General features: G+C 55.0%; 113 protein-coding genes and 1 tRNA gene (1 of these 114 running past the window's edge). 61 read left to right on the plus strand and 53 right to left on the minus strand.

Annotation, left to right across the window (positions count from 1 at the left end; all coding sequences use genetic code 11):
• The first annotated feature begins 197 nt into the window (after positions 1–197).
• The 3 genes from WC598_RS04885 (at position 198) to WC598_RS04895 (ending at position 2,073) form a co-directional block, all read left to right on the plus strand.
• Complete coding sequence (locus tag WC598_RS04885; protein WP_372960356.1) at positions 198–944, plus strand: sensor histidine kinase; 747 nt, start codon at positions 198–200, stop codon at positions 942–944.
• Between the two features lie 169 nt (positions 945–1,113).
• A complete protein-coding gene (locus tag WC598_RS04890; protein WP_372960357.1) occupies positions 1,114–1,587 on the plus strand; it encodes a hypothetical protein in 474 nt (157 codons plus the stop codon).
• A 45-nt stretch (positions 1,588–1,632) separates the two neighbouring features.
• A complete protein-coding gene (locus tag WC598_RS04895) occupies positions 1,633–2,073 on the plus strand; it encodes a hypothetical protein (protein WP_372960358.1) in 441 nt (146 codons plus the stop codon).
• 228 nt (positions 2,074–2,301) lie between these two features.
• On the opposite strand, the gene WC598_RS04900 is transcribed toward WC598_RS04895, so the two are convergent.
• Complete coding sequence (locus tag WC598_RS04900) at positions 2,302–4,641, minus strand: Eco57I restriction-modification methylase domain-containing protein (protein WP_372960359.1); 2,340 nt, start codon at positions 4,639–4,641, stop codon at positions 2,302–2,304.
• Positions 4,642–4,872: 231 nt separating this feature from the next.
• Between WC598_RS04900 and WC598_RS04905 the strand changes: the two genes are divergently transcribed.
• The gene (locus WC598_RS04905) at positions 4,873–6,390 is read left to right on the plus strand and encodes a methyl-accepting chemotaxis protein (protein ID WP_372960360.1); all 1,518 of its coding nucleotides are present in this window, start codon (positions 4,873–4,875) and stop codon (positions 6,388–6,390) included.
• A 15-nt stretch (positions 6,391–6,405) separates the two neighbouring features.
• Complete coding sequence (locus WC598_RS04910) at positions 6,406–6,942, plus strand: chemotaxis protein CheW (protein WP_372960361.1); 537 nt, start codon at positions 6,406–6,408, stop codon at positions 6,940–6,942.
• 446 nt (positions 6,943–7,388) lie between these two features.
• Here WC598_RS04910 and WC598_RS04915 read toward each other — a convergent pair whose 3' ends face one another.
• On the minus strand, positions 7,389–8,837 hold the full coding sequence (locus WC598_RS04915) for a DHA2 family efflux MFS transporter permease subunit (RefSeq protein WP_372960362.1): 1,449 nt from the start codon (positions 8,835–8,837) through the stop codon (positions 7,389–7,391).
• Between the two features lie 301 nt (positions 8,838–9,138).
• On the opposite strand from WC598_RS04915, the gene WC598_RS04920 reads away from it, so the two are divergent.
• The 3 genes from WC598_RS04920 (at position 9,139) to WC598_RS04930 (ending at position 11,775) form a co-directional block, all read left to right on the plus strand.
• Positions 9,139–10,563 carry a CorA family divalent cation transporter gene (locus WC598_RS04920; RefSeq protein ID WP_372960363.1) on the plus strand — a complete coding sequence of 475 codons (1,425 nt, stop codon included), beginning with the start codon at positions 9,139–9,141 and terminating at the stop codon, positions 10,561–10,563.
• A 19-nt stretch (positions 10,564–10,582) separates the two neighbouring features.
• Positions 10,583–11,134, plus strand: coding sequence for a hypothetical protein (locus tag WC598_RS04925; protein ID WP_372960364.1), 552 nt, complete (start codon positions 10,583–10,585; stop codon positions 11,132–11,134).
• A gap of 98 nt (positions 11,135–11,232) precedes the next feature.
• Positions 11,233–11,775 (plus strand): HdeD family acid-resistance protein, encoded by a 543-nt coding sequence (locus tag WC598_RS04930; protein ID WP_372960365.1) that lies wholly within the window; start codon positions 11,233–11,235, stop codon positions 11,773–11,775.
• Positions 11,776–12,018: 243 nt separating this feature from the next.
• On the opposite strand, the gene WC598_RS04935 is transcribed toward WC598_RS04930, so the two are convergent.
• The 3 genes from WC598_RS04935 to WC598_RS04945 are packed head-to-tail and all read right to left on the minus strand — an operon-like array spanning position 12,019 to position 16,525.
• Complete coding sequence (locus WC598_RS04935; RefSeq protein ID WP_372960366.1) at positions 12,019–12,933, minus strand: polyphosphate kinase 2 family protein; 915 nt, start codon at positions 12,931–12,933, stop codon at positions 12,019–12,021.
• A gap of 38 nt (positions 12,934–12,971) precedes the next feature.
• Positions 12,972–14,801: an ABC transporter ATP-binding protein gene (locus WC598_RS04940; protein WP_372960367.1), complete on the minus strand. Its 1,830-nt coding sequence runs from the start codon at positions 14,799–14,801 to the stop codon at positions 12,972–12,974.
• A complete protein-coding gene (locus WC598_RS04945) occupies positions 14,798–16,525 on the minus strand; it encodes an ABC transporter ATP-binding protein (RefSeq protein ID WP_372960368.1) in 1,728 nt (575 codons plus the stop codon). Before WC598_RS04945 ends, WC598_RS04940 begins: the two co-directional genes overlap by 4 nt.
• Positions 16,526–16,826: 301 nt before the next feature.
• Between WC598_RS04945 and WC598_RS04950 the strand changes: the two genes are divergently transcribed.
• Positions 16,827–17,381, plus strand: a complete 555-nt coding sequence (locus WC598_RS04950; protein ID WP_372960369.1) for an HdeD family acid-resistance protein — start codon at positions 16,827–16,829, stop codon at positions 17,379–17,381.
• A gap of 125 nt (positions 17,382–17,506) precedes the next feature.
• On the opposite strand, the gene WC598_RS04955 is transcribed toward WC598_RS04950, so the two are convergent.
• Complete coding sequence (locus tag WC598_RS04955) at positions 17,507–19,210, minus strand: SulP family inorganic anion transporter (protein WP_372960370.1); 1,704 nt, start codon at positions 19,208–19,210, stop codon at positions 17,507–17,509.
• Positions 19,211–19,511: 301 nt separating this feature from the next.
• Here WC598_RS04955 and WC598_RS04960 point away from each other — a divergent pair, with 301 nt between their 5' ends.
• The 4 genes from WC598_RS04960 to WC598_RS04975 all read left to right on the plus strand — a co-directional run bounded on the left by WC598_RS04960 (position 19,512) and on the right by WC598_RS04975 (position 22,587).
• Positions 19,512–20,450 carry a deoxyhypusine synthase gene (locus WC598_RS04960; protein ID WP_372960371.1) on the plus strand — a complete coding sequence of 313 codons (939 nt, stop codon included), beginning with the start codon at positions 19,512–19,514 and terminating at the stop codon, positions 20,448–20,450.
• Positions 20,443–21,084, plus strand: a complete 642-nt coding sequence (gene pyrF / locus WC598_RS04965) for an orotidine-5'-phosphate decarboxylase (protein WP_372960372.1) — start codon at positions 20,443–20,445, stop codon at positions 21,082–21,084. Before WC598_RS04960 ends, pyrF begins: the two co-directional genes overlap by 8 nt.
• Positions 21,085–21,343: 259 nt before the next feature.
• Positions 21,344–21,706: an anaerobic ribonucleoside-triphosphate reductase gene (gene nrdD / locus WC598_RS04970; protein WP_372960373.1), complete on the plus strand. Its 363-nt coding sequence runs from the start codon at positions 21,344–21,346 to the stop codon at positions 21,704–21,706.
• Positions 21,703–22,587, plus strand: a complete 885-nt coding sequence (locus tag WC598_RS04975) for a cysteine-rich small domain-containing protein (protein ID WP_372960374.1) — start codon at positions 21,703–21,705, stop codon at positions 22,585–22,587. Before nrdD ends, WC598_RS04975 begins: the two co-directional genes overlap by 4 nt.
• 16 nt (positions 22,588–22,603) lie before the next feature.
• Here WC598_RS04975 and WC598_RS04980 read toward each other — a convergent pair whose 3' ends face one another.
• Positions 22,604–22,798 carry a DUF1858 domain-containing protein gene (locus WC598_RS04980; protein WP_372960375.1) on the minus strand — a complete coding sequence of 65 codons (195 nt, stop codon included), beginning with the start codon at positions 22,796–22,798 and terminating at the stop codon, positions 22,604–22,606.
• A 135-nt stretch (positions 22,799–22,933) separates the two neighbouring features.
• Here WC598_RS04980 and WC598_RS04985 point away from each other — a divergent pair, with 135 nt between their 5' ends.
• Entirely contained in the window at positions 22,934–24,178 is a 1,245-nt protein-coding gene (locus tag WC598_RS04985) for a nucleotide-binding protein (RefSeq protein WP_372960376.1), read from the plus strand.
• Positions 24,175–24,774 (plus strand): RPA family protein, encoded by a 600-nt coding sequence (locus WC598_RS04990; RefSeq protein WP_372960377.1) that lies wholly within the window; start codon positions 24,175–24,177, stop codon positions 24,772–24,774. Before WC598_RS04985 ends, WC598_RS04990 begins: the two co-directional genes overlap by 4 nt.
• A 968-nt stretch (positions 24,775–25,742) precedes the next feature.
• Here the strand turns inward: WC598_RS04990 and WC598_RS04995 are convergent.
• The 4 genes from WC598_RS04995 to WC598_RS05010 all read right to left on the minus strand — a co-directional run bounded on the left by WC598_RS04995 (position 25,743) and on the right by WC598_RS05010 (position 30,493).
• A complete protein-coding gene (locus WC598_RS04995; protein ID WP_372960378.1) occupies positions 25,743–27,182 on the minus strand; it encodes an MATE family efflux transporter in 1,440 nt (479 codons plus the stop codon).
• 170 nt (positions 27,183–27,352) lie between these two features.
• The gene (locus WC598_RS05000) at positions 27,353–28,555 is read right to left on the minus strand and encodes an ABC transporter permease (RefSeq protein ID WP_372960379.1); all 1,203 of its coding nucleotides are present in this window, start codon (positions 28,553–28,555) and stop codon (positions 27,353–27,355) included.
• Entirely contained in the window at positions 28,552–29,217 is a 666-nt protein-coding gene (locus WC598_RS05005; protein ID WP_372960380.1) for an ABC transporter ATP-binding protein, read from the minus strand. The genes WC598_RS05000 and WC598_RS05005 overlap by 4 nt, the downstream gene beginning before the upstream one ends.
• Before the next feature lie 10 nt (positions 29,218–29,227).
• A complete protein-coding gene (locus WC598_RS05010) occupies positions 29,228–30,493 on the minus strand; it encodes an LPXTG cell wall anchor domain-containing protein (protein ID WP_372960381.1) in 1,266 nt (421 codons plus the stop codon).
• Between the two features lie 147 nt (positions 30,494–30,640).
• On the opposite strand from WC598_RS05010, the gene WC598_RS05015 reads away from it, so the two are divergent.
• Positions 30,641–31,504: a TrmB family transcriptional regulator gene (locus tag WC598_RS05015; RefSeq protein WP_372960382.1), complete on the plus strand. Its 864-nt coding sequence runs from the start codon at positions 30,641–30,643 to the stop codon at positions 31,502–31,504.
• A 338-nt stretch (positions 31,505–31,842) separates the two neighbouring features.
• On the opposite strand, the gene WC598_RS05020 is transcribed toward WC598_RS05015, so the two are convergent.
• Positions 31,843–32,559 carry a PEGA domain-containing protein gene (locus WC598_RS05020; protein ID WP_372960383.1) on the minus strand — a complete coding sequence of 239 codons (717 nt, stop codon included), beginning with the start codon at positions 32,557–32,559 and terminating at the stop codon, positions 31,843–31,845.
• A gap of 485 nt (positions 32,560–33,044) precedes the next feature.
• Here WC598_RS05020 and WC598_RS05025 point away from each other — a divergent pair, with 485 nt between their 5' ends.
• From WC598_RS05025 to WC598_RS05035, 3 genes are all read left to right on the plus strand, one after another.
• Complete coding sequence (locus tag WC598_RS05025; protein WP_372960384.1) at positions 33,045–34,412, plus strand: COG1361 S-layer family protein; 1,368 nt, start codon at positions 33,045–33,047, stop codon at positions 34,410–34,412.
• Between the two features lie 7 nt (positions 34,413–34,419).
• Entirely contained in the window at positions 34,420–35,748 is a 1,329-nt protein-coding gene (locus WC598_RS05030; protein WP_372960385.1) for a COG1361 S-layer family protein, read from the plus strand.
• 117 nt (positions 35,749–35,865) lie between these two features.
• Positions 35,866–38,199, plus strand: coding sequence for an RND family transporter (locus WC598_RS05035; protein ID WP_372960386.1), 2,334 nt, complete (start codon positions 35,866–35,868; stop codon positions 38,197–38,199).
• A 217-nt stretch (positions 38,200–38,416) separates the two neighbouring features.
• Here WC598_RS05035 and ribB (WC598_RS05040) read toward each other — a convergent pair whose 3' ends face one another.
• The 3 genes from ribB (WC598_RS05040) to WC598_RS05050 are packed head-to-tail and all read right to left on the minus strand — an operon-like array spanning position 38,417 to position 40,510.
• A complete protein-coding gene (gene ribB, locus WC598_RS05040; protein ID WP_372960387.1) occupies positions 38,417–39,097 on the minus strand; it encodes a 3,4-dihydroxy-2-butanone-4-phosphate synthase in 681 nt (226 codons plus the stop codon).
• The gene (gene ribB / locus WC598_RS05045; protein ID WP_372960388.1) at positions 39,090–39,848 is read right to left on the minus strand and encodes a 3,4-dihydroxy-2-butanone-4-phosphate synthase; all 759 of its coding nucleotides are present in this window, start codon (positions 39,846–39,848) and stop codon (positions 39,090–39,092) included. The genes ribB (WC598_RS05040) and ribB (WC598_RS05045) overlap by 8 nt, the downstream gene beginning before the upstream one ends.
• Positions 39,845–40,510 carry a DUF120 domain-containing protein gene (locus WC598_RS05050; RefSeq protein WP_372960389.1) on the minus strand — a complete coding sequence of 222 codons (666 nt, stop codon included), beginning with the start codon at positions 40,508–40,510 and terminating at the stop codon, positions 39,845–39,847. The genes ribB (WC598_RS05045) and WC598_RS05050 overlap by 4 nt, the downstream gene beginning before the upstream one ends.
• A gap of 124 nt (positions 40,511–40,634) precedes the next feature.
• Here WC598_RS05050 and WC598_RS05055 point away from each other — a divergent pair, with 124 nt between their 5' ends.
• The 6 genes from WC598_RS05055 (at position 40,635) to WC598_RS05080 (ending at position 45,465) form a co-directional block, all read left to right on the plus strand.
• Entirely contained in the window at positions 40,635–41,345 is a 711-nt protein-coding gene (locus tag WC598_RS05055; RefSeq protein ID WP_372960390.1) for a transcriptional regulator, read from the plus strand.
• Entirely contained in the window at positions 41,339–42,388 is a 1,050-nt protein-coding gene (locus WC598_RS05060) for a hydroxymethylglutaryl-CoA synthase (protein WP_372960391.1), read from the plus strand. Before WC598_RS05055 ends, WC598_RS05060 begins: the two co-directional genes overlap by 7 nt.
• Complete coding sequence (locus WC598_RS05065) at positions 42,385–43,551, plus strand: thiolase domain-containing protein (RefSeq protein WP_372960392.1); 1,167 nt, start codon at positions 42,385–42,387, stop codon at positions 43,549–43,551. Before WC598_RS05060 ends, WC598_RS05065 begins: the two co-directional genes overlap by 4 nt.
• 1 nt (position 43,552) lies before the next feature.
• Positions 43,553–43,945 carry a Zn-ribbon domain-containing OB-fold protein gene (locus WC598_RS05070; protein ID WP_372960393.1) on the plus strand — a complete coding sequence of 131 codons (393 nt, stop codon included), beginning with the start codon at positions 43,553–43,555 and terminating at the stop codon, positions 43,943–43,945.
• Between the two features lie 456 nt (positions 43,946–44,401).
• Positions 44,402–44,779, plus strand: coding sequence for a hypothetical protein (locus WC598_RS05075; protein ID WP_372960394.1), 378 nt, complete (start codon positions 44,402–44,404; stop codon positions 44,777–44,779).
• Positions 44,780–45,222: 443 nt separating this feature from the next.
• Positions 45,223–45,465, plus strand: coding sequence for a hypothetical protein (locus WC598_RS05080; protein WP_372960395.1), 243 nt, complete (start codon positions 45,223–45,225; stop codon positions 45,463–45,465).
• Between the two features lie 33 nt (positions 45,466–45,498).
• On the opposite strand, the gene WC598_RS05085 is transcribed toward WC598_RS05080, so the two are convergent.
• The 4 genes from WC598_RS05085 to WC598_RS05100 all read right to left on the minus strand — a co-directional run bounded on the left by WC598_RS05085 (position 45,499) and on the right by WC598_RS05100 (position 49,892).
• Positions 45,499–46,224, minus strand: coding sequence for a hypothetical protein (locus WC598_RS05085; RefSeq protein WP_372960396.1), 726 nt, complete (start codon positions 46,222–46,224; stop codon positions 45,499–45,501).
• 203 nt (positions 46,225–46,427) lie between these two features.
• The gene (locus tag WC598_RS05090) at positions 46,428–47,807 is read right to left on the minus strand and encodes a SpoIIE family protein phosphatase (RefSeq protein WP_372960397.1); all 1,380 of its coding nucleotides are present in this window, start codon (positions 47,805–47,807) and stop codon (positions 46,428–46,430) included.
• A gap of 107 nt (positions 47,808–47,914) precedes the next feature.
• Positions 47,915–48,889 (minus strand): ketopantoate reductase family protein, encoded by a 975-nt coding sequence (locus tag WC598_RS05095; protein WP_372960398.1) that lies wholly within the window; start codon positions 48,887–48,889, stop codon positions 47,915–47,917.
• Positions 48,890–48,980: 91 nt separating this feature from the next.
• Positions 48,981–49,892, minus strand: coding sequence for a class I SAM-dependent methyltransferase family protein (locus tag WC598_RS05100; RefSeq protein ID WP_372960399.1), 912 nt, complete (start codon positions 49,890–49,892; stop codon positions 48,981–48,983).
• 44 nt (positions 49,893–49,936) lie between these two features.
• Between WC598_RS05100 and hmgA the strand changes: the two genes are divergently transcribed.
• Positions 49,937–51,214, plus strand: a complete 1,278-nt coding sequence (gene hmgA / locus WC598_RS05105) for a hydroxymethylglutaryl-CoA reductase (NADPH) (RefSeq protein WP_372960400.1) — start codon at positions 49,937–49,939, stop codon at positions 51,212–51,214.
• A gap of 112 nt (positions 51,215–51,326) precedes the next feature.
• On the opposite strand, the gene rimI is transcribed toward hmgA, so the two are convergent.
• Positions 51,327–51,812, minus strand: a complete 486-nt coding sequence (gene rimI, locus WC598_RS05110; protein ID WP_372960401.1) for a ribosomal protein S18-alanine N-acetyltransferase — start codon at positions 51,810–51,812, stop codon at positions 51,327–51,329.
• A gap of 163 nt (positions 51,813–51,975) precedes the next feature.
• Here rimI and WC598_RS05115 point away from each other — a divergent pair, with 163 nt between their 5' ends.
• On the plus strand, positions 51,976–53,241 hold the full coding sequence (locus WC598_RS05115) for a DUF1015 domain-containing protein (protein ID WP_372960402.1): 1,266 nt from the start codon (positions 51,976–51,978) through the stop codon (positions 53,239–53,241).
• Positions 53,242–53,299: 58 nt separating this feature from the next.
• Positions 53,300–54,172 (plus strand): ATP phosphoribosyltransferase, encoded by an 873-nt coding sequence (gene hisG / locus WC598_RS05120; protein ID WP_372960403.1) that lies wholly within the window; start codon positions 53,300–53,302, stop codon positions 54,170–54,172.
• An 86-nt stretch (positions 54,173–54,258) separates the two neighbouring features.
• Here the strand turns inward: hisG and WC598_RS05125 are convergent, their stop codons facing one another.
• Positions 54,259–57,444, minus strand: coding sequence for a VWA domain-containing protein (locus WC598_RS05125; RefSeq protein ID WP_372960404.1), 3,186 nt, complete (start codon positions 57,442–57,444; stop codon positions 54,259–54,261).
• A 386-nt stretch (positions 57,445–57,830) separates the two neighbouring features.
• On the opposite strand from WC598_RS05125, the gene WC598_RS05130 reads away from it, so the two are divergent.
• The 6 genes from WC598_RS05130 to WC598_RS05155 are packed head-to-tail and all read left to right on the plus strand — an operon-like array spanning position 57,831 to position 61,459.
• On the plus strand, positions 57,831–58,271 hold the full coding sequence (locus WC598_RS05130) for a hypothetical protein (protein ID WP_372960405.1): 441 nt from the start codon (positions 57,831–57,833) through the stop codon (positions 58,269–58,271).
• Positions 58,264–59,355: a hypothetical protein gene (locus WC598_RS05135; RefSeq protein ID WP_372960406.1), complete on the plus strand. Its 1,092-nt coding sequence runs from the start codon at positions 58,264–58,266 to the stop codon at positions 59,353–59,355. The genes WC598_RS05130 and WC598_RS05135 overlap by 8 nt, the downstream gene beginning before the upstream one ends.
• Positions 59,349–59,852 carry a hypothetical protein gene (locus WC598_RS05140; protein ID WP_372960407.1) on the plus strand — a complete coding sequence of 168 codons (504 nt, stop codon included), beginning with the start codon at positions 59,349–59,351 and terminating at the stop codon, positions 59,850–59,852. The genes WC598_RS05135 and WC598_RS05140 overlap by 7 nt, the downstream gene beginning before the upstream one ends.
• Positions 59,840–60,211 carry a hypothetical protein gene (locus tag WC598_RS05145; protein WP_372960408.1) on the plus strand — a complete coding sequence of 124 codons (372 nt, stop codon included), beginning with the start codon at positions 59,840–59,842 and terminating at the stop codon, positions 60,209–60,211. Before WC598_RS05140 ends, WC598_RS05145 begins: the two co-directional genes overlap by 13 nt.
• Positions 60,189–60,644: a hypothetical protein gene (locus tag WC598_RS05150; RefSeq protein WP_372960409.1), complete on the plus strand. Its 456-nt coding sequence runs from the start codon at positions 60,189–60,191 to the stop codon at positions 60,642–60,644. Before WC598_RS05145 ends, WC598_RS05150 begins: the two co-directional genes overlap by 23 nt.
• Complete coding sequence (locus WC598_RS05155; RefSeq protein WP_372960410.1) at positions 60,644–61,459, plus strand: hypothetical protein; 816 nt, start codon at positions 60,644–60,646, stop codon at positions 61,457–61,459. Before WC598_RS05150 ends, WC598_RS05155 begins: the two co-directional genes overlap by 1 nt.
• 38 nt (positions 61,460–61,497) lie before the next feature.
• Here the strand turns inward: WC598_RS05155 and eif1A are convergent, their stop codons facing one another.
• The 4 genes from eif1A to WC598_RS05175 all read right to left on the minus strand — a co-directional run bounded on the left by eif1A (position 61,498) and on the right by WC598_RS05175 (position 63,683).
• A complete protein-coding gene (eif1A, locus tag WC598_RS05160; RefSeq protein ID WP_372960524.1) occupies positions 61,498–61,806 on the minus strand; it encodes a translation initiation factor eIF-1A in 309 nt (102 codons plus the stop codon).
• A 151-nt stretch (positions 61,807–61,957) separates the two neighbouring features.
• Positions 61,958–62,599 carry a LysE family translocator gene (locus WC598_RS05165; RefSeq protein WP_372960411.1) on the minus strand — a complete coding sequence of 214 codons (642 nt, stop codon included), beginning with the start codon at positions 62,597–62,599 and terminating at the stop codon, positions 61,958–61,960.
• A 284-nt stretch (positions 62,600–62,883) separates the two neighbouring features.
• On the minus strand, positions 62,884–63,417 hold the full coding sequence (locus tag WC598_RS05170) for a hypothetical protein (RefSeq protein WP_372960412.1): 534 nt from the start codon (positions 63,415–63,417) through the stop codon (positions 62,884–62,886).
• A gap of 183 nt (positions 63,418–63,600) precedes the next feature.
• Positions 63,601–63,683 (minus strand) — tRNA-Leu (locus WC598_RS05175).
• Between the two features lie 114 nt (positions 63,684–63,797).
• On the opposite strand from WC598_RS05175, the gene WC598_RS05180 reads away from it, so the two are divergent.
• Positions 63,798–64,955, plus strand: a complete 1,158-nt coding sequence (locus tag WC598_RS05180) for a CPBP family intramembrane glutamic endopeptidase (protein WP_372960413.1) — start codon at positions 63,798–63,800, stop codon at positions 64,953–64,955.
• A 14-nt stretch (positions 64,956–64,969) separates the two neighbouring features.
• On the opposite strand, the gene WC598_RS05185 is transcribed toward WC598_RS05180, so the two are convergent.
• The 3 genes from WC598_RS05185 to WC598_RS05195 all read right to left on the minus strand — a co-directional run bounded on the left by WC598_RS05185 (position 64,970) and on the right by WC598_RS05195 (position 70,677).
• The gene (locus WC598_RS05185) at positions 64,970–68,884 is read right to left on the minus strand and encodes a DNA-directed DNA polymerase II large subunit (RefSeq protein ID WP_372960414.1); all 3,915 of its coding nucleotides are present in this window, start codon (positions 68,882–68,884) and stop codon (positions 64,970–64,972) included.
• Between the two features lie 79 nt (positions 68,885–68,963).
• Positions 68,964–69,500 (minus strand): HEAT repeat domain-containing protein, encoded by a 537-nt coding sequence (locus tag WC598_RS05190; RefSeq protein WP_372960415.1) that lies wholly within the window; start codon positions 69,498–69,500, stop codon positions 68,964–68,966.
• A 58-nt stretch (positions 69,501–69,558) separates the two neighbouring features.
• The gene (locus tag WC598_RS05195; protein WP_372960416.1) at positions 69,559–70,677 is read right to left on the minus strand and encodes a DUF1646 family protein; all 1,119 of its coding nucleotides are present in this window, start codon (positions 70,675–70,677) and stop codon (positions 69,559–69,561) included.
• A gap of 99 nt (positions 70,678–70,776) precedes the next feature.
• Here WC598_RS05195 and WC598_RS05200 point away from each other — a divergent pair, with 99 nt between their 5' ends.
• The 7 genes from WC598_RS05200 to WC598_RS05230 all read left to right on the plus strand — a co-directional run bounded on the left by WC598_RS05200 (position 70,777) and on the right by WC598_RS05230 (position 79,976).
• On the plus strand, positions 70,777–71,046 hold the full coding sequence (locus WC598_RS05200) for a hypothetical protein (RefSeq protein ID WP_372960417.1): 270 nt from the start codon (positions 70,777–70,779) through the stop codon (positions 71,044–71,046).
• Positions 71,047–71,053: 7 nt separating this feature from the next.
• Positions 71,054–71,380, plus strand: coding sequence for a V-type ATPase subunit subunit G family protein (locus tag WC598_RS05205; protein ID WP_372960418.1), 327 nt, complete (start codon positions 71,054–71,056; stop codon positions 71,378–71,380).
• 27 nt (positions 71,381–71,407) lie between these two features.
• Positions 71,408–73,342: a V-type ATP synthase subunit I gene (locus WC598_RS05210; protein WP_372960419.1), complete on the plus strand. Its 1,935-nt coding sequence runs from the start codon at positions 71,408–71,410 to the stop codon at positions 73,340–73,342.
• A gap of 597 nt (positions 73,343–73,939) precedes the next feature.
• Positions 73,940–76,246 (plus strand): EcoAI/FtnUII family type I restriction enzme subunit R, encoded by a 2,307-nt coding sequence (gene hsdR / locus WC598_RS05215; RefSeq protein ID WP_372960525.1) that lies wholly within the window; start codon positions 73,940–73,942, stop codon positions 76,244–76,246.
• A 30-nt stretch (positions 76,247–76,276) separates the two neighbouring features.
• Positions 76,277–77,737, plus strand: a complete 1,461-nt coding sequence (locus WC598_RS05220; protein ID WP_372960420.1) for an N-6 DNA methylase — start codon at positions 76,277–76,279, stop codon at positions 77,735–77,737.
• Positions 77,734–79,449 (plus strand): restriction endonuclease subunit S, encoded by a 1,716-nt coding sequence (locus tag WC598_RS05225; RefSeq protein WP_372960421.1) that lies wholly within the window; start codon positions 77,734–77,736, stop codon positions 79,447–79,449. Before WC598_RS05220 ends, WC598_RS05225 begins: the two co-directional genes overlap by 4 nt.
• Positions 79,446–79,976, plus strand: coding sequence for a hypothetical protein (locus WC598_RS05230; protein ID WP_372960422.1), 531 nt, complete (start codon positions 79,446–79,448; stop codon positions 79,974–79,976). The genes WC598_RS05225 and WC598_RS05230 overlap by 4 nt, the downstream gene beginning before the upstream one ends.
• Before the next feature lie 159 nt (positions 79,977–80,135).
• On the opposite strand, the gene WC598_RS05235 is transcribed toward WC598_RS05230, so the two are convergent.
• A complete protein-coding gene (locus WC598_RS05235) occupies positions 80,136–80,453 on the minus strand; it encodes a hypothetical protein (protein WP_372960423.1) in 318 nt (105 codons plus the stop codon).
• Positions 80,454–80,566: 113 nt separating this feature from the next.
• On the opposite strand from WC598_RS05235, the gene WC598_RS05240 reads away from it, so the two are divergent.
• Positions 80,567–81,280, plus strand: a complete 714-nt coding sequence (locus tag WC598_RS05240; RefSeq protein WP_372960424.1) for a hypothetical protein — start codon at positions 80,567–80,569, stop codon at positions 81,278–81,280.
• A gap of 169 nt (positions 81,281–81,449) precedes the next feature.
• Here WC598_RS05240 and WC598_RS05245 read toward each other — a convergent pair whose 3' ends face one another.
• Both WC598_RS05245 and WC598_RS05250 read right to left on the minus strand, forming a co-directional pair.
• A complete protein-coding gene (locus WC598_RS05245; protein WP_372960425.1) occupies positions 81,450–82,229 on the minus strand; it encodes an HD domain-containing protein in 780 nt (259 codons plus the stop codon).
• Positions 82,230–82,239: 10 nt separating this feature from the next.
• Positions 82,240–82,533 (minus strand): hypothetical protein, encoded by a 294-nt coding sequence (locus WC598_RS05250; protein WP_372960426.1) that lies wholly within the window; start codon positions 82,531–82,533, stop codon positions 82,240–82,242.
• Positions 82,534–82,821: 288 nt separating this feature from the next.
• On the opposite strand from WC598_RS05250, the gene WC598_RS05255 reads away from it, so the two are divergent.
• From WC598_RS05255 to WC598_RS05275, 5 genes are all read left to right on the plus strand, one after another.
• Positions 82,822–83,913, plus strand: coding sequence for a hypothetical protein (locus WC598_RS05255; protein ID WP_372960427.1), 1,092 nt, complete (start codon positions 82,822–82,824; stop codon positions 83,911–83,913).
• Positions 83,914–84,350: 437 nt separating this feature from the next.
• Positions 84,351–85,415, plus strand: a complete 1,065-nt coding sequence (locus WC598_RS05260) for a virulence RhuM family protein (protein WP_372960428.1) — start codon at positions 84,351–84,353, stop codon at positions 85,413–85,415.
• A gap of 515 nt (positions 85,416–85,930) precedes the next feature.
• Positions 85,931–86,476, plus strand: a complete 546-nt coding sequence (locus tag WC598_RS05265) for a hypothetical protein (protein ID WP_372960429.1) — start codon at positions 85,931–85,933, stop codon at positions 86,474–86,476.
• 199 nt (positions 86,477–86,675) lie between these two features.
• Positions 86,676–87,179 carry a hypothetical protein gene (locus WC598_RS05270; RefSeq protein WP_372960430.1) on the plus strand — a complete coding sequence of 168 codons (504 nt, stop codon included), beginning with the start codon at positions 86,676–86,678 and terminating at the stop codon, positions 87,177–87,179.
• Between the two features lie 10 nt (positions 87,180–87,189).
• Entirely contained in the window at positions 87,190–87,324 is a 135-nt protein-coding gene (locus WC598_RS05275) for a hypothetical protein (protein ID WP_372960431.1), read from the plus strand.
• Between the two features lie 186 nt (positions 87,325–87,510).
• Here WC598_RS05275 and WC598_RS05280 read toward each other — a convergent pair whose 3' ends face one another.
• From WC598_RS05280 to WC598_RS05325, 10 genes are all read right to left on the minus strand, one after another.
• Entirely contained in the window at positions 87,511–87,786 is a 276-nt protein-coding gene (locus tag WC598_RS05280; RefSeq protein ID WP_372960432.1) for a winged helix-turn-helix domain-containing protein, read from the minus strand.
• 2 nt (positions 87,787–87,788) lie between these two features.
• A complete protein-coding gene (locus WC598_RS05285; protein WP_372960433.1) occupies positions 87,789–88,418 on the minus strand; it encodes a hypothetical protein in 630 nt (209 codons plus the stop codon).
• A 156-nt stretch (positions 88,419–88,574) separates the two neighbouring features.
• Positions 88,575–89,237, minus strand: coding sequence for a V-type ATP synthase subunit D (locus WC598_RS05290; RefSeq protein WP_372960434.1), 663 nt, complete (start codon positions 89,235–89,237; stop codon positions 88,575–88,577).
• Positions 89,238–89,242: 5 nt separating this feature from the next.
• Entirely contained in the window at positions 89,243–90,661 is a 1,419-nt protein-coding gene (locus WC598_RS05295; RefSeq protein ID WP_372960435.1) for a V-type ATP synthase subunit B, read from the minus strand.
• Positions 90,658–92,397 carry a V-type ATP synthase subunit A gene (locus WC598_RS05300; RefSeq protein ID WP_372960436.1) on the minus strand — a complete coding sequence of 580 codons (1,740 nt, stop codon included), beginning with the start codon at positions 92,395–92,397 and terminating at the stop codon, positions 90,658–90,660. Before WC598_RS05300 ends, WC598_RS05295 begins: the two co-directional genes overlap by 4 nt.
• 4 nt (positions 92,398–92,401) lie before the next feature.
• Positions 92,402–92,722 carry a V-type ATP synthase subunit F gene (locus WC598_RS05305; RefSeq protein WP_372960437.1) on the minus strand — a complete coding sequence of 107 codons (321 nt, stop codon included), beginning with the start codon at positions 92,720–92,722 and terminating at the stop codon, positions 92,402–92,404.
• Positions 92,715–93,764: an ATP synthase A1 subunit C gene (gene ahaC / locus WC598_RS05310; RefSeq protein WP_372960438.1), complete on the minus strand. Its 1,050-nt coding sequence runs from the start codon at positions 93,762–93,764 to the stop codon at positions 92,715–92,717. The genes WC598_RS05305 and ahaC overlap by 8 nt, the downstream gene beginning before the upstream one ends.
• A gap of 1 nt (position 93,765) precedes the next feature.
• The gene (locus WC598_RS05315) at positions 93,766–94,350 is read right to left on the minus strand and encodes a V-type ATP synthase subunit E (RefSeq protein ID WP_372960439.1); all 585 of its coding nucleotides are present in this window, start codon (positions 94,348–94,350) and stop codon (positions 93,766–93,768) included.
• A gap of 84 nt (positions 94,351–94,434) precedes the next feature.
• On the minus strand, positions 94,435–94,653 hold the full coding sequence (locus WC598_RS05320; protein WP_372960440.1) for an ATPase: 219 nt from the start codon (positions 94,651–94,653) through the stop codon (positions 94,435–94,437).
• Positions 94,654–94,755: 102 nt separating this feature from the next.
• Positions 94,756–95,100 carry a hypothetical protein gene (locus tag WC598_RS05325; protein WP_372960441.1) on the minus strand — a complete coding sequence of 115 codons (345 nt, stop codon included), beginning with the start codon at positions 95,098–95,100 and terminating at the stop codon, positions 94,756–94,758.
• Positions 95,101–95,270: 170 nt separating this feature from the next.
• Between WC598_RS05325 and WC598_RS05330 the strand changes: the two genes are divergently transcribed.
• Positions 95,271–95,600, plus strand: a complete 330-nt coding sequence (locus tag WC598_RS05330) for a hypothetical protein (RefSeq protein ID WP_372960442.1) — start codon at positions 95,271–95,273, stop codon at positions 95,598–95,600.
• Between the two features lie 98 nt (positions 95,601–95,698).
• Here WC598_RS05330 and WC598_RS05335 read toward each other — a convergent pair whose 3' ends face one another.
• From WC598_RS05335 to WC598_RS05365, 7 genes are all read right to left on the minus strand, one after another.
• Positions 95,699–96,808, minus strand: coding sequence for a PEGA domain-containing protein (locus tag WC598_RS05335; RefSeq protein ID WP_372960443.1), 1,110 nt, complete (start codon positions 96,806–96,808; stop codon positions 95,699–95,701).
• Positions 96,809–97,019: 211 nt separating this feature from the next.
• Positions 97,020–98,186 carry an aconitase X gene (locus WC598_RS05340; protein WP_372960444.1) on the minus strand — a complete coding sequence of 389 codons (1,167 nt, stop codon included), beginning with the start codon at positions 98,184–98,186 and terminating at the stop codon, positions 97,020–97,022.
• Positions 98,187–98,191: 5 nt separating this feature from the next.
• Positions 98,192–99,427 carry a UbiD family decarboxylase gene (locus WC598_RS05345; RefSeq protein ID WP_372960445.1) on the minus strand — a complete coding sequence of 412 codons (1,236 nt, stop codon included), beginning with the start codon at positions 99,425–99,427 and terminating at the stop codon, positions 98,192–98,194.
• The gene (locus tag WC598_RS05350) at positions 99,420–99,974 is read right to left on the minus strand and encodes a UbiX family flavin prenyltransferase (RefSeq protein WP_372960446.1); all 555 of its coding nucleotides are present in this window, start codon (positions 99,972–99,974) and stop codon (positions 99,420–99,422) included. Before WC598_RS05350 ends, WC598_RS05345 begins: the two co-directional genes overlap by 8 nt.
• Positions 99,975–100,059: 85 nt before the next feature.
• Positions 100,060–100,506, minus strand: a complete 447-nt coding sequence (locus WC598_RS05355; protein ID WP_372960447.1) for a hypothetical protein — start codon at positions 100,504–100,506, stop codon at positions 100,060–100,062.
• A 20-nt stretch (positions 100,507–100,526) separates the two neighbouring features.
• Positions 100,527–101,006: a hypothetical protein gene (locus WC598_RS05360; RefSeq protein WP_372960448.1), complete on the minus strand. Its 480-nt coding sequence runs from the start codon at positions 101,004–101,006 to the stop codon at positions 100,527–100,529.
• A gap of 130 nt (positions 101,007–101,136) precedes the next feature.
• Entirely contained in the window at positions 101,137–102,342 is a 1,206-nt protein-coding gene (locus WC598_RS05365; protein WP_372960449.1) for an HD domain-containing protein, read from the minus strand.
• Between the two features lie 39 nt (positions 102,343–102,381).
• Here WC598_RS05365 and cofD point away from each other — a divergent pair, with 39 nt between their 5' ends.
• The 5 genes from cofD to WC598_RS05390 all read left to right on the plus strand — a co-directional run bounded on the left by cofD (position 102,382) and on the right by WC598_RS05390 (position 106,892).
• Positions 102,382–103,284 carry a 2-phospho-L-lactate transferase gene (gene cofD, locus WC598_RS05370; protein ID WP_372960450.1) on the plus strand — a complete coding sequence of 301 codons (903 nt, stop codon included), beginning with the start codon at positions 102,382–102,384 and terminating at the stop codon, positions 103,282–103,284.
• Between the two features lie 77 nt (positions 103,285–103,361).
• On the plus strand, positions 103,362–104,279 hold the full coding sequence (locus tag WC598_RS05375; protein ID WP_372960451.1) for a PEGA domain-containing protein: 918 nt from the start codon (positions 103,362–103,364) through the stop codon (positions 104,277–104,279).
• A gap of 133 nt (positions 104,280–104,412) precedes the next feature.
• Positions 104,413–105,600 carry a HEAT repeat domain-containing protein gene (locus WC598_RS05380; RefSeq protein ID WP_372960452.1) on the plus strand — a complete coding sequence of 396 codons (1,188 nt, stop codon included), beginning with the start codon at positions 104,413–104,415 and terminating at the stop codon, positions 105,598–105,600.
• Positions 105,601–105,952: 352 nt separating this feature from the next.
• The gene (locus WC598_RS05385; protein WP_372960453.1) at positions 105,953–106,390 is read left to right on the plus strand and encodes a hypothetical protein; all 438 of its coding nucleotides are present in this window, start codon (positions 105,953–105,955) and stop codon (positions 106,388–106,390) included.
• Positions 106,391–106,457: 67 nt separating this feature from the next.
• A complete protein-coding gene (locus WC598_RS05390) occupies positions 106,458–106,892 on the plus strand; it encodes a nucleoside deaminase (RefSeq protein ID WP_372960454.1) in 435 nt (144 codons plus the stop codon).
• Positions 106,893–106,981: 89 nt separating this feature from the next.
• Here the strand turns inward: WC598_RS05390 and WC598_RS05395 are convergent, their stop codons facing one another.
• Complete coding sequence (locus WC598_RS05395; protein ID WP_372960455.1) at positions 106,982–107,647, minus strand: flavodoxin family protein; 666 nt, start codon at positions 107,645–107,647, stop codon at positions 106,982–106,984.
• Between the two features lie 141 nt (positions 107,648–107,788).
• Between WC598_RS05395 and WC598_RS05400 the strand changes: the two genes are divergently transcribed.
• The 3 genes from WC598_RS05400 (at position 107,789) to WC598_RS05410 (ending at position 109,261) form a co-directional block, all read left to right on the plus strand.
• Complete coding sequence (locus WC598_RS05400) at positions 107,789–108,160, plus strand: cupin domain-containing protein (protein WP_372960456.1); 372 nt, start codon at positions 107,789–107,791, stop codon at positions 108,158–108,160.
• A gap of 64 nt (positions 108,161–108,224) precedes the next feature.
• Entirely contained in the window at positions 108,225–108,590 is a 366-nt protein-coding gene (locus WC598_RS05405) for a hypothetical protein (protein WP_372960457.1), read from the plus strand.
• 53 nt (positions 108,591–108,643) lie between these two features.
• On the plus strand, positions 108,644–109,261 hold the full coding sequence (locus tag WC598_RS05410; protein WP_372960458.1) for a TMEM175 family protein: 618 nt from the start codon (positions 108,644–108,646) through the stop codon (positions 109,259–109,261).
• Between the two features lie 362 nt (positions 109,262–109,623).
• Here the strand turns inward: WC598_RS05410 and WC598_RS05415 are convergent, their stop codons facing one another.
• The 3 genes from WC598_RS05415 to aspS all read right to left on the minus strand — a co-directional run bounded on the left by WC598_RS05415 (position 109,624) and on the right by aspS (position 112,556).
• Positions 109,624–110,214, minus strand: coding sequence for a hypothetical protein (locus tag WC598_RS05415; RefSeq protein ID WP_372960459.1), 591 nt, complete (start codon positions 110,212–110,214; stop codon positions 109,624–109,626).
• 82 nt (positions 110,215–110,296) lie between these two features.
• Positions 110,297–111,202 carry a methionine synthase gene (locus tag WC598_RS05420; RefSeq protein ID WP_372960460.1) on the minus strand — a complete coding sequence of 302 codons (906 nt, stop codon included), beginning with the start codon at positions 111,200–111,202 and terminating at the stop codon, positions 110,297–110,299.
• Between the two features lie 61 nt (positions 111,203–111,263).
• Complete coding sequence (gene aspS, locus WC598_RS05425; protein ID WP_372960461.1) at positions 111,264–112,556, minus strand: aspartate--tRNA(Asn) ligase; 1,293 nt, start codon at positions 112,554–112,556, stop codon at positions 111,264–111,266.
• Between the two features lie 146 nt (positions 112,557–112,702).
• Between aspS and WC598_RS05430 the strand changes: the two genes are divergently transcribed.
• The 4 genes from WC598_RS05430 to WC598_RS05445 all read left to right on the plus strand — a co-directional run bounded on the left by WC598_RS05430 (position 112,703) and on the right by WC598_RS05445 (position 114,641).
• Complete coding sequence (locus WC598_RS05430; RefSeq protein WP_372960462.1) at positions 112,703–113,209, plus strand: hypothetical protein; 507 nt, start codon at positions 112,703–112,705, stop codon at positions 113,207–113,209.
• A gap of 501 nt (positions 113,210–113,710) precedes the next feature.
• Complete coding sequence (locus tag WC598_RS05435) at positions 113,711–113,878, plus strand: hypothetical protein (protein WP_372960463.1); 168 nt, start codon at positions 113,711–113,713, stop codon at positions 113,876–113,878.
• Positions 113,879–113,991: 113 nt separating this feature from the next.
• Positions 113,992–114,159: a hypothetical protein gene (locus tag WC598_RS05440; RefSeq protein WP_372960464.1), complete on the plus strand. Its 168-nt coding sequence runs from the start codon at positions 113,992–113,994 to the stop codon at positions 114,157–114,159.
• 194 nt (positions 114,160–114,353) lie between these two features.
• Positions 114,354–114,641, plus strand: a complete 288-nt coding sequence (locus WC598_RS05445; protein ID WP_372960465.1) for a PKD domain-containing protein — start codon at positions 114,354–114,356, stop codon at positions 114,639–114,641.
• A 44-nt stretch (positions 114,642–114,685) separates the two neighbouring features.
• Here the strand turns inward: WC598_RS05445 and WC598_RS05450 are convergent, their stop codons facing one another.
• Positions 114,686–115,343 carry the end of a beta-propeller domain-containing protein gene (locus WC598_RS05450; RefSeq protein WP_372960466.1) on the minus strand. It continues 1,463 nt past the right edge of the window, so the window shows 658 of its 2,121 coding nt (coding positions 1,464–2,121); its start codon lies off the right edge, out of view — the gene reads right to left on this strand; it ends in the stop codon at positions 114,686–114,688.

Here is a 115,343-nt window from a genome sequence, read left to right on the forward strand (position 1 = left end):
ATCCGTGAATTCTCAAAGCAAACGGTTTATCGTGAATCTGGAGGACGAAACTCTGGACATCCTCAACATCATGGGTCCCGCTTTTAGAAATTATTATTTCGTTAGGGAGTCCTGCGAAATGTAGGATCACGATCTGTATCGGAATTTACCTGGTCATCCGGGAGATCATCCTCCGTGTCAGAACCGAAGAGAAACTCATGGCCGGGCAGCTCGGGCTTGAGCGCCGCGTAGATGATCGGACTGCAGATCTCAGAGCATCCAACCGGGAACTGACTGCATCAGAGGAGGCACTCCTTCAGGCAAATAAGAAACTCGCAATGCTCAGCAGCATTACCCGGCACGATATCCTCAACCAGCTCACAGGTTTAAGGACATATATTGAACTCTCAAAAGGAGTGGTGACCGACCCGGTATTACTTGGATACATTCAGAAGGAAGAACAGGCTGCAGAAGCTATCCAGTGGCAGATCGAATTTACCAGGAACTACCAGGATATCGGAGGACAGGCGCCGAGATGGCAGTCCCTGCCGGACACGATTCATACGGCAATCAGTCAACTCAAACCCTCCGGAATAACGATCAATGTAGCCGTTGATTGTGTGGAGGTTTTTGCAGATCCCCTCCTGGAGAAGGTCTTTTACAACCTGATGGAGAACTCTCTTCGTCATGGAGAACACGTGACCTGCATGGATTATGCCTTTGCGAAAACTGCAAGCGGGCTCAACCTGACGTATACCGACGATGGTGTTGGGGTAGGTGCAGAGGATAAGAAAAAACTTTTCCAGAAAGGGTTTGGCAGGCATACCGGTCTTGGCCTCTTCCTTTCCAGGGAGATCCTTGCGATCACCGGTATCACCATCCGCGAGACCGGAGAGCCGGGCACAGGAGCCCGGTTCGAGATAGCGGTGCCAAAAGAGGCGTACCGGCATCTTCCAAAACACTAATCGTATCCCGAATAACGGAACTGGTTCAGATGAATTGGCCGGAGTGGGATCGCATCGGATCCCGATGTCGGGCATTAAAAACGGAAAATATATCTTCTTTTGTAGATTTACATAAAGATATAATTAAAAACATATATTGCGCGGGGTTGTTACTACTAGGGAGGGACGGATGAGAGAAAAGAGGCAGAACGTTACAATTGGCAGAGCAAAAAAATTTGCAGAGCGGCAGGGGTACCGCTGGGTTTCCAACCCGGATGCAGACATGCCATTCGATGCACTGGTGTACCGGGGCAATGATATGATCGTTGTCCGGATCCGGGCGAGCTGCAATGCCCCGGGCGATTATAATTTCTCCGGCGGATTTTTCAAGGAAGAGTTCCGGATCTTCAACGCGCTGCCGTTTCCGCCATACCTGCCCCGCGAGGTCTGGGTGGGGTTCACCGTGAGCCGGAACTTTTGTCGTTTCCGGATCTTCAATAACAAGTTCCTGGAAATTGCTATGACCGATCGGGTAAAGCCGTTCTTTGAGATGCCGGAGGGCGTCAGCTCTCCAGCATGGATCCCCTCATTCCCGGGAGACGGGGGGAATGTAAGACCTTCCAGGACCCCGTCTGGCAATTCGGGGGTCCACTTCAGTCAGTGAGCACGGTTTTTTGGTTTTCGTATACAATGGAACGGGAGTAAGATCATGCGGGGACGAACACAGGCAGACCTGAAAAGTGAAGGAAAAAAGCTGGCAAAACATATGGGGTACCACTGGGCAGAGAATACCGATCCTTCCGTGAAATTCGACGGCCTGATGTACCGGGCGAACAGGATGGTTGCGGTGATGCTCATGAAATGCCGGTACGGGCTTGATGATGACTGCATTATTGAAGATAAATTCCCGGAAGAGGTTGTCGCTCTCCGTATCCTCCCGCTCCCGCCGTACGTTCTCCGCGAGCTCTGGGTCCGGACCCAGAACGAGCGGGCCTTTAGGAGGTTCAGCATAGTTACGGACACGACCGCTGAGATCGAAGAGAATACTGCCGAGAACTACCGGAACACTCATTTCCGGGAAAAGTACTGGAAGAAGGCCCCGTACCGGATCGAGATCCCTCTCCGTAAGGATGACCAGAAAAAAGGCTGAAGTCAAAAAACCCTGAAAAACTGTCCGTTTGCCAAAAGGACGATCCTCACTTCCGGCTGGAGTGGAAATGTTGTCCACGCCCATGGAAAATATCGCAATTTGGGGTTGTTTTTAAAATTAAGACAAAATTAACCCCACTTCAACCTGCAAAATAGCGGTCCTGCAGCAGCCCCTTTTTCTGAGGGGGAGGGTAGCACGGTCAGGATGAACCGGGGGCCTGTTTCCAGATCACGACGGGAAACCCGATTCCACCACCGCGATCTCCTCCGGAGTCAGCCCGTACAGCTCATAGACCAGCGCATCGATCCGGACCTCCGTTGCATCGAGGTCCTGCTGCACGAACCGGCGCTCCTGATCGGTCTTCGCCTGCGGGAGATAATGGTTGAGTTCAAGGATGTGCGTAACCAGCGATACCATCCTGTTGTGCCGGGTCCTGTCCGCGAGCTTCTCGAAGTCAGTGACGTAAACAGGGAATCTCCCGACAGCGGCCGGGCTGATATGATAGCCCCGTTCCGTAAGCGGACAGGTGCGGGTGAGAACAAACCTTGCGAGCGCTGAGTTCAGGATCCCGAGAAGGAACGGATCATTCCGGGGAATCGCAAGGAGTGTATCCGTGATCGCATAGGTACCATCCCCATCATAACAGAATGAAGGGCGGTTCTGGTACGGCGGGAAGATAATTTTTGGTCGGATCTCTTCTGATTCCGGATTGAGAATGGAAATACCTGAAGCGGGATCCGTATTCTCCCAAATGCCATCACGCGGGGATGTATTGCCGCGATCGCTCAGCACATGTTCAAGGTAGGTAACGAGTGCCCAGCACTTCCGGAGAGAGCGGGGATCGCGGATGAGCAGAACAAACTTTTCCGGCCGAGCCGGCACGTATCGACGGATATCGGCCGGGCGCAAAAGCGGGATGAAAAAATGCCGGCACCACCCCGCGTTCTTCGAAAGCCGGGTCTTTGTTGCACGATCCAGTACGAAGGGGTTGTTTCTGATCCGATGTATGCCGGCCTCGATATCTTCCAGGATGTAATGATCGAGCGGCGTTCCCATCCTCTGAATTTTCTCAAGAATATCGGCAGTTCGTGTATCCTCGAGAATCCATCCCCCGTCACCCAGAAGGCGCTGGTCAAGCGTGAAATTCCGGATACCGGCCGGGTCCGGTGCTACAACAAACGGCCGGTCGGGGGGCTGATTCCGGAGCGAGAGGGCATACACCGGCACCTCGCCATCCGGCAGGTGCCGGGTTCTGCCGGTGGAGGCGATCGATTCGATCTGGCGGGAGAGGAGGAGGCGCCGGAGCGGCCGGGCGTTCTGGGATCGCAGGAACGTACCGGGTACAAGAACCGTAATCTTCCCGCCGGGCTTCAGGAGCGAAAGCGCCCGTTCAATGAAATAGCCGAACAGTCCGGCGGAAACGGCATAGGCATCGTAATGCGTCTGGAAATATTCCTCACGGGCCGGAACCGCAAACGGCCGGTAGGGAGGGGGTGCACCGATCACCGCATCGAAACCGCCCTCTGCAAGAATTTCGGGAAACGTTTCCTGCCAGCTGAGCGGGTTGACTTTCCGGCGCTCATCCACATTGAAGGGGAAGACGGGTTTTCCGGAGAAATAATCCGGCGCAATAAGGGCGTTGCCGCACCGCACGGTCTTTGTCAGGCACGTACAGACATCGCGGATTATCCCCGGTGTTATTGCAGAGCCGGCACACCGGCTCTCGTCAAGGAACGCAAACAACAGGACCAGCCGGGCTGCACTCACGGATTCGGGATCAATGTCGGTACCAAAAACGGAACTGCCTGAAAGGTCCTGCAGGATCGCCAGAATTTCTTCCGGGCGATCGAGAGACCGGGTGTTTTTGCGGACAAGGAACCGGTATGTCGCAAGCAGGAAGAGCCCCGAGCCACAGGCCATATCAAGAATCCGGCAGGGAGGCTCCCCGCCCATGGCGGATCTGCCGGATGATCCGGCAGCCGCGTTGCTCACCACGTGCTCTACAATTTTCTGTGGAGGAACATCCACCGAGCCGGTATAGAGCAGGGCGGATTTGCCGATACGGTTCACGCGACAGCCTTCCCCAAGCTGCATTCTTATTCCAAGGAAGGGTTCGAGAACGGCTGCGAATTCTTCTGGAGACAGGCGGGCAACGGGAGCGGGTATATCCGCCGAATCCATCCTGCCGATGATCCCGCGAAGGGTATCATCGGAAAGGGAGGGAAACCGGCGGGTGCCTTCCGGCCCGCGTTCAAAGAACGCTTCCGGTACGAGCCCGGCATCCGAGCAGGCCCGGGCCATACGCTTTGCAATCCCGTCACACCCTGCAAGGGTAGCGAGCGTGCCCGGTTCAACAAACCCGCATTCCTGGCCGGTTTTAAGAAAGAGGATCTGGAAGAGGGAAGAGACCGTGAGATAATTCAGGTCCGGATCAGTAACCGTGTGATGGTCCTGCACGAGCCGGCGGGCAAGAAGATCGCGGCCGGACTCCATAACGGAGAGAAGAGCCGCAGGCTGGTCGGACGGAGACGCTGAGGCGCTAGTATCGGATCCCGGCAGTCTCGGCATTGAGATAATAATTACACCCTGTACCGATATCTTTGTCGCGTTGTTGCAACCAATCAGGAATTGAGTAAATATGCCATACTGGAGAAAAAATACACGTTTCGAAATTACTGATGCACAGCCAGCATCCGCAGCCGGTCTTTCGTTGTATCCACAGCACCGGTTCAAATATAAAGGTTAAATAGATTTTATGACAACAGGAAAACACCATAACGATTATCAAACGTGATACCCATGGACGACAATCTCGCAAAAATTCAGAGACGGGCAGACGCCCTCCTTCACCAGAGCCCCTACCCGACAGCGCTCTGGGATACCAACCTCAAGATGGTGGACACGAACGATGCATTCCTCCGGTTGACCGGCTACCGCCGGGACGATCTCATGAGGATGACTCCAAAGGACTTCAAAGTGGTCGCATCCTCCGGCGAAGGTTTTGCCGAAGCAACAAAACACAGGCGCATTGCCTCGGGAGAGGCAACCTTCGATTTCTCCACGGGCAGGAAGATGGTGGTCCGCCATACCGTTCCCCTCTACGATCAGAACGGGGCACTGGAGAATGTCCTCACCATCTACCAGGACGTGACGGAAGAGCGCAGACATCTCGAAGAGATCAGGGCAGAACATGAACGTTCGGCCAAGATCATGGCGTATATGGAACGCGAAGTGGACCAGCTCTCCGTTGTGTACGGAAAGGCTGCGGGAGGGGACCTGACCGCACGGTACGATCTCAGCCCCTCGGACGATGACACCCAGGCAGTCCATCTCATCATCAGAAAACTCCAGGAAGCCGTGAGGGGGATCATCACCAACCTCCAGAAGAACATCGGAGACGTCAACCGGAAGATGGAGAACTTAACCTCCACGGCCCAGAATGCCACCCAGAGTGTTGAAGATGCATCCAAAGGCGTCCAGCAGATAGCCGTGAACACGTCCAAAGTCAGCGACAACACGACAAAGATCGCAGATGGCATCGAGCAGATAACCAAAGCCATGCAGGACATGAGTGCCGCGGTGGAAGAGATCACGTCCAGCATGGAGTCGGTGTCCGTGCTCTCAAAGGAGACTGACGACCTCTCCATAAAGGGCGCCGAACTTGCAAAGAACGCGGAGAGGAGCATGGTGGAGATCGCCAGCACATCGGAGAAGGTCTTTGTCATTGTGCAGGACGTTGAGAAGCAGATGGGGGAGATCACGAAAATTGTCGGGATTATCCGGGACCTCGCCAACCAGACCAACCTCCTTGCCCTGAACGCGGCAATAGAAGCCGCCCGGGCCGGGGATGCCGGCCGGGGTTTTGCCGTTGTGGCAACGGAAGTGAAGTCGCTTGCACAGGAGTCGCGGAACTCCGCGGAGAAGATCGAGGATATGATAGCCGCCCTGCAGAAGAGCACGCAGAACGCTGCAACGGCCATGGGCAAGAGCAGGGAAGTTGTCGCAAAAGGCGAGAAGATGGTCTCCGAGACGGTCATATCGTTCCAGAACATTGCAAAGGCTGTCGACAAGGTGGCCAAGAGCGCCTCGGAAGTTGCTGCAGCAACGGAAGAGCAGGCCGCAACAACGGAGGAAGTGACGGCAAACATCACCGAGCTGGCAGGTTTCGTTGACAAGACGGCACAGGAAGCTTCCGATGCTGCTGCGGCAACGGAAGAGTCCTCGGCCGCACTGGACGAGATCACCCGCATGGTCCAGACCGTTTCCTCGATAGCCGTGGAAGTCACCGATACCAACAGGAAATTCAAGGTCGCCTGAACGGGAGGAGAGAGAATGGCAACAAAAAACGGGCAGAGTTCTGAAGAGGCTGGTGCCGCACCGGCCAAGGCCGGTGGGATCAAGAGGGCCGAAAGCATCCAGGTCGTGGTCTTCACCCTGGGAGACGAGCTGTTTGCCATCGACCTGTTCGATGTCAAAGAGGTTGTTGAGTTCACCACCATCACAAAACTCCCGAACGTGCCTCCGTACATCCGGGGCATTATCGACCTTCGCGGGGAGATCACCTCCATTATTGACCTCAAATACCGGCTGAATATTGCAGCGGAAAGCCAGGAGCTGCCGGACACCTCAAGGATCATTGTTCTCGACAGCAACATCACCCGCGCAAAGACCGGCATCCTTGTGGACGATGTCACCTCGGTATCCACGTTCGAGGGATCGCAGGTGGATTATACATCAGCATCCGTGAGCAACGAGGATACCAGTATCATCGGCATCATCAAGCGGAAAGTCAAGAAACAGGAGAAGGAAAAGAACGAGCTGATCATCTGGATCGATATCCGACGGCTCCTTGGCGATTTCGATACGTGAGTGACGGCAGGAACCGGTGCAGGGATCTCATGGACGGATTTCCATTGGTGTACGGACGGGGTGATCCGGTCATCCTTTATTCCGATTTCAGCGTACCGGATCTCGCGGACAAAAAAAGGCAGGGCGGTATTTTTCCCCACACCGCACCAGAAGGTCTTCTCTCCCATCCCGTCCGGGATTTCCTCGCTATAGTCTTTGCAGCCAATGAGAGAGTCCGCCCTCTGCGCTGCAGGGATAACCGGAGAAAATTTACCGTTTTTTCATGCCGGACTGCCGGATCGCTTTGTCCCTCTTGAAAACTGCTTTGCGAATTCATAAGCCGGCGTATATTCCATACGGGCCGGAGGCATGTTCCGGTTCAATACCGCTCATTTGCCGGAGATTCTCCACAGTTAAAAAAAAGGTGATTTTTCCGGAACCCGTTCCGGAACACCATAACTCCCGGGTTAGATCCCAATCCCCGGTTCGCTGCTCTCGCCCGTGGGTTCCTTCCCGGCAACCGCGAGCATCAGGATGATACCGATGATCTCCAGCGCCATGCAGAAGAGAAACGTGGCATCAAACGCACCGGCAAGATCTGCTGCTGACAGCGCATGAGCCGATGAGACTTTGGCAAGTTTTGGCCCTGCTGCAACCGTTGCAACGAGCATGACCGTTGCGACCCCGAGCGAGGAGCCGAGATTTGTCATAACCTTGACAAGACCGCTCGTAGATCCCCGGTCTTTCACCGGGCACTCTCCCATCACCGCACTGTTCAGCGGTGAGAAGGCAATCCCCGTTCCGGCGCCAAGGAGGAAGAGGTAGACAGCGATGTGACCCACGCTGGTATGTCCAGAGATAGTTGAGAGGAAAAACAGGGCAACAGTACAGAGCGCAAAACCGGTGATGATCGGTTTTTTCGTGCCAATCACATCCGAGATCTTGCCGGCAAGCGGGGCCGTCAGGATCATGCCGATGGGCAGCGCCAGCAGGATCGTCCCGGCATCATCTGCCGGGATCTTTTTCACCATCTCCAGGTAGAACGGCATGATGACCATAACACCGGCCATTGCCATCTGGATCAGCATCACGTTGATGTTCTGGAGCGAATACCCCCGGTTCGCAAAGAGGGAGAGGTTGATGAGCGGCTCGTTCGCCCGCCGTTCGAACAGGAAGAACAGGATCCAGAACACTCCCGATACCACCAGGGCCACAGCTCCGAGGAACGGCGCCGCCCCTTCGAGGGTGGTCAGGCCGAAGATAAGGGTTCCGAGAGCAACAAAGACGAGCACGGTCCCTGTATTATCCATCCGGGCTTTCGGAGTAACAGGGTCCAGCCGGGGCAGGATGTGCATACCGAGGATGATGGCGACAACCCCGACCGGCAGGTTCACGAGGAAAATGTACTGCCAGGAGAAGGCGCTCGTGAGGAATCCGCCGACAACCGGGCCAAGGGCAGCCCCGAGCATCGTGAACATGGCAACGATCCCGAGCGCCTGGCCGCGAAGCGAGGCCGAGAGATAGGAGGTGACCATGACCGCACCGAGCGCCGAGATAACGGCCCCGCCGACCGCCTGGAGCATCCGGGAGAGGATCAGGATATCCAGCGTTGGGGAGAGACCGCAGAGTGCCGAGCCGAGCGTGAAGAGGGCAAACCCGCCAAGGAAGATGTTCCGGTAGCCTTTCATATCCCCGAGCCGGGATGCCGCAAGGAGCAGGCTGACGAGGATGATCAGGTACGCGTTGAGCACCCAGGAGACGGCGACGGTTGATACGTCAAACGACTTTGCAATCGCAGGGAGTGCAATGTTGACGATCGTTGCGTCGAGACCGGCCATGAACGAGCCAAGCGCGATGACGATGACGATCATCAGGTCCTTTGGGGACATTTTCTGGGAAGAAGAATTTTCACTCATGCCTATCAGAACCAGATAAAAGGGAATTGGATGGTTTCCCCATAAGAATGCTTCCTCATGCATTTCCGCATGGACAGGATGAGCGGTTAGCGGGACAGGATAAAGCGGTATTTATAAATCAGAAGGACGATGACGATCGTTCATACAGGCCATCCCGGCAGGTTCGGGTGTGCCACCAGGAACAGCAATGCCCACCCCTCCAGAAAAAAAGAGTGTGCGTCCGGATCCAAAAAGGCTGCCCGATACACCGGATGCAGATTCCACCAGTATGCGAATTGCCCAATGGAAGGACTGGGAGGTGATGAGCAGAAGGGAGCGGGCCGGCCAGATGCGGCAGATGGTCAATGATATCTTCTGCGAGCAGGTGATGGGTGGTCTTGCCCTCCTGCTAATCCCCATCCTGATTCTCATGGATTTTACCGGACTCCCGCCGGGAGTCATATCATTCCTCGCCATCCTCGACGTGGCAATCTGGCTCTTCTTCATCCTGGAATATACGTGCCGCCTCCTGGTTGCCGAAGACCGGTGGGGGTACGTATCCTCGCCATGGAACATCCTGTACCTGGTTATCATTGTGGTGCCGGCCATTGCACTTATCCTCGGTGCGGGATACGGCTTTGCCCGGTATTTCCGGGTGCTCCGTTCCATGCAGGCCATCCAGATCCTGTTCTTAGGCAGCAAAACCGTCAGCCGGCACCTTGAAAGAAAAAAGGCCGGCCCGACCAAGGGGGAACCCGCGGCAGGGATGCAGGTCCGGTCCCTTCCCCTTGCCACGCCATCGCCGGCATGGGAACCTGTGATCATAACCAGTACTACCACCACTATCGACCGCAAGGGCAGGTGGATCGATTTTTCCGGGCTGGACCGGTCGGACTTTGCCACCCTCTCCCAGATCACCGCCGTCCCTGTCTACACCCTTGATGTGAAACTCCGGGAACATGCCTTCACCCGTGCCGAGATAACCGGGAACCTGACAACGGTCTTTGTCAGGATACCCCGGATCGTGCAGAAACGGGATACCGGGCGGTCGTGGCAGATCTCCTGGGATGGTATCCTGGCAGCCTATGATCGGGAGGGTGTGATGACCTTCTCCCGCACAAAACTTGCGGTTACAGACCAGGTGATCGCAGCAGCCGGTGCCGAGAAGATCCCCATCTCCGGCCCCGGTATCCTGTATCTTATCGTGCGGGACGAACTCGGCACGCTCGAAGACCTGATCCTTGCAGCGGAAGAGCAGCTTGAATACCTCGAAATGCAGCCGATGAGCCGGCTTCCCCCGAATTTCCTTGCCATGATGTACAATGACCAGAAGGCACTCTCCCGGATCATCTCCGGCCTTCTCCACACGAAGACCGCCCTTGAAGAGATCTGCGAGAACATTGTGGAGGTTTCCGGCAAGGGAACACCGGAGGAGGGACGGCTCCGCTCCCTGATCGACCGCTGTTCCCTGCTTGCCGACAATGCCCAGCATGCGTCGGACTCTTTCACGTGGATGGTGGATTTCTACTTAAACACGACATCGTTCTCTATGAACCATGTGATGAAGGTCCTCGCCGTCCTCACCGCGCTTACCATGGTTCCGGCTATTGTAGGGGGGCTCCTGGGCATGAACCTGATCGGTAACCCTTGGCCGGTAACGCTCGTGCAGATGGTCACAGTCGTGGGTCTTGTGATGGTCCTCACTGCATGGGTCTACTTCAATCTCGGCTGGCTGAAACGTGATTAACTATACGGAAGAGTGGAACATGAACAACAACCAGAAAGAAAACTGTGCTTTGGTAGCGTTCCGGACAATCGCTCATTTCTATGACGCGGATGATCCAACGCCCGAGAGCGGCAGGGAGTTATCGGACCGGGCCGAGAGCGAGATCTTCCTTCAGGTGCTTGCTGCACAGAAAGAAGGGCATGCAGCGCTCTGTGATCAGATCGAGATCATCCTCCCGGCATCCGACCTGACACCGGACCGCCCGGCTGCGATCATCTCTGCGATCCGGGATCATTTCCGGCTCCGGGCAGAGAAGGTACAGCGTGATTCAAAACTTACCGCGAGGGTCGGGCTCCGTGAGATACGGCTCACGGTTGCCGTATGTATTCCCTCGTTCATCGGCATTGCCATCTGTTCCCAGTTCAAGGGGAGCCCTATCACCGAGGTTGTCGAACAGGTGCTCGTGATCTTCTGCTGGGTGACCATCTGGCAGCCGTTCCAGTCGCTCGTGTTCGATCGCTGGACGAAGACGAAGACCGCACAGGTGTACCGGAAGATAGCAGATATGGAAATCCGCGTCCGGCCAGCCTGACCCGATAGTGGCTGCATCGTATTCAGGGTTCACATCTCGCGGCCGATCCAGGTAACAATCTTAAAGAGCATTCCGCGCCGATTCAAACGTGATCCATTATGGACGTTGAAATTCTCACAAAAGGCGGGCTGCTTGCCCGCGGTATCTTTGCACTGATCATCGGGATCCTCTGTTTCACGCTCCCGGTCGGCATGCAGGCCGTCTTTGCGTACATCATCGGTATCTTCCTGCTGATCATCTCGCTTGTCACCGGCGCGATCGCCATCGGCGAGTCAGGCAAGATCCACTGGGGAGTACTTATCCTCTCACTCATCGGTGTGATAATCGCCCTCTTCATGTTCATGTCACCATTCATGATGTTCGTTGCCTTAACCATCCTGATCGCTGCATGGGCAATCATCACCGGTATCGCCGAGCTGGTCATCGCATTCTCACTCAAGGATCTGCCCTTCCGGGTTCTGCTGGGGATCAGCGGGTTCTTCGCCGTCCTCTTCGGTATCCTGATCGGGTTTGCGCCACTCCCGAAGGAAGGTTCACTCGTCCTTATCCTGCTCATCGGCATCTACTGCCTGATCCTTGGCATCATCAGCATCATCACCGGCCTGCTGATGCACAAGGGCGAAGTGATCGCAACCGTATAATACCGGATAGCCGTTACCGGTCTTCCGACAGATTCTTTTTTTATTTTATTGTGACACGGATGAAATTCCCGTCCGTTGATCCTGCAGTCCAGACCGTTTCATGCATTCGATAATTCTGCAGAGCAGCGCCACATAAGGAGAACTGGCACGGGGACAAGGGAATTATTCCGATACATTGCCATCAGCATCCCCCCGGGCAAAAAACAGATCTCCGGTTGAGTGAGTGAAAAAATAATGCAGTTTTTATTCCGCTTCAAGCGTCTTTTTTGCCGCCATGAGCTGCTTGACCTGCTCATCCGAAACCTTGGGATAGGAGAGGTCGAGCCCGCTGATGGCCGAGGTGATAACACTCGCAACAAACGTCCGGGCCATCCACTTGTAGTCTGCCGGGACGATAAACCACGGGGCATAGTCAGTCGATGTTGCCGATAACATCTCCTCGTAGGCTTTCGTGTACTGATCCCAGTACTGCCGCTCGGCGAGATCGGCAGTCGAGAACTTCCAGTATTTTTCCTTGTTGTCGAGACGGGCAAGCAGCCGCTTCTTCTGCTCATCCTTTGAGATGTGGAGGAAGAACTTGAGGATCAGTGTGCCATTCCGGGAGAGGTGCTTCTCAAAGGCATTGATATCCTTGTACCTTCCTTGCCAGAACCCTTTGGCATCCGGCCCGATCTTTTCCGGCAGCACTTCCATTCTCTCCGGGTGCACCCTGACCACCAGCACATCCTCGTAATAGGAGCGGTTGAAGATCCCGATCATCCCGCGTTCCGGCAGTACCTTGGAATACCGCCAGAGGAAATCATGGGCATGATCCTCGGAGCTCGGTACCTTGAAACCATGAACGTCGCATCCCTGCGGATTGACTCCGGACATCACGTGCCGGATCGTGCCGTCTTTCCCGGCGGTATCCATTCCCTGCAATACAATCAGTATGCCATGCTGGTGCGAGGCTGCCAGGAGTTCCTGGGCTTTTGTAAGCGCAGCCCGGTCCCGGTCGAGGAGTTTTTCGAGGAGTTCCTGGGCTGCACCCTCGCTCATCTTTTTGAGCTCGTCATTCTGTACCCAGCCGGAGTCAACTTTTTTCAGCTGGACTTTTTTCCCAGGCTCAACTTTGAACTTCCTGATATAATCCTTGATTTTTGGTCCTTTGACATCCATGAATTTCGCCTCTGATGATGGTAAAAAATCTGGCAGGATTAAATCCCGCTCGACTTTTTCATCCGTTCGTTCGCTGCGATAATATCATCCAGCACTTCTGCGATCTTGCCTTTGTACTGAGCCATGTAGAGGTTGTAATACAGCCCACGCTTTGCCATCAGTTCGTCATGGTTCCCCTGTTCCACAATGGCACCTCCGTCCACGACAAGGATCTTGTCGCTGTCCCTGATCGTGGAGAGCCGGTGGGCAATCGAGAACGAGGTCACCCCTTCCTGGAGTTTCCGGAGCGCTCCCTGGATCACTTTCTCGGTCCTCGTGTCAACGTTCGATGTGGCTTCATCAAGGATCAGCATCCTCGGTTGGGCAAGCATAGCCCGTGCAATCGTCAGGAGCTGCCGCTGGCCCTGCGAGAGATTGGATCCCCCGTCCACAAGCACGGTGTTGTATCCCTGCGGGAGCCGCTGAACGAACGCATCGCAGTCGGCCTGTTTTGCCGCGTCGATGCATTCGGCGTCGGTCGCCCCGTCACGGGCGTACTTGAGATTGTTCATCACCGTATCCGTGAAGAGCAGCGGCTCCTGCTGCACAACGCCTATCTGCCGGCGCAGGCTGTCCTGCGTGACATCGGCGATGTTGATCCCGTCCACGAGGATCTCCCCGCTGTCGATGTCATAGTACCGGGTGAGAATGTTGACGATCGTGCTCTTGCCGGCACCTGTCGGGCCGCAGAGGCCGATCTTCATGCCGGGGGTTGCGACAAAGTTCGCGTCCTTCATCACCCGTCTTCCCGGCACATAACTGAAGTTCACGTCTTTGAAGACGATATCCCCATTGATCCGGGGCAGTGCTTTTGCCCCGGGCTTGTCCCTCACATCAGGTTGCGTATCGAGAACCTCGAACATCCGCCCGGCTCCAATAATGGCAGAGACCCAGAAGTTGTAGTTGAAGAAGATGAACGTGAGCGGAAGGATAAAGAGCAGGCAGAACGAGATCGCGGTCGAGAGCGCGCCTATCGTGATCAGGCCTTCGTTGAGCAGCTTCACGCCAAAGACTGCAACGATGGCAATCGAGATGAACGTCGAGATCAGGCAGAGGGGGCTGATGAAGAGAGCCAGGATATGCGCCCTGGCCCCGGCATGACTGACATCGAGAGATATCCCGGATTCGAGGGAGGAGGAGGTCTTCTGGTGCCGGTTTGCGATCACCGTCCGCTGGCCTTCCAGTGTCTCCTCGATAATGCCGTTCAGGTCCCCGAGCTTGGTCTGGAGCAGGGAAAATGACGGGCCTGATACATGGGCGAGGACAGCAACGAACACGGCAAGCAGCGGGATGACCACCAGTGCGACACCGGCAAGCACCGGGCTGATCAGGATGAGTGCTATGATCGTGATAATGAGCATGAACGTGGACTGGAGGGTCAGGCTGAACGGATTCTGGAAGAGGTTGTTGATGGTGTCCATGTCGTTGGTCAGCCGGCTCATCATCTCTCCGATCGGCTGCTTGTCAAAGAAGCGGAGCGAGAGGGTCTGCATGTGTTCGAACAGGTCCTGCCGGAGCCGGAACAGGGCGTTCTGGGTTACGTCGGTCATCCAGCGAAACGCCGTATACAGGCAGACGAGCGTAACGATACTTAGCCCCAGCATCAGGTAGGCGGTGTTCATGACCGGACCTTTCCCCTGTATAGCAAGACTGTTGATCATGTCACCGAGAAGAACCGGTACCAGCAGGAAAGCTAATGTCCCGATGAACATCAGGAGGAGCGAGGCAAAGAATTTGCCCTTCTGAAGGAAGATATACGTAACCAGTCGCCCGATGGTCCCGGCCTTTTGTTTGTGCACTTTTACGGGGGATTGTGCTGCGTCGGTCATGATAGATCCTCCTTCTTGAGTCCTCCCAGCTGGGAATCGAAGATTTCCTGGTACAGCGGGCTGGATTTGATCAGCTCCTTATGAGTTCCCATCGCAACAATCTCGCCTTTTTCAAGGACGACAATCTTGTCCGCTGCAAGGGCGGTCGAGACCCGGGATGCGACAATCAGGCGGGTGACACCGGAAAGGAATCTGGGCAGGGCATCGAGGATCCTTCCTTCCGTTTCAACATCCACGGCAGAGGTTGAGTCGTCAAGGATAAGGATCTTCGGTTTGACCGTGAAGGCCCGGGCCATTGAGAGCCGCTGCTGCTGGCCACCGGAGAAGTTCTGCCCTTTGCGGGCAACACGGGCATCGTACTTGTCCTGCTGGGCAGCAACAAAGCTGTCGGCATCGGCAACCTGGGCTGCGGCTTGTGCATCGTCATACGTACTGTCGGGCCGGCCGAACCGGATGTTCTCCACGATCGTTCCCGAGAAGAGGAACGCTTTTTGGAGGGCGACAGAAACGATGTTCCGTAAGTTCTCCTGGGGGATCTCTTTGACATCCACACCATCTATCATGACCCGCCCGCCTGATACATCATAGAACCGGGGGATCAGCGATACAAGGGTCGATTTCCCGGATCCGTTTGCTCCCAGAAAGGCAACGGTCTGCCCGGGCTCAATGGTGAGGTTGATGTTTTTGAGGGTCTCGGTTTCTCCCTTTGAATCATACCGGAAATCGACGTTCTCGAAGACAATTTTTCCCACCACGTTCTCCAGGGCATAGTGCCGGGACACCGGGGAGTCCTGCACATCCGGAACCGTATACCAGATCTCTTTCAGGCGTCCGGCAGATGCCTCGGCAGAGACGATCTGGGGCAGGAGCATGGAGAGCTGCCACATCTGGCCGATGATGATGAAGGTGTACTGGAAGAAGGCCAGCATCGCCCCGATCGTTATGGTCCCGGCGGCCACGAGCGGCGACCCGTAAATAACGAGAAGGGTTGTTGCAAGGCCCATGATGAAGAGGGCTGCCGGCATCGTGATGGCGTTGGTGTGGAGCGGGCGGACGTTGGCCCGCCGGTACGCGTCATTGATCGATCGGTATTTATTGATCTCGTAGTCCTGCCGGACAAAAGCCTTGACCACCCGGATGCCTGCCATATCCTCCTGGAGATCATTGTTGACCAGGTCGTATTTCGCCTGCCGGATCTGGAACTGTTTCTGCATCACGTACATCGCGGAGCCGAACGTCGCAATCGAGAGGACGAGGACGATAACAAGGATCCAGAGCAGTTCGGGGCTCGTGATCCCCACCAGGACGAGGGAGACGATGATGGCAAAGGGGGCCATCAGCAGGCTTCTGAGTGAGAGATGGACCCCGATGTTGATCTGGTAGACGTCACTCATCATCCGGGTCAGCAGCTCGCCGGTCGCGGTGCGGTCGAGGTTCCCGAACGAGAAGTTCTGGATCCGGGTAAAAATGCCGTTTCGTATATAGTTACCGGTTGCTTCCGCGATCCGGACCGCATAGACCGTGTTCGCCATACAGAATATGCCGGTAAGGACTGCAAAGAGGGCGATCAGCACCGCGTTCTGTATCACTGCATTGATATTCTGGGCATTGTTGATGATGATCATTACCTGCATCGGGATAAAGATCATGAACGCGACATAGAGAAGAGCAAAGATCTGCGAAATTGCAATCGGTCTCCAGTGGCCGCGATAGATCAACATCATTAATCGCAAGTTCGGAAGGAATACCACAGTATCACCCATCTGACCGGTGATCTGGTGATCAGAGGTCGGTATTTGAGAGAAAGGGGTAAAGAAAGGATAAACATTTCTGGTATTTCTAAAAAATGATTCATGGAATGAAACCACTACAAATCTTTTTACGAACGGGACCGTAAGAAAAGATTCAGGGGATCGGGTGAGAGTCCCGGACGATCATGGCAATAGTTAAAGCGGGGCCGGAGTCATCGCGGGAGTAATAGGTCCCGGAACGGTGGTACCCTTGCTTTCCCCTGAGGCGAAAAATATGGAAACGGAAATTATTACCAAAAGCGGGCTCCTCATCAGAGGAGTCTTTGCACTCATCATCGGGATCCTTTGTTTCATCGTTCCGGTCAGTATCGAAGGGGTAATCGCGTACCTGGTCGGGATTTTCCTGCTGATAATCAGCATCATCATGGGGGGTATCAGTCTCTCTTCTGAACATCCGCCCCTCCACCGCTGGAGTGCGTTTATCCTCTCGATCATCGGGATTATCATTGCGATCCTCATCTTTATCTCACCGGTCTGGCTCATCGTTGTGATGACCTTCCTCGTGGCGCTCTGGCTGATCGTAACCGGGATCGCCGATGTGATCTTTGCTGCAGCCATGAAGGGTGCGCAGCACCGCTTCCTTCTCTGGATTGCCGGTGTGATCGCGATGATCTTCGGCCTGCTTATCGCGGTAGTGCCGTTCCCGACACAGGGTACGCTGGTCGTTGTCATCTTGATCGGGATCTTCGGCGTGATTTACGGTATTATCAGTATCGTTGCCGGTCTGCTTATGAGAAAGGATGAAACTATCATTGCAGTATCGGTATAACCTTTTTTTATTTTCCGGGTATCACCCGGGTATCAACCGTCAGGTATTTACCGGCATCCTGTCGTCAGTGATGGAAAAAGTGAGGCAGTCCCGGGTATAAAAAAAGGAAACATTGGGAAGACCCCCTATGATCCCCGGGGCAATTTTTCATAGGCAACAAGGACATCCCTGGTGAACTCGAAGATGTGTTCCTTGCCAATCAGATCGATGAGCTTGTCCCGTTCCAGCTGGTGCCGGACATGATCTTCAACATAACTCATTACAAGCACGACACCCCGTTTTTTGAGTTCCCCGTGCAGTTGCTTCAGTGCTTCGGAACCGGAGTAATCGATATCATGTATTGACGATGCAGATATACAGAACCATTTCAGGGGCGGGCTCGCGCTGGTCACAATATCCATAATTTCACCGGAGAAACGGGCCTCATTGGCATAATACAGGTTTGCCCCGAACTGGTACACCGCAAGTCCCGGTGCAGCCTGATTCCCCGATTCGAGAGGTGTGAACACCCACCCCCGGTTCGGGGCTTCGACCAGCAGGAAATTCCGCGGCTGGTAACTATGGCGGAGATGAACGATGATGGAGAGAACAACCGCGAGAATGATACCCCATCCCACATCGACAAAGATCACGGTCATCGCCGTTATGAACGCCACGATAAATTCCACGGGACGGCGGAACAACAGTTCTTTTAAGCCTTTGATATCGATCAGATGAATCCCGATGGCAAAGACAATAGTCGCCAGCACCGCACCAGGAAGGTAGGAAAGAGGCACGGTAAAAAACAGCAGAGCGATAAGGACTATGCCGACCGTGACCAGCTGGGTAAGCTGGGATCTTCCCCCGGAACTATCGGCAACTTCTGTCATGGTCGGGCTCCCGTTGACAACAAACGTCCCCGTCATCCCTGCGGCAGCGTTGGAAAGGCCAAGGCCGACAAGATCCCCCTCCTCGTCAAATTTCTCCCCGTGTCGCAGAGCATATGCCCGCGACGTGAGAGCGCTCTGGGCAAGAATTACAATAAAACAAGCTGCAGCAACACCGAGAAGATCGGGGATCCTGTCAAGTGGCACAGCGGGAAATACAAGTGTGGGAAGACCCGCAGGGACCACGCCAATCGTTTTTATCCCGTAGGTTTCAAAAGCAAGTGCCCAACTCGCAATGATAGTCCCGGTTACCACAAGAAAAGGCCAGGGGATCTTTTTCAGAAACCGGCTTCCTCCAAGGAGGATGGCAAGGATCAGAATTGAGAGGACAACCGTTAAGCCGTTCACCTGGGGGACGTCTCTGACTATCTCGGCGATCTGCAGGATGGGGTTATGCGCCCCTTTTGATAACCCAAGCATCTCGGGAATCTGACCCAGGGCTACCTGTACTCCCACGCCGGTCAGAAACCCGATAAGCACAGCGCGGGAGAGAAAATCCGCGATAAAACCAAGTCTGAAGATACGAGCGAGTATCAAAAATCCCGCTGCGAGCAGCGCTGCCATTCCCGCAAGCGCAATGTACTGGGGGGACCCGGGCAGGGCCATGTTCACCAGCGCAGTTGCCAGGAGTGCCGCGGTTGCAGAATCTGCAGCAACCACCAAGTGACGTGAAGATCCGAAGAGAGCAAATACCGCCAGGGGAATCAGAACGGTATAGAGACCATAGACAACAGGGATGCCGGCAATTTTTGCGTACCCCATCACCTGGGGAATTGCGAGAGCCGCAAGGGTTATTCCCGCAATGATATCCAGCGGCACCTGGGATCTTTTTAAGGGAAGAATTCCGCGGAGGGCAGGAAACTGCCTAATCTTTCCCGTGATCTTCCCCTCTGCTGGCACCATTCACCTCAATCTTTTTTCCGGTGTTGCCGTGAAAAAGCACTCTCCTTTCCCGCGGGCATCTCTTCTCCCAGTAACATATTCGTTAAAGCAACTGCAGGGAGGGCATTCGATCGGTATTTTAGTTCAATAGTTCCTGTAGCGATGTATTTATGGTACTCCCTCAATCATACGTGCTGCGGGATTTCTGTCAACAACTGCCGCCGAAACCGGATCCCCGGTGCCTGATAGTGAGGGGAGCCTGCTCCTGAAACACAGTTATCAGGCCGGACCGCCAATATACCGGCAATAATTGGGGAGAATCATGACACATCCATGCGATGAGCCGGTCACCCAGCTGCACGTCAAGCCGGGCATGACAGTCAATGAACTGGTCAGGGCAATGGGAGAGGCCGGGGCATACAACGGCGGCTCCCTCTCCCGGGCCGCTGATATTTACGAGCAGATGCTCCGAAATCCCGAGACAACGAAGTTCTTCGGGCTGGCCGGGGCCATGGTACCCGCGGGGATGGGCGGGATCGTCTCCGACCTCATCCGGTCCAAACACATCGACGTGCTCGTCTCGACCGGGGCCAACCTCACCCACGACATCATCGAGGCTATCGGGTGCCGGCATTTCCACGGCACAGCCTTCTGCAACGACATCGAGCTCCGCCACGACGAGATCAACCGGATCTACGATGTCTACCTCCCGAACGAGGCCTTTGAGCACTTCGAAGAATTCATGCAGGGCGTGTTCGGGGAACTCGAACCGGGGAGCACCATCTCCATTTCAGGACTCCTTAAGCATATCGGGAACAACGCAAAGTCCGGCATCCTCCACACCGCAGCCCGGAACAACATCCCGGTCTACTGCCCTGCGGTGCAGGACTCAATGATCGGCCTCCAGTACTGGCTCTTCTCCCAGACCAACAAGGTGACGGTCGATGCTTTTGCCGATATGCCGGCCCTCATGGATCTCTGTTTTACCGTAAAGAAGGCCGGAGCAATGCTCGTGGGCGGCGGGGTTCCGAAGAACTTCATCCTCCAGAGCATGCTCATGACCCCGAACGGGTTCAGTTACGCGATCCAGCTGACCGGCGACCGTCCCGACCTTGGCGGGCTCTCGGGCGCAACACTCGACGAGGCCCGGTCCTGGGGCAAGATCACCGAAGAAGCCCAGGCCGTCACGGTCTACGGCGACGCAACGATCACGCTCCCGGTTCTCGTTGCTGCGGTCATGGAGCGGCTGCACCATGGCTGAACTGATCCTTGCCCTGGATGCCACGGACAGGAAAAAAGCCATCGCGATAGCAGAAGCCTGCGCCCCCCAACTGGATGCAATCAAGCTTGGTTATCCCCTCATCCTCTCCTGCGGGCTCTCCATTGCCGACGACCTTGAAGACCTCGACCTCCCGCTCATCGCGGACTTCAAGGTCGCCGATATCCCCAACACCAACCGGCTCATCGCCGAGCAGGTCTTCGATGCCGGGTTCGCTTCAATCATCTGTCACGGCTTTGTTGGCAGGGACTCAGTCCAGGCCTGCGTGGACGTATCCGCGGACTGCGGAGGTTCGTGTTTCGTGGTGGCCGAGATGAGCCACCCGGGAGCAACCGAATTCTTCCATGGCGGGGCTGCAGAGAAGATAGCCCGTCTCGCCATGGAATGCGGGGCTGACGGGATCATCGCCCCCGCCACCCGGCCGGAGCGGACACGGGAGCTCAGGAAGATCGTGGGTACCCGGAAGATACTCTCCCCGGGCGTCGGGGCACAGGGAGGGGATGCAGCCACGATTGCAAAGACGGTTGACGGCATCATTGTCGGCCGGGCCATCTACGAAGCCGAAGATCCGGGCGCGGCCGCGGAAGGGTTTGCACACGTACGATCCGGAAAATAATCTGCGTGTCCGGGATTTCCCGGACAAGGTTCCTGCGAAAGGATGTAAGCGTGGTAAATATGTTTCGCAGGATCTGATAACCGGTTTCCAGCCATGTTAGGAAAACCGGCCCCAAATGACATCCTGATTTTATTAATATATTTAAATGAAGGGTTTTTGCGGCCTGATCGGCATATCTGCGCTGCTAAATGGATGAAATCGCAGTTCGTTGAACCGGGAGGTTCTCAATATTTATTAACGCCCTGCACGATGTTATAGTATGGATTGGACGGCGGAACAACGGACATTTGCAGGCAGATACAAGAAACTCGAGGATATTCCAGAAAAGGACCGTAAATTCAAGTGCCACACCTGCCACCTTATCGTTGACCAGAACCCCTGCCCCAACTGCGGGGAGACGCACCTTGAAGTGATGTGCCCGCTCGATCACTGCCACTGCACCCACGAGATCATCTCGGGGATCGAGTACTGCCCGCTCTGCGGCCAGGCGATCTGCCCCGAATGCGGTTCGCACGATGTCGTACAGGTAAGCCGGGTGACCGGGTACCTGCAGGACGTTTCCGGGTGGAACGCCGGTAAACAGCAGGAACTCAAGGACCGGACACGCTACTCGGTTGCATGAGATTTTTTACCCATATCAATACTCTTTTCATCCGCGGTCCGCTCCGCGCTGCAGGCACCGGAGTCTGCGGGGGGATCCGCTCGGTATCAACACTGCTCCACCACACAATGTCACCCGGTGCGGACATTTCTGAGGAACCCGACAAGGTACTCGGCAGGGTTGCAGCCGATGCCGGCCTGGACATGGAATACATGGGGTTCATTTCCGCGATTCCGGGCTGCCAGTTCTGTATCCTGCAATATGATTTCATAACCCTGTTCATCGCGGCCGGCATCCGGCGCGAACCCCCGGCAGGATCGGGGGGGATCACGATCATCATCACAAGCACCGAGGGCCTGGATGATGCAGCGCTCGTGGAAGCAGTTATGATTGCAACCGAAGCAAAGGCCGAGGCGCTCCAGGCGCTCGATCTCCCGATCTCCGGCACACCATCGGACGGCGTGATAGTTGCCTGCGAAGGCGACACGGTCCACCTGTCGGCAGGACGCCTCTCCGCAGCCGGGACGAGAATCCGCGGGGCAATAGCCCACGGATTACCCGAAGCTCTCATACGGCATGATACCGGGGTCCGGTCCGACCGGCCGGGCTTCTTCATCTTCAGCCGGTTCAAAGGCGAACACTGGATCGAATGGGTGCCGGAAACCTGCCCCTACTACCCCTGCCATTTCAAGGGACAGGCCTGCGATTTCTGTTACTGCCCGTTCTACCCGTGCAGGGACGAGGGTCTCGGGCAGTGGGTGGAGAGCGCAAACGGGGGAAAGGTCTGGAACTGTGCAGCGTGCACGCTCCTGCACGAACCGGAGACTGCCGCGTACCTGAAAAAGTACCCGGGTGCGGGGCTGGATGAGCTGAAACGTGTTTCAGCAGCAAAAAAGAGATAAAAAAATTTATTCCGGTTTACTCTTTGATCCCGAGGGCCGAGAGGAGCTCGGGCAGCGGGATACCGTGAGCTTCAGCGGCTTCCCTTATGGTCTCGCCACGGGCGATCGCACAGCCGACACAGCCCATGCCGAACTTGAAGAGGGCATCGGTTGCTTCGGGCTTTGCCTTGAGAAGATCGTAGATGGTGCTGTCAGCGGTTATTTCAGACATAGTATCATCTAAGTCTCCTTTTGGGTACATAAACCTGATTATCGCGGCGGTGCAGGATCCAATCCGACACTTTCACTACACATGGTCACCCTATATAGTCCGGATAAAACCTGATTGAAACTGGAGATGTAAGATATGGATTTTTCCGAAGCAGCAAACAGAATCTCCCGAAAGTTCACAAAAGACGGACACCAGGCGGATGCCCAGAAGATCGAGGGCAAGCTCCGCCGGCTCGTGCAGGAATTCGGCGTCCAGCCATCAGAGGCGGAGCGCAGCGTTACGAACGAACTCGCAAAGGAGTACAATATACCCCTGGGCGGGACGGGTGGAGCCGTAAAGAGCGGTGGCGGGACGGAAGAGAAGAAGATCGCGGAAGCCGTTTCCGGCGAATGGGTGACGATCGAGGGTAAGATCGTTTCCCTTTCCCCGCCGGCGTCACCTGCAATTGGCCAGAGCGGGATCATAGCCGACGAGTCCGGCGCGATCCGGTTCGTTGCCTGGGCAAAAGCCAATGCACCGGTCATGGCCGAAGGAGTCTGGTACCGGATCGAATCGGCCGTAGTCGACGAGTACAAGGATATCCCGAACCTGAAGATCCACTCCGGTACCACCATCAAGGAGATCGGGGAAGACCGGGCCCTGATTCCGAACCCGATGCCGATAAAAGACCTCCGTCCCGGGATCGGCAGTATCCGGGGAAAGGTTGTTCAGGAATGGGACGCCTCCCACGAGCGGATGCTCCAGTCAGGCCTCCTCGGGGACGAGACCGGGACCGTCAAGTTCGTGCTGTGGAAAGAGCCCGGCAAGGAGAAGCTGGTTGTCGGGGCCGTGTACAATATCTTCTATGCCCAGGTTGATGAGTTCAACGGGAGGCTCTCGCTGAACCTGACACCGGCAACGGTTATGCAGGATGAGGGGGATATCCCGGTGAGCGGCGGGGAAGCGACCTTCCGGGGAGCAATCGTGCACGTTGCCCCGGGTTCCGGGCTCATCAAGCGCTGCCCGGTCGAGGGGTGCAACCGTGCCCTCTCGCGCCAGAACTACTGCCCGGTCCACGAGATCCAGCCGAAATTCACGTACGATCTCCGGATCAAGGGCTGGCTCGATGACGGGGAGAAGACCCACAGCATCCTGCTCCAGCGCGATGTCGTGGAAGCCCTCACGGAAATAAATCTCGAAAAGGCTCAGGAGATCGCGGAGAACAACCCGCTGGGGATGGATGAGGTCTTTCTCCAGATGCGCGAGAAGGTACTTGGGCGGTACATCACCTGCAACGGGCGCGAGATCGACAACCGCCTCCTGGTCAACAAGTGCGAGCGCTCTTCCTTTGAGAGCGGGGAACATGCCCGCCTGCTGAACCGGGCCGGGGGTGTACCATGAGCACAAACCAGGGGGATATGGGGCGCAGGGATGGTTCGTTCGAGCGGGAACCGGCACGCCGGGTCTTTGCCGGCGAACTGCGCGAGTGCCGGTACCAGTTCAAGGACGGGGAGGACGAGAAGAGCCCTACGTTCGTCCTCCTTCCGTCCGGAGAGCGCTGCAACCGGATCTTCCTTGTGGGAACCCTGACCGAGAAGCAGCGGCAGGGAGACCAGAACGTCTTTTACCGGGGCCGCGTTGTCGACCCGAGCGGCACGTTCTTTGTGATGGCCGGCAGCTACCAGCCCGAGGCCATGCAGCAGCTGGCCAAGATCGAGACGCCGGCGTTCGTTGCTGTTGTCGGCAAGCCTAACCTGTACCAGAAACCGGACGGGTCATTCCTCGTCTCTGTCCGGGTGGAGTCGATCACGGTTGTGGACAAGGACACCCGGGATCTCTGGGTGCTGGACGCTGCAGAGCGGACCCTTGACCGGGTCGAGGCCTGCGCAGCGGGAACGGCCCCGGATGTCATCAAGGCAAAAGAACAGTACCCAACGATCGATCCGGCCGTGTTCCGGAAGATCGCCTTTGATGCGCTGGCGCAGATCAAGATGTAACTCTTTTTTGATATCTACCTGTAAGCCCCAAAAGCCCCTTATATGCATTTTTCCCCTTCCTGACAATCCGCTCAACAACCGGTTGCCCCGGTTTTCGCAGGCCACGGCTCTGGCATGCAAAAGTAAACCATCCGACCCCCATTAGCCTTTTGACTCCATTAAAGGCAATGAAACGACGTAAAATTCTCCTTTTTCCACCAGCAATAAGTGTGGATATTTGGGGGTCGGACCACATTTTTTTGTTTTTAACATCTGACTCATTTGTGGAAAACAGCATAATTTACGATGAAAGTATCCTCACGGTGCCGGTTCCGGCAAAAACACTTTTCGCCCATCCGACCCCCCTCATTCAGGGGGGAACCACCCCATATAAAGCACTACGTTATCCGCACCCAACCGGATCTGGCAGAGAATTCCTGATGACAAAACCCCGCTCCCATCCCGGTACCTCGCGGACGGATTCCTGGAATGGGGAAAGAAGTCATGAGTACAGCAGGCTCCCCTCATAAAAGTACAATATAAATGACGACCTCCTGCGTCACAGTATCCGGACTAACGAAGTTAGATCCATCATTTGGGCGGGGATCTCAAGGCAGATCCCCGATATAATAGCAAATTAAAGGTACAGGAATTTCGTCCCCGGGTGCCGGTGGACAGTTGAGAGGGCAATTCATACGGGTCATCGCGGTCGGGGAATATATGCGGTCAATGCCTGATGTCCGGGGCATATTCCGAAAGGAAAAGGACAGGGGTTTTCTCGGTACTTGCAGGCTTTGCATCCTTTTCTCTCCATATCCCCGGGTGGAAAATTCCAATACTGTTATTCCCTTCTGATTATGCCCGCCATCACCAGATGAATATTCCGGGTTTGACGTTCCTGGACGGTTTCATTTCCATTTTACTTCACGGGAATCTTCCCCCTTGGACAAATGGACGTGTCTCCATCCAACCCGGTACTTTTGTGGGGGTCATGGGAATGCACTCCCTTCGGATAAGGCCGGATCTTCACAGCACCGACGATCCAGTCTCGCAAGATAGGCCCTTGCCCAGCCATATGCCAGCAGACCTCCTGCAATCTCCCCGGCAACCACCCCCCACCAGACCCCCTGCTCTCCCATCCCTAAGAAAATTGCAAACAGGTACGCAAAGACCGCCGCAAATACAAGGCTCCTCATGAACGTGAGAAAAAGGGAAGTTGGTCCTTTCCCGACACCCTGGAAGATTGAAGAAGACAGGAGACCCAGCGGTACAAAGGGATAAAAAAAGCACATGACCCCGATGAATGCGGCAATTGCCGGATAGAGATGGGCACTTTCCGCTGAATAGGAAAAAAGGGAGGCGATCGGGTAGGCAAATACAAAGGTAATGGCACTGACACAGAGTGCGATGGCGAGGCCGAAGATAATCGAGAAGGTGTGGACAACCCGAATCTTCCCGAAATGTTTTGCCCCGTATGCTGCACCGGCAACCGATACAACAGATGTACCTATAGCAACAATAGGAGTAATGCCATACGATACTATCCTGAAGCCAACGGAAAAGACCGCCACGGCATCAGTCGTAGTTACGATAACGAGGATCAGGTTGAGAATGATACTGAGCACTGACATCAGCAGGAACTCAGCACTGGCAGGGATTCCCACGTACAGGATATCGCTGACCACACTCCGGCACGGGGTGAAAACCTGCCGGGAGAGGCACACATAGGTATCTTTCTTGATAAAGAACCAGTAGCAGAGGACAACCGTGGCGGCAGCAAGGGAGAGGATCGTTCCCCATGCGGCCCCGGCAATACCGAGACCCAGCCCGTAGATCAGGATGGGATCAAGAACAATATTCAAAAGACTTGCAGCCACCATGGCGTACATAGTTCTCTTTGCGTCGCCTTCTGCCCGGAGAATCCCGTAGGCAATGTTGACAAAGAGAATGAAGAATGAACCGGCAAAAAGCACCTGTCCGTATGCTACTGCAAGGCTGGCGGTCTTCCCGGCCCCGAAAAGGATGGCTATCGGTTCGGCAAAAATGACTAACGGCAGTGTCATGATCACCGAGAGGATAAGGGCAATGATTAGTGCATGTACAGCATTGTTGCTGGCTCCATTACGATCGTTTGCCCCAATCCTTCTCGCTATGGCCGAGGTCGCCCCTGCACCGATACCGGTTCCGAGGCCCAGGAGCACCATGAAGACCGGCGTCATGAACCCGACCGCCGCAAGGGCATCAGAACCAAGGCCTACAACCCAGATCGCGTTAACAACATTATAACTCGACATCAGGAGCATAGCGATTATCATCGGTACTGATAACGAGATGATCGCCTTTTTCGGATCGCCTGTCAGGATGGCAACACCCTCACTGTCTCGGGTACTGCAGGCGTTTTCTCCCTTAATAAATGAAAGAATTGTCACGGGTGCTCACGAGTTATTCGTGCCTCGATTTTTTTTGAGTCCGATCATTTGCTTACAAAGAAATGTCATAATCATTCACCAGTCATTGATGCAGTTCCGTCCCATAGCTTCATGGACCCAACAGACGAGCCGCGACAGGTTCATGAACACGGAAAAAGAAAATTTTCCCGTTACTCGTGCCTCAGCGCATCGATCGGGTTCATATTTGCTGCCTGCCATGCCGGGTAAACTCCGCAGGCCAGGCAGATAACGATCCCAAACCCTACGCCCTCGGTAACCGAGATCGCACTGGAGATAGTCCACAGGTACTGGGTGGTGCCCAGCATCAGGGCGCTGATGGCATACCCGGCAACCACGCTCAGGACACCCCCGACAACACTCCCGATAACCCCGATGATCGCCGCTTCGTAGATGAACATGCTCATCACCTCTTTTTTCTGGGTGCCGATGCTGCGCATGATTCCTATCTCCTTGATCCGCTCGTTCACGGACATCATCATGATGTTGAAGATCGAGACCCCGGCAACAACCATCGATATCCCGCCAATGGCAGTCACGAAGGTCGTGATGGTGCCAAATGTCTCGTAGATCGAGGCGAGCGTGGCCTTGCTGTCCGTCACCGAGACGATCTTATCCCGCCGGTTCAGCTGCTTCTCGATGATGGTCTTGACCTCCGCGGTATCCTGCCCGCTTTTTACCTTGACAACGACCTGGTTGTATTCACCCTTGGATCCAAAGTTGGATTCAACCCAGTCTCGGGTCGCAACAACGGCATTGTCCGTGCTGAGATCAAAACTCATCCCCCGCTCCTCGATGATGCCGGTGACACGGAGCGTGCCGTACTGCCCTTCCGAACCAATAGAGATCCGTGAGCCTACCCGGATATTATTGTCCTTGGCAAACTCCGATCCAACCAGGCAGCCGGAGTTCCCGTTGCTGTAATCTCCCGATGTCAGGACCATGTTGAAATCCTTGATATCCTGGGGATCAACACCATAGATGGTTGCAACGATGTCATCGCTCCCCACACCCACGCTCATGCGCTGCGATGTCGAGAGCACGGGTATGGCAACACTGGGGGCAACGGCCCGTTTGATCTGCTGGTAGTCCTGGTCCGAGATCTTCAGGTTCTCGGAACTGCTCCCGCCACCACCCCCACTGGGGCCCATGCCACCCCCACCCCCGCTGTAGGGGGTTACGATGACGCTGTCTCCTACCGATGAGAGGCTTTCAGACACGGATGCAACCATGCTGTTTCCAAGAATCCCCATGGATGCTATGGCAACAACACCTATCACGATGCCGAGCATTGCGAGGCTTGACCGGAGAAAGTGGAGCCGGATGTTGCGCTTGGCTATCTCCCAGAAGATCATGATGCAATGCACCCGTCAACGATCCGGATTGTCCGGTTGGTGTACTGGGCAACGTTGGGATCATGGGTCACCACGATGATGGTCGAACCGTTCCTGTTCAGTTCGGTCATGAGTTCCATGATGCTTGCCCCGGTCTTCGAATCCAGGTTTCCGGTCGGTTCATCGCACAGGAGAATATCGGGGTCGTTGATGAGCGAACGCGCAATGGCAACCCGCTGCTGCTGGCCTCCCGAGAGTTCAAGCGGGGTATGAGTATAGAGGTGTTCGTCCAGCTGGACTGCCCGGAGTACTTTTTTTGCTTTTTCTTCATCCACACCGGCCTTGAGCATCTGGGGAAAACTGACGTTTTCGATGATGTTCAAGAGCGGGAAGAGATTGAAGTATTGGAAGATGAACCCGATCCGGTCTCTCCGCAGGCTGGTGAGCTCTGCGTCGGACATGTCCCGGATCGGTTTGCCGCTCATAAAGATGTTGCCGGACGTGGGCTTGTCAAGACATCCCATCAGGGTGAGAAGGGTCGACTTCCCCGACCCCGAAGGTCCCATTATGGAGATGAACTCTCCCCGCTCAACGGAAAAGGAGATGTGGTTGAGGGCCGTCACATCCCCGGACTTGAGCGGGTAGATCTTCACCACCTCCTCGAACTGTATTACCGGTTCCATGGCTGCTCCGTTACTGGTTCTTTCTCCGTTTGTGGTAGATGTAGCCGGCACCGATTCCAATGACGATGAGAATGCCGATAACCGGCAGGAGCGGGTTGCCCTGCTGGGTTGCTGTATCATCCGAAGTTATGCCGCTGATGCTGATATCCTGCTGCGATGTGATGATGTTGCCGTCGCTGTCCTTGTAGGACATCTGAAGCGGGACAGTTGCGGTGTTTTTTGCACTGAACGTAACTTCAAAGCTGCCGAAATCGTCCGGTTTGAGTGCGCCGATTACATAGGCCCGGTAGGGATCCAGCGGGACTGCCGGCGACATCGCGGTTACTGTAACCCCATTGGCATTTGTCAGGCCGGCATTGGTTACATCCCCGGTAACATGGTACACCCCGTTGGTCAGTTTTACCTGGACATTACTCATCAGAGGACTTGCCTGTTTTTTGTCCAGACCAAAGGGAATCGAGAGGTTCATTGCAACGCGGTGAGGATTGTCCCCGTTGTCATAGGTTAAGGAGATGGTCGCGGTGGTGGGATAATCGGGAGCAATGGTGAAGTTTATGGGTATCTTTGCTCCGGCAGCAATGTCCCCGATATACATTTTTTCCGGGGTTGCGGTTATTCCCGGGCCGGTCACGTCAAGAATTGCATTCCGGACCGTATTATCCCGGGGATTTGCCACCTGCATATATACCGTCTTCTCCTGGCCCACGGCATACGCATCAGGTTTGTCAAGGATGGTCAGAACAAGAGGGGTATTGTCCACTTTAACGGTTGCCCGGTAGTAGAGGCTGTCGGCATCCCGGAACGTCAGGGTGAACGTGGGATAATAGGTTCCTTCTTTGGCACCAGTCTCAACGGAAAATACAAACTTCTGGGTCTGGAGGGGGCCGATATTGGTTGAACTATCGTATGGCCGGCTTGTAAGTCTGATATCCTGATCCCCGAATGAGACGTGATTAACGACCGCACTCTGGTTGGTGTTGGCGTTGGTTACAAAGACCGTGACCGTACCTGAATCACCGGTGAAAAATGAACCCGGATCATAGACAACATTCGATACATAGACCTTGCTTGCGGCAACGATCGATTCCGGGGTTTCAAAGGCACTTACCGGTAGTACCAGGAGACCGAGCGCGGCAACAAGCATTATTAAAAACCCAAGACGGGGTATCGTCACCCGTGTGGATTCCATACTCTTTGTATGTAAGAGCTTGGATTCCCGGCGAGCCGGTGTATTCTGGCGGGCTAACCATTGTTGTGGTTTCTTAATCGCGAACATGAATATTTCCTCAATCAAGTAGTAAAAATATTTACTACACTTTTCTTAATGAGGTCACATTGGGAACTTAAATATGTATCCGATAAGTAGTAAGAAATTTAACAACTAAGTAAACACTATAATTACAAGGAGTGAACCTGATTCACAATGGAACAAATCCCGGCCTCCCTCGTAAAATCGCTCAACGAGCTCGGCCTTTCCAATTATGAAGCCATTGTCTATGCCGCGCTCGTCCTTTACGATAATGCTGAGGCCAAGGAGATTATCGAGTACCTCGCCATCTCAAAACCGAGTGTGTACGAAGCTCTGGATACTCTTGCGGGGATGGGACTTGCCGTAAAACGGGTCTCAAAACCTGCACGTTACAGTGCGGTCTCCCCCGAAATGGCCATCGATCTACTCTTGGGCAAGCACAAAAAGGCAGCAGCCGCAGCTCTTGAAACCCTCAAAAAATTAGAGAGAGAGAAGGTCCAATCCGAAAAGGAGGATGCCCTCTGGACCATCTACGGTGACACCAATATCGAGTATAAGATCCGGGATCTCTTCAGAAAAGCGAAGCGACAGATCAGCTGCATGGTAGGGGAGCGATACCTGCCCTCCATCGAGAATGCGAAGATCAGGGAAATCCCGATGCGCCTCCTGGTAGTCTCGGACGATCCGGCCCTGCAGGGAAAACTTGAGACCATTTTTCCCGGGAAAAATGCGGATATTCAGGTTATCTCCCGGGAAATATTCAGCAAGCCCCCGCCTTTTGCTCCCCCGGATTTTGCCGAGATGGCCAAGTTCATGAACTGTGATAATGCGCTCGAACTTATTATCGACGATGAAGAACTTCTGATGATACCGCCGTTTGTCTCAAGTGGTATCTCGGTTCTCAATACCCGGAACAAAGGAGCGATCCTTCATATGAAGATGTTCAGCCAGCTAAACTGGAGACGGTTTGCCGAGGGGGAGGAAATGCCATTCACGATGCCTGCGGGTTTACAAAAACCGCGAAAATTAAAAAAGTGATCCACGTTACGTGGACCCGCTATCCGGGAGCAGTTTCGCGCCACTTTTTTCTTGTGAGAGTATCCAAGCTAGGCTTCTGGATATGAGGTCAGAGATTCGGATTTTCCGTTCCTTTTTTTGCGTTATTGATCCCCAAGGCATTCCCATGAGATTTCGTCGAATAACTCTTGAAGAAATGTTTTCAAAGGGAAATGATTGGAAACAGAAAAAAACCTGGCAGGATCAGATCCAAAATGTCCTGCGCCGCTAAAAGGAGAATGGAAATCCGGGATTTTAAAGAGACGGGCCCTCAAATAAACACACTGCTTATCCCACTGTTATAAAAAAAATATCGTGGTTCACTCTTTTTTCATCTTTGCAACATGAGTGAAAACGGTTGCTGCTGCACCGATTGATGCCGTAATGATACCAATGATCGCTGCAATCACAGTTGGGTTCTCAAACACTCCTGACGAAGATGTCGTTGTTGGTACAGGAGTTGCCACAGGAGCCGTGGTTGACGATGTCAGGGTGGATGTTGATACCACCTGTCCGCGCAGGGGGGGCAGGGTCCCGTAGACGGAGGTGACCTGACCGGGAACCACATAGATGGTTCCCTCGTAATCATAGTACCCGCTCAGGGTCAGCCTCACGATATGATTCCCGGCTGCAATGCCGCTGATAGTTCCCGGTGTGACCCCGTGGTACACACCATCGATGAGGACACTGGCACCAAGCGGGGATGAGGCGGTTGTGAGGTTGCCGGTGGATGCCTGCGTCACGATAGAACCGGCCAAGGCGGTTGTTGCCACCGAGATATTCTGGGGGAGAACGGTTGTTGTCTGCGGGACAGAGGTCACATTTGTCGTGGGAATGGCAGTGGTATTGCGGGTTTCCGCAACCGTTGAGACCACCGCCGTTACTGGCAGGGTCGTAGTATTAACCAGAGATTCTGTGGAGGGAAGGGGAGTTGTCACAACAGCCGTTGTATTTGCTGCACCCTCACTGCTCACCGTCACCGGCAGTAACGCCAGCGCAATAATGATGAGAACAACAACGAAAGAGCGATTTTTCACGTTAAGATCTCCATTGTACAATTGGTACTGTAGTACAAAATGAACGTTTACCCATTTTTTACCGATTGGCAGGAACCCAGGCCCGCAAAAGGGTTTCCGGCCCTGCTGCCGCAGGATCATTTTCCTGCAGGGTTTGCAGATTATCATAAAATGTCTTAAAAATATTTAAAATTTTTTGTTATTAACAATACATATTGGAGATTCATAAAAGATTATGCGCTCAGCCGGACAGATAAACAATCATTGCATTTTTCGCGATCATAGTACCCAGGTTGTTGCCGGATCCCGCGTGAGATTGGCAGGGGACCGGCAACGTTATCGGGGGAAAAATCTGCATACCGTACCCCAACCGCACCATGCAGATAACACCATGAATCCGCAGAGATTTTTATTTCTGATAAATATGTATAGTCCATTGGGGGATTATTTAAATACTATTTTGCTCAACACTATTACTTACAATTGATACATATGTGTGATCAGCCATGAATACGTTCAGAAAAATATCGTTCGCCAACGACTGCTCCAGGAAGCAATCCGGGCGAAACCAGACTAACAGCCTTCTCGGGCTTTTAGTCCTTATTGGCATCGCGATAGCTTTTTTTATCCCGATCCCTGCACAGGCCGGAGATCAATATCAGGCAGGAAGCCCCGTACTTTCTGCATCCCTCTCCGGGACGAATGAATTCTCACCGGGCCAGGAGGTTCGCCTCCCGATAGTAGTAAAAAACACCGGTCTGAATGAATTCAAATTCTCGAAATCCAGCATTGTTGACCGGGATGATCTCCCCAACACGGCAAAATTCCTCACCATCAGTCTCGGGGCCGGGAGCAGTCCCCTTATCATCAAGTCAGACCCCCAGATGGTCGGTGACTTAAAGGCAAGCAGTACCACAACCGGCACATTCACCGTACGCATCCCTTCCGACACCCCCACTGGTGTCTATTATCTGCCCGTTGGGCTCAATTACACCTACCTGTATAATGCCAACCAGTACGGAACCGATACGATAGAGTATTCCTATAAGGTAAAAAACGAGAACGTTGAGATCCCCATACACATCAAACCGGATGTCAGGATCCATGTTGTCTCCCAGAATATCAGGAACCTGAATGCCGGTACAGAAGGGTACATCGATCTCGTGGTAAAAAATAACGGGCACGAGAATGCAAGGGACGCCATTGTTGTCATAGCCCGGAACGGGCAGAGCCCGGTAACCCCTACGGAAGGTACCGTGTACATCGGGAATTTTCCCGAGAACGGGATAGCCAACTGCACGTTCAGGGCATCTGTGACCAGCAACGCTGAGGCCCAGTCATACCCCCTTGATGTCTACGTGAGATACAAGGATCATAACGGCGACACCGTCACGTCGGATATCGAGACCATAGGGATTCCCGTTGGGGGAAAGATCGGTTTCGCGATTACCCCCGATCCTCAATCCATAGCACCGGGCCAGAAGAAAATTGTCACGCTCAAGTATACCAATACCGGCGGGGCAACTGCATACCAGGCCCAGGCCCGCATCAGTCTTGTAGATCCCTTCACCAGCAACGATGATTCCGCCTACATGGGAGATCTGAAACCCGGCGAGACCAGGACCGTATCTTTCCTCATCACCGCTGAAAAAACCGCCACCCTGAAAGATTATGGTATTGACTCCGAAGTGCGGTATCGCGATGCCCTTGACAATACAGTGATCTCGGATCCGCTGAAATTCACGCTGACCGTTGGAGCCGACAAAGGGATCGTCACCTCGCTGTTCGGAAATCCGCTAATCCTCGGCCTGATTGCGGTCATCATCATCCTTACAGCCGGGTATGTCATATACCGTAAAAAGAGACTCCAGTGAGGTTTCAATGACACAACCCAGTTTTTCCGGATATCACCGGCTAGCAATTGCACTCCTTGCCCTTGCCCTCTGCAGTGCCGTTGTTGTACCGGTCTATGCAGCAACAAAATACACCGGCGGCAGCCCCGCGTTCTCAGCTGCGGTGAACGGGGTCAATGAGTTTTCTCCCGGACAGGAGGCAACGCTTCAGGTCCTTGTCAGCAACAACGGCATCAGCAGCCTCAAACAGCTTGACCGTGGCGTTATCGCCCCGGAGGATCTCCCCACAACTGCAAAACAGGTGACGGTCGGGCTTACCTCAGGAAGTAACGATATCCTTGTCAAGACCGATCCCCAGATGGTCGGCTCCATTCAGGGAAGCGGAAGTCAGAAAGCCGTGAATTTCATCCTCAAGATCACTGAGAACGCAACGGCGGGGGAGTACCAGCTGCCCCTCACGATCCAGTACCAGTATCTCCGGCCCATTGAGCAGGAGACGGCAGATATCTTCCAGTTCACGTACAATTCAGCGAAAGATACCATTCCTCTCACGATTCGGATCAAACCCCAGGTAAAGATCGAGATCCTTGAATCAACACCTGAGCCGATGATCCCAGGTTCAGAGGGATACATTTCCTTTAAAATCCAGAATGCCGGCCCGGAAGATGGCAGGATGGCAACGGCAAAGCTTATCCGGAACGGGAAGAGCCCGATCATACCAACCGACAGCACGGTATTTCTCGGGAATTTTCCAAGCGGCGGGGCAGCTGAATGCAAATACAAAGTATCCATTGCAAAGGATGCCATGAACAAGACGTACCCGGTTGATATTGCGGTCACGTACACGAACCGGGAAGGAACCATTGTCACATCCCAGTCGACAACCACAGGAATACCGGTCTATGGCAAAACACAATTCAGCGTTGTATCTTCAACGCCGAAACTCGCACAGGGCTCTGACAGTACCATAGAGGTCCAATACCGGAACAACGGGGTAGTAACGGTATACAATGCACAGGCCCAGATCACCGGACACAGCCCAATCAGTTCCACGGGCAATACGGCATTTCTCGGGGACCTGAAATCCGGGGAATCGGCCACAGCCAGCTACGAGATACAGGTGGACAGTGGCGCCGAAGCAAAGGAGTACCTTTTCGACAGCAAAATCCGGTACCGCGATGCCTTCTCCAACAGCATTGAGTCCGATACCATCCCGGTTGCCATCCAGGTAGATCCGGCAGGATCGGGATCGGCCGGAGGATTTCCGGGGGTACTGATCGGATTGATCGCTGCCATTGTTATCATTGGGGCGGGAGTTGTGCTGTGGAACCACCATCGCTCAGGAAAGATGAGGTGATATCCGTATGGATGACGTGCAGGTTCGGATACCCCCTTTTCCCTGCGGTGGCGGGTTTTCGGGGTTGCCGCAGACAGAGGGTGTACCACAGGTACATAAACGGGGAGTGAGTGTCCAGTGATTAGCAGGATCTTCGAAGGTATTGCACATACCATTATCAAGCGGCCGAAACTGGTTGCTGCCCTTGTTCTTGCCCTGTTCTGTATCGGCATTTACGGTATGACCATGCTCAGCATGCAGACCGGGTGGGAGACATACGTTGACAAAGACTCCGCCGCCGGCGCTATCGAGCAGAAATACAACCAGGATTACAAGTCTGATACGATCATCTTCATTATCGAGGCCGGTGACCCGCTGAGTCCTGAGGTCCTCTCGTATATCGATAATCTTGAAAAAAATCTAAAGCAACAACAGAATATCGAGAGCGTACAGAGTCTCACCGATGTCGTAAAAGCGTACAACGGCGGGACACTCCCCTCGTCGCGGGCTGAGACGGAGCGCATTGTCAATTCACTTCCCGAGAGTACCCGCTCACTGCTCTATCCTTCCAATGTACTGACCCTCGTCCAGCTTAAACTCACGCCCGGATTGTCCGAAAAGGTCCAGAAATCTGTGCTGGGGAACATGGGATCGGTCGTAGACTCATCCACACCACCGCCGGGAGTAAAAGTTGAAATTTCCGGCTCGCCGGCGTTTTCACAACAGATGAGCGAGGGGCTCTCAAGCAACATGGGGATCCTCATCGGCGGTGCGCTGATCCTGATGATCATCACGATGGGGATCCTTTTCTCCTATGTCCGCCACCGCTTCATGCCGGTCCTTCTCGTGGCAATCGGCCTTGTATCTTCGCTTGGCCTGATGGGAGTTGCCGGTATCAGCCTTAACATGGCGGTGATCGGGGCATTCCCGGTCCTCATCGGTCTTGGGATAGACTATGCGATCCAGTTCCATGCCCGGTTCGATGAAGAGGCAAGGAAGGGATCGCTCGAGGATGCCGTCTTTATGACCGTGACCCGTACCGGTCCTGCAGTCCTGTACGCGATGCTGGCCACCTCGATGGGATTCCTGGCCATGTACGTTTCATCGGTACCGATGATCCGCTCGTTTGGTGTCGTCTCCATCATCGGCATCAACACGTGCTACTGGGTATCCTGCATTGGTATGCCCACGCTCGCCCTTCTGGTGAATTACAAGCCCAAACCGCAAAAAGCACAGGTCTGTTATGCAACCGGGACAGGTGCGTGCGATTCGATTATCGACAGCCCGAAAAACAGCGTAAGGAACGGGAAAAAGAGATCGTTCTCGTATAGCCAGTTCCTGACGGACACATCGGTTAAGATCGCAAAGAACCCGATCCCGGTCCTCCTGATAGCCGGACTTATCGCCCTGATCGGATTCCAGATCGACCCGACCATCCCGGTCAGCTCTGATGAGAACGCATTTGTTCCCTCGGATATGCCGGCCAAGATCAACATGGACAAGGTGACCCGCATCATCGGGGCAACCAGTACCGCAGACCTGCTGGTCCGGGGCTCCCGCGTAACGGATCTCGATACCGTGATCTGGATCAAGGAGTTCCAGGATTACGAGCTGACGCACCATTCGGAAATGACCGGGGCGACAAGCATTGTCACGTACGTCCTCCAGTATAACGGTGGTGTCATGCCCGAGACCCAGGCAGAGCTCGATGCCGTACTGATGAAGATCCCGGTGAATACACGGAAATCTGTCCTCAGTGACCCGATGTGCGGGATCATAAGGTTCAGCACCATTAAGATCTCGATCTCCCAGCAGAACAACTTGAAAGAGCAGGTTAAATCGGATATTGCATTCCTTGAACCCCCCGTAGGTATCTCGGTAGAACCGGCCGGGAACTTTGAGGTGACGACCACACTCTTAGGGGCTATGTCAGAATCGAAGGACACGATGACCATTCTCGGGTTCATCTTCGTCTTCGTCTTCCTGATCGTGGTATACCGGCATATGCACGCAGTCTCCCCGATCATCCCGATCATCTTCGTTGTCGGCTGGAACGCGGTCATGATGTATATCATCGGCCTCACGTACAACCCGCTCACGGCAACCCTAGGATCGATGACAATCGGTGTTGCTGCAGAATATACCATCCTTGTCATGGAGCGTTATGCTGAAGAGGAGGAGCGGCTGCACGATCCGATTGCCGCAATCCAGGAGAGTGTCCAGAAGATCGGTACCGCCATCACGGTCTCGGGTCTGGCAACATTCTTCGGGTTCTCCGCACTCTGCCTGGCAACGTTCCCCATCATCAGCAACTTTGGTATCTCAACCCTGATTGCCGTCGCATTCTCACTGATTGGTGCGATCTTCATCATGCCGGCAGTGCTGGCCCTTGTCGGCCAGATGACCGAGTGGCTCAATAAGAGAAAAGCCGGCAAGATGCCTGCGGGAACACCACCGGCCGTGGATCCATAACCCGGGCTCACCCCAATCGATCTCCCTTTTTTTAAGACAGTCTGACAGGATATTCAACGGGTGTAAAAGCACGTGCCCGATGTGAATCTGGGATCGGCATTCGTCAGCCCGCTTACCCTGAGTATAGGTGTCCTGAATCAGGTACATGAAAAAAAAATATTCGTGTTTTTCCGTAGCGTGTGACGGGAATTTTCCTGGTCGGGGTCCGATCCGAAGATCAGAGGGACGCGGCTTTATCCGCTTCCCACCGCTCCAGTACTTCGGGGCCCTCGACAAAAACAAGGCCATGCTTCCGGGCATAGAGTTTTGCATCGGCTTTTGAGAGGGCATAACCGGATTCGTCGTCCAGCATCTCGCAGATGGTAATGGAGGGGGTGACCCCCGCCATCGCCGCCATTGCTACCGACAGTTCGGTCTGGCCCCGGCGCTGGTCCAACAGGCCATCGGCAGCCCGCAGGAGTGCCATGTGACCGGGAGTGCGGAAGGTCTCGTGGAAGTTGACATCCCCGCCATTGAGCGCCCGCTTCACCTGCTCGGCGATTGCGTTCACCGTAAGGGTCCGGTCCCGGTCGGTGATGCCGGTGAAGGTGTTCCGGTGGTTCACCCAGAGCGAGAACGAGGAATGGTTCTTCCGGTCGTACGGAATATCCCCCTCCCGCTCGGCAACCGCGATGGCCCGGAGGGCGTCGCTTGCAAACGGAAGGCCGAGTCGCCGTGCCGCAACCGGGTGGACCGCCGTGCAGATCAGCCCGCCGCCATCCTTGCGCATCTGGACGATGTGCTTATAGGTGACGGCATCGGACCGGATTGCAAAATCGGTCTCTCCCTCGCGGTCATCGAAGTCATAGAGCAAGATGAATTTCCCGTCGCGGAGGGCCGCAAGAGCATCGTCAATCATGTACAATCCCCTTCATACGAGCCTGTGCACCGGCCGTGCCGGATGCCGGTATACTCTGCTGCCCGTGCGCCGGCACGTGAACCGGTGTCCCCCGGTTCCAGCGTTCCATCACTTCATTGCCACCAATGAAAACAAGACCATGCTCCCGGGCATAGCGCTTCGCATCGCTCCGGGTCAGGGCATAGCCGGACTCATCGTCCAGCATCTCGCAGATGGTGATCGCGGGCGTGACCCCGGCCATCGCCGCCATCGCAATCGACAGCTCGGTCTGGCCACGCCGCTGGTCGAGCAGGCCGTCAGCTGCCCGCAGGAGCGCCATGTGTCCCGGTGACCGGAACTCATCGTGAAACCGAACCGGTTCACCCTCCAGGGACAACCGCACATGCTCAGCGATGGCATTCACGGTGAGCGCCCGGTCCCGGTCGGTAACACCGGTAAAGGTATCCCGGTGGTTTACCCAGAGCGAGAACGAGGAATTATTCTTCCGGTCGTACGGGATGTCCCCGGTCTTCTCGCATACGAGCGAACCGGCAAAAACATCCCGGGCAAATGGCAGGCCGAGCTGCTCTGCCGCTTGCGGGTGAACAGCCGTACAGATAAGGCCCCCGCCATCCTTTCTCATCTGCCGGATATGGGCCGGCGTTACCGCATCGGACCGTATCGCGAGATCCGTTTCTCCCTCGCGGTCATCGAAATCATAGAGAAGGATAAATTTCCCGTCGCGGAGCGCCTGGAGGGCTTCGTCGATCACTGCCCCACCTCGACATTGATGCTGTCGTTGTCCTCCACGCCAAGCTTCCGGCGCAGGGCAATGGGGGCAATCACTTCAATGAGGTCATCGGGATAATGGGTCCGGCCGGGCACAACAATACCGCACTTTATCGTACCGATCCGGCACGGGATGCACCGGGCATCGCCGAAGGTCCGGCCATCGGTGGAGAACCCCTTGATCCGGGTCCAGTCAAGGGCATCGATCTTCTTCCGCACCGTCACGCTCGAAGGGGCCAGCTTGATGTTGAGCGTGCCCGGGTACGGCTCGAACCCGAGGAGTGCGCTGAATTGCTCCTTATAGGGACCAAGGCTCATGTAATACTTGCCTTCGCCAATCCCGCTGACCACAGCGCCGCTCAGCTGGTAGGTCTTCCCGCCCTCGGAGAAGATCCGGGAATATTCCTGGTACTCTTTTTTCAGCACCTCTTCACCGGATCTGGTTACGGTCACGTGCTGGCCATCCGCAACAAGCGTCCGCGAGATGAGCCCGGCAGTCTCAAGGCTCTTGAGCCGGCGGGATGCGGTCTGCTGGCTGATCGCAAGCATCTCGCCAATACTTAAGGTAGAGACAAAGATGGGACCGCTGCACCCGCCCCGGAGCGCGATCGCTTTAAGACACTGGAGATCCTCAGCTGGTATCATGCTTATCAAAATTGAGATGCTTATTATTTATGGGTTGCCTTCCTGCTGTGTCACCGTCGTGATTCGTTCACTGTCGAACGGGGATTCGTTAGTTATATAATACCCCGCATCATTGGTATTGAGCATGAAATCCGGATTGCGGAGCCAGCTTGCCGAGAAGATGGCAGGCGAGATTACGCTGTCGGACTCACCGGGACACGCGCTCAAGAAATGGCGCATGAACTTTGAGATCCTCCCGGGCGTCCTTTCAGAACGCCTCGGGGTCTCACCTTCGGTCATCAGCGATTACGAGGGTGGCAGAAGGAAAAGTCCCGGCACTGCCGTAGTCGGCAAGATTGTCGACACGCTCCTTGCCATTGACGAGGAGAACGGCGGAAAACACATTCACAAATTCTCAACCATGCTCTTTTCGAATGTCGAGGACGACGTGATCTACGACCTCCACGAGTACGAGGCTGCGATCCCGCTTCAGGAATTCGCTGACGCGATCGGCTGCTCGCTGCTCTGCGGGTCGATGGACAAGGTCATCTTCGGTTACACGGTGGTCAACAGCCTCAATGCGATCATGCAGCTCTCAAGTGAAGAGTTCAACCGCATTTACGGCTGGAGCACGGAGCGGGCGCTGGTATTTACCAACGTCTCGACCGGCAAATCACCGATGGTTGCGATCCGTGTTACACCCTTCAAGCCACGGTGCGTGATCCTCCAGGGCATCGATGTCCCTGATGTTCACCCAATCGTGCAGAAGATGGCGGAGAAAGATCGCATCACCGTCATGTGTACGGGCATGGATGTGGATAAAATCGTGAGTACCCTGAGGGAGAAAGAATGGTAGGCATCATTACTTACGGTGTATACATACCGAGATACCGCATCAAGGTTGAAGAGATCGCACGGGTCTGGGGCGGCAATGCTTCAGATATCACCGGCGGGCTGGGCGTTTTTGAGAAATCGGTCCCGGACCTCGATGAAGACGCTGCAACCATAGCTGTTGAAGCGGCACGCAATGCCCTGCTCCGCAGGAAGATCGACCCCGCAAAGATCGGGGCCGTTTACGTTGGCAGCGAATCCCACCCGTATGCAGTCAAACCAACCGCATGTACAGTGGGCGAAGCTATTGGTGCAACACCCAACATGACCGCTGCGGACTACGAGTTTGCCTGCAAGGCGGGCACGGCCGCAATCCAGACCTGCATGGGCATGGTAAAGAGCAAGATGATCACGTACGGGCTTGCCATCGGATCCGATGTCTCGCAGGGTGCACCGGGCGATGCGCTCGAGTACACTGCGGCAGCGGGCGGGGCGGCCTTTGTTATCGGGAACGATGACCCGATCGCAACGATCCACCACACCAGCTCGTTCACCACCGACACGCCGGACTTCTGGCGCCGGGAAGGACAGGACTACCCCCGCCACGGCGGCAGGTTCACCGGGGATCCCGGGTACTTCAAGCACGTGAAGGGGGCAAGCAACCTCCTCTTCGAAGAGACAAAGAAGGCCCCTAAGGACTTCACCTACGCGGTCTTCCACCAGCCCAACGCGAAGTTCCCGCAGAAAGTGGCAAAGGATCTCGGGTTCAAGCCCGAGCAGATCAAGCCGGGCCTTGTTGTCCCGCGCCTTGGCAACACCTATTCGGGGGCATCCCCCATCGGCCTTGCCGCAACGCTCGATATCGCAAAGCCGGGCGACACCATCTTTGTCTGCTCGTTCGGCTCCGGTGCAGGCAGCGATGCCTTCGACATCGAAGTGACCAGCGCTATCAAGGACAAGATCAACCGCGATGCGGCACCGGGTGTCGAGAAACTGCTCGAGAATCCCATCTATCTGGATTATGCAAAATATGCCCAGCACAAGGGAAAACTGGTGATGCAATCATGAGAGACGTAGCAGTGATTGGTGTGGGCTGCACCAAATTCGGTGAAAAGTGGGAGAGCTCGTTCCGGGACATGTTCGTGGAAGCAGGGACACTTGCTCTTGAAGATGCGCAGCTCTCGGGCGAGAAGATCGATGCAATGTACGTCGGGAACATGAGTGCCGGCCGGTTCATCGAGCAGGAGCACATCGGTGCCCTCATCGCGGACTACGCAGGTATGGCAACCCGCCACATTCCGTCGACCCGTGTCGAGGCCGCCTGCGCTTCAGGCGGGCTTGCCTTCCGGCAGGCCGTCATCGCGGTTGCGAGCGGCATGGAAGATATCGTGGTCGCAGCCGGTGTCGAGAAGATGACCGATGTAGAACCCGGTGCGAGCACGGATGCCCTCACCGGCGCGGCTGACCGTGAATGGGAGGGCTTTGTCGGCGCTACATTCCCCGGTCTCTATGCTATGATCGCAAATGACTACATGCACAAGTACAAGATGACCCGCGAGCAGCTGGCACAGGTTGCCGTCAAGAACCATTACAACGGCGCCCGCAACCCCATTGCCCAGTTCCCGCAGGAGATCACGCTTGAGACCGTGCTGAGATCCACCATGGTAGCCGAGCCCCTCCGGCTCTTCGACTGCTCGCCCATCACTGACGGTGCAGCGGCAGTCATCGTTGCACCGCTCGAACGTGCCCGGGAATTCACCGACACGCCGATCAAGGTCCTTGCAACCGCCCAGGCAAGCGACTCGATTGCGCTCCACGACCGCCGCGACATCTCGACAATGGACGCGACCGTTGCGGCCGGCCAGCGGGCCTTCAAGATGGCCAAGCTGACGCACAAGGACATCAACATGGTTGAAGTGCATGACTGTTTCTCGATTGCCGAGATCTGCGCAATCGAAGACCTCGGGTTCTGCAAGAAAGGCACGGCCGGCAAGTTCACCGCAGATGGAGAGACTGCCCTTGGCGGCAAGATCCCGGTCAACACCAGCGGCGGCCTCAAGGCCTGCGGACACCCGGTCGGCGCTACCGGCATCAAGCAGGTGTACGAGATCGTCCAGCAGCTCCGCGGGGAGGCGGGCAGGCGGCAGGTCGAGAACGCAAAGATCGGCATGACGCAGAACGTTGGCGGCACCGGTGCCACGGTGGCTGTCCACATCCTCGGGAGGGTCTGAAATGACCGTTGCACGATTCTGGAGAAAAATTCCCCAGCGCTACAACCTGATCGGCACGAAGTGCGAGACCTGCGGACGCCATTTCTTCCCCCCTCGGACATTCTGCCCAGACTGCCGCAGGGAAGGGAAGATCGTTGACCACAAATTCTCCGGCAAGGGAACCGTGGTCACGTATACCGTTATCCAGACGGCACCCGACCAGTTCGCGTCTCACGGACCGTATGTGCTTGCCATCATCAAGCTCGACGAGGGACCCCAGATGACAACCCAGATCATCTGCGACCCGAAAGAGGCCAGGATAGGCATGAAGGTCAAAAGCGTCTTCCGCAGGATCGCCACCGATGGCGAGAGCGGCATCATCCACTACGGCACGAAGTTTGTACCGGTGGAGTAATTTTTCCTCTTTTTCCGGCAGGGATACCGATCTGGATCACGGATCACCTGACGGGCAGTACTTCGGGCTGGCCGAAGACCTCGGACGCCTCTTCACCCACCCGGTCGATCTCGTGAAGCCAGAGCCTATCAGGAACCCACTTGGGTAAATTGCAGGTAGTTGCTCCGCCGCAAAAGCGCTCTCACGTGAGCGACAGGTACTATACCCTCCGAGCAGAAAATTCCCCGACCCTCAATTTTTGCGCACATTAGATCTCCTATAATCCCGCCCCGTTTGCCCCGGATAGCATGCAAATTTCCCGGATTTTGCGTTTCAGATTTTATTCAGCAAAGCACACCTGCTTCCAAAACCTACAACACTATGTCGCCGGGCCCGGTGATTTAAAAAAAAACACGGAGGTACACAAACCATGACAAACGAAAATCTCTCAACAAACAACTCCCGGGGCAAAGCCGCATGAGCCGGGGTCCCCGCCCCCACCGGGCGCTCGCGGAGGCGATCCCGATCGCCAAGGCCCGTGGCATGGTCCAGCTCGTGATGAGCGGGCCGGAGCGGATCTTTGACATCGCGATCGTTTCAAAGATCCCGGTCACGTTCGTCCGCGTCATGTTCGCGCCGGCGATCCTTGCAACGATCCAGGAACTCGCGGACGATTTCAAAGACGAGATCGGCCTGCTCCGGATTGTTGCCCGCGACGCAGCGATCACGGCCGAGATCTGGCTCCGGTCAAGGCACGGGACGTGGCGGTTCTTTCTCGTCACGCCGAACACGCTCGTCGAGATCGACCGTGAAGGAAAGCGGCTCGTACCGGGATCGGGACAGACGCTCGTGTGAGCCGGCCGGAAAATTTCCCGGATCTTTTTTTGGACGGCCGGCTTTTTGTAAATTTTTTTTACGGAAATTCCGGGTAAGATCTTTTCCGGATGATGATACGTGGCCGAACGGTTACCGGTAGCCGATCCCATCGCAACGGGTCGCCGTTATTTTCGGATCGTGTCAGACCCATATCCAGTTCGGGTGGCAGAACAACCTGAACCACCAAATTCCGCACGAGTAAGAATACACCGTCGGAGAACCGGATTCCTGTCCTCATGAAACCCTGCGGGAAAATTCTGTTACAACAGAGCCCGCACAAGGCCCGGTTGTACCTCTTTTTCCTCAACACCAAAATTTCAGAGGTCATAATTCGCAAAAACACGGGAATTGGGTCGGAACAATGGATTATCTGCCGACGGGAACGGGGGAGGTAGTATTTAGCAATGTTACAAGGGGCGGGGATGGGTAAAGATGGAGGTGGGGAAGTGGAAGGGGATGGCCGGAGGTTGGCCGGTAATTTCTCCAGGCCCGGACTTCCCACGCTTGCGATATCTCCCCCTCCCGCTTCGCTGGAGTTGCCCGGGCCTTACGTACTCGCGATCATCAAGATCGGCAGGAAGATCAAACCCGTCTTCCGCAGGATCGCCACCGATGGCGAGAGCGGTATCATCCACTACGGCACGATGTTTGTGCCGGTGGAATAACCTCTTTTTTTTACGGTCGGGTAAAGCCCCGTATTAATTCCCGCCAAGTTCCCCTGCGATACGGCAGGCATTCTCCTCTTCTCCTATAGGTACCGGGATGACAACATCAAACGGCTGGACAATGAAACTGCCTGCCATCTGGGTGAACGAGAAGACGATTAACGCAGGATGGTTTCTTTTTGCTTTCCGGAAAGAGATCCTGTCCTGCACCATCAGGAACGACCGGAACGGGTAGACCGCACCTTCGTAAATGATACCGGAGCGGGAGATGAACGCCTCGTGGGGCGAACTCATGGCCCGCCGCCTCTCGATACAGGGGGCAACCCGGGATATGATGAAGAGAAGACCTGCAAAGGCAATGAGGGTGATGCCGGTCGCCAGCCCGTCTTCTCCCATGAAGATTATGAAAAAGAGCGCAACTGCCACAAGCATCCCGCCGATCACAATGAACATAACCCGGTTCCGCTCCGCATAGTCCAGGTATTCGCGCTCAGCACTTTCGCGGGCCATCGTCTCCGGATAGGTCCAGTGGGCGAGAGGCGCGGGATCAGCAAGGATCGCATCCATGACCCTGGCCCGGTGAAGGAAGAGGAGGGATACTGCTACGCTGCTGACCGCGAGAAAGAACGCGATGAATGCGAGCGCAAACCCGCCATTCATGCCGTCGATGAAAAGATATGACAGGGTACAGATCAGCGCAAAAACCCCGGATGTGATGAGCGAAGCTGCGACTTTTTTCCATTCGGTGTTGGGGGTCATCAGGAAGATGATCTCCTGTTGGGCGGCCGGGTATTTTCGGGTTTTCTTTCACCCGGAGGATTAATGGTATGGATGGCGGGAGAAAAACACTATTCTCCAAACGAGCACCGGTTCCAGAAATAAAGCGAGATAAAATTAAAAAAATGGCTCGCCGGTCCTGCCAGGCTCAAGAGGGGGGAGACCAGTTACCTGAGTTCTGACAATTATTTTACCTTGACAACCATCAGGGTGATGTCATCGTACTGGGGCTGGGTACCGCTGAACGAGAATACAGCGCTGATAATCTCATTCACAATCTCCTGGGACGAGGAGTTCCCGTTCTTCCGGATGGTCTCAATGAGCCGTGGCACATCAAACATCTCCTCCTTGTCGTTGACTGCCTCTGTGATCCCGTCGGTGTACAATACCACAACATCCCCGGGAGCGAGAGGAATCGACTCCTGCGTATATTCAGCATCCTCAAGCGCCCCGATAGCAACCCCGGTGAGTGCGAGCTCCTCAATCTCACCAGTCTCTTTCCGCAACACAATGGGGGGGTTGTGCCCTGCATTCACATAGGTAAGCGTTAAGGTCTCCTTGTCAATCACACCGTAAAACAGGGTGACGAACATTCCCGTTTTTGAATTGCTCGCGATGATGGGGTTTGCAAAGGAGATCACTTCCTGCGGTTTATTGAACCACATAGCCGTGACCCGGACAACGATCCGGGACAAGGCCATGAAAAGTGCCGCAGGTACCCCTTTACCGGATACATCGGCAATCATGATGCCGGTCCGGGACGTGCTCATGGGAATTATTTCAAGCGGCATCACATCGAAGAAATCTCCCCCGACCTCTTTTGCCATGAGACTTTTTGCCGCGATATCGAATCCCTCTGTCCGGGGGAGGGTCTCGGGAAGGAAATTTTTCTGGATCTCAGCAGCGATCTGGAGTTCGGCATCCTTTCGTGCCATCTCGGATTCCAGTTTCTCCTTCTCAGCCTTCATCCTGTGCTCGTCAAGGACGTTGTGAATGATCTTGGAGAAGATGAAAACAGCCACGGATACGATGATGATCATCGGGAGGGCAACAAACACTGCAACATTGACAACCTCTGCTGCGGGAGTCGCCATAACGATCTGCATGATGGAGACGAGGATCTCAATGAGGAAGGTATAGAGGACAGCGTTTGTGGTGGAGATAAACTTCTTTTTATAGGCAAGGTAGACGAGGCCACCCAGGACACCGGCAAGGATGGTTGCAAGGGTGGCAGCATACATGTACGGCCCCCCCTGGGTAAACCGGAAGGCACCCCCGATAAGTCCTGCCCCGAGACCGACAAACGGCCCGCAGACAAATCCTGCAATGATCGGGCCGAGATCATGAACGTTTAAGACCGCCCCGTACAGGCCGATTTTACTGATCGACCCGTAGACGGAGATCAGGCCGAAGAAGATGATCAGGATGATCTTCGTGCGAATCGTGGCCCGGTTCTCGAAAACTTCAGTGAAATACCGGCTCCGCGAGAACAGATAGGCAAAGATCATGATGACGCATATCATCTGGAAGAGCGTGATGAGGTTTTCAACAATACCCGCAGCCATAATACTCCACCTGTTGGATGTTCATGGCAAAAAAAGACCGTGATCGGACTGCCCGTTCACACGGGGGAGAGGGTATGATCCGTGAGGAAAAAGTGAGATCTGCCGGATCAGTGTATCACAGAATTCTGCACAGGTAATCCAGCGATAGATTCCTTGAACCGTACCATATCTGATATGCAGGCATTATAGGGAGTTGCAACCCCGAGTCGTTTACCGGAGGTGACAACCGCACCATTCAGGTAATCGATCTCGGTCTTATGCCCGTGCAGAATATCCTGCAGCATCGAAGAACTGTGCCTGGACATCACCGGAATCAGCGCACCGTACAGGTACCCGAGAAACGTATCCGGATCCCTCCACTGGAGGCGGATTGCATCTTTCTGGACAATCGTGTAGATCTCCCGGACCATCTCTTCGATGATTTGCCAGCTGTCCGGCCTCCTGAGTTCCCCGTACGTGACACCCATGATAGCGCTGAGCGGATTCAATGAGCAGTTGATCAGGTTCTTTGACCAGAGCTTCCCGGTGATGTGATCCGTTGTTTCAACGGGAATTCCTGCCCGGTTCATGATATCTGCAAGTCCCTTTACCTCTGCATCAAGCCCTTCCGGGAACCGGCCGATCTGCATGGGTCCTGCATTGGCAGTGACACGAATCTCCCGGTCCCCCTGCCGGACAAATCCTGTGAGGACAACGCCGCCGATGACATGATCCGAATAGTTCGAGATTGTTTCCTCGTTACCAATGCCATTCTGGAAACTTACAACCTGACTGGCACCGATGATATCCCTGTATTGCTGGCAGATGCCCTCGGTATCCTGTGATTTCGAGGTGATAAGGACATAATCAAAATCCACGTCATCCACAAGATCGCAAACGCAGGTGAACCTGTCGGATTCAGCACCCCACGCACCACAGATCTCAAGCCCGTCACGGGATATTGCACGGGCAGAGTTTTGTCGCGTTACTGCCACAACGTCTGCAACATGGGACAGTTTTGCAGCCAGGGGTAGTCCTACGGCTCCGGCTCCAAGAATAAGTATCCTCTCCGGGGCCTTCATACGGGATCTATCGTCTTTCATTGGTAATCAACCTTCACGGATAAGATCAAAGGACGCTGCTCCGGGCATTGGAAGATCACATGTGATGGATGATTCCTCACAAGGAAAACGCTCATTTCACCACGATATCGTAGACCGCGTGCCACTGCCCTGGGGAGTAGGACCGCACTTCCCGCTCGGAGAGCACGGTCCCGCCAAGTTCCCGTATCCGGGCCGTGTGCTCACCTTTCGCAGACACGAGCGAATAGAAATGGATGGTCCCTTTTGGCATGCAGAGCCGGACCGCCTCCGGTAAAAACTCTGTCCCGGCCAGCGGGAGGTTCATTATGATCCGGTCAAATTTCCATGGAAGGATTTCCCCAAGCCGCCGGGCATCCGCAAGTATCGGGAGCACATTCTTCACCCGGTTCGTCCCCAGGTTTTCAAGCATCAGTTCGATCGCTTTCGGGTTGAGATCGGAGGCTACGACCATCCCTGCCCGGGCTGCAAGGGTGATCGCAAACGGCCCGACTCCGGCAAACATGTCGAGCACCGTCTCCCCATCCACTACCTGCTCCAGAAGCCGCTGGCGTTCCGTGGAGAGCCGGGCCGAGAAGTACGCGCCGGCAAGATCCACCGTGAATTTATGGCCATGCTCGGTCACGACCGTCCGCGTTGTCTGCTCACCTGCCAGCACCCGGAACTCCCGGGTGCGGTATTCCCCGTGCACCTCGCCTTCTGCGAACACCACCGTGTGAAGCGAGGGACGCGACGTAAGGATCTTCTCCGCACCGTCGGGATCATTGTCCTGCATGATCGCGATTCCGCCAACCAGTTCATGCCGGGGAAGCACCTCGCGGCCCGGGTGTGCTTCGAACTCGTAGTGTTCCGCGCCTTCACGCGGACCGGTGAGCGGCAGGATCAGGAAAACTCCGTCCCGTATTACCCGGAGCGAGGCATCGAGCGCGCCCTCCCGTAACAGCGCCTGCCGCATCTCTTCCCCCTGCCGGGCCGGCACCCGGATCCCCCACTGCCCAACCGTCATCCTGACCACGTATATCATAACAGTATACGTCCTAACAGTTATTCATGGCTGATGATGCGGGGGCCCGTACCGGGCAGGAATCCGGCCCGGAATCGAATCACGACAGGGAACGGGATGCCATTATTCAAGCAAAACTGAAGAAGGGGTCACTGAAACTCTATGAACTGGAGAAGGAACTTTCCCCGGTTGATGCGATCCGGGTAAGGCGCAAATTCATCGAAGAGGAGACAGACACGCATTTTGAGAATGTCGGGATCTTCTCGATCGATGTTGAGCGCGTGGTGAAACGGAACTGCGAGAACATGATAGGTACGATACAGGTACCGCTCGGCGTGGCCGGGCCGGTTCTCGTCAACGGGGGATACGCAGCCGGTAGTTTCTGGCTCCCGCTTGCAACAACGGAAGGCGCTCTTATAGCCTCGGTAAACCGCGGGTGCAGCGCGATAACGAAAGCCGGCGGGGCAGAGGTCCGGATCCTCCACGATGGCATGACCCGGGCACCGGTCTTTGCCACGGACAGTATCATCCATGCAGTGCAGGTCTGCGACTGGGTGAAGGCCCACCACAATGAGCTCGTTGTGGCAGCGGAGAGCACAACCTCCCACGGGAAAGTGAACGACATCGTTACGTTCGTTGCCGGTACGAGCGTCTATGTCAGGCTCGAATTCGATACGAAAGACGCAATGGGCATGAACATGGTGACGATCGCAAGCGCGAAAGTCGCCGACCTGATCGCACAGGGAACCGGGGCACGGCTCATTGCACTCTCGGGCAATATGTGTACCGACAAAAAACCCGCCGCGATCAACAGCATCATGGGACGGGGCCGGAGCGTTGTTGCCGGTGTCGCACTCACCCACGAGCAGATCAGCACGATCTTCAAGACCGATGCCAGGTCCCTCTTTGAGGTGAACTACCGGAAGATTCTCGTAGGTTCGGCCCGGGCCGGAGCAACAGGATTCAATGCCCATGCTGCCAATGTCGTGGCCGCGATGTTCATTGCCTGCGGCCAGGACGCAGCGCATGCAATCGATGGCAGCACCTGCATAACAACGATCGATCTGACGGAGACCGGTGTCTATGTTGCCGTCACCATGCCATCCCTGCCGGTCGGGACGGTTGGAGGCGGAACCGGCGTTGACACCCAGCAGGAGTGCCTGAAAATGCTCGGTGTTGCCGGCAGCGGGACTCCCCCCGGGTCGAACGCGAAAAAACTTGCCGAGATCATTGCAGCCGGCGTCCTTGCCGGCGAACTCTCCCTTCTCGGCGCCCTTGCAGCCCAGCACCTTGCCCGGGCCCACCAGCAGCTCGGGCGCGGATAATTCATTTCACTTTTTTCAAACAACCATCATAGGGTCTATGCCGCAACTGCCGTATTCCTGACAGACAGGTACCTTTTATTGGGTTTTCGAGAAAGACCAGTGCAGAATCTGCTTAAAACCGGAACCACTTCATCATAACAAGGGCATCTTCGCCATTGGCATAGTAATTCTCGATGCCAAACACGTTCCGGTAGCCAAGGCGCCGGTAAAACCGCTGCGCAGCAGTGTTGGATACGCGGACCTCCAGCTGGACGGCAGTCGCCATCTCGATGGCGAACTGGTGTTCGAGCCGGCGCAGAAGGAGTTTCCCGAGACCTTTTTTGCGGTATGCCGGACTCACGCCGATATTGCAGAGGTGCCCGTAAATGTTCTCCCCGGTATCCTCCAGTCCCCCGATAATAAAGCCGGTCACCACCTCCCCGTAAACAGCAACAAAATATGTTGTGGGGTAATACGCGAGTGCATCGAGAAAGGCCGGCTGATCCCAGGGATCGATGAACGACTCTTTCTCAATGGCAATGATCGCCGGGATGTCCATGGGGACAGCCTGCCGGATCTGTGGCAGGGAATACGGGGCAAAATCGTGGGAACGTATCACGGGGTGGCACCTGATCTTAGAGTTCTTGTGTAGTAGTCATGAGCGGAAGAGAAACATAGTATTTGCCCCTGAGCCCCGGTGCAGGGGGGTGCTGAAAATTATAAGGGTGGACACCAAACAATAGAGAACAGGTTAAGGTTCCCGGGACGGGATCAGGTGTAAAATGGTCAGGATCTATCGTTTTTGTGGAGTGCGTCCGGAGCGTTCGATTGCCCCGGCGATCGCGGCAGTACCGTACGATGTCGTGACCGCAGATGAAGCGCGTGCGATCATAAAGAAGAATCCCAGAAGTTTTCTGCGCGTCAGTCGCCCGGATGCAGAACTTGCGGACATTCCTGCCGACGATGCACGAATCTATGAGCGGGCGAAAGAGAATTTCGATGCCCTCCTGACAAGTGGTGAAATGCAGAGAGATCCCGCCCCGTCCATGTACATCTACCGGGTCCGGCAGGACGGCGACGAGTTCCTTGGGCTTTGCTCCTGCCTGGATGTGGACGATTACCGTACAACGAAGATCCGCAGGCACGAGCAGACCCGGTACGACAAGGAGGAGGACCGCACGCGACATATCGGGACAACAAAAACCCACAACGGCCCTGTCGTGCTCCTCTACCAGGACACGAATGATCTCTTCAAATTCATCAAATCGCTGGTTCCCGCAACCGCTGTCCCGGACGCCGAAGTGAAGGCTGACGGCGGGGGGATACACCAGATCTTCAGGATTACTGACCCCGCGGTACTTGCAAAGCTCGAAGAACTCTTCGCATCCGTTCCCGCACTTTACATAGCAGACGGCCACCACCGGGCTAAGGCCGCCGTAAACGTTGCCGACCGCCGGATCGCGCAGGGCCTTCCCGCGGAAGGCGACGCATCAAGGTTCATGGGCGTGATGTTTGCCCACAACCGGGTGAAGATCCACGGCTACAGCCGGCTCCTGACCGATCTGGGCACCTTTACCCACGAGACATTTCTCTCCGAACTCCGGAAATACTTCGAAGTCAAACCCTATGGACGGGTGGACGGCAGGCAGTTCAATATCCCGCCGAAAGTCAAGTCCCCGGAGAAGTACCACATCGTGCACATGTACCTTGCGGGCGAGTGGTTTGAGTGCACCCGCCTTCTGGAAAAGGGGGCAGCACCCCTGGAATCGCTCGATGTTGCAGTCCTCCAGAATTATGTGCTTGAAGGCATGCTCGGGATCACCGATCCGCGGGGCGATGCCCGGCTCCAGTATCTTGGCGGCGCCCGGCCGGTTGCCGATCTCGAGAAACTGGTGGATGCCGGTACCTACCGGCTCGCGTTTGCCATGCAGCCGGTCCGGGTGGCGACAGTCCTCTCGATTGCCGACGCCAACGGTGTCATGCCCCCTAAGTCCACCTGGTTCGAGCCCAAGCTGTTAAGCGGCCTTGTTGTCCATACGTTTGAATGACCGGGCAGACCATCCGACCCTTTACCTTTATTGTTTTTTGCTGCGAATACGGTAGGGTATGATTACCCTCGCCCTCCCCAAAGGCAGCCTCGAGGCTCAGACGCTCCAGCTCTTCAAGGAAGCGGACCTCGAAGTCAAGCGCACGGACCGGGACTACAATCCCTGCATCAACGATTCGCGCATCGGCAAAGTGAAGATCCTCCGCCCGCAGGAGATCCCAACCTACGTAGATAAGGGTTACTTCGATATCGGCATCTCCGGTCTCGACTGGGTACACGAGACGAATTCCGATGTTGTGGAAGTTGCCGATCTCTCGTACAGCAAGACCGGCGAAGGAAACGTGAAGATCGTGATCGCGGTCCACCGCGACGAACCCATCGAGAGCGTCAGCCAGATCAGGAAAGACAGCCGGGTGACAACGGAATACCCGGAGCTGACAAGAAAGTTCTTCGACAAACTCGGCATCCCGGTCCAGCTCTTCCACTCGTTCGGGGCATCCGAAGCAAAAGTGCCGGATCTTATGGATGTCGTGGTCGACTTAACCGAGACCGGCACAACGCTGCGCAAGAACGGGCTCAAGATCATCGGCCAGATCATGGAGTCCCACACGGTGATCATTGCCAATAAGAAGAGCTGGGCGGACCCGGAAAAGCGCCGCCAGATAGAGGAGATCAGGACCCTGCTTTTCGGGGTCATCGATGCCCGGCACAAGGTGCTCCTGACCATGAACGTGCCCTCCGCCTCCATGGAGCGGCTCGTTGCGGCACTCCCGGCTATGAAGAAGCCGACCGTCAGCCAGCTTCACGGGATCGACTATTACAGCATCCAGACCGTTGTCCCGAAGAATGCGGTCAACGGGCTCATCCCGAAGCTCAAGGCCTGCGGTGCGGAAGACATCCTGGAGATCCCCATCTCCAAGATCGTGCCATAAGGGCGAGGATAACGCTTTCACTTTTTACAACGCAGAAACTTCAAAATCGTCATTCTACGGCACGAAGGCTACGGCAATGAAAACGATTATTCGAGCTTGATATAATTCTTCTGGGATCCATCTTCCTTTACATGCGTATCTTCTCCCCAGTTCTCTTTCTCGCCGTAACTTTCCGCCCACACCGTGAGCCGGTACGTTGAGCCGGGTTTCCAGGAACTGGTATCAACGCTGATTGAGTCTGAGGTTGTTCCTGCCATTTTATCCCCGATCGATCCTGGATATACCGTTCTCAGGCCAAACGCGGTTGCACTACAGGGATCGGCACAATACAACAACTTCTCGTGCACGATCCCGGTCCCGTCATATGTTGTGTCCCAGGACACCGTCCAGAGGTTCGGGTCGGTGGTGCCTCCCGTGATCTTCATGTTGGTCACATCGAGTCTGACTGAGGGGGAGAACGGGTTGTCCACCTTGGTTTCATGGACATTCGTGGAGTTCATGGGAACGGTCACGGTCTGGCTCTTTTTCGTGTTTGCGTCAATGAAGGTGACGGGGCTGTTCTCACCAAAAATCCCGATCACCCCGGCTTTTTTGAGTCTGAACTGGATATTTGTCATCCAGACATCATCGAGGATAATCTTGCCGACACTGAATTCCAGCTTCTTGGAGGTCAGGCCGGGTAACATCGTCGGATTCGTCCAGTTGCCGCGATCGTCCCGCACTTCCACGTAATAATCGTTCTTCGGAGGGGTAACCGGCTGGGTGGAGTATTTGGTTATGAAGGTGGACGAGTCCACACCCGAGGGATTATAGACATACTCAAGATACTCGCCCACAGTGTCACCGGTGACGGCTTTGCCATCAACGGTAATGGTACTCAGGTCAGTCACCAGCTGGGTCTGCCCGCCTGCCTGCACGTTCAGATCCCCGGCAATCTGGGTATAAAGGTTATTCAGATCCGTTTCTGAGGGCGCATGCTGGTAAAACCCGATCGCGCCCTTCGTCATGATGCTGAGTGCAGCCTGAACCGTATCGCTGGGCTTGTCCTCGAAACTGAGCACATAGAGGCGGATGGCAGAACTGTTCGCATAGACGGACATATTCTGGGAGGTGAATTCAGCTGCATAGTTCAGCCGGTTCCGATTGACATAATCGGCAACGTAGTAATCACAGGATCGTGTGTAATAATTATAATAATGACAGGAACTGCCGTCAGGTACCGGAACAGAACTGGTCGATGAAGTTCCGCCACCAATTTCACTGTAATATTCATAAGAATCAAAGTTGGGAACATTGCCGGGCCAGGTCAGATAACTCGTTGTACCTGGAAATCCCCTTCCTTTGGCAAGAGGAGTGCCATCGTAATTCCAGTCCCCGTCCGTGAGAAGGATAACCGCTTTGACGGTATCGCTGCCCCCGTTGGTACGGACATCCGTTATTGCCTCGTACAATGCCCGCCGCATCTGCGTTGCGCCATCGGCATTCAGGTTACTTACTTTGGTTTTGACGGCATCGTAATCGACCGTGAGGGACTGATCAAGGGTTGTACTGCTGGCAAACGAGACAAGACCCACCTGGTTGCCGTTTCCTTTTTTCATCTGCTCAATGAACTTGTTTGCTGCGGATTTTGCAGAGGTCATCCGTGCCCCCTTCATGCTCCCGGATCTGTCCAGGACAAGCACCACATCGATGGGTTTTGGCTGGAGGGCGGCACCGGTTCCCCGTATCCAGACCTTGACATTGATGGTATCCCCTACCTTGGCATCGGTCTTGTCGATCTCTGATTCCACGGTCAGGAACGGGTAGTTCTTCCAGACAAACGTGATCTCCTGGGTCCTGGTCTCACCCTTTGTGTTGACCCATCTCGCGGTCACTTTACATGATCCGGTGGCCGCATCGTTGTATCCGGTCTGGCCCTTCTTTGCAAATGTTCCCGGGATAAATGATACCGTTGCATACCCGGTATCCCCGGTAGTTATCGAGACAGAGGAGAGCGATGACTGCGAAGTCTCCGTGAAGGGACTATAGGAGTCAGCGGATTTCTCGAAGGTTACGGTCTGATCCTTCACCCCGTTGCCGGCAATATCCACCACTTTTGCCCTGACTTCAACCGCTTTTGCCCCCGCCACATCCATGCTCACCATGGTCTGGGGGCTTGCCGTCAGGATCATATCCACCGGGTCCATGGAGGTGTACTCCACGGTCTGGCTGCAGAAGCCGGACTCCTGGGTACCGGTGCAGAGGATCGCGGGGTTCAGGGGGGTTATAGTTCCCGCGATGACCGGAGTTGCCGTGATCGTGTATACACCGGCAACATCCTTTGGACCATAGTGAGTGAAATTCATACCCCCGGAATCCGTAATCAGGGAAACCTCCTCGCCATTTGACGATGTGACACGGAGGGTAACATCCTTCATGGGGTTTTTGTACTTGTCCTGGACGGTATAATAAAACGTGAACCGGTGATCTGGATCTTTCCCGTCAGCGGGATAGGACTCAGGGTAGATCGTATTCTGGACCAGATAGGACGGATTGCGGTCAGCCACGCCATTGATGGTTATGGGTTCCCCGAGATACGATCCAATCGGGTACACCTGGAAGGTGTTGGGTCCGGAGAGGGTGGAGACAAGGAAATCGACCGATACAGCTCCTTCGGCATCGGTGGGAAGCGAGAGATCCTGCACGTGCTCCGCTCCCTCGACAAAGCCGGATCCACCGTCTCCTGAGGTATAGAGAACAACGGTATGGGCTGCTGCCGGGTTTTTGTTGTCAGCAGGGTTGTTCGAGCTGTCCAGGAGCCGGATGGTGACTGGGGTGACCGAACCGACAACCACATCGTGCGCGTACGTAATATCCGCCGAATAGGGAGTATCATGATCGATGTGCTGGATGCAGCTGAGGGGGATCGTGGTTGTTGCAGTACCATCGTTGTAGGAGACAAGAGCGTTGATGGTCGCAGTCCCGCTTTTGGTTTTTGTCCTGAATACCGTCTGAGCAATACCATCGGTGCCGGTCACCGCATTCTGGGTCGAGAGTGATCCCAGGTTCTGCGAATCGTCAGCAAGAGAGAACGTAACCGTTGCACCGGCTACGTCCGATACCGGGGAGGCCTGGACAACGTGGACGGTGATGGTTGACTGGTCGTTCGCATTCGCCACGATCCAGCCGGTATTGCTGCTGGTCATGGTGGACGGGGTCAGGTCTGCAGCAGTAGTGGTACCAACAATGAAAAGAAGGCCAAACAGAATCAGAATTATACGGTGGATCTTCAACCCGATCCCTTCTGAGTGAGTGATTGAGCGCAACACTATTTATATTTTTTTATTTTTAAAAAGGTCTTATTTTTTGTCAGATTTGCAAAATAAAGATTAATTGAAGTTAAATCAACACATTTTCAACCCTCATCTGCCCACGTGGATCCGTGCGGTGAGGCATCAACATAAATAGTCCATCCCCCTAAAAATGCATGAGGATAGTTATGCGCATGCCAGCCGGTTCCCAGGCCTTCGTCGTTTTTGCGGTCGTAGTGGTCCTGGCAGGCTGTTTTATCACAGGATGCAGCACCCGGCAACCGGTTCCTCTGGCAAATGAAACGCAAAATGCTACAAATCAAGGGTTCCGGTTTCTCCCGCCGGATAGTGTTTCCGGGGATCCGCAGGTGCTCAGTTTTAAGGACGTGGAGGCACAGCTTGCCAGAGTCGTCCTTGACGTGGGAGACGGTTCAGCCGTCAATGCCAGTTCCGATAAAGAGATCCTGTACGTCCGGGGGAATAATCTCGACAACAACGGGCAGGCCCGCAGCTGGACCTTTGTCGTGCGCCATGCCAACAGGACATCCATTGTCACCGTTGACCAGAAAGGCTTGAATCTGGCAGCATGGAACGGCGAGTTCCGCCAAAAAGAGATCCGGCTGGATTCGATCATCCTGCCAGAAGACCTCTTCCTGAAAAACCGGGACGCTATTACCGGGGATAACCGGACCGGCTCGCGGGATCTCGTGCTCTCCATGGATCGCTACACCTTAACCACATCCGGCACTACGAACCGGGTCCTGGTATTCGACGCAAAGACAGGAGCGCTGATGAGTTCCCATGGATAAGGATGCCGGCATCTCGTCGATAGACTTCCTGGCAGGTTTTGCCATCTTCATGATCGCTTTTATCTGGGTGGCAACCATGGTGCCCGGCCTCTTTATCGGGCTGAAATCCAGCACAATCGATTACGATGCGGTTGCCTACCGGACCGGCGTGATCCTGGCCGAAGACCCCGGCAATCCCGCAGGCCCTCCCGCAGATGACGTAGGATGGGAGTTCCTAGCAGACAGCAACAAGGTCGATCTCAAGCGCTTCGGACTGGCCGTTTCCAGGGATACCCCGGGGATTCTCGATGCGAATAAAGTCCACCGCTTCTTCTGCTCCACGGTTTTTTCCTACCCGGAAGACTATCAGAAACGCGCGATATTCGGGGATTATCCCTACCGGTTCAACATATCCCTGCGATCGTCCCGGGAGGATACCGCACGGAGCGTGGGAGATGTTATCCCTGACAGTTACGGGTATATCCACAGGGTGGTGGCGATCAAATCTCCCAGCAATGCAACGATTGATACCCGGATGATCATGGATCATGCGTTCAACAATTCTGAGGATGTGACATTCCACCAGTTTTCCATCCGGATAAACGGAACAAAACTCCTTGTAGACGAGATCCGGGATCCCCGGTACCAGATCAACCCGGAAAAAGACCAGATCATCATCAACATAACCGGCCTTGAGACCCAGCCGGTCCGTCCCCCTGGCCCTCTCGCAGCCCCGGCAAGCGTAAACCTGACAAATATCCGGTTTTACAAATCCTCTGCGGGAAGCCTGGGGACCCTGACCGTCAATGACCTGCCGTCACCGGAGTATCGTTACCTCTACGTTGACGGAAACCCGGTCTATACGCACCCCCTGCCCTCTCCCCGTCCCCCGGTTGAGAAGAACGTGTCCATGATCTTCGGACCGGGATTTTTCGGGAACGCAGCATCAACGGACACCATCTATATCAACCTGACATTCGGTCTTGACCCGCCCCAGCAGTACCTGAATTCCACGCGATCCGGGCCCTTTGACTATAATTACCATCCGGCAAACGTAACCCGGCCGGATCTGCGGGATGCCGTTCTGGAGGTGGCGGTATGGTAAACGATGCGGGCCAGCTGTATACTATAGAGGGCATTGCCGCTGGCCTGATCATGCTCGTAACCGCATTCATTGTCGTCAACAGCACCATGGTCTATACACCGGGGGATACCCACATCAGCGACATGCAGCTGGAGGTGCTCGGGAGCGATGCCCTGACCATTATGAACACGGCGCCGAACAGCACCCCCGGAAAAAGCCCGCTCCAGACCATTGTCGAGACACAGGACAACGGGGCCTTTGCAACCATGTTCGCAAACCTCGTCAACAACCGGACAGGGACTCGCCCCGACTCGGTCCACTTTACGGCAAACATTGTGTATGACAACCCGGACACCCCCGGTCAATACAGCAGCATTCCTCTTGGCGGAAACCGTATCCTGACCGGGGGGGAGCATGCCGTGCGGGTCTCCCGGTGGGTGATCGCGGAAACGAAATTTCCGGATCAGAGCAGTGGCAAACATGCCGGGCTCGTGGAGGTTTACCTGTGGCGGGACTGAATGAGGATGCACAGTGGATCGTTCTTATGGGCTTTATCGTGAGCTTCAGCCTCTTCTTCCTTGCAATCGTGGTCAACCAGTCGGTTGTGGTGGGGCAGACAACCGCCGAGGCCGTTGCAGAGTTCCCGAAATATGACATCCGGGGTGTGCGTGAGGTCATCATCCAGTCCGGCAGCCTGGATGACACGGCGCCGTTCCAGAACAGGACCACCGTGGGAAGAGAGATCCGCAACCTCTCCCGGATCCGGCAGAACGCCGTCGTAGACTTTGCCCCGGTAACGGAAGGGGGGCAGCCGTATATGGAGATACATTACAACAACGGGGTGATCGCGTACAATGAGACGGGGAAATTATGGTAAGGACGATCGCGGGGTCGCAAATATGATCGAGTATATCCTGATATCCGGTATCCTGATGTGTCTTTTCGTGGTGATGCTGCTTATGGTCAACACCAATTTCATGGAGGGGCCGGCGAACACCATTGCCTATTCGGCCTTCACCGACATAGGAAACGGCGTTTCCACCCGGATCGTTGATACCTACGCCATTGCACCGGCCATCGGCAACATCTCCTCGCATTTCGATATCCCGGATGAGGTTGCAGGACAGGATTATTTTGTTGAGATCGGCAACACAGCCGGCGATGACCCAACGGCACAGACCGTGACCGTCTGGAGAAGTTCCATAAGCTCGAGCACAGCAATTGCCGGTATCGGATCAACCCTGAGAGCCGGGGGCAAAACCACCGGTACCGGGTTGAACAGGATCAGCTATGATTCGGAGGGGTTCTGATGGCAGCAAGGATGGATCGGGAGTTAAGTGCCCGGGCGGTCTCGGAATCGATCGGGTTTTTGCTTATCTTCACGATAGTCATCGTGGGTATCGGGCTCGTAACCCTGTACGGGTACCCGATGCTTCTCGCGCAGCAGGTGAACACGGACGAGAAGATCATGGAGAAGAACATGATCGTGCTCCAGAACGATCTCAAGGGTATCACCTTCAAGACGGTGCCATACAAGGAGACCTCCTTAAAGATCGGCAACGGCCTGCTGACGGTATATAACGCAAGTGAAACGCCCGCAGCCTCAACATTCAGGATCTACGACTCATCCCGCACGTATGTTGATTCTTTCAGATCCGGTGACCTGCGCTATACCTCCGACAGCAGCCGGACAGATATCTCGCTCCAGAACGGAGCTGTGGTGATGCGGCCCCACGGGGCAACGGGGTCGTCCATGCTTGCAGAACCGCGCTGGTTTTACGACGGGCAGACCAACACCATGGTGATCAACCTCATCTCCATCAACAGTTCAGGGGTTATGGCAAGGGACGGCATCGGGACCGTGCAGATGGCAATGGGGGAGACCGGTTACCAGTATACCGAAGGCATCAATTCCGATATTTACCTGGATTTCACGCCCGACCCGACGCCGGTTACCGCGCAGGATTACCGGACAGCCTGGGACAACTATTTCATACGATCCCTCAATATGGAGCGGACAAGTTCGCCCGATGCGGCAACGGTCACGTACAGACTGCCAACAAAGACCACACCTTCGGCCCGGCTGGTCATAAAAACCTACGATGTCGTGATCAAATCACTCTGACACGTTTTTTTAATTCTTGAAAAAAGATTCGGGTGTGATCAGAGGTACTTGTTCCGCCGGAGCCATTCCACCTGAGGGCCGGTGTACCGGTAGATGATGTCGCACTTTTCATCCTGGAAATTCCACGGGATGATGATCAGGATGTCGCCTTCGCGTATCCAGACTTTCTTTTTTATCTTCCCCTTGATCCTTCCCAGCCTCGTAACGCCATCAAATCCCTTGACACGGATGTGGTTTGCTCCCATCATCAGTTCAGCGCAGCCGAACATTTCGCGGTTGCGTTTCTGGGGCAGTTTGACCCTTACGACTTCGTCACCCGGGGGAGTTCCCGGTTTATTGTCTGTCAGTACAACCTCTCCTGGTGCTCTTTTTTTACAATTTTTACGTGCTTAATTGTTGGTGCCCGAAAAAATATATTTTTCCTTGAGTGGCACAAAAAACCAGTTTCGGCCGGAACCGGAGGAGGAAAAACCGCGTTCCATGAAAAGAGAGCGCAAGTTATCCGGGAAGAACCCGGCTCCACGAAAGAAGGATAAGGGCCAGCATGCCGGTCCCGATGACGAAGATAATGACACCGGAAATTTTATTGATCTTTTTGAGGCTGTCGATACTCATACGGGAACGGAAGGAACCGACCGAGCCGCAGAGAAGGATCCACCAGAGGGTTGAGCCGCAGAAGACACCGGCAACGAATTCCGCGGCCAGAACCTGGGATGCCCCCTGGAATACCACCCCGAAGGCGGGCAGGATCGCAAGGAAAAAGATGATGGTCAAGGGATTCGCAATACCGATGGCAAGCGTGGTTAAAAAATCCTTAAGGTAGGATTCCTGTTCAGGCCGGGCTTTGGCTTCAGGAGGGGCAGAGACGAACACCATGATCCCTATCAGGAGAAGAACCAGGCCGGCGATGAGCCGGAACAGGGACTGATGGGTAAGAATCATGCCGGATATCAGGGTCAGGCCAAGGAAGACTACTGCGGCATAGAAAGAATCGGCGGTGGCAATGCCGATTCCCGATACAATCCCGTGAAGCCTTCCGACCGTCACCGCACGCTGGATGCACAGGAGCGAGAGCGGACCTACCGGTAAGGCTAGGGTGAGGCCGATGATGATTCCCTGGATGAACAGGCTTGTATCCATAACAGCACGCGGGACACTATTCTGGTTCTGGGTTTGCGGGAAAATACACTTCCCGGTTACGGGGTGGTATGATCAGGAGCTGTTGTTTTGACAACGGGTTATCGGATTCCTACCCATACATTCCATTTTGCCGATGTTGAGGGTTTCGGTACGGGGAATACGCGGGGGGACGGATCCCCCCGCAGATATGGAAGGGCACGCAAAGGCTCCTCGCGGGTAATGAACTGAATTTCCGGTCCAGGCAGGGTCATGCCTGACGCAAAAAAGAGGTGCAGGAAAACAGATCAGGAAAAAATTGAGGGGGGCAGAGTCCACCGGGATGTGAGGTTTGCAATGGGGTCTAAGGGGGCCTTCTGGTCCGCGTAGACGACATCGAGGATTGCACCTCCTTTTTTCAGCAAGGAATAATCGCGTTCGGTGTCAATCGTGACATAATCCCGCATTATACCAGTAGTATTGGGGTCGAGTATGAATGTCTGTGCCCCTGATCCACCGTGGGATACGCCAAGGCCCCCGTGGAAGAGCCCGCTCTTATCGGTGAGGTTACTGTACAGGATCAGACGGTTGGATTCGGTTCCGGTATTGGTGACCCGGTAATAAATGTTCACGATATATTTGCCGGAACCCCTGGCATCAACTTCAAAATGATCTATAGAGGAGATCAAGGAGTAGTTGCCGCTTTTGAGTACCGAAGGTTGTGCATAGGATACCGGGGGAACTGACGGTCCCGGGGTTTCGGGCGATACGGTTGGCGCTGTTGAACAGCCTGCAACCAGGATCAGGCAGAAGGCAAGTGCGAGCAGTGCGATTCGTTTCATTATTTTCACCTCATATACGGGAATAAAAATCAGTTTTTAAAAAATAAAAAAGTAAGCGCACCGCGAAATGCCTTTCAGGAACAGACAGCCACTGCTCCAGACATCCACGGGTATTAATGGGATATGTTGGCACCTGATGAACACGTTAGAAAGAAAACGGAAGCATTGAACGTTGCGTCCAGATGCGAGAAGCAGGAGTCGAACCTGCGAACGCCTGCGCGAACGGATCTTGAGTCCGCCTCTGTTGACCACTTAGATATTCTCGCTTGATTAGTAGTATTGGACAACCGGATAGTAAAATGCTTTGACTCCGTAGAGTGGTAGGACGCATCGCAGAGCATGCGTGAAATAATTATAGCTGCATTCCCAATCTGAAGAGAATGTTCGATCACCTATGGCAGAGCAGGTACCGGGATATCTTCATCGCGGGCCCGGTTATCGTGGTCTTTGTTGTACTGCTATGCCTGTCAACCACACCCGTTTTTACCGGAGATTACGGGGAGTTCATACTGGCAGGGGGGATTGTTGCCCCGTTTGTGATCCTTGCCCTCCTTGCCTATACCGGCGAGACCATCCGGCCGGTCCGGTATATCGCGTACCTCTGGCTCCTTGGCATCCTTCTCTCTATCTTTGCAATAAACTTCGTTCTTATCCTTGCACCGGTTGATTTGGCCTCGCCGGATCCCGATGCACTCACAAAACAACTCGACTCGCTTCCGGTGGCAACGGTCGGCACGGCCCTCCTTGCGTCGTTTGGTGCTGGGCTCATAAGCCTCATCGGATTCTCCCGCTCGTTCCGGGTTATCCTTGCCCGCCGGCTCCCTATCAATCCCGATTCCCCGGTTCATACCGCAGGACTCGTCTGTGCCCTTGCCCTCATCATCATGCCGCTGGTGCCCCTTATCATGACAGGGAATGCCCCGCTTCTTAATGCCGATCTCCAGAACATGCTCGGTATAGGACACGAGATCCAGGGATCATCGGTCAAACTGGATACCTTCACCCTGATCTGGACGATCATCGGTTCGTTCCTGTTAGTCGGGCTCTGGGTGCGCAGGGATATCCGCAGCACGCTTGAACGCCTCGGCCTTGTCCGCCCGACTGCCCGCCAGGTGCTCATCGGGGTCGCCTCCGGTCTCCTGCTTGTCGGAATCTTCTGGCTCTTTGATGATGCCATTGCCCTCCTCTTTGCCGCAAACGGGATCCCGACAACCGATGATACGCTCGTCACCAATCTCTTCATGGTCTCGTTCACCCCGCTTGCTGCGGTCGTTGCCTCAATAACGGCAGGCCTCGGAGAGGAACTCTCGATCCGGGGCGTTATCCAGCCCCGGTTCGGCATCCTGATCGCGGCACTGGTGTTTGCGTCAATGCACGCGTACCAGTATGCCTGGGACGGGCTTCTGAGCGTCTTTCTCGTTGGGCTCTGTTTTGGGATTCTCCGGAATTATACCAACACGTCAACCAGCGCGATCTCGCACGGGGTCTATGACCTGACCCTCTTCGCCATCATCATGGCGGGAATAACAACCCTCTGAAATTTTAAAAAAAGTTACATGAAATCCGCAAGACCCAGCTGCTCCTGCTTCTCTTCCCCGAACGTGGAGGTGATGGCGAGATCGATCACTTCGACCCGCTGCTTGGTGTATTCCGAGACCTTGTACTTCCGGCAGATCTCCCGGGACATCTCTAAGTATTTTTTCACCGAGCCTTCGTGCACGGTGGGAATGAGAGGACTGTTGCAGGGGCCTTTGCCCCGGAACTTGGTGCACTTGCCGGATAGCGGCAACCTGCGGTAACTGGTGTTGCACTTCGTGCACCGGAACTTCTGCTTGGAGAAGGCAGAGAGGTTCCCCATGAGGTCCCGGATGAAATGGGTGTTGAGCACCCGCTCTGCAACATCGTCGGCATCCACGGCCCGGATCTTCTCGGCGAGATCGAGCTCGGCCCCGAGCTTGTCGGTCATCGTCTTCATCTGGGTGTACATAGACTCGATTGGGCCCGCGGAGATGTCCGAGGTGTCGTGGGTGAACTGGAAGCCTTCCACCTGTTCGGGCTTGCCGATCCTCTTCTCCACCCGGTCGATGAGCCCGGCAATCGTCTTTGGTTCAACGTAGGTGAGCGCACCGGTGTAGACTTCGATCGGGTAATGATCGCAGACATCCACGTTGAGGGCCTCCTTGTCGATCTCGGCCGGGTCGATCCGGCTCGTCAGCACGAGCGGGGCGTCCATGGTACCGCCCCGGTTCTGTGGCAGGAACGAGCGCGAGAAGTTGATGAGCCCGTCGAGGAGGAGCATGATACAGTCCTCATCGCCATCGCACTGGCCGGTGAAGATGTCGTTGGCCGTCAGCGTGTGGTCCTCTGCAACGGTCAGGCAGTAGACCCGCTCTTCGGGGGCAGGCACCGGTTCGGCAAGGGCTATCCGGTCCGAGATGACGCACGAGCCTTCAAAAACGGGGACGGCATCCCCGGCTTTGAGCTCAACGGCCCGGATCTTCCGGAGGTAATTCGTATCCCAGACGAGCATGGCGTGATCGGGCGTGACCACGAGTTCCCGCCCCCGGGCAGTGGTGAACCGGATGAGCGCCGCAGGGGAGCGGTGGATCGAGACCGAGGTGATCTTCCGGATATGGATACCGCCGTTCGTATCAACAGCCCGGGTAAAGAACTGACGGGCGGGATCCGAGTAGTACGTCCCGAGCCGGTCTATACCCGGCCGGCTGAGATCGAAGTTTTCAAGGACAAACTTCCGGATCGGGAATTTTTCCCACCGCCTGCCATCGTAGACATCGATCTCGGTATCCCCGTAAAAGCAGTTCCGGCGCTTGGCCGCGTGGAAGAACGGGTGGGCATAGCCGACATTTGCCCGGGTGAATCCGACAATCCGGGCGAGCACGCCGGCGCTCGTGTGCGGGGCGAGACCGATAACGAGGTGCCCGACAAGCTCCTCGGGCTTCGTGATGTTATAGAAGGGCGGGAGATGGTAGCATTTCACGAGCAGGTCGTCCATGAACTGCGCCACGCTGACCATGTACTCGGCACAGGAATCCGAGACCAGGATATCCTGCGGGTGGAGTTCGACAACCTGCGCCGGGTTCTGGAGATCATAGCCCCGGGTGTCCTTCGTGTACCCGAGCGACCGGAGTTTCTCCACGGAGACCCGGACCTCGTCGGGGCGGATGTGCGTGATCGGCAGGTCAATCATGTCGAAGCGGGTGGTGCCGTCCTTGAAGACAAAGATGTTCCGGATGGCCCGGAGGATCCCCTTGTCCATTGCCTCGACCGTTTTTTCCTTGGAGATGACACCCTTGACCCCTTTGACAAGGGCGATGCTGTCGGTTTTAAGCCCCAGCCGCTCCATGGCCTTGGCATACTCGCCTTTCACGTTGAGGGTGAGCCGCTGGCTGCAGACAACCTGGCCGTCGCAGCCCGGGCAGCGGGGGAGGGTTGTCTCCCTCCCGCACTTGGTGCAGATGGAGAACGCAACGGTGTGCCCCCCGCATTTCTCGCACCGGTTCAGGTAATTGATCTCCCCGCACGCCGAACAGCGCCGGCGGCCGACATCGATCTCGATGAAACCCCCCTCTTTCTGGAAATCGAGATCGGTATCGTTCCGGTCAACGTCTTCGGTATGAGCGGAGGCTGACTGGAAGGACCGCCGTGCCCCTCCCGAGTCCCCGAGGGGGAAGAGGGCGTGCGGGGGCGGGTTCATCTTCCGGGGCTTGGACTTCCCCGGCCGGCCCATACGCCCCCCGATCCGGGTCCCCGACCGGGACCGCATGGCAAACCCGGACAGGTGGAGGACCAGGTCGAGCGGGGCTTTCTCCCCGGCGGTCTCCCACACATCACGTTTTTTCAGGTTTTCATCCAGGCCGAGGCAGGCAACGAACGCCTTCCAGGTGGCGATCTCGACCAACTCCCCGTTCACCTTGTGGGGAAGGAGGAGGAGTTCAAGGGAGGTCTTGGTTTCCGGTTCAAGGGGAAGGCGGAGAACGCCATCCGCAACCGATCCTTTGCCGGATACCGCATCGGCAAGTTCCCGGATCTGGTCCGAAGTGATGTCGTCCCAGAACCAGGTCCAGGCCGGGTACAGGATACCCCCTGCCCGGGCAAAGGCCAGGGCTTCCTCCTCGCTTGCGGGAGGTTTTACGCCGGGGCCGGCATCGAGCTGCCACCATTCCGAACAGTACCCTGCGGGGATAAGAGGGTGGTTGTTCTCCAGAAACTCCCCGAACGAGATGAGGATCTCGCCGACATCGAGGATCTTCTCGATCCCGGCATTCAGCCGTTTTGCCGTTGCTTCATCGTCGATCCGGAGCACATCCCCGTTCCGGAGCCGCACGGTCGGGCCTTCAATGGAATCAACCGGCACAACCCCGCAGGCTTTCCCGGGCCGTTCGGTCTTCATCTGGGTGCCGGTGGCAAGGAACTCGCCAAGGATGTAGAGGGTGGCCGGGTGCATGCCCGCCGCAGCAAACCCGGTGTTCCGGGATCGCCCGTACCGGAGCCGGAAGCCGCCTTTCCGCATGGGGTAAGAGAAGACCGGCCGGCCGCCGATCAGGTCGCGGAGGTACTTGTCGAGCGGCTTGATGCCGACCGTCTTATCACCGTCGCCGCTCTTTGCCGCTCCTGCGATCAGCTTGTCGAGCCAGTCCCAGCCCTCCATCTTCATCTTCTCAACCCGGCCCTTGAGTTTCCGGGCCTTGCCGGCAATACCTTCCCCGATAACGAGCGCCATCCCGCCCCGGACGGCATTCGTCTCCACCCGCTCAAGGTTGCGGTGACCCGAGACCTCCTCCTGCTCGGTGGCTTCGCCATCAACGCAGACCGGGCAGTTCTCGATGATGATCCGGATCTCGGCCTCGCTCGGGAGATACTGGAGGTTCATGATGGAGTTGTACTGCCGGATCTCCTCGATGTACCGCTCAACTTCCACCGGCCGCGGGATGTAGCGGTTGATCCCCAGTTTCTGGCGCACGTAGTCGCCCACGAGCACGGACATGGCCTGGGCCGTACCCCCGGCACTCCGGATCGGTCCTGCATAGAAGATCATCAGGTACTGGGTGCCGTCGTCGTTCTTGCCCAGCTCGACTTTTGCAATCCCTTCCGTTGGTGCGGATACGACCCCTTCGGTCAGGAGTGCCATCGCAACGCGTATCGCGTGGTCGAGCACCTCCATGATGTCCTTTTCCCCGAACTTCCGGGCAACAAAATCGTCGCCGATCCGTAAGGCCGCCTCTTCGCGGGACATCTCCGCTTCAAGCTCGCGGATCCGCGCTGCCACACCCTTGACCCCGACCAGCACTTCCACCCGGTCGGCAAGATCGCTTGCAATCGGGATCTCCACATCAAGGGAGGGGTCGAACCCCTGGGACCGGGCCTCCTTTGCTATTGCTATTTCACGGTACAGCTCGTCCAGTAAAGACTTCTCGTAAGCCTCCATCGCAGGCGAGAGCACAAGCATACTGGTAGGATTCTCCGGGTGGGGATTTATTGGTTCGGATACCGTCCCCTCATAAAAAAGAGGGATTGTCCAGGAACGGTTATTCCTCGTCCCGTATCTTCTCAACCATCGACGGAAGGCCTGTCTCTCCCATCTGCCAGAGAGTCAGGGTTGCGCACTGCTGGATGATCTCGTTTGCGTCGGTGAGCCGTCGCGTGAGCGGTTCCACGGCGGGCTTGCCGATCCGGCAGAGGGACTGAGAGAGAAAACCCCTCAGCTCCCGGTCATCGCTTCCCATCCCGTTGATCAGGGCATCAATAGCCGGGACACCAATCTCGCCAAGGGAGGCAGCAGCATACTTCCGGAACTCCTTTTTGGGGTTCTCTTTCATAGCTGCAACCAGCGGAAGGACGGACGGTTTTCCGATCCGGGAGAGCGCCACCGCAGCATACCAGCGCTGGTCATTATCCTGTGCTTCCGCCATAGCGGCAATGAGGGGCGCGACCGCAGGTTCCCCGGCCTCACGCAGCACGGATATTGCCGCATGCTTCCGGTCAGTTGACGGATCGCCAAGGGCTGCGATCTCCACCCGGATTTCCTCGTCGGAAATCTCCTTTTTTCCGCCCGTTTGCACCATATGTATCACTGATCTGGGAACTGCACCCACTTGGTTGTTTCCATTTCCGTTTCCGGGGTTACACAAAGCCCAGCCAGGCGGGAACAAAGAGGATGACAAAGAAGACTGCCATCAGCACCATCCCCAGGGGAAGACCAACCTGTGCCCACTCCCTGCTCGTGATCCCGAGCTTGCAGGCGGCAATGATATTGGGGATGTTGCCGGGGATGAGCATACCCCCGGCAATGAGCAGCCCCAGGAGGGCGCTCGTTATCTGGGTGAGGGAAAGAGCCGGGCTGATCTCGGCAGCCGCCAGGGTCGCGTTGTCCAGCACCGCCGAGACGATATTCACCCAGTACAGTCCCGCGGGGGGGATGTTGATGATGTATTCGAGGATGAGCGGTTTGAACCCGTCGCCGAGAAAGACCAGCGCCATGATGAAGAGGTACACTTTTCCGGCCCTGATGAAGATATCCCGGGGTTGTTCCCGTTCGACATTGCACACCAGTTTCGTCCCGCCGGTATGGCTCCGGGAAAAGAGGAAAACACCGATGACACCGAGGGCGATGACCGCCGGGATGACATAGATTGCCAGGTTGTCGAAGAGGAACGCAAAACCGGCATGGTACGGGGCACCGGAGAGTTTCGAGACCACGATCGTGGTGAGGGGTTCGCCAAGAGGAGTGAGCCCGGCCCCAAGACCTATCGAGAAACAGGAGACGACAACGATATCGATCTTGGCCTTCCGCACAACCGGCAGCGCATTGACAATCTCGATAAGGATGATCGCAGCAAGGATCGCAGAGATGATGCTCGATACCAGGCCGAGGACAACGATCAAGAGAAAGACGATCCATTTCAGGGAAAACCGGTCAACCAGGTTAATGATTGCCCGCTGCATCTGGTGATAGAAGAAGTAGATGAGAAGCCCCACGAGGAGCACGATCTGGACAATCCCGATGGGTATCCCCCAGAGGGTCGCAATGTTGAGGGGCGATATGAGGGCTTCTGTGACAATCTTCAGGCTCCAGCCGGTCTGCTCGCCCGGGATGGTCATGAACCCTGATATGGTCAGGGCTGTAACCCCGCAGGCGAAGAGGAACACTTCGAGGTTGTGTTCTATGCACTTCACCCGGAACGGGAGGACGAGGACGAGGACAAATATTACGAGTAACCCGAGGGTTGCAACCATTTCCATACGCAGTCTCCGGAAGAGCCGGCCGGGGGCCTTTGATTCCTGAAGGAATGTGGTTGCCCGGGGAATTAATGAATTCCTTTTTGTGCCGACGACCGGCCCTTGGCAAGAAAGTATATATCCTACTTCGATGGTACAGACCCTTTGATCATCTTCTTACGGGGAGTCTGGACCATGGCGCAGGATTTTATGAAAACGATCAGCGCAATGCGGCAGGCGGCAGTGGGGAACTGCCGGAAACGGATAGAGGATGCGGCACGGAAAGCAAAGGGAATGATCGGGGACGAGACTCCTGAAGGGGATCAGGGGAAAACGTGCGGGCAGCCCCAGTACGGCGTGACCTCGGTCCTGAAGCGGAAGCACGGACTTTAAGGGAGGCATGGACACGGACACCGATAAGACACTCCTGCAGCAGATCCGGGAGAAAGAGCAGGAACTGGGAACGAGGGTTGACGTTGCCCGGACAGAGGCGGAATCGGTTGTTGCTGCTGCCCGGACAGAGGCGGAGGATCTGCTCTGCACGGCCGACCAGACCGGGAAGATCACTGCCGAACAGGTGTACTGGAAGGAGCGGGGAAGGACCGAGACCGATATCGGGGACTTGAAAAAGGCGGCTCTCGTAAAGAGCGAGACCATTGCTCTCCGGGGGGAGAGAAACCTCCCTGCTGCCGTGGATCGGATCGTCAGGTACGTGACCATGGAATAAGGCCGGGACGGACCGGCGGGGGTTTGTATGCTCCAGAAGATGGAACGCATTCAGGTTATCGGACCAAAAGCGGATCTCGGGAGGGTCATTGACGTGCTGTACCGGGCCGGCACCCTTCACCTTGAGGACGCGCCGACAATCATCCCCCATACAGAGCTTCACCTGGACCGGCTCCGCCAGGACGAGACCGAGGATATCGCCGGGGTCCTTGGCAGGATCAACGCGATCTTTTCCACCCTTCCCGTCATCGCAGATGATCCGGGTCTCCAGGCCGGGCTCCGAACCTCCCTTGAGAGCCGGACCCATACCGAGCTGGTCAGGAGGGCAAGGGAGATCATCCGCTCGCTTGAGCTGACTACCCGGGATCTCTCGGCAAAGAAAGCTGAACTCGCCCTCTCGGTCACAACCCTGAACCGGTACGCAAAAGTGCTTTCAATCATCCAGCCGGTGGAAAAGGAGCTGCCGGCCCTTACAGGGTTCGAGGTCACGATCCTCCTCATCCAGGAGGAACACCGGGACGTGCTTGGCCTTATCAGGACCGAGCTGGACACGATCACCGGGAACCGGTTCGAGATGAGCGTAACGCCGGTCGATACCGAGACCCTTGCAGCCATCATGGTCTTTCCGAAGAGATTCTCCGAGGGGGTCCACTCGTTCATTTATTCGGTGAACGTGAACGAGGTGCGGCTTCCGCCGGAGTTTGCCGGCAGGCCGTTTTACGAGATGTATACCCTCATCGAGGAGAAGAGGGTGCGGGCACAGGAGGAGATAGCCCGTATCGATAAGGAACTCCTTGCCCTTTCGGACACCTGGTACCAGGAGCTCGTTGTCTTACAAAAGCAGCTCGGGTACATGCACGGGGAACTGAGTTCGTACCGGAACTTCGGGCTGTCGGAGTACACCTTCGTTGTGATGGGCTGGATCCCGAAAAAATACCTCAGGCATACCCGGGAAGAAATAAACGAGGGGTTCGGGGACCGGGTGGTAATCCAGGTACTGCCGGTAACGGAAAAGGACCTGGAAAATGCCCCGGTCTTCTACGACAATCCCCGGTGGGTGAAACCTTTCGAGTTCATCATGCAGCTCGTCTCCCCGCCGCGCTACCGGGAGGTCGACCCCTCGCCCATCCTTGCCATCTTCTTCCCGCTCTTCTTCGGGATCATGGTGGGCGATATCGGGTACGGCCTTATCATCCTCGCGTTTGCGCTCGTGATCCGGTACCGGTTCAAGGCAATGGCTTTTGCAAAGAACCTGGCCGACATCCTGATCATCTCGTCGATCCCGACCATCTTCTTCGGCTACCTGTTCGGGGAGTTTTTCGGGGATCTCGGGGAGACGATGGGCTGGATCCACCCGGTACATTTCCTTGGGATCTCATGGAACCGGGTGGACGCGATGATCCCGATGCTCATCTTTGCCATCGCAATAGGCGTCATCCACGTCTTCCTCGGCCTTATCATCGGGATACGGAACGCGCTTATCCTAAAGAAGAGAAAACACCTGCTCGAGAAGACGGGGATGCTGCTCGTGATCACCGGGATCCTGGTCCTTGTCGGGGTGCTTGGCGGGTTTGTTCCCGAGGTTGCGATCTACCCGGTGGTCGCCATCATGGTTGTCGGGCTGCCGATGATCCTGATGGGGGCCGGGGTCTTCGGGACGATAGAGGTGATGAGCACGGTGGGAAACATCCTCTCGTACGCCCGGCTGATGGCGATCGGCATGGCCTCGGTGATCCTCGCGATGGTGGCAAACCGGCTCGGGGGGGCGTTCGAGATCGCCATCATCGGGGTAATCGTCGCCATCCTGCTGCACACGCTCAACATCGTGCTTGCCATGTTCTCCCCCTCGATCCACTCGGTGCGTCTCCATCTCGTGGAGTTCTTCTCAAAGTTCTACGAGGGCGGGGGTACGGCATACCGGCCGTTCCGGCGGGAGGTGGAGGTTAAGGGACCGGGGGAGTGAGGGGCCGGTTACTCCAATCGCGATCCGGTGCGGGAAATAGTGGATCTGGTTAACTTTTTGCAGTCAGGGTGCGGTTGAAATTTTTCCGGCAAGGTGTGGTTGAAAAATAAAATTCAAAGTCCGGTTGATCCGGATCAATTTTTCAATCGCGATCGTGATCGCGATGATTTTTTTGCAATCAAGGTTTGATTGAAAAATTTTGAGCAAAGTCTGCCTGAAAAATTTTAATCAAGGTGTGGTTGTGAAAAGTTAACCACATCTGCATCAGATCAATTTGCGAGTCCACGACGGAGGTAGGACCGTGGACTTCGTTTTTCAACCAAAGGTTGCTGAAAAAATTTCAATCAAGGTCTGCCTGAAATTTTTCAATCAGGGTTTGGTTGAAAAAAGAAAATCAAGGTTCGATTGATCCGGATCAGATTTTCAAGCGGGGTCGTGATCGCGATGAAAATTTTTGAATCAAGGTACGGTTGAAAAATGAATTGGTCTGCTGAGGAGCAAGCGGGGTCGCGAAATAGTGAGGACTGGTTTGATGGCGGAGTTGTTTATAAATAGAAAGGTATTAGCGGCTTGTCAGAGATACAGAAGAATCACGGGATGGTTGGACTGGACAAGAAGGCATTGACCGAGCGGGATATCTGCACCAAATTCATTACTCCAGCGCTGACCCGGGCCGGCTGGGATATCCATCACCAGATCCGGGAAGAGGTGAACGTCACCGATGGCCGGGTTCTCGTGAATGGCAACTCCGTGAGCCGGGCCAAACCGCGAAGAGCGGACTATATTCTTTATTATAAACAGAATCTCCCGATTGCCGTTATCGAGGCAAAGGACAATACGCATATCGTTGGCGCCGGAATGCAGCAGGCCCTTGCCTATGCAGAGATGATGGATATCCCGTTTGTGTTCAGTTCCAATGGGGACGGGTTTTTGCTGCACGACCGCTCGGGCAATTATGAACCCATGGAGCGGGAACTCTCGCTTATCGAATTTCCCCGCCCCACCGATCTCTGGACCCGGTACCGGAAATGGAAAGGGATTGATGACAAAAAAGAGCAGATCATCACGCAGGGATATTATATCGACGATGTCCGGAAGATGCCCCGGTATTACCAGGTAAACGCGATCAACCGGACGATCGAGGCAATTGCGAACGGGAAGGACCGGGTCCTGCTCGTGATGGCAACCGGGACCGGCAAGACCTATACCGCCTTCCAGATCATCTGGCGACTCTGGAAGTCCGGCGCCAAGAAGCGGATCCTGTTCCTCGCGGACCGGAATATTCTTGTCGACCAGACCAAGACGAACGATTTCAAGCCGTTCGGGTCGGCGATGACGAAGATCACGAACCGGCAGGTGGACAAGAGCTACGAGATCTATCTCTCGCTCTACCAGGCGGTTTCCGGTAATGAAGAAGAACGCAATATCTACAAACAGTTCTCCCGCGACTTCTTCGACCTGATCATTGTTGACGAATGTCACCGGGGGAGTGCTGCCGACGATGCGATGTGGCGGGAGATCCTCGATTATTTCTCATCGGCTACCCACATCGGCCTGACGGCAACCCCGAAGGAGACGAAGTACGTCTCCAGTGTCCATTACTTCGGGAAGCCGGTGTATGAATATTCCCTGAAGCAGGGGATCGAGGACGGGTTCCTTGCCCCTTACCGGGTGTACCGAATTGATCTGGACAAAGACCTCCAGGGCTGGCGGCCCGAGCGGGGGCAGAAAGACAAGTACGGAGTGGAGATCGAGGACCGGATCTACAACCAGAAGGACTTCGACCGGAGCCTTGTCCTGGAGCAGCGAACGAAACTGGTGGCCCGGAAGATCTCGGACTTCCTGAAGAACACCGGCCGGTACGACAAGACGATCGTCTTCTGCGAGAACATTGATCACGCCGAAAGGATGCGGAGTTGTCTCGTGAACGAGAACGCGGACCTGGTGAAAGAGAACGGCCGGTACGTTGTCCGGATTACCGGTGACAGCCCTGACGGGAAGGCCGAGCTGGACAACTTCATCATGCCGGATTCCAAGTACCCGGTGATAGCGACCACCTCGAAACTGATGGGAACCGGCGTGGATGCCCAGACCTGCAAGCTGATCGTGATCGACAAACGGATCGAGTCCATGTCCGAGTTCAAGCAGATCATCGGGCGCGGAACCCGGATCAACGAGGATTACAACAAGTTCTTCTTCACGATCATGGACTTCCGGAAAGTGAGCGAGCTCTTCGCTGACCCGGACTTTGATGGTGAGCCGCTCGACGGGAGCCAGTATGATCCAACCGATCCCATTGATCCTCCCCTGCCAAAGGAGCCGGCAGAGTCGGGAAGAAAGCGGTACGTAGTGAACGATGTGGCGGTAAGTGTAGTCGCCGAGCGCGTCCAGTACATTGCCGCCGATGGGAAGCTGATCACCGAATCGCTGGAAGACTACACGAAGAAGAACGTGACGCAGCAGTACGCTACGCTGAATGCGTTCCTGACTTCGTGGACAAAGGCGGAGCAGAAGACCGCGATCCTGGAGGAACTGGAGGAGCAGGGTGTTCTCTTCGAGGCGCTCCAGGAGCAGGTGGGCATGGACTACGATCCCTTCGATCTTATCTGCCATGTTGTCTTTGGCCAGCCACCCATGTCCCGCAGAGATCGGGCTGCAAAGGTGCGCAAGGCGAATTACTTTGCGAAGTACGGGGAGCCAGCGCGGAAGGTGCTGGATGCTCTCCTATCTAAGTATTCCGATGGCGGGATTGGCGATATCGAGAACCTGGAAGTGCTCCGGGTGGACCCGTTCACAACGTTTGGTACCCCGCTCGAAATTGTGAACACTATTTTTGGCGGGAGCGCCAACTATATGGAAGCAATACGCCGGCTTGAGCGGTGTCTCTATACGGCCGAGTGCTGAAGGCACGAATAATTAGGAGCTGATTTTTTTATGGCAGTCGGTACTACGATCAAGACGATCCAGGACATCATGCGGAAGGATGCGGGTGTCGATGGCGACGCCCAGCGGATCAGCCAGCTCGGCTGGATGCTCTTCCTGAAGATCTTCGATGACAAGGAGAAGGAGTACGAGCTGACAAAGAAGGGGTACCGGTCGCCGATGCCGGACCGGCTCCGGTGGCGGAACTGGGCGGGAAATCCCGAGGGAATCACGGGCGACGTGCTCCTGAAGTTCATTGATGCCGACCTCTTTCCTACCCTCAAGGAACTCCCTGCGGAAGCGGGCATGAACGGTTCCGGGATCCTGATCCGAAAGGTCTTCGAGGACTCGTACAACTACATGAAGAACGGGACGCTGATCCGCCAGGTTGCAAACAAGATCAATGAGATCGACTTCAACAGGACCGAGGACCGGCACCTCTTCGGGGAGATCTACGAGAAGATCTTAAAAGACCTCCAGAGTGCGGGCAACGCCGGGGAGTATTATACGCCCCGGGCCGTGACGCAGTTCATGGTGGACCAGGTGGACCCGAAACTCGGCGAATCGATCCTTGACCCGGCCTGCGGTACCGGCGGGTTTCTGGCGTGTGCGATCGAGAATATCCGGAAGACGGTTAAGACCCCGAAAGACGAGGAACTGCTCCGGAACTCGATCCACGGGGTCGAGAAGAAACCGATGCCGCACCTGCTCTGCGTAACAAACATGATGCTGCACGGCATCGATGTCCCGATCCAGATCCGGCACGACAACACCCTCGCCCGCCCGCTGAAGGATTACTCGGCCCGGGACCGGGTGGACGTGATCGTAACGAACCCGCCGTTCGGGGGCATGGAGGAGGACGGGATCGAGACCAACTTCCCCTCCATGTACCAGACCCGGGAGACCGCCGATCTCTTCCTCGTCCTGATCAAGCATCTCCTTAAGGAGGGCGGCCGGGCCGCGATCGTTCTTCCTGACGGGACGCTCTTTGGCGAGGGCGTGAAGAGCCGGATCAAGGAGGCGCTTCTGACGGAGTGCAACCTCCATACCATCGTCCGGCTCCCGAACGGCGTCTTCGCTCCCTACACCGGCATCAAGACGAACCTCCTCTTCTTCGAGAAAGGCAAGCCCACGAAAGAGATCTGGTACTACGAGCACACCTATCCCGAGGGCGTCAAATCGTATAACAAGACGAAGCCGATCCGGATCGAGGAGTTCGAGCCCGAGAAGGCATGGTGGACGAACCGCACCGAGAACGAGCATGCGTGGCGGGTGCCGGTGGAGCAGGTGATCGCAAACGGGTTCAACCTCGACATCAAGAACCCGAACGTGGTACCGGACGAACTCGGCGATCCTGCGGAACTGCTCCGCGAGTACGAGCGGATCCGGGCGGAGGCTGCGGAGACCCGGGAAAAGCTGAAGCGAGAACTGATGGCGTCGCTTGGGACACCGTCATCAGGGAAAAAGAAATGAGTGCCGATCTTCTTTTAGAGCAGTTCGCCACGCTCGCCACCGCACCGGATGGCATCGCCCGACTGCGGGAACTGATTTTACAGCTGGCGGTGCAGGGGAAGTTCGGGACGCAGGATGCGGGGGATGAACCGGCGAGTGTTTTATTGAAGAAGATTCTGAAAGACAAAGATCTATTAGTGAAAGCGGGGAAGATCCCAAAAGAAAAACCAATCGAGTACGAAGACGAGAGTATTTTCAATCAATCCATTCCGGAACATTGGATTTTAGTTCGACTTGGAGAGATATCTGATAAAATCCATTATGGATACACAGCTTCAGCAGATAGCACTATAAAACGGGTTCGATTATTGAGAATTACGGATATTCAAAATAATCGGGTCAATTGGGATTTAGTTCCAGGCTGTGAAATTGATGATTCCAATTTCTTATCATATTCGATCAATGCCGGAGATTTACTAATTGCGCGGACTGGCGGAACTGTTGGAAAGTCATTTCTTGTAAGAGAACAGCCAGTTCCAGCGGTTTTTGCATCGTATCTTATCCGAGTTGTTCCCAATCAAAACCTCAATCAGGATTATGTAAAATTATTTGCTGATTCGCCAACTTACTGGGATCAATTGCACAAAATGTGCATGGGTACTGGTCAACCTAATGTAAATGGAATGGCATTGCGATCTTTAATTGTCCCCCTCCCCCCACTTGCCGAACAGCACCGCATCGTCGCCAAAGTCGACCGGCTCATGGCACTCTGCGATGAGCTCGAAGCCCGACAACAGCAGGAGCGGGTGGGCTGCCTCAAACTCGGCACCGCGAGCCTTGCGGGGTTGCAAAATGCTGAAAGCCCGGAGGAGTTCGGACGGCAGTGGGCGCAGGTGTGTGATGCGTTCGATCTGATCCTGGATTGCCCGGAGAATGTGGCGGTGCTCCGGCAGACAATTCTTCAGCTCGCGGTGCAGGGGAGGTTGGTCCGGCAGGAACCGGGGGATGAGCCGGCAAAGAAGTTAGTGGAAAGGATTAGATCCAATAAATCGAAGCTAATTAAGGAGGGTATAATCAAAAAAGAAAAAGTAATCGAGTCAGTAAAAACGACTGAAGAATTATTTTCTTTACCTCCCGGATGGTCTTGGATCAAACTGTACGATTTGATCACTTTTGGGATAAGGAACGGATATTCTCCTCTACCAGCAGTAAATACAACAAATACTAAAGTTCTAACCTTAAGTGCAACAACTCGTGGCGTTTTTGATAATCGATATTACAAATATTTGAGTGAAAAAATAGATGAAAATTCTCATTTATGGTTAACTGAGGGTGATATTTTAATTCAAAGAAGTAACACCCCTGGTTACGTCGGGATCTCCGCAATTTATCATGGGGATTCCAATTTGTTTATTTACCCTGATATGATGATGAAATTCCGACTGTCGGAAGAAGTCAACAGCGATTTCATCCATAAAGCGATCAATTGTGAATATTCTAGGAAATATTTCACTAGTAAAGCAATCGGGACTTCTAGCAGTATGAAAAAAATCAATCAAAATATTGTTGAAAATCTGATAATCCCCCTCCCCCCGCTCACCGAACAACACCGCATTGTTGCGAAGGTGGATGCCTTAATGAAACTCTGCGATGCCCTTGAATCGCGGCTGAAGGAGCGGGCGGGCGTTCAGGACCGGCTGGCGGGGGCCGTGGTGAAGCAGGTGGCGGGATGACAAACACAATTGCAGAAGACTGGCTATCTCATGAGGATGTTGTTGCGAGAGAAGGCAGGATTTCACGATTAAAATGGATGGAGACTCATTTACCCGAATGTGAGTATATCGCGTTTCAAGGCGGCCTAATGTCAAAATTTCTCTATGAAGAAACGAGATACTGTTTCGCTTATGGACAATATCTTGCAACAATTGTATTAGGACTAGCCTTCATTGAACATTCTATTGCTGGTCAGTTTCATACTGCTGGCAGAGATGATCTTGAGAGGGCAAGTGTATCGCGATTATTTGATGAAGCGCTTGATCAAGGCTGGATTACCCAAACTGAGTTTGAAAATTTAGACCATGCAAGAAAAATCCGAAACCCCGTGACTCATTTTCATGGATTTGATAAAGATGATATCATTGAGATGCGCTCACTGAAGGAACATGATTATCCATACGGCGTTCTTGAATCCGATGCATATCACGTGATGGAGACAATATTTCATCTAATGGGAAAAAATCTGCTTTGCTGGGCGGTATAAGATGAACATCCCCTATCGTCGCGACAGTTGACACCTTAATGAAACTCTGCGATGCCCTTGAGTCACAGCTCAAAGAGAGGGCGGGAGTGCAGGGACGGCTCGCGGGGCGGTGGTCAGGCAGGTGGCGGGATGTCATTAAGCACTAATCAAAATTTTGGTTTATTCTTGTTTTTCCCACATTTGATCCCCACCCATTATCAATAATTTGTCAGCACCCCCATCCCCGGCCTCCTTTTCTAGCGCTTTTTTTATGCAAACTGCATCGTTGATTTTTGTATCATCGAACTGAAGCGGAATAAAATCATAAATTTCGCCCTTCGGAGTATGAAGTTGTATATGCCATTTTTCATTTACTTTATTAATATTGAGTCTCCCGCCACCAGTATCGCTTCGAGGGATTGTCTTGAGAATGAATTCCCCATCATTTATTTCAAGTGTTTGCCGTTCTGCTGTCGGCATTTCATTTCCAATGATCATAAGTATCTAGATGGAAATAGTCAATTATAAAACCCTACATTATGTTTCTTAGTTCTTTGTCAGATACTTAATGAAGCACGTGAAAGAGAGGGTGGGATGACTTGTGAGGGATTATGGATTGGATTGTTGGTTTAAACGGGGATGAACTTGATTTACAGGAGCTGGCTAAAGTCTGGAACTGTCCAGAAATTACTATTGAAAAGGACAACACTTCATACGTCCTGAAATCTACGCATTTTGCATCTTTAACATCGGATCAAGATGTTCGGGAGAAAGCCAATGAGTTGTTGATACCTCTCAATGCAGGAATTAAATTGGAATTAGATTCCCCAAAACCGGTAGAAATTACGCACACAATACAAATCAATCCCAACGGAACGAGAATTGCCTTACAATTGTGTTATGAGGTCGTTGGTGTAAGAAATCTCACTCAAATCGCGACATTTACTAAGGAAGGTATAAAAGAAGTTTACAACCCGGCAGATCCCGTTGTTTCACTTTTCAATCTTGCTCAATCAGATTCGCAAGTCGCGAAGATATGCCAATACGTTAATCTCGATTTGAATTCTTGGTTTACGCTCTACAATATTCTGGAAATATTAGAAGAAGATAAGTTTAAGCCAATTATGAGAAACGGATGTCATAAGGGAAAAGCTGACGATTTAACGCGAACAGCCAATAGTTACAAAATATTGGGTTCAAAATCGCGACATGCAAAGAGAAATAACGCTATTATAAAAAATCCACTGTCGTTACCTGAGGCTCGGAGTTTCATTATGATGCTCATCCGAGAATGGCTTGATGAGAAGAGAACAAAAATTTCATAATCTCTCGAAAATTGTTCCGTCTGCATTTTGATATAATGAACGTCTGATAGATTTTTGAATGCTTGAATGATTTTTTGTATCAGCCCTTATGAAAACTGTTCCATTGAGTGTGGGTTCAGGACTAATTCCGCATTTGATGTTTAACGTTCTATCCATTGCGAAATCCAGCTCAATCCCCGGCCCCTCTCGCTCTCACCCGTACAACCGGCACATCAATCCCGTTCTCGCGGAAGATTTCCTGCACGGACTTGATTTCCTTAGACAAATGATCAGTAATCGTCTTACTCTTACGGGAATGATTGACAAGAACAACAATCTCCGGCTTGAAGAACCCGAGATCCTTGATGTTCATGTGCCCTTCCCAGAACTCAATGGCATCAGAATCTACAGATCCATCCGGGGTTTTCAGGTCATCCTTAATCTCGGTGTAGACCGATTTAGGACACTTGAAGTTCGTGATCTCGCAGGCATCGAGCAGCCGGAAGATCGCACAGATCAGGCGAACCCGCACAGCTCCCCGCTTTGCAGGGACCGTTTTGATGTCATACGATGATGAATGGCTCTCGATCACATACTCAAGGATGAAGAGCAGGTCGCTGTCCAGGCTGTTGAAGGAGTCGCAGATGCTCTCGCTGTTCATGAGGATATCAACCGAGATCGTGTTGTGCGGGGTCCGGTCCTTCACGCAGCCGATATCATGGAGCCATGCAGCGGCATAGAGAATGAACCGCTCGGCTCTCGTGAGTTTAATCCCCCATTCTTCAGGAAAGGAATTGATCATCCGGATGATACTGACTGAATGATCAACCCCGTGGGAGGGAAAATTCTGGATCTTCCGCGGTGCAAACCGCAGGAAGCTCTCCGCATATTTGGAAACCGCGACAAGTATGGTCTTCTGGGGATGAGTTATTCCCTTATACTCATACTTGGGAAAAATAGAGGTATCCATATCTCACGGTTTACCGGTTTTTCCAGTATTTTTCGTAGAGTTCTTTGATCATGGGGGTCGACTCGTTGCTGATCATCAGCAGACGGCCTGCCCTTCCTTTTTCCGTCTCGCCATACTCCGCCTTGATAATACCCCAGTCAAAGAGGGTATCCAGTGCCGCAGAGACCGTATTTTTACTGATCTCTCCGTTTAAGCTTGCCTGGAGTTTACCAAGCCAGACCTTCTCTCCCCGCTCATGGCAACCATATATCTCAGTTGCGACTTTCAATTCATTCGACAAGGGATTTTTTACCATAGTAGCCATTCGGCATTCGCCTCCTGCATCAAACCCGTATTTCAGAAATTCATCAATCGCCGTGGGTCTCAGTAGGAGAGAAGGTGTTGTGCTGCCATTTTCCCACTTCATACTGACTGTTCCAGTTGCTTGCATAGGAACACGACCATTAAAGCAGGTCAAACACTAGTGTCATCTTTTCTGGATATATAGTTTATTATTTGGGCATTAGGGTCAAATTTTGGGTGTGATACCCGATTATTTCTAGTTGGTATCTCTCTTCGATAAATAAATATCAAAATAAAAAAGTTACTATATATGGATGAATCTTCGGTTGAAGAGATGATAACCCTCAAACAAAAATTTGGTTACATCTCTGACGAAGAATCACTTAAACTCGCCAATGCCATCGATAATGAGCTTCTCCCATTCTTCAACAAGGAAGTTGTTCAGGATAAGGAAACAAACGTCATTGCCGTTGAACGGAAGGGGCTGAACCTGTTCCATCCCTATCTTCACAGCATCAAAGGTATGCGGAATATTATCTCGATTAAACCGCTCAATCATCACGGCCCCTATTCTATGGAATACCGGTTTCTCTCTTTTTGTAATTTTGATCGAAGTAACATCCTTCTGACGGATGCAATCACTACGGGAGCTGAAACACGGAAGATCCTTACTGTATCCCCTTTTAAATTCAAGGCGCTCGGTGGATTCAAAAAAGTCTGCGGATATATGGCATTGAAGGGTGCGCTTAATGAGATAGAGCGGGATTACCCCGGCATTTCTTTCAGATTCTTGAAAATAATTGAGGATCGGGCTGATTATTACGAGGAGCATAAAAAAATTATCTACGTATACCAGAAACGAATGGAGCCAATCGATGAGGAGCACGATTTCTTCGTAGTGGATGTCAAGCCTGAACTGACCCTCCCTCAAATAAAAACAAGAATCCGAGAAATTGTTGTGGAGAGATACGGGAATTGTTTTGAATTACTGGATAACGATTTAGGAATTGACTCAAAATTTAATTTTACCATCTATTTTGATCTTCCTGAGCAATTTCTAAAAACGGCCTTCAATGTCCAACTACATAATGGAGACCACATTGAGAAGCTCGCTATAAGATTCAAGTTTTCATCCCACGATTCAAAACTTAGAATCATGGCATTATCGATGCCGAATCTGAACAAAGAAAATGTACTCCAATATGGACGGCGACGTATCCTTGCATCCTGCATCAGAAATATTCCAAAAAGACATTGTCGGGTTCCTTTATGGGTAAGGATGCTGTTACCGATTGAACGCAGCACGTTATGCGCTGACTGTGTTGATACGAACATTTCAGCAACACTGTTGAATGATATTTATTCAATGGTCGCAGAATCGGGCTTACTTAAAGTGAGCTAACCAGACGTTCCCGCACAAGTTCTCCTGCATTTCTTAATTCACCAAAACACTTACAACGATACACTTGGTCCATTAAAAATAAAACCACGGCACTTAAGTTAACAGAAGTTTACGCATTTGGAGCGATCAGGTCTAAGTATTCAAGGTGAATACTTACAGTGGCTTGGGTTATGTTAGTAAACGATGAAGTGATCAAGAGCGATATTCATTGATTCTTTGTTCAAACGAATCATTCCGAGGGCAGGGACTCTCACGTACCTTCAATGATGATCCCCCACGTCAACTCGTGAACCCTTATAATACAAACGAACCGGTTTTTGATCGTTTTGCTGACGCCAACAAAACGATCCCACAGCTATTTTCACCCCACGGTAACACACTATAAAAGGCCAAACATCCGGTTATGATTAATAAAAGATTGTTGCGACAGTGAGGAAATGAGCGATAATCCAGTTTCGGAACCGGCAACCAGTTCCCGGATCCTTTTCTACCAGTCCGAAGACGGCACAAGCCGCATTGAGGTCCGGCTCGAAGAGGGAACGGTCTGGCTCACGCAGGCACTCATCGCGGAACTCTACCAGACGACAAAGCAGAATGTCAGCCTCCATATCAGGAATATTATCAATGACGGGGAACTGGAGGAGGGATCAGTTGTCAAGGAATACTTGACAACTGCAGCCGATGGGAAGAATTACCGGACACTGTACTACAACCTCGACATGATCCTCGCCATCGGCTACCGGGTCCGCTCCCACCGGGGTACACAGTTCCGCAGGTGGGCAACCGAGCGGCTGAGCGAATACCTCATCAAAGGATTCGTACTCGATGACGAGCGGCTCAGGGAAGGGCGCAGCATCGGAGAGGATTACTTCGACGAACTTCTCGAACGTATCCGTGATATCCGTGCATCCGAGAAGCGGTTTTACCGGAAGCTCCGGGATATCTATACGCTCGCCATCGACTACGACCCTCATGCCGATGCCACCCATGAATTCTTCCAGATGGTCCAGAACAAGCTCCACTGGGCGATCACCGGTCATACCGCTGCAGAGCTGATCGCCCAACGGGCGGATGCAGCGAAACCGAACATGGGGCTGACCGCGTGGAAGGGTGCTAAGGTCCGGAGGGGAGACGTGACGGTTGCCAAGAATTACTTGAGCGAGGTCGAGATCAAAACCCTGAACCGGATCATCTCAATGTATCTCGACTATGCCGAGATGCAGGCCCAGAGAAAACAACCCGTCTATATGAGGGAATGGAAAGAGAAACTTGATGCCTTCCTCAAATTCAACGAACGAGAGATCCTCGGCGACAAGGGATCGATCTCCATGGAGATCGCACAACACCTTGCCCTGGAGCAGTATGAGAAGTTCTCTGCACAACGGCTTTCTGATGAGGCTGCTCTTCCCGATACAGAATTTGAGCAGGCTGCACAACAGATACGTTCCCGGAACAGCGATCAGGAAACACCTGATAATACCGCGACACGTAAAACCAGGTAAAGGCCACCATTTTGCCGGCCTCGCAAACGGATATCTGCGTGGTTCATTCCCATAACCTCAGGGTTATACCCATCCAGCCCCATATAGAGCCCCGATTCTCCCAATAACTACCAATTCTTTCGCTCCGACCGATTAGTATATAATATGTTTTATCATTTTTAGTATAATCACAAATACCGGATAAAAGCTGCACACGGGCACCTGCGAGGATTGAGGGGCCCGGATTCATCCTGCCCAGTGCGGGAAAGAATCCCGCCTCCGGATCTGCGGCAGTACCAGGTATATGCGGTACTCCTCCGGCATTGTGGGAATGCATACACTCTGCCACGAGCCTCCCTGTCGGAGGGCGTGGTTGGCTTCACCGGATGCCGGCCCGGCAGCAACCGGGGATCCTGAAAGGTATTACGTTAGGGGACCTTCGGTCCGGGCCGGTACCCGTAACCGATCCGGGTTCAGGCAGCCCGGTGAGCGAATCGTAAAAAGAGCACCATGTGATGAGAGAAAACCGTGATTCAATGAGCAGGACAACAAAAACCACCGGGAGGCCCCGCAGGATCTCCCGGGCAAAAATGGGAGACACCTCCCTTTCACAAGAGAAGAGAGCTGAACAGGAAAACACCGGCCTGGCCCGGCGCAGCAGGTCCACAGGGACTGATACCGAGGTCGTCATCCATCCCCCCACCGATCTGCTGGCACCGCAAGCCGGGCCGGGACGGACACGGTCCAACCCGATCGTGTACGAGGCAATGGATCTCCTCAGGACCTACGGGTATTCCCCGGCACGGATGATCGATCCTTCGATCCCGGTCAATATCATCGGACTGAAGAAGAGCGGCACGCTATTGGTATGCGCCATCCGTTCCCGCCTGCCGGTGCCAAATGCAGCGAAACTGTATGAACTCTTTACCGGCAAAGTGGATTGCCTCTGTGGGATGGCGAGACGGATTCATGAACAGATCATGATCTGGGTCTACTCACCTGCCTGTGGCTGGCGGTATTACCTGGTGTATCCGGGAGGTCTCCGGTTTGACCTCGACTTCCCGGCATCCCTCGATAAATAACCTATTTTTCCCCGGATCAATGCCGATCCGCGCCGGACGGCCCGGTTTGCCATTTTCTCCGTTATACGGCCTTGAACGGGTACCCCTGAAATTATCCGTTATATCCCCCACGGTCAATGATAGTATGTCAAAGGGCGCCCCGCGACAAACCCCGGGAAAGTTCGGAGAACTTCCCAAAAAACAAAAGGAGAAACCAGAAATGGCAGACTTTACGACAAGCAACACCACGAAGAGCGCGGTCCGCAAGCTCGCAGACCCGCTCGCAGATGTGACTGCCTTTGACAACCTTGTCCAGGGCGTCATCACGAACAACCCCTTCCAGTGCACGACCTACAATGCAGGAGGGTCCGACCACCCGCCGGTTGAGCGAACCAAACAGGGATACACCGCACGCGTCTTCTACCAGGACGCCGATGTGAATACCGTTGCCGTCATCACGGCACGGGCACCCACCATCGCTGCCTTCACGAGCGTTGCCAACCACATTGTTGCCGATGCGGAGATCGCAGCCGCACTCGGGGGAACACCCATACGGGACCTCGACAACGAGAAGTACGCATCCACCCTGAAGTGCCACGATGCCAACGGCGAGATCTACTTCGTCAACTTCAGCCGGGAGCAGGTGACCCTCACCTCGTTCTCGGACGAGGCGATCCGGAACCGGGTCGAGACCTGGGCAGACACCGTGCCGGCCCTTGCCTGAGGTGCCCCTCATGGACAACGAACTCATCATCACCGGCGCATTCCTCGGCGCAGGACTGCTCGCCTACGTGATCATCCCCGGCCTCCTCGTCATCTGGGACCGGGTGCTGGATCACATAGGAAGCAACGGGAACATCCCGAAGTAACAACGGAGGAACAAACAGGCAGGGGTGAAGTCCCCTGCCTTACTATTTTTAAAAACGATCAAACATTTTGTTGAGGCCCTGATTCAGCTGAGAGAATAGCCCCCCCTTGCGTCACCAATCCCCGTTGGGGGACGGGGCGCATTACGATAGCCCTCAAAAAAATATGATTCCGTACCCTGACCGGCCCTACAGCCGGAATCCCGGGATCCGGTCGAACAGTTTCTGGTACAGTTCGGTAAAGAGAGCAATATAGTCCCGGGCATGTCCGGTCGCAACATAGGAATTTCTCTCCCCGTCCTTTGTTACCGCAAGATATTCCTTCCCGCAGAGGAACGCGATATACTCCTGCCCGGTCTTGGAATTGAGGTCGCACCGGCTGATAATGGCCGTGAACGACCGGGGCGTTTTGCAGTACACGAGAATCTCCCAGTAAATCTCGTAGGGGGTCCGCCGTTCCGCCATGGTCACCGCTGCTCCAGGGCCTGTTCCAGGACGCTCTCGTTCATCGTGGTTGCTTCAAGGCGCCGGTCCCAGACAAGGGAATACCGGTGGAAGCCGATCGACGTGATGATCGTAACGATCCCTATGGTCAGGTTGATGGCTGCGGCAATGAGCGGGATTGCGGGATTCAGCCAGTTCCCCGTATTCATGGCGGAGATTCCCTGGAGGAGATTCACGATACCGAGCGTGACAAAACAACACCCCCCGAGCCTTGAGATGGTGATCATCCACGGAAAGATCCGTTTGTATTCACGGTAGCGTCCAAGCAATCGGACAATCCACCCGGTAAGTATCTCGTCCGGTACCGGCCCGGCATGGTTCAAAAACTCCCTGCGGATCCCCCTGATCGCCCGGTGGACTTTTACGCTGTTGAGTATCCACATCAGCCCGATCCCAAAGCCGATCATGGATATCACCCCTCCAAGCACCCGGAGCGGCGGGGACGTCTGGGCGAGCGGCAGTCCAAGCACGGCCAGGGTCATGTACATCAGCCCGAACGCCATAGCAAGGGCGCCAAACGCCATATTCAGGATCACGAGCACAAAGAAACTGTTCAGTTCGTCCCTGAATTGTGAAACGGTATCATTTCCCATTCTGGTTTTTCACCGGTCTATAGATATAATGGAGTTCCGTGATTAAAGACCATGAATCTAAGATACGTACCTGGATCCCGCACTTCCCCGGAACCCCTTTTTTCAGATGGGGGAATATCCCAAAAAAGAACAGACCGTTGCTGGGATCAACAGATCTTATTTCGCGGCCAGTTTCTTCTCCTTTGCTTTCTTTTTCTTCTTCTCTAAAATGCTCTTGACCTTCTTGAGCCGGAACAGGTCCTCCCGCTCCCGCTCCTCGATGGCGTTCTTGATGTACTTGGCCTGGCTCCTGAGCTCGGGAATGAGGATCTGCTCAAGGGCGTTCACCCGGCGGCGGTTCATCTGGATCTCGGTTCCTAGGCGCCGCATCGCGGTCTCGGTCTCGGCGAGCTTGATTAACAGGTCCAGCTCCGCCTCGTACCGCTCGGCGGTCTCATCGATCCGGGCGCTCGTCGAGATGATCCCGTAGCCCCGCTCCAGCATATTCTTCGAGACCCGCTTCTTCTCGATCACCGGAACGGGAACGCCCATGATGTTCTTGCCGCTGATGTCGACCGTGATCGAGCGCCGGGTTGCAAACGAGGCCGACTTCAGCGTTACCGGGTCGTCTACGGCCTGGGCTATCATCAGGGCAAGGTCCGCTGCCCGGGATACCTGTTCGAGTTCATCGCGGGAGTCCGAAACGGTGCTTAAGATCTTGAAGAACTCCTGGATGAGCGCATCCATCTTCTCCCGCAGGAGGTCCCGGCCCTGCTCGGCAAGCCTGATCTGGGACTTCTTCTTCATCAGCTCCATCCGGGTGGGCTTGACCTGCTCCATACGGATCAGCTCTCCCCGGGTTTCCCGCCGGCATCCTGTGCAGCCGGGTGGTATTTCCTGATGTGCTCCCGTTTTATCCGCTTGAGCTCGTCCTCGGGCAGGGTTGCAAAGAGGTCCCAGGCAATCGAGAGCGTCTTCTCGATGGGCCGGTCCTCGTCCCCCTGCGTGACGAACTGCCGCTCGAACCCGTCTGCGAACTTCAGGTACTTCCGGTCAAGGTCGGTCAGCGCCTCTTCCCCGACAATCGCCACGAGGCGACGCAGGTCGCGACCGTAGGCATAGCTGGCATAGAGCTGGTCCGCCACGCCCCGGTGGTCTTCCCGGGTCTTCCCCGGGCCGATACCAAGGTTCATGAGCCGGGACAGGCACGGCAGGGCATCGACCGGCGGGTCGCCGCCGCGCCGGAAGATGTCCCGCGAGAGCACGATCTGGCCCTCGGTGATGTAGCCGGTGAGATCCGGCACCGGGTGGGTGATGTCGTCGTCCGGCATCGTTAAGATCGGGATCTGGGTGATCGAGCCCTTCTTTCCTTTCAGCCGCCCGGCCCGCTCGTAGATGGAGGCGAGGTCGGTGTACATGTAGCCGGGATACCCGCGCCGGCCGGGCACCTCCTCGCGGGCAGTCGAGATCTCGCGGAGCGCTTCGCAGTAATTGATCATGTCGGTTAAGATCACGAGGACGTGGAGGTGATGGGTGAAGGCAAGGTATTCTGCAACCGTAAGCCCGCACCGGGGGGCCGCCAGCCGCTCGACCGTCGGGTCGTCGGCCAGGTTCATGAAGAAGACCACGCGATCGAGAGCTCCCGTACGCTCGAAGTCCTGCATGAAGAACGAGGCCTCCTTGTGGGTGATCCCCATGGCAACGAAGACCACGGCAAACTCCTCGCCCTCGCCCAAAACTTTTGCCTGCCGGGCTATCTGGGCGGCAAGCTTGCTTGCCGGGAGACCGGATCCGGAAAAGATCGGCAGCTTCTGCCCCCGCACGAGCGTATTGAGGCCGTCGATTGCCGACATGCCCGTCTGGATAAAGTCTGCAGGCTTGTCCCGGGCGGAGGGGTTGATGGGCGTTCCGGCAATGTCAAGAACCGCCTCCGGTATGATCTCGGCACCCCCGTCCCGGGGTTTCCCGACCCCGGAGAAAACCCGGCCCAGCATGTCCTTCGAGACATGGATCCGGGCCGGTTCGCCGATGAACCGGACCCTGGTGCCGAGAAGGTCGATGCCCCGGGTGCCCTCGTACACCTGGACAACCGCGTGGTCCTCCGAGATATCGAGCACCTGACCGGTCCGCTCCTCACCGTCACGGAGGGTGATCTTCACGATCTCGCCAAACGATGCCCCGAGAACCCCGTTGACGAAGATCAGCGGGCCGGATACGTAATCGATCGTCCGGTACTCTTTTGTCAGCAGCGGTACCTCCTTCATTTCTCCACCTCGAGAGCCATAAAGGAAGTATTGATTTCGTCGATGATCTTACGGATCGCATCCGTCTCACCGATCTCCTTCATCCGGCCGATCGCTGCCTTCAGCGGGAGTGCCTGGATCTGCCGGAGGCTGATGCCCCGGTTCATCGCAACAACTGCCTGCTCGTAGTAGGACATGATCACCCTGAGCATCAGGTACTGCTTCTCAATGGGGCAGAACGAGTCCGTATCGCTGTAGGCGCTCTGCTGGAGGAAGTCCTCGCGGATCATCCGGGTCACTTCCAGGATCGCTTTCTCGCTGTCGGGGAGAGCGTCGGGGCCCACCAGCTGGACTATCTCCTGGAGCTCCACTTCCTTCTGGAGCAGGTACATTGCCTTCTCCCGGAGTTCCCGCCAGTCGCGGGCGATCGTCTTGCTGTACCATTCCGCGATGCTGTCGAGATAGAGCGAGTAGCTCTTGATCCAGTTCACCGAAGGGAAGTGCCGGCGGTAGGCGAGGTTCGTGTCAAGGGCCCAGAACGTCCCGACCACCCGGAGCGTGTTCTGGGTGATCGGCTCCGAGAAGTCCCCTCCGGGCGGGGAAACCGCTCCCACCACCGTGATCGAGCCGGTCCGCTCACCCGAGCCGAGGCAGACTACCCGGCCGGCCCGCTCGTAAAACGCCGAGAGCCGGGTAGCAAGGTAGGCGGGATAGCCCTCCTCGCCCGGCATCTCTTCGAGCCGGCCGGAGACTTCACGCAGCGCCTCCCCCCAGCGCGAGGTCGAGTCGGCCAGCAGTGCAACATCGTATCCCATGTCCCGGAAGTACTCCGCGATGGTGATTCCCGTGTAAATCGAGGCTTCCCGGGCGGCAACCGGCATGTTCGAGGTGTTGGCAATCAGGATCGTCCGCTGGATCAGCGGGAGCTTTGTCCGGGGATCAACGAGCTCGGGGAACTCCGCGAGCACGTCCGTCATCTCGTTGCCCCGCTCCCCGCACCCGATGTACACAACGATCTGAGTGTCCGACCACTTGGCCAGCGTCTGCTCGGAGACGGTCTTTCCCGTCCCGAACCCGCCCGGGATCATGGCCGTCCCGCCTTTTGTAACCGGGAACATACAGTCAAAGACCCGCTGTCCGGTTATCAGCGGCAGGACCGGGTCGAGCTTCTTCCGGTGGGGCCTTGGGATCCGCACCGGCCAGGACTGCATCATGGGGAGCCGTGCTCCGTTGTCGAGAACACAGATAATCTCCTCGACCGTAAACAACCCGGCCCGGATCTCCGCAACCCGGCCGGATACTTTCGGGGGGACAAGGATCCGGTGCTCGAACTGGAACTCCTTCACGGTACCGATGACATCGCCGGGCCCGAGCGCGTCACCGATCTTCACGGAAGGAACAAACTCCCATTTCTTTGCCCGGTCGAGGCCCGGGGCGAAGATCCCGCGGCCGATGAAATCGCCGCTCTTTTCCAGGAGTACCGGCAGCGGGCGCTGGACGCCGTCATAGATCGAAGCGAGGAGGCCGGGCCCGAGCTCAACGGAAAGCGGGGTCTCGGTATTCTCCACGCTCTCGCCGAGAGTAAGGCCGGTTGTGTCCTCGTACACCTGGATGACCGCCTCTTCGCCTTCAAGCCGGATGATCTCGCCGCGGAGCGCCTCAGTGCCGACCTTCACCACATCATACATCTTGGACCCTTTCATGCCCTTTGCAATAATCACCGGGCCCGAGATCCGTGAAATTGTTCCTGTAATCATGCCATCACCTCTTGAGGACGATGTTGTACCCGATTGCTTTTCTTAGAAGCCGCTCGATGTAGGTGTGCCGGTCCATCTCCTTTAACTTCGAGGGGATCGGGATGATGAGCGGGCGGTGCATCTTCTCGATCCGGTCCATGAGCTTCTCGTCAAGCGAGAGCATGTACTCCTCGTTCACCGCAACGATCCCGATATCATCCTTGTGAAGAAGCGGCGGGATCACGACCCGGGCTTCTTCCGCATCCCTTGCCTCGTACACTTCCGCTCCCGCAAGCCGGAAACCTGACGCCCGATCGCAATCCGTGACAATGACGAACTTAAACATAGACGAGCTCCTCCTTAAGGTTCTCCACGGGAAAATCAGCCGTCTTGCAGCGCGAGATGACCCGGATGTTGGTGATCTCGTTGTACTTGGCCCAGAAGTACCCGATGAGCGAAGCAGCACTCAGGGGATCGCCGATAAAGGCCTTCGTGCCCTGCTGGACCAGGTAGCGCTCCAGCTTCTTTTCGATCACCGAGATCTTCTGTGCCCTGATGGCAATCTCCGGCGTGTCCGAGAGGAAGCGGTACCTCGTTCCCGCCAGTTCATGGACGGCATCCTCTATCGTATTTACGGTGAGCAGGTGATCGAGTTTTTTTACATCGAACTCCAATCCCCCGGGGAGCAGGAATTTTTTCGCCTCCCCGGGTTCAACGTGGTCCCGGATCATCCGCAGCACCGTCTTGATATTCACCACATCGATCTCAAGGGAGAGGATGGATCGGATCATCGCGTTGTTCTTCCCCCGGGCGCTGACCGACCGGAGGGCGTCCTCGTAATAAAACCGGTCGAGCGCACATTCGAGCATGCCGAGGTCCCCGGTCCGGACGAACTCCGGAAAAGCCGTGGTGAGCGGTTTTGCCCAGGATAGTTCCCAGGTTGCAAGCAGGTCGATCACCGCTTTTGTGTCCTGCTGGCGCACGAGTTCTGCTAAGGTTGCCTCGTCCAGCTCTCCCGCAGGGACGATGCATTCGGCAATCTCCTCGTTTGTCACGTGGATGTTCTTTCCGCGGAGGATCGTCTTGATATTCTGGATATCCCAGCGGTGGAGAAATATCCGTATATACTGCTCGGCATCCTCATTTATGGAAAAATCGAGAACCTTTTTGAAGGTCCTAACGAAATTGCTGCGCAGGGCGTGCTCTATGCAGGGCATACCCGAGTACCTGCCCCGCGCCTCAACGATGTCGTCGTGGTACGGTGTCTTCTCCAGCTCGCCAATCAGGGAAACAAGGTCCGGCTGGAGGATCAGGTTGTCGAGCGTACGGTGATCAAGGAGCCGGCTCTTCATTCCCCGCATCCGGGCATTGATGTATCCCCAGTCCATCTCACTCACCGGACAGTATGGCGTATATCTCGAGTTTCCGGCTCTCGTCTGTCCGTTCGAGACGGGACTCGATCGTGTTGGAAAGGGTGACAAGCCCGTCCGGCGAACTCACAACAAGACCTCCGGCACATTCCAGATCGGGGTGGATCTCGCACCGGATGCCCATTGCTGCGAGCGTTTTTTTGGAGAGCTCAAGATCCCGCTTGTCAACGTGGACGATGAAGGAGACTTCCCCCATTGCACTGACCGCTTCCGTGGCAAGCCGCTCGAATACCTTTGGGTATTCCGGATCCTCACGGAGTAACGCGAGCTGCTGTTTCGCCCCGTCAAAGGCTGCCCTGAATGTCTTCTCTCTTCCCTTGAGCTCCTGCTCTTTTATCTCCCCCTTTGCGAGATAGAGCATCTTGTTCCGCTCAGTGAGAGCGGACCGTTCTGATTCCCGTATCGCAGTCTGCTGGATCTCTTCTGCCTGCTTTTTTGCCTTTGCACGGATCTCTTCTGCCTGTTTTTGTGCCTTGGAGCGAAGCTCCCGCTCCCGCTCCCCTGCACTCTCCTCAACGGATCTCAAGAGATTTTCGTAGGCCATGACCAAACCTCATCCTGCCCTGAACCGCTCACCTGATCGGTCACGGATGCCACCCTGCTTTCGGTGTTCTTCCGGTTCTCCTTGTCACTTGACCATCAGGATGATCATCGCGGCAACAACGAACCCGAGGATGACCAGCGTTTCGGGGATCGCCTCCAGGATGATGATGGATCCAACCGTTTCCGGTCGCTCGGCTATGGCACCTGCCCCGGCAGAACCGATGCGGGACTGTGCCCACCCGGTGCCAATGGCTCCGGCGGCAAATGCAATTGCAGCCCCAATAGGAACTTCCCAACCAACCATCTCACTACCTCCTAATGATACAACCTAACAGGGTGCTTATATATTAACGTATGGGGCATTTCTTACGTGGAATTCACTCATGACCGGATAATTGCGGGCAGATCACGGTTTGTGAGAGGTATTCCGTGAGTGTGAGAGGATCCCATCCACCTCATCGAGGATTTTACAGGGCAGGGCGCGATCCGGAGGACAGGTACCGAGATCGATGATATCCCGGATATCCTGCCGGGTCACCGAGGAGAAGACGTACTGGTCCCACTTTTCCCGGCCAAGGTGAACCCACAGGTCTCCCAGGATCTTGCGAATGTGTGAATAATCCGCATCAGAAAAGGAGTGCCATTCAACTGCCGGGGCACGGCGGATCTTCTCTATGGCACTCTCGATTGCCTGTTCTCGCCGGAGCTGGAACCGCCGCCTCCCGAGAGACTCGTCGCTGGAACGGGACATGGCTGTAATCTATCGGAATTATACCGTTCTTATTTATAGAAGTATCCTTTACCCGGACCAGGGACCAGAAACCCGGGGGTTTCCATCCCGGAAAATCCGGGTAGGCACCCACAAAGTATATGGCTGCACAGCGGGATTCACTCATCATCCTGAAATCGGGGGAGAGACAGATGCCGGAAGTTACTCAGGCCGAAATAGGCAGGAGACTGTACCATGTCCACCGTGAAAAGACCGTGGAGGGTTCGATCAAGCTCATGCAGCAGGGAATCGGAGCGGAGTGGAAAATGTTCTCAGAGGCAGAGGCAGGCCTCCTCCTGCACCTGCTCCAGTGCACCTGGAATACCATTGACCAGAAGGTCTGGGACAGGATCCCGTTTTCGAAAATAACCGCGGGCGAAATCCGGCAGATCCTGTCATTTGGCGAAGGAGTCGGGCCGGGTATAAACCCGGCACCGGAAGCGGTTGCAGAGATCAGGAAGATCCTGCTCAAAAAGGCCTGACTTTTTTGCGCAACGAAAAACCGAACCTTTTTTAGAGAAATGACAGATCTGTGAATAGCTCTTCTGGAAATGTTTCCTGAAAAGGGAATTACAAAAAGTTATGCTTCCTTTCTCACAAGGAAGAGTGCTCCGCAGATCCCAACCGCAATAATGACCGGGATCCAGCCGGCTGCGGATTTCGTGGGCTGGGGTCCTGAAGAGGCCTGGTTTGCCTGAGAGCCGTACGAGAGCGTGCCCGAGCCATCCACCGTGCTGCCGCCAACAACATTCACCGGTTTTACCAGGTCCTGGTACCCGTTCATGCGCAGTGTCACAGTGTGGCTTCCCTCCGGGATGTTCGGCAGGGTCAGAGGCGTGATGCCCTTATAGGCATTGTCGAGATAGATGTTTGCACCGGACGGGGACGAATAGATCAGGATCTGGCCGGTGGTATCGCGTGCCGGGCCCGCCACAACCGGTACCAGCGCTGCATGAATATCGTTAACTATGCCGGCCTGCACGAGGGCAGACATGGTATACGGCTGATAATCCTGCGTCACAATGCGCAGGTTGTAGGTTCCCGGGGAGAGCTGCGTGATGTACATGACATCCGGAAACGCCGGGGTATTGCCCTTGTAGGCGTTATCGAGATAGACCGAGGCTCCACCGGGGTTTGAGTCGATCTGGAGTGACCCGTACTCGGGTTTCGCCGGATACGGGTTGAAAACTGCATTATAATACCACGTTGACCCGGTGGTTATCGGGAAAGTATCCGTAACATCATAATAGCCGGGTTTCTTCACCACCAGGTTATGGGTTCCCGGCCAGAGATTCCCGATCACCATCGGTGCATTTCCATAGTAAGAGCCGTCAACGTAGACAGCCCCGCCGCTCGGTTCCGACTTGATGTCCAGGTACCCCGGCGTGGGAGAGTTTTTGACAAGATTGGCATTTACAACAAGGGTGCCGTCGGTGAGGTAATCGGTTTCGGAAAAGGTCTGGTACCCGTCCATGTAAACCTGAACGGTGTGCCAGCCGGTGCCGATATTGTCAAATGTTGCCGGTGTCGTGTCATACCAGAAACCGTCAACGTTGACGCTGGCACCGGTTGGAGATGAGTAGATCTGATACCCTGCCGGTGATGCTGCTGCCGGTGTGAATATGGCAATGCAGGCAAGGAGCAGGCCTGCCAGTACCATAAAAGAGGTCTTCTTTAACGTATGTTCCATAGGATTGCATGGATGATAAACCGTAAATAATGTTTCGAGATAATTCCCACCGGATAAAAAAACGGCCGCACTGGGAGGACACGACAGGGTAAACCTGTTGATGATACCTGCGATCTGAACGTTATCCAAACAACGTTCATTCATCACCGTTCATGAGAGAGATCCTTAAAAAAGGGGGCTCAAGGGAGAATGCGGGAAGTGTTTCAGGCCGTTACTCTGTTGCCACTTTCACGCAATCCTCAATGGTCCCGATCCGGGCAACCGCGGCGCACATATCCGGCACGTAGGCGAGCGCCTTGCCGCTGTTCACCATGATGGCGGAGTACTGCTCCATAACGGGCGAGACCACCATGCAGGTGTCGGCGAAGACCCGGGCACCGCTCTTCTCGATCGCGTCCACAGTCCGCTGGTTTTTACCGATTACTCCCTGAGCGGCGAAGACGTAGAAAGGCTTCAGGACGAGTTTTCCTTTCAGGAGCCGGGCGATCTCTTCAAGTTCCCGGGGGGAACAGTGCGGGCAGCCAACGGCAACGACATCAACCGGCATGTGCCGGAACAATGCCTCGATCTCGTCCGTCTCTACAGTAATGACTTCAAGACCGGAGAGATCGAACGGAACTTTCACCGCTTCGGGGGTCACGCCTTCGACATGGTAAAGAGCAACAGCCCCGGTTGCCGCCATCGCGGCCCCGAGCCCTTTGAGCTGGTCGGGATGAGCTGCTTCGAGCCCGGAGAAGAACGGGATGCGGTTGCCCACCAGTTTGCCGGTATGGTACCCAAGGGCCCCGAAATGTGCTATACTCCAGTCGCGGGTGTCGGCCTGCACGCGGACGATCACCTGCGGCTTCCGGTGCTCATCGAGGTGGAAACCATAGCAGGGTGTCTTGCCGATAATAGCTGCTGCAAGGGCACCGGGCCCGCCCTCGCGGTTTGTCCGGGCACCGATAACCGAGTTCGCGTAGCTGACCGCGGAGGATTCCGACCAGGCAAGGTGGTCGCCATAGGAGGTCTCGCGGAGGTAATAGGGTGTGCAGGTGCATTCAAGGCCTATGCCCAGCCGCTCGTACGCGGCAACCACCGCATTCTGGTTCCGGGCAAAGTCCTCGCTGATACCCATCTCCTGCCACCGGCCCCGGGGCATACCGATGGGGTTCAGCACCGCCGGGACAACGGCTTTGGCATCGAGCGTGGAGAGCCACGCAAGGCCGTACTCGCCAATCGTCTTGTAGGACGCCCCGCTGACCTGGGCGCTCCGGATCGGGACGAGCTTCTCGGCCCCGAAGACCTTCCCCAGGGCTACGAGCAGTTCCAGCATCTTCTGCCGGGTCTCGCCCAGTTCCCCGGCAAGGACTTGTTCGTCTTCAGGATCAAGATACATCAGGTTCACCACGTTGCCCGCGAGAAGTCGGCCTCGCGCCCGAGCACCATCGTTGCATCGACCCCGACCTTGACATTCGTACCGTCTTCGAGCTGGCACGGGTCGAGCGAGGAACCCCGTACACCGGTAATGACCATGATGTCCCGGTCACCGGTCACCCGGGTTGCAATGGCGTACTCGACTTCGTGGGGATTGCAGGGGTCTATGTCCTCGTCCACCACGACAACATGCTTGAGCGAGGTGTGGGCGGCAAACGCTGCCATGATGGCGTTCTTGGCATCGCCCTGCGTGCTCTTCCTGATCTGGACAACCGCGTGGAGATACCCGCAGCCTCCCTTCGTCAGCACGACATTTTTCACGACCGTGACACCGGCAACCGCCTTAAAGATCTTCGGCTCGTAGGGTGCGCCCATCAGCATCTTGTGCTCGTCACCGCCGGGCAGGATCCCGTGGTAGATGAAGTCCGGCTTCGTGTACATGCCGGTAAACTCGATGACATGCTGCATCCGGATCGGGTCATAGGTACCGGTGATGTCGACAAACGGGCCCTCCTCGGTGAGTTCCGCCGTGATGAAGCCTTCGAGCACGATCTCGGCATCAGGAACGAGTACACCGTTGCTGCATCGCTTCACGTTCAGTTCCCCGCCCATCAGTTCGGCAGCGAAGGGGAGCTCCATCCCCGTAGGGACCCGGGTGCAGCTCGCAAACGTTACGGCCGGGTGTGTACCTATAGTCACTGCTATGGGGAGTTTCTCGCCCTTTGCCAGGGCATTTTTAAGCATCACGTGGGTGTGACGCCCCTCAACAAGACGTGCCGCAACGCGGTGATCGTCAAGCACCTGCATCCGGTGGATCGAGGCGTTCTCCACGCCATCCCAGCGGGAGAAGACAATCGCAGACGTGAGGTACTTCCCGGCATCTTTGGGGAAGTGGTGCATGATCGGGATCTTCGAGAGATCGGGCTTCTGCATAGGAAGAGTGCCAGATTCAGTGACGGTCCCGTCGAACTTTGCATCCGCGAGCGTCTTAACAAATTTCGCCTCTTCAATCCCGAGCGCAAGGGAGAGAGAGGTCCGGCTTGCGGTAAGGTTCATCACTGCGCGGTGACCTTCAAGATTGTGGAAGAAGAGGAGTTTTTCGGTTCCTGCCGCCATCTTCGCAGCCTGCATATCCACCGACACCGGTTCCCGTACATCGACAACGAGACCGGCCTTTCGCATTGTTTCAATAAATTCACGCATCGTAACCACTCCAGCGCTGACTGATATCGTGTTCCACGTCGAGATGATCGAGCACCCGGGCAACCACCATGTCCACGAGATCATCGATCGTCTCTGGCTTATGGTAGAAACCGGGGCTTGCCGGCATGATGGTTGCGCCGGCCTCCTCAGCGGCAAGCATGTTTTTAAGATGGATCTTCGAGAGCGGCATCTCACGGGTGACGAGAATGCATGTGCGGCGTTCCTTGAGGCAGACATCCGCAGTCCGGGTGATCAGGTTGTCCGCATAACCGGAAGCTATCGCCGCGAGCGTCTTGGCACTGCACGGGATCACGACCATCCCATCATATTTGTGCGATCCGCTCGCGATAGAGGCAAAGAGCTTGTCGTTCCGGTGATAGGTGGCGTTGAACCCTTCAAGCGACACGCCTTCGTGGGCTGCGATCTTTGCTGCAACATCCGAGATGATGATATGGACATCGGCATCCCGGCACAGCACTTCCAGCAGGCGGCGGGCATAGCAGGCCCCGCTTGCTCCCGTCACCCCGACTACATACTCCTTTTTCATGCTTTCCTCGCGCTCTCCTGTGATACCAATGTCGGAGCGGGGACAAAAAGAGTTTGTGCCGGGCGTTCCGGCAGGGTGTGAGAGGTTACTTGTTTTTCATCGGGGCAAAAAAACGGTACCGGACCTGCGATTCCTCGACTTTCCTTGCATGCGAGGGGTTGAGATCGCGGCGCGCCTCGATCACGAGGGTATTGAGGATGTTGTGGAGCCGGAGGGTGTCGTAATCCTTGTCCTTGTGCTCGTTTAAGAAGTCGAGGAGATCATTGGTGCTTTTGAGCACGCCGGTGCTCCCGATCAGGTTGAGCCGGTTTAAGGTTAAGGCAAGGTTCTTCTTTGCGATATCCATCTTGTACGGATCGCCACCGGAAAGGTTGAGTTCGGTGATCGCGTTGAGCAGGTCGGTATAAACCTTGAGCTTGTGGGTGCTCTCGTGCATCCTCCGCTCAGCACTGCGGAGTTTTATAAGGGTGACTGCCACAATGAGGATCACCACTACAACGCCGCAGGTTACTACAATCCAGTCTTCGATCATGTCATTTCACCACATTTAGACTACGGATTCCGCTTTGCCACGGTAAACCATACTTTTACTTGATTTCCTTTCATAGTAATCTTATAGGGTCCCTGATTATACATCGGGATCATCTGTTTCTCGGTAAAAGAGAAATTTCCCCCGTACCCGAAAGAATCGGTCTTTTTTGAGTTGGTGTTGGTCACATCCATCGTGAACCAGGAGTTGTTTAAGCTCTCATTGTTCAGGGATAATACTTTCAAGTCGATTCCCCAGGCCGGGTTATCCACCATGAAAGACCGTTCTATCCCGGCGGTCTTATTGCTGAAGATGTACCCGTAGGGCTCATTGAAATAAACGTCCCCGAGCGAGAAGGAAGGTTGGGAGGCCGTAGTAGTTGTCGCCGCGGCAGTGACCGGGGTTGTGGTGGGGGTAACGAGAGGTAATGGACTCTGGGTACATCCGGCGATGAAAACGCCTGCAAGAACCAGCACGAGAAGGACAAGCCCACACCTTTTCATGAGAGAGTGTTTGAGCGCAGGATATATTTTTTTATGGTATTTGTCCTGCCCAAAGAACGGCGGATGGATACGGGGCTGCAACGGATAATAAGGGATCAAATCTCTGCAAAGATCCCAAGTAAGAGCCGGTTTAAAAGAGAGTATCCTGCCGGGTGGGTTTTTTGAGATGGAGTACCTCGGTTCCTGCCTCGGCTACGATCTCCCGGTGCCGGGGGAGGGTATAGACCCCGAGGCGCCACTGATCCCGCCGGGTTTCATTCAGGGTCCGGGCCCGGGGTGAGATCTCCTCAAGGCTGACCACGGCATCCCGGTTCTTGACCCGGACCCCAAGCGAGATCTCCCGGGGAATTGATGGGATGTCCACAAGCACTTCCTGCGGCAGGATACCGGCTTTGTGCGCGATCTCGTCCGCATACTCCCGGCATTTCTCGATAGAAACACCGGCATGGAAGACCGGGGTATTCACCTGGTCGCTGCCGGCATAGAGGGCCCGTTTGTACAGACGGCGTGCGTACAGGTCTCCGGCAAGATCCCGTGCAACGGGGTTTTTCGAGTTCATCAGGGTGTGCAGGCAGGTGGCATCGTCCAGCTGGAGGAGAGAACTCGTTGCATCCGCAGGACCGTTCTTTACGTGTTCGAGCACCGCGAGCTGGAACATGCTTTCAGCGATCCGGCTCACATGATGATAATACACGGCAGGGCGCATAAGCGTCCTTGCGATCAGGAGGGATTCCGCTGCATTGATACCGTTTTCGTCAAGGACCGTGCCTTCGGGAGTCCGGACCAGGTGCCGGATCAGGCGCTGGGCATCCACCATGCCGTAGGGGGCGCCGGTGTAGTAGGCATCCCGGAGGAGGTAGTCCATTCGGTCCACATCGAGATCCCCGTGTATTATCGCAGAGAGCGAATGTTTTCCTTTTACCACGCTGCAGAGTTCCCCGGCATCGATACCCGACAACCGGAGCAGTCCGCCGACACGGTCTTCCACGATCCCGTCGATCTCGTCGTGCGTGCGGTGGAGGAACTCCTCCATGAGAGGCTCGCTCGCGTGGGAGAACGGGCCGTGGCCGATATCGTGGAGGAGGGCTGCAGCGGTGACCAGCCGGCGCTCGTCTTCATCGAGACCGAACCGGCGGCTCGCAAGATCCGCAAGGAACATGGTGCCAAGCGAGTGCTCGAACCGGGTATGGTTGGCACCCGGGTACACAAGGTACGAGAATCCCAGCTGCTTGACGTAGCGGAGACGCTGGAGTGCCGGGGAGTCGAGGAGGGACAGCGTAAAATCCTCGAGTTCCACATACCCGTGGACCGGGTCCTTGATGATCTTCTGATTCACTAAAGAATCTTCATATACATCGCATAAAAGTATTGAGTAATGATCACCTTTCTTTCGGGCGGGACTGGCACCCCGAAACTCCTGCGGGGCATGCAGAAGGTCATGGACAGGCACGAGATCTCGGTAGTGGTCAATACTGCTGAGGATATCTGGATTTCCGGCAATCACATCTCACCTGACATCGACACCGTGATGTACCTGTTTGCCGGCATGCTCAACACCGATACCTGGTGGGGTATAAGGAACGACACATTTACCACCCACGAGGAGATAATGCGGCTGGGCGTTGACGAGTTCATCGCCATCGGCGACCGGGACCGGGCAGTCCAGATTGCGCGGGGCGAGATGTTAAGAAACGGCCTGCGCCTCACGAATGTAACAAGGAGCCTCTGCGATCGCTTCGGGGTCCGGGAGAACGTCCTTCCCATGACCGACACGGAAGTGACCACCCAGGTTGAGACCGATCTCGGCCTGATCCATTTCCAGGAGTACTGGGTGAGAGCCAGGGGCAAGATCGCAATCCAGAAGGTGGTGCGGAGTTTCAGCGAACCGCCGGTTGCCACAGAGGAAGTTCTTCTGGCAATCGACGCGAGCGACGCGGTGGTAATCGGACCCTCAAACCCGATCACGAGCATCCTGCCCATCCTCTCCTGCGATGGGATAAAATCTGCACTCAGGGGGAAGTTTGTGATTGCGGTCAGCCCGTTCATCGGGAATGCGCCGGTGAGCGGCCCCGCCGGGGCACTCATGACGGCAGCGGGCTTTGAACCGAGTTCGATTGGCACCTTCAACTGCTATGACGGGATCCCCGACGTCTTTGTCCAGGATATCCGCGATCCGGTGGAGGTCAGTCATTCGGTCAGGTTCGATACGCTGATGGTTGATGAAGAGAAGAGCGAGGGCCTCGCAAGGGAGATCCTGCGGCTTATCGATATCCGGTAATCTCCGTTACGGCAACGGGTTTGCAAATCTATATATTGCCACGCAATAACGGTTATCGTGAGAGGAAGAAACAAGCGATGATCCGGAAAACCATCCTAATACTTGTCATTTTTTTTGTTTTACTGTCGGGTTGTACCACACCGGAGAAAGTCCCTGAAAAGGGAACCCTCCAGTTCACCTCATCGCCATCCGGCGCACAGGTGTATCTCGATGACCAGTTCCGGGGAAGCACCCCGAGTACGGTTACCGGTATCGAGCCCGGCAACCATAACCTTGAATTCAGGTATCCCGGCTACGACAGCTGGTCAACCGTAATGGCAGTCTCACCGGGCCCGAACAATGTATTTGCCGCGTTGCTTCCCACATCCGTTATCACAACCCCGATTCCGGTTGTTTTGATCACCGCCTCCCCGGCCAAAACACCGGCATCCGTGACGATCCAGGCAAGCCGGGAATCGATGGTAACCGGAGACTCGATACAGTTCTCCGGCACAGCCACGGGGTGCAATCAGGTGCTGCTGACTATCTACGGGCCGGGGTCGTATACAAACGGGGTGAGTCTTACCCAGCAGAATGTCAATTCTGGAGGATCCTGGAGTTATACGTGGAACCCTGGAAAATCGATTATGGCGGGAACCTATACGATGGTCGTGAGCGACCCCTATAAAACCGCATCCGCCAAAGCGCAGTTTTCCGTTATCGGAGGAGGTCTGGTGTCCATCTCACCGAGCAGCTATGCAGTATCCCAGGGAAGCACTATCGGGTTCTCCGGTCTCTGTACAACCGGTTCCCAGAATGTCCAGCTGGTACTCTACGGCCCCGGACAATACTCGGGGGGGGTTGTCCTCGGAACCTTTTCCGTCCAGGCCAACAAAAACTGGAATTTCCAGTATGCTACCGATTTGACCACCCCCACCGGGTACTACACCATCTACGTGTATGATGTTCCCAAAACAACATCCAGTTCAGTCCAGTTCTCCGTGGGTTTCGCGTAGGATGTGACCCGGGTTCATACCCACGAATTCATTTTTTTCCCGTATTGCGGACGCAGGGAACTGCTTTTTTTAAAAAAAGCCTATACGATACCTATTTGAATGAATTATACAAATACTCGTTCAGAGGTTTACCATGAGTATTATAAAAAAATTCCTCAACATGTTCAAATCGGGGAGTGCTGAGGAGGAGGAAGCACGTATCCGTGCACAGAAGGAGCGGTACGAGAACTTCCTCAAAGCCTTAACCGAGGGGGATCTTGATGCCCGCTGGGCAGCAGTCAGGTCTGTCGGGGATCTCGGAGAGCCGTTCATTGAGCCGCTGATCCGGGGACTTAAAGACGAGTACTGGATCATCCGGCGCGGGTCTGCCGATACCCTTGGCAAGATCGGTGCACCCGCCGTTGCACCGCTCATTAACAGTCTGGACAGTCCCGGTGTGGATATCCAGCAGGAGACCATCCGGGCCCTCCAGCTCATAGGGGAACCCTCCGTTGCTCCCCTGGTCCAGGCAACGAAGAACACCCACCCGCTCATCAGGAGAGGAGCCGTCCAGGGTCTGGGTATCATGGGCGAAGAACGGGCAGTTCCGGCCATCATCGAAGCCTTCAAGGATACCGACGCCGGTGTACGGCACGAATGTGCTGTCGCACTCGGACGGATCGGGGATCCCCGGGCGGTAGCTCCCCTGATCGACTGCCTCAATGATCCAAAAGAACAGGTCCGTCTGTCCGCGATGTCAACGCTCTGCTCCCTGGGAGAGCCCGCTATCGAGCCGCTGATCCGTGCACTGGTCAACACCAACGAGGATGTCGGCCGCAGGGCAGGGATTTCCCTCGTGACGATCGGTGAGCCTTCCGTTGAACCCCTCATCCGGTCCATCGGCGACCAGAACCCCGGCATCCGCAGGGGCTCAATCGATGTGCTCGGCCAGATCGGGAATACAAGGGCAATCACACCTATCATCGATGCACTTGATGACCCGGAACGGCTGGTGCGGATTGAGGCGGTAAAAGCCCTTGCTGCACTCGGGGTTCCGGCAATCGCCCCGCTCATGCAGGCCTTCCGGGAAGGAGACACCCGCATGAGAACCGGTGCCATGGAAGCCCTCTGGATGCTCGGGCAGCCCGCGACAACACCCCTTATCATGGTACTCAAGGACGACCAGAGCGATGTGCGGAAGCGTGCCGCCCTCCTCCTCGGCGAGATCGGCGACCAGAAGGCAGTCGATCACTTGACCGGCCTCCTCTCAGACGACAATATTGCAGTCCGGCGCGAAGCCTTCGAAGCGCTCGAAATGATCAAGAAGCGGACGGCTGCATAAAGCGCCTGCTATCAATACCTTTTTTTAACTGTGCTCCGGAAAGCCTGAAAGGATCTTTTTTCAATCAGGCCCTGATGATTTTTTTTAAATCGCGATCAATGGGTGTCAGTAAACCTGCCAACAGTTGGATAATTACCCAACAGTTGGATATTTATCTCACAGCAAATCTTTTTTCCCGGCGTGAGCCGTCCGGCCGATCGGGCAGGGGCCGGTTGAAAAATTTTAAGCAGGGGCTGAGGGGGTGGTTGAAAATTTTTTGCCGGAGATCGATTGCGATCCAAAACCCTGCAATCCCCAGGGGGGCGCAACCTATATCGCGAACCGTTCCCGAAATGGTGTATGAGGGGTTGTCATGCGACAGGTTATCAATCGAAGAAATTATGACCGGGTGCTGTTACGGGCGGGAACTCCCTGCGGATCGGGTACCCGGTATGACACGTATCGCGAGCGACTGGTCAAGTATATCCCGGTTGAGGCGATCGTCATCTATGTTGCCCTCTACGGCAGCACCTATGCGGTCCTGGGTACTGACCCGCTCTTTGCCATTCCTGCCCGGTGGCTGATGATTGCCGGCATCATCTGCACGCCGGTGTATCTCTGGAAAGCCGGGCAGGTCACGGACTGGGTCCAGTTACTGATCTCAACGATCGGGTTTGGCGTATGGGTCTTTGCCCTGGGGGTGGTACCGGTTGCGGATCTTCCCTGGTACAACCCGATCGCCGCCGCGATCTTCCTGCCGGTCTACACGTTCGTTTCGCCACTCATCGACGGTGTACCCGAACGCTTCTGAACGGAACCGGACACGACCGGTAACCCGGGTGGAATCTTCAAATGCAATGACCGTTGATCACTCAACTATGGATCCATTCATGCAGGAGGCCATTGCAGAGGCCAAGAGAGGGCTGGCCGAGGGGGGGATTCCCATAGGTTCGGTCCTGGTGCGGGATAACACCATCATCGGGAGAGGTCACAACCGCCGCGTGCAGGAAGAAGACCCGGTGATTCACGCGGAGATTGACTGCTTCAGGAATGCCGGGCGGATCGGGACGTACCGCGATTCCGTCCTCTACTCAACACTTATGCCCTGCTACCTTTGTGCCGGGGCTGCCGTCCAGTTCGGGATCAAAAAAGTTGTTGCCGGCGAGTCGCGGAACTTTCCCGGCGCACGGGCGTTCATGGAAGAGCATGGCATCGAGGTGATCGATTGTGCCCTTCCCGAATGCATTGAGATGATGCGCACCTTCATTGTAAAAAATCCCCGGCTCTGGAACGAGGATATCGGGGAACTTTGAGGGGCCGGGGGGATGCCTGCACCCGATGACAGCACTCACCCGCAACGAATACCATCCAGGTAATCCTGAACGGAGGGAAAAAGAGGGGATCAGAATTCGCCCAGGCTCTTCCAGTGATCGTACTCGTGCTTCCAGAGATCCTTGTTGAACGAGATGAGACGCTTGAAATATTCCTTGCGCTCGTGGTGGTGCTTCTCCTGGGACGGATCTGCCCATTCCGTCTTTATCGCGTCAGCCAGTTTTCTGCCAAGCTCTTTTGCCTCCTTCTCGGCTCCCACGATTGCACCCGGGTCGGCACCTACAAGCGCAGCGACTCTGCCAACCGTGGTTGCCCCGTAGTTCAGGAGAGCCTGGTTCATGTAATCCGCCACTTCATCCGCGTGTGCACCGCCGGCCGTGCAGACTGCACATCCGTACTTCCCGGAGAATGACTGGCAATGGACAACATCTGCCATCCGGTCGAGCATCGTCTTGAGCTGGGCGGTAACCCCGTTGATGTAATTCGGCGAGCCAAAGACTATGCCATCGGCATCCATCATCTTCTCAAGGAGCAGGGCATAATCATCGTCAATCACACATTCGCCCTTCGCATAGCAGGTGCCACAGGCCGTACAGTACCCGATGTCAAGGCTGCAGAGGTCGATGAATGTGATATCGGCCCCCGATTGCCGGGCGCCTTCGAGAACTCCCATAACCAGACGGCGGGTCTGGCTTTTCTCCCCTTTTGGGCTTGCATTGATACCAAGGATCTTCATACAATTCACCATGTAGTGGTGCGCCCGGTTACCCATAAACGTGTGTGATCAAACCGGATGCCCGGTACGCGTGGGAATCTTCCGCACAAGAGGGATATACAAGCCCACAGAAATTATCTGTCACGAAAGGTGCTGGTTCACATGATCATACGGGATATCGCCGACTGCGGCCATGAACGCGTCATCGACCGATCGCTCCTCTGCGAGCTCCTCCACCCGGACAAGGTGTCAGGGGCCGGATCCCTCGGATGCAGCATTGCGCATGCCATCGTCCCGCCGGGAGAATCCACGCTTCCGCATATCCTGGGAAGATCAACGGAACTCTATTACATCCTGAGCGGGACCGGCGAGATGCACATCGGTTTCGAACACGGAGAGGTCCATCCGGGCCAGATCATCCTGATCCCCCCGGGTGCACGCCAGTATATCCGGAATACCGGCCCGGGAGATCTGGTATTCCTCTGCATTGTAGCCCCGAAATGGCAGGCTGACGACGAGGTCCTGGTCAGCTGACCACCCATCAGTTCCCCCACCGGCCATACACACATTTTTATAGCTGCACCAATATCCATGAACTATGGATACTACCGGTCGCGACCGGTTCCAACGGACACGGGTCTTCTTCTTCCTGATTCTTTTTGCAGCAGTAGTATGGGCAGTCTTCCTTCTCCAGCGGGGGGAGATTCTCATCTTCAGTTTCATGTTTGCGGGGCTTGCATCCGCAAACCCCCTCGTTGCATTCGTTGAGATTCGGAACCCGGAGGAGGCCCGATCGCTGTTCTTCTTCTACATCCTCGTGCTTGCCGCACTGCTCTGGGCTGTTTTCCTCTTAATGCTGGGGGTCCATCTGTGGGTGAGCCTGTTCCTCTTCATCATCGCTATCGGCATACCGGCCCTCCTCATAATCACAGAAAAGAGAGCCGGACCGGTTGAAGGTGCGTGAATCACGCATCGGGAAATTGATACTGAAGGAGAACACATCCTCCTGTGAGACAGATGAGCGGAGAGACAGAGTATCACATAGCAAAAAACAGGCTGGAGACCCTTATCGATGGTATCTTCGCCATAGCGATGACGTTGCTTGTCCTGAGCATTGCCGCACCAAAACCCCCGGTTTCCCAGGCACTGGAAATTCTTCCAAAGGCAGTGTTCCACCTCTTCCCGCAGTTTTTCATCTTTGTGATCGCGTTTCTGGTCCTGGCAATCTTCTGGCTGATCCACCACCGGCAGTTCCATTTCATCAGGATCGTTGATCCGCGGCTCCTCTGGATCAACATCTTCCTCCTCATCTTTATCGTCCTTGTACCCTTCTCAACCGACATGGCCGGTGACTACCCGGAGGTCCCGGTTGCGGTCCTGTTCTTTCATGTGAACATCCTGATGATAGGGCTCATCTTTGCCGTTCACTGGAGACATATCTGCCACTCGGAACACCTCTGCGACACCCGGCCGGATGATAAGGTGATACGGGCACGGTTCATCGATACTACCCTCATACCGATCGTGGCCGTTGCGGCAATACTGATATCCACGATCAGCTGCCCGGCCTCGCTGCTTGTCTACATCCTCATTCCGGTGATAATCCTTCTCCTGAATCCAAGAAGCCTGTTCTGAGAACCCGGTGTCCGCATTTTTTTCGTAAATGTGAGAGCATCAGGTTTCCATTACCGACCGGGGTGGGTTACCGGAGTCGTGGATACCGGGGGCCCTGCAAAAAGAATCCCTTTGTATGAAATGGGCACAGGCCTGTCGCTGATGATGAAAACGGATATCATTACGGCGGTCTTTCCTCTCTGCCCCATGATCCGGGGGATTCGGGAATTACCCCGCAAACCAGATACCCGTGTGAATCCCGACCACAAGACCAGGAAACACCATCGGGCGGAACAGGGCGGCTAAAAAAGCGACACTAACAGGACCACCCGGATACCGCCGGGGCAGGATGCTGGATCGGAAAAAAGAGGGAATACGGGGATTTAATCCCAGTAATTTTTGACAAATATTCTGGATTTTTGTATCCTCGGGGTCAGGCACCGGAGGGCGATCGGCACGATGAGGATGGTAACAATGATGTTACTGATAAGCCATGTTGAGAAGGCACTGCCAATCATATCGGGGGTGATGATATTTCCAAGACCCAGCGTCCAGGCGCCCCAGGCAGCCCCGATGACATTGTTGATGATGACACCGAAGATAACAAGCAGGTTCACATCCCGGATATTCGCAAGGCTTAAGTCCACATCGAACGACCGGAGGGCAACGAGCGGGATGAGCACCTGGAGGAGCCCGGCAACAGCCCAGTAGAATGCAACTTCGGGGTGGCCCGCGAGCCCCCCGGAGGAGAGGAGAGCCCCGATGAATGTTCCGACATAGGCGGCTATGGCACCGTACGCGCCAAACCAGAGCGTGAAGAGGATCATGAACGCAACGGCAATATACAGCCAGGACACCCCGCTCAGCGTAGAGGAGGTAAAGAAGGAGGACAGCCAGGCAAGGATGGTATTGACGACGATGAGGAGGAGTGTGAGAATCACAAAGATATACGTAGGCTCACGAGCTTTTTTCATGGGTTCACCTTTATTTGATATTGTCTGCACATATAAATAGTATTTATTCTTATGCGGAGAGATCGGGCGGGATAAAAAACGATTATAGTGCGATCCGCACTTCTTTTGCCGCTTCGCACATGTTCTTGAGTTTCCAGTAGGCGGACTCCCGGCTCCGCATCCGCATCCCGCAGTCCGGATCGATCAAGAGGATCTTCGGGTCGAAATATTCCACGCCTTTCTCGATCCGCTTCCGGATCTCCTGGACCGTCTCAACCTCTTCAGAGGACGAGTCCACGCAGCCATACCCGAGCATCCTGCCGGCAAGATCCCGGCGGGAAAGGATATCGAGGTTTGCCTGGTTGTTCGAGAACTCGAAATCCAGCACGCTGACATTGTACTTCAGGATCTCATCGAGAACGTTTGCAAGGTTTCCGCAGACATGCATGCAGGTGGGGATGCGGACTGCGGAGGTGATCAGCTCTACTGCCTCTTTTCCCACAGCGAGATCGGCGATGCCGGTCGAGAGGATGGGCTCATCGATCTGGAGGAGGGTAACACCTGCCGCTTCGAGACTTTTTGCCTCAACGATCAGGGCCGCGGCCAGATCGAGGGCCAGTTCCTCCTTGTTCCGGTACATCGGTGTACTCAGGTGGAGCCCGTGGGCGAGCGTGGAGGGACCGGTGATGATCCCTTTCACCTTGGGGGCCTTCGAGAGGGCAAACCTGGTATCCGCCGTGGTGATCGGTCCTGCCGCGGGCTGGATCTTGCCGATCACGTCCTGGCCCTTTATGCCGGGGAGCTGGGCGGTAAAGGCCCCGATCATGTCTCCCCGCACCTGCCCGTCCGAGATGATGTCGATACCGGCCCCGATCTGGTCGGCAACGGCAGTCTCCACTGCTGCATGGAGCGGGTCAAAGAGGCTTTTTAATCCGCTTCCCTTCACCACGGGATAACTGCCCACCACGGTTGTGGCGAGCACCTTGTTGATGAAATAATTCTTGGACATAGTTTTCCGGGCAATGCACTTGGTACAAGCACATCGACGCCCGCGTAAAAATAGTTCGTGGTCAGGGGACCAGCCGGTGCATATCGCGCGGGAAGAGGACGGCCTCCCGGACATTGGAAAGCCCGAGCATGGTCATAACGAGCCGGTCGGCACCGAGTCCCCAGCCCGCATGCGGGGGCATGCCGTAGCGGAACGGCTTGAGGTAGAACTCGAAACTTTCGGGGTTGAGACCTTTCTTTCTGATCTGGTTGACAAGAACGTCGTACCGGTGTTCCCGCTGCGCACCGCTCGAGAGCTCCATTCTCGGGTGCATCATATCGAACGCCTTGCAGATCGAGGGGTCGTTCTCGTACTGCATCGCGTAATAGGGGCGGATCTCGGACGGCCAGTCAACTATGAAATAGTGCCCTCCCATCTCGGCGCCAATGGCGCGCTCTGCGGCGGGGCTGATGTCGTCGCCGTACTTGATCGGATCCTCGATCTTCTTTGCTGCGATCTCGATAGCCTCGGCATAGGGGAGCCGGGGGAACGGACCTTTCGGCACGCAGAAATCATTGATCTCGATGTTGGCAAGCTGGGTGCTGCACGTCTTGTCCACGTACTCGTACGTCTTGATGATGAGATCTTCAAGAACACGCATGACTTCAAGGTGATCGGCAAACGAGACCTCGATATCAATGGAAGTTGCCTCGTTGAGGTGCTTGGTGGTGCTGTGCTCCTCGGCACGGAAGATCGGGCCGATCTCGTACACCTTCTCGCAGCCCGCTGCCATCATCATCTGCTTGTAGAGCTGCGGGCTCTGGTTGAGGAAGGCCTCCTTGTCAAAGTAGGCAATGGGGAAGAGCTCGGTGCCTCCCTCGGTTGCTGCGGCCACGATCTTGGGGGTGGTGATGGCAGTGAAGCCTGCATTGTGGAGATACTGGCTGATCGCGTAGCAGGCCGCACTCCGGATCTCGAAGACCGCGGCAACGCGGGGGCGCCGGACATCGAGGAAACGGGCATCGAGCCTTGTATCGAGTTCGGCAGAAACTTTCTCGGAAACATCGAGCGGGAGCGGGGTTTCTGCAAGGCTGATGATCTCGATGGACTCGGGAACAAGCTCGCGACCACCGGGGGCCTTGTCAATTGCCTTGACCGGGCCACAGACCCGGACAACGGATTCCCTGGAGACAGCTTTCACTGCGGCAAGAACCGTTTCAGAGACTTTCTTTTTCGGGATGGTCACCTGGATGATACCGGTCCGGTCGCGGATGAGCATGAAGGCAAGGCCGCCGAGGTCCCTGACCTCGTGGACCCAGCCGCAGATCTCGGCGGTGCCGGTTTCCGGTGTGACATTCTGTATGGGTATACGCATCAAAATCCTATAACAATGGGCCGGGGGGGATAATGGACTTTATGGGAATTTTTTCCGTTCCGGCCAGCAGGGAGGGAGTGGATCTGAAGAACTGCAAGACACAATCCGTAAATATTTTCCAGCCGTTCGTGTACCTGAGGAGACGAATGACGGATCCGATAAGTGATATGGAAGCAAAGGATAAGAAAGGCTGGAGCACGGGCACGAAAGTCCTCCTGGGCGTAGTTGTCGCAATCGTGCTCATTGCAATCATTGCGGTCTTTACTCTGACGATCGCAGTGCTCGAAGTGGATGCCGGGACACAGTACCCGTATGTCACGACCTACCGGGTCAGCCTGCCGGATGGCGATCCCGTAACCATAGGAAAAACCAGGATCGCGGTGATGAGCTATGGAAACGAGGTTCTTACCGATGTTGACGGCACCAAGGAAAAACTCACGATCGGCCAGCAGCGCGTCATCAGCCCCCATTCGGCACGAATCTCTGCGCTGGGGCTCCCGATTCTGGATACCGATTTCCAGATTACCCTCACGTACGTTGGTACGAGCGGGAAGAACGCACTCTTCGATATGACGGTGCAGACCTCAAAACAGATCCCCGACCTCATGCTCCGTCGCCTGATCCCGGCGAGCATGAACGCCCAGCCGGTCTGAGCGTGCCAGGAGTCCCGCGTTTCCCCGTGGGACGTTCCTTTTTTTAGCATCTTTATGTAACCTGATTCGCATGCCAGAGGAGCGCGTGTTTTCCTGATCCCGTACTTTCCGAAAGCGAAGTCTTGTTTCACGTTTACGTTCTGACAGAGCCGGGTTTTCCAACCAGACCCTGCTCTAAATTTTTTCATCAAACCTTGATTGCAAAAAAATCATCGCGATCACGATCGCGATTGAAAACCTGATCCGGATCAACCGGACTTTGATTTTTATTTTTCAACCGGACTTTGATTTTTTCTTTTCAGTCAAACCCTGCCTGAAAATTTCCAAGCAACCTTTGGTTGAAAAACAGAGTTCGCGATCAGGTCTCCGTCATGGATTGACAAATTGACCTGATGCAGGTGTGATTAACTTTTCACAACCACACCTTGATGAAAATTTTTCAGGCAGACCCTACTCTAAATTTTTTCATCAAACCTTGATTGCAAAAAAATCATCGCGATCATGACCTCGCTTGAAAAATCGATCCGGATCAACCAGACCTTGATTTTTATTTTTCAACCGGACTTTGATTTTTTCTTTTCAGTCAAACCCTGCCTGAAAATTTTCAAACAACCTTTGGTTGAAAAACGAGGTCCCCGGGCCGGCCTCCGTCGTGGCTTCACAAATTGACCTGATGCAGGTGTGATTAACTTTTCACAACCACACTTTGATGAAAATTTTTCAGGCAGACCCTGCTCTAAATTTTTTCATCAAACCTTGATTGCAAAAAAATCATCGAGATCATGATCGCGATTGAAAACCTGATCCGGATCAATCGAACCTTGATTTTTATTTTTCAACCGGACTTTGATTTTTTCTTTTCAGTCAAACCCTGCCTGAAAATTTTCAAACAACCTTTGGTTGAAAAACGAAGTCCCCGGGCCGGCCTCCGTCGTGGATTGACAAATTGACCTGATGCAGGTGTGATTAACTTTTCACAACCACACCTTGATGAAAATTTTTCAGGCAGACCCTGCTCTAAATTTTTTCATCAAACCTTGATTGCAAAAAAATCATCGCGATCACGATCGCGATTGAAAAATCAATCCGGATCAACCGGACCTTGATTTTTATTTTTCAACCGGACCCTGGTTGAAAAGGGTACATGGGCCAATCGCCCCCTCGATTGTGGTACCTGACCTATGGTTTTTATTATAACAACGGGTATGGTAACGCGAATGCCGGTGCTCTCGGGTATCCCAACACATTTTACATAAAAACGGGCGCGCCTCCGAGAAATCCCACGGTGGTTTCGTTTACCGGCACCCCGCTCTCCGGCGCACCCCCGTTAGCGGTGCAGTTCAATGACACGTCCACCAACTCGCCGATCTCATGGAACTGGTCGTTCGGCGACGGGAATACACCGATCGACCGGCCCCTGTCACTGCGCTGAATCGTGCCGGGGACGGTTGCACCGCTAAAAAAGAATTAATCCCTCTATGCAGTCATTTTCACCGGCGGGTACAACACATCCTCCTTCCCGTTGAGGGGAATCGTTGCAATCGTCGTATTGATCCGGTCGAGCGGATTTGCCAGGATCTTTGCTGCCGAGAGCGTATAGAGTGTATCGCCGATGTAAAGTGAGCGCTTCACCTCGTTTTGCGAACTGCCGTAATAATAATACCCGGTGCCACCAGTGCCGTGCTCCACGGTGCCCCGCAGGGCAAACCCGTTTTCAGGATTGATCCCGAAGACGTATGCCCCGTACCAGACATGCGGCTGGTCGCCGCTCAGCTTTGTTGCCTGGACCGCGTTCTGCCGGACCACCCGGGCCGGGATCACGAGGAGGTTCTTTTCCTTATCAAAGAGGAATGCCTTGTGGTCCGAGAGGGCGGCCGAGTCCGAACCCGCATCCCCGATCTCGACCTTTCCCGCGAGCCGGGGATGCTCCACGTCACTCACATCGAAGAGGGCGAGCTTGAGGCCCTGGGTCGAGACCCCGCCCCAGTCATTGGTCCCGGTCTCCTTGCCAAGGCCGATAATGTAATTCTTGTCATAGGGGTGGAGATAGTCCGAGTAACCGGGGAGTTTGAGTTTTCCCAGGATCTTCGGGCTTGCCGGGGTCGAGAGGTCGATGACAAAGAACGGGTCAACC

Source organism: Methanoregula sp., assembly GCF_041645475.1.
Taxonomy (GTDB): Archaea; Halobacteriota; Methanomicrobia; order Methanomicrobiales; family Methanospirillaceae; genus Methanoregula.

Bases quoted from the DNA above. Each gene is read 5' to 3' on its own strand.
- WC598_RS04885 (WP_372960356.1), top strand. From the start codon at position 198: ATGGCCGGGCAGCTCGGGCTTGAGCGCCGCGTAGATGATCGGACTGCA.
- WC598_RS04890 (WP_372960357.1), top strand. From the start codon at position 1,114: ATGAGAGAAAAGAGGCAGAACGTTACAATTGGCAGAGCAAAAAAATTT.
- WC598_RS04895 (WP_372960358.1), top strand. From the start codon at position 1,633: ATGCGGGGACGAACACAGGCAGACCTGAAAAGTGAAGGAAAAAAGCTG.
- WC598_RS04900 (WP_372960359.1), bottom strand. From the start codon at position 4,641: ATGCCGAGACTGCCGGGATCCGATACTAGCGCCTCAGCGTCTCCGTCC.
- WC598_RS04905 (WP_372960360.1), top strand. From the start codon at position 4,873: ATGGACGACAATCTCGCAAAAATTCAGAGACGGGCAGACGCCCTCCTT.
- WC598_RS04910 (WP_372960361.1), top strand. From the start codon at position 6,406: ATGGCAACAAAAAACGGGCAGAGTTCTGAAGAGGCTGGTGCCGCACCG.
- WC598_RS04915 (WP_372960362.1), bottom strand. From the start codon at position 8,837: ATGAGTGAAAATTCTTCTTCCCAGAAAATGTCCCCAAAGGACCTGATG.
- WC598_RS04920 (WP_372960363.1), top strand. From the start codon at position 9,139: ATGAGCAGAAGGGAGCGGGCCGGCCAGATGCGGCAGATGGTCAATGAT.
- WC598_RS04925 (WP_372960364.1), top strand. From the start codon at position 10,583: ATGAACAACAACCAGAAAGAAAACTGTGCTTTGGTAGCGTTCCGGACA.
- WC598_RS04930 (WP_372960365.1), top strand. From the start codon at position 11,233: ATGGACGTTGAAATTCTCACAAAAGGCGGGCTGCTTGCCCGCGGTATC.
- WC598_RS04935 (WP_372960366.1), bottom strand. From the start codon at position 12,933: ATGGATGTCAAAGGACCAAAAATCAAGGATTATATCAGGAAGTTCAAA.
- WC598_RS04940 (WP_372960367.1), bottom strand. From the start codon at position 14,801: ATGACCGACGCAGCACAATCCCCCGTAAAAGTGCACAAACAAAAGGCC.
- WC598_RS04945 (WP_372960368.1), bottom strand. From the start codon at position 16,525: ATGATGTTGATCTATCGCGGCCACTGGAGACCGATTGCAATTTCGCAG.
- WC598_RS04950 (WP_372960369.1), top strand. From the start codon at position 16,827: ATGGAAACGGAAATTATTACCAAAAGCGGGCTCCTCATCAGAGGAGTC.
- WC598_RS04955 (WP_372960370.1), bottom strand. From the start codon at position 19,210: ATGGTGCCAGCAGAGGGGAAGATCACGGGAAAGATTAGGCAGTTTCCT.
- WC598_RS04960 (WP_372960371.1), top strand. From the start codon at position 19,512: ATGACACATCCATGCGATGAGCCGGTCACCCAGCTGCACGTCAAGCCG.
- pyrF (WP_372960372.1), top strand. From the start codon at position 20,443: ATGGCTGAACTGATCCTTGCCCTGGATGCCACGGACAGGAAAAAAGCC.
- nrdD (WP_372960373.1), top strand. From the start codon at position 21,344: ATGGATTGGACGGCGGAACAACGGACATTTGCAGGCAGATACAAGAAA.
- WC598_RS04975 (WP_372960374.1), top strand. From the start codon at position 21,703: ATGAGATTTTTTACCCATATCAATACTCTTTTCATCCGCGGTCCGCTC.
- WC598_RS04980 (WP_372960375.1), bottom strand. From the start codon at position 22,798: ATGTCTGAAATAACCGCTGACAGCACCATCTACGATCTTCTCAAGGCA.
- WC598_RS04985 (WP_372960376.1), top strand. From the start codon at position 22,934: ATGGATTTTTCCGAAGCAGCAAACAGAATCTCCCGAAAGTTCACAAAA.
- WC598_RS04990 (WP_372960377.1), top strand. From the start codon at position 24,175: ATGAGCACAAACCAGGGGGATATGGGGCGCAGGGATGGTTCGTTCGAG.
- WC598_RS05000 (WP_372960379.1), bottom strand. From the start codon at position 28,555: ATGATCTTCTGGGAGATAGCCAAGCGCAACATCCGGCTCCACTTTCTC.
- WC598_RS05005 (WP_372960380.1), bottom strand. From the start codon at position 29,217: ATGGAACCGGTAATACAGTTCGAGGAGGTGGTGAAGATCTACCCGCTC.
- WC598_RS05010 (WP_372960381.1), bottom strand. From the start codon at position 30,493: ATGTTCGCGATTAAGAAACCACAACAATGGTTAGCCCGCCAGAATACA.
- WC598_RS05015 (WP_372960382.1), top strand. From the start codon at position 30,641: ATGGAACAAATCCCGGCCTCCCTCGTAAAATCGCTCAACGAGCTCGGC.
- WC598_RS05025 (WP_372960384.1), top strand. From the start codon at position 33,045: ATGAATACGTTCAGAAAAATATCGTTCGCCAACGACTGCTCCAGGAAG.
- WC598_RS05030 (WP_372960385.1), top strand. From the start codon at position 34,420: ATGACACAACCCAGTTTTTCCGGATATCACCGGCTAGCAATTGCACTC.
- ribB (WP_372960387.1), bottom strand. From the start codon at position 39,097: ATGATTGACGATGCTCTTGCGGCCCTCCGCGACGGGAAATTCATCTTG.
- WC598_RS05050 (WP_372960389.1), bottom strand. From the start codon at position 40,510: ATGATACCAGCTGAGGATCTCCAGTGTCTTAAAGCGATCGCGCTCCGG.
- WC598_RS05055 (WP_372960390.1), top strand. From the start codon at position 40,635: ATGAAATCCGGATTGCGGAGCCAGCTTGCCGAGAAGATGGCAGGCGAG.
- WC598_RS05060 (WP_372960391.1), top strand. From the start codon at position 41,339: ATGGTAGGCATCATTACTTACGGTGTATACATACCGAGATACCGCATC.
- WC598_RS05065 (WP_372960392.1), top strand. From the start codon at position 42,385: ATGAGAGACGTAGCAGTGATTGGTGTGGGCTGCACCAAATTCGGTGAA.
- WC598_RS05070 (WP_372960393.1), top strand. From the start codon at position 43,553: ATGACCGTTGCACGATTCTGGAGAAAAATTCCCCAGCGCTACAACCTG.
- WC598_RS05075 (WP_372960394.1), top strand. From the start codon at position 44,402: ATGAGCCGGGGTCCCCGCCCCCACCGGGCGCTCGCGGAGGCGATCCCG.
- WC598_RS05080 (WP_372960395.1), top strand. From the start codon at position 45,223: ATGGGTAAAGATGGAGGTGGGGAAGTGGAAGGGGATGGCCGGAGGTTG.
- WC598_RS05085 (WP_372960396.1), bottom strand. From the start codon at position 46,224: ATGACCCCCAACACCGAATGGAAAAAAGTCGCAGCTTCGCTCATCACA.
- WC598_RS05090 (WP_372960397.1), bottom strand. From the start codon at position 47,807: ATGGCTGCGGGTATTGTTGAAAACCTCATCACGCTCTTCCAGATGATA.
- WC598_RS05095 (WP_372960398.1), bottom strand. From the start codon at position 48,889: ATGAAAGACGATAGATCCCGTATGAAGGCCCCGGAGAGGATACTTATT.
- WC598_RS05100 (WP_372960399.1), bottom strand. From the start codon at position 49,892: ATGACGGTTGGGCAGTGGGGGATCCGGGTGCCGGCCCGGCAGGGGGAA.
- hmgA (WP_372960400.1), top strand. From the start codon at position 49,937: ATGGCTGATGATGCGGGGGCCCGTACCGGGCAGGAATCCGGCCCGGAA.
- WC598_RS05115 (WP_372960402.1), top strand. From the start codon at position 51,976: ATGGTCAGGATCTATCGTTTTTGTGGAGTGCGTCCGGAGCGTTCGATT.
- hisG (WP_372960403.1), top strand. From the start codon at position 53,300: ATGATTACCCTCGCCCTCCCCAAAGGCAGCCTCGAGGCTCAGACGCTC.
- WC598_RS05135 (WP_372960406.1), top strand. From the start codon at position 58,264: ATGGATAAGGATGCCGGCATCTCGTCGATAGACTTCCTGGCAGGTTTT.
- WC598_RS05140 (WP_372960407.1), top strand. From the start codon at position 59,349: ATGGTAAACGATGCGGGCCAGCTGTATACTATAGAGGGCATTGCCGCT.
- WC598_RS05150 (WP_372960409.1), top strand. From the start codon at position 60,189: ATGAGACGGGGAAATTATGGTAAGGACGATCGCGGGGTCGCAAATATG.
- WC598_RS05155 (WP_372960410.1), top strand. From the start codon at position 60,644: ATGGCAGCAAGGATGGATCGGGAGTTAAGTGCCCGGGCGGTCTCGGAA.
- WC598_RS05165 (WP_372960411.1), bottom strand. From the start codon at position 62,599: ATGGATACAAGCCTGTTCATCCAGGGAATCATCATCGGCCTCACCCTA.
- WC598_RS05170 (WP_372960412.1), bottom strand. From the start codon at position 63,417: ATGAAACGAATCGCACTGCTCGCACTTGCCTTCTGCCTGATCCTGGTT.
- WC598_RS05180 (WP_372960413.1), top strand. From the start codon at position 63,798: ATGTTCGATCACCTATGGCAGAGCAGGTACCGGGATATCTTCATCGCG.
- WC598_RS05185 (WP_372960414.1), bottom strand. From the start codon at position 68,884: ATGCTTGTGCTCTCGCCTGCGATGGAGGCTTACGAGAAGTCTTTACTG.
- WC598_RS05190 (WP_372960415.1), bottom strand. From the start codon at position 69,500: ATGGTGCAAACGGGCGGAAAAAAGGAGATTTCCGACGAGGAAATCCGG.
- WC598_RS05195 (WP_372960416.1), bottom strand. From the start codon at position 70,677: ATGGAAATGGTTGCAACCCTCGGGTTACTCGTAATATTTGTCCTCGTC.
- WC598_RS05205 (WP_372960418.1), top strand. From the start codon at position 71,054: ATGGACACGGACACCGATAAGACACTCCTGCAGCAGATCCGGGAGAAA.
- WC598_RS05210 (WP_372960419.1), top strand. From the start codon at position 71,408: ATGCTCCAGAAGATGGAACGCATTCAGGTTATCGGACCAAAAGCGGAT.
- hsdR (WP_372960525.1), top strand. From the start codon at position 73,940: ATGGTTGGACTGGACAAGAAGGCATTGACCGAGCGGGATATCTGCACC.
- WC598_RS05220 (WP_372960420.1), top strand. From the start codon at position 76,277: ATGGCAGTCGGTACTACGATCAAGACGATCCAGGACATCATGCGGAAG.
- WC598_RS05225 (WP_372960421.1), top strand. From the start codon at position 77,734: ATGAGTGCCGATCTTCTTTTAGAGCAGTTCGCCACGCTCGCCACCGCA.
- WC598_RS05230 (WP_372960422.1), top strand. From the start codon at position 79,446: ATGACAAACACAATTGCAGAAGACTGGCTATCTCATGAGGATGTTGTT.
- WC598_RS05235 (WP_372960423.1), bottom strand. From the start codon at position 80,453: ATGATCATTGGAAATGAAATGCCGACAGCAGAACGGCAAACACTTGAA.
- WC598_RS05240 (WP_372960424.1), top strand. From the start codon at position 80,567: ATGGATTGGATTGTTGGTTTAAACGGGGATGAACTTGATTTACAGGAG.
- WC598_RS05245 (WP_372960425.1), bottom strand. From the start codon at position 82,229: ATGGATACCTCTATTTTTCCCAAGTATGAGTATAAGGGAATAACTCAT.
- WC598_RS05250 (WP_372960426.1), bottom strand. From the start codon at position 82,533: ATGGCTACTATGGTAAAAAATCCCTTGTCGAATGAATTGAAAGTCGCA.
- WC598_RS05255 (WP_372960427.1), top strand. From the start codon at position 82,822: ATGGATGAATCTTCGGTTGAAGAGATGATAACCCTCAAACAAAAATTT.
- WC598_RS05260 (WP_372960428.1), top strand. From the start codon at position 84,351: ATGAGCGATAATCCAGTTTCGGAACCGGCAACCAGTTCCCGGATCCTT.
- WC598_RS05265 (WP_372960429.1), top strand. From the start codon at position 85,931: ATGAGCAGGACAACAAAAACCACCGGGAGGCCCCGCAGGATCTCCCGG.
- WC598_RS05270 (WP_372960430.1), top strand. From the start codon at position 86,676: ATGGCAGACTTTACGACAAGCAACACCACGAAGAGCGCGGTCCGCAAG.
- WC598_RS05275 (WP_372960431.1), top strand. From the start codon at position 87,190: ATGGACAACGAACTCATCATCACCGGCGCATTCCTCGGCGCAGGACTG.
- WC598_RS05280 (WP_372960432.1), bottom strand. From the start codon at position 87,786: ATGGCGGAACGGCGGACCCCCTACGAGATTTACTGGGAGATTCTCGTG.
- WC598_RS05285 (WP_372960433.1), bottom strand. From the start codon at position 88,418: ATGGGAAATGATACCGTTTCACAATTCAGGGACGAACTGAACAGTTTC.
- WC598_RS05290 (WP_372960434.1), bottom strand. From the start codon at position 89,237: ATGGAGCAGGTCAAGCCCACCCGGATGGAGCTGATGAAGAAGAAGTCC.
- WC598_RS05295 (WP_372960435.1), bottom strand. From the start codon at position 90,661: ATGAAGGAGGTACCGCTGCTGACAAAAGAGTACCGGACGATCGATTAC.
- WC598_RS05300 (WP_372960436.1), bottom strand. From the start codon at position 92,397: ATGATTACAGGAACAATTTCACGGATCTCGGGCCCGGTGATTATTGCA.
- WC598_RS05305 (WP_372960437.1), bottom strand. From the start codon at position 92,722: ATGTTTAAGTTCGTCATTGTCACGGATTGCGATCGGGCGTCAGGTTTC.
- ahaC (WP_372960438.1), bottom strand. From the start codon at position 93,764: ATGGACTGGGGATACATCAATGCCCGGATGCGGGGAATGAAGAGCCGG.
- WC598_RS05315 (WP_372960439.1), bottom strand. From the start codon at position 94,350: ATGGCCTACGAAAATCTCTTGAGATCCGTTGAGGAGAGTGCAGGGGAG.
- WC598_RS05320 (WP_372960440.1), bottom strand. From the start codon at position 94,653: ATGGTTGGTTGGGAAGTTCCTATTGGGGCTGCAATTGCATTTGCCGCC.
- WC598_RS05325 (WP_372960441.1), bottom strand. From the start codon at position 95,100: ATGTCCCGTTCCAGCGACGAGTCTCTCGGGAGGCGGCGGTTCCAGCTC.
- WC598_RS05330 (WP_372960442.1), top strand. From the start codon at position 95,271: ATGCCGGAAGTTACTCAGGCCGAAATAGGCAGGAGACTGTACCATGTC.
- WC598_RS05335 (WP_372960443.1), bottom strand. From the start codon at position 96,808: ATGGAACATACGTTAAAGAAGACCTCTTTTATGGTACTGGCAGGCCTG.
- WC598_RS05340 (WP_372960444.1), bottom strand. From the start codon at position 98,186: ATGTATCTTGATCCTGAAGACGAACAAGTCCTTGCCGGGGAACTGGGC.
- WC598_RS05345 (WP_372960445.1), bottom strand. From the start codon at position 99,427: ATGCGTGAATTTATTGAAACAATGCGAAAGGCCGGTCTCGTTGTCGAT.
- WC598_RS05350 (WP_372960446.1), bottom strand. From the start codon at position 99,974: ATGAAAAAGGAGTATGTAGTCGGGGTGACGGGAGCAAGCGGGGCCTGC.
- WC598_RS05355 (WP_372960447.1), bottom strand. From the start codon at position 100,506: ATGATCGAAGACTGGATTGTAGTAACCTGCGGCGTTGTAGTGGTGATC.
- WC598_RS05360 (WP_372960448.1), bottom strand. From the start codon at position 101,006: ATGAAAAGGTGTGGGCTTGTCCTTCTCGTGCTGGTTCTTGCAGGCGTT.
- cofD (WP_372960450.1), top strand. From the start codon at position 102,382: ATGATCACCTTTCTTTCGGGCGGGACTGGCACCCCGAAACTCCTGCGG.
- WC598_RS05375 (WP_372960451.1), top strand. From the start codon at position 103,362: ATGATCCGGAAAACCATCCTAATACTTGTCATTTTTTTTGTTTTACTG.
- WC598_RS05380 (WP_372960452.1), top strand. From the start codon at position 104,413: ATGAGTATTATAAAAAAATTCCTCAACATGTTCAAATCGGGGAGTGCT.
- WC598_RS05385 (WP_372960453.1), top strand. From the start codon at position 105,953: ATGCGACAGGTTATCAATCGAAGAAATTATGACCGGGTGCTGTTACGG.
- WC598_RS05390 (WP_372960454.1), top strand. From the start codon at position 106,458: ATGGATCCATTCATGCAGGAGGCCATTGCAGAGGCCAAGAGAGGGCTG.
- WC598_RS05395 (WP_372960455.1), bottom strand. From the start codon at position 107,647: ATGAAGATCCTTGGTATCAATGCAAGCCCAAAAGGGGAGAAAAGCCAG.
- WC598_RS05400 (WP_372960456.1), top strand. From the start codon at position 107,789: ATGATCATACGGGATATCGCCGACTGCGGCCATGAACGCGTCATCGAC.
- WC598_RS05405 (WP_372960457.1), top strand. From the start codon at position 108,225: ATGGATACTACCGGTCGCGACCGGTTCCAACGGACACGGGTCTTCTTC.
- WC598_RS05410 (WP_372960458.1), top strand. From the start codon at position 108,644: ATGAGCGGAGAGACAGAGTATCACATAGCAAAAAACAGGCTGGAGACC.
- WC598_RS05415 (WP_372960459.1), bottom strand. From the start codon at position 110,214: ATGAAAAAAGCTCGTGAGCCTACGTATATCTTTGTGATTCTCACACTC.
- WC598_RS05420 (WP_372960460.1), bottom strand. From the start codon at position 111,202: ATGTCCAAGAATTATTTCATCAACAAGGTGCTCGCCACAACCGTGGTG.
- aspS (WP_372960461.1), bottom strand. From the start codon at position 112,556: ATGCGTATACCCATACAGAATGTCACACCGGAAACCGGCACCGCCGAG.
- WC598_RS05430 (WP_372960462.1), top strand. From the start codon at position 112,703: ATGACGGATCCGATAAGTGATATGGAAGCAAAGGATAAGAAAGGCTGG.
- WC598_RS05435 (WP_372960463.1), top strand. From the start codon at position 113,711: ATGACCTCGCTTGAAAAATCGATCCGGATCAACCAGACCTTGATTTTT.
- WC598_RS05440 (WP_372960464.1), top strand. From the start codon at position 113,992: ATGATCGCGATTGAAAACCTGATCCGGATCAATCGAACCTTGATTTTT.
- WC598_RS05445 (WP_372960465.1), top strand. From the start codon at position 114,354: ATGGGCCAATCGCCCCCTCGATTGTGGTACCTGACCTATGGTTTTTAT.